The following is a 115,343-nucleotide window of genomic DNA, read 5'->3' on the forward strand; positions in this document are numbered from 1 at the left end:
CAGCAATTCGCAGTCGTGTAGATTGTCTTGCCTGCTTAGGCAACCTGCGTTTCCAGGAAAGGATAATCGGTGTAGCCTAGCTCTGCCTGATTAGCTCCGGTACCGTAAAATGTCCGAGGGTTGGGGGTGTTTAAGGGCGCATTCGTAGCCAATCGTTCTGGCAAATCAGGATTGGCAATAAATGATTTCCCGAACGAGACGAGATCGGCATTTCCAGAGGCTAGAGCAGCGTTACCTGTTTCTTTGGTATAGCCGCCATTCGTGATCAGCGTCCCCTTATAGATAGAACGAAAGAGGGGTGCTACTGGATTCAGCACCTTACGAGTTGCAAGATCCTGCTCATTGGGCTCCATCAAGTGGACATATGCTAAGTTGTAGCGATTTAACGCATTCAACACATAGCTGAATGTCGCTTGGGGATCAGAATCAGCTATGCCGTAAAATGTGTTACTAGGAGAGAGCTTGATCCCAACTCGATTAGCTCCCCAAACTTCTGCGACGGCTTCTACAACCTCAAGCAAGAATCGAGCACGGTTCTCAATTGACCCTCCATATTGATCGGTTCGCTGGTTTGAGCCATCCTGCAAAAACTGATCGATGAGATAACCAAAGGCACCATGTAACTCGACGCCATCGAAGCCCGCAGTGAGCGCATTCTTTGCACCTTGACGGAACTCGGCGATAATGCCGGCAATCTCATCTGTCTCCAGGGCGCGAGGGGCAATCATAGCTTGTTTCCCGTCAGGGGTATGCAGTTCCCCGGTCCCTGCGATGGCGCTTGGCGCAACCGGTAAAGCTCCATTAAGCAGTGAAGGATGAGAGATTCGGCCGGAGTGCCAGAGCTGTAAGAAGACGTGCCCATTCTGCTCATGAACGGCCTTAGTCACGAGCTGCCAACCTGCTACTTGCTCATCCGAATAGATGCCAGGGCAGTTCATGTAGCCTAAGCTCTGAGGCGACACCATTGAACATTCAGTGACGATCAACCCAGCAGAGGCTCGTTGAGCATAATAGGTCGCGTTAATTGGAATGGGAACTCCTTCGCTCCCCGCTCGCAAACGGGTCATGGGAGCCATCACGATGCGGTTTGGGAGATTGTAGGGTCCAAGTTGAACGGGCGAAAAGAGATTGGTTTCACTCATGATCTAAACAACTCCTTTAGGGCTAATGGTTTCTAACAAATGCCAGAGACTTACCGTGCTGTTAAGAGACTATTGCTCCTGGTAATTCCAGAGCAGGCCACCATCGACAAAAGAGGTTGTGCCTGTTATGTAGTCCGCGTCAGCAGATGCCAAAAATGCGACAATTGACGCCACATCTCTCGGTTTACCCAAGCGGCCTAGAGGAATGTTTTTCAGGAGTGCGCCCAACTTCTCTGGATCATTCAAGAGCTTTGTATTGATTGGAGTCTCGATTGCTCCGGGAGCTACATTGTTAATTGTGATTCCCGAAGGGGCTAACTCAACTGCTAGGTTGCGAGTCAGCATTTTTAAGCCCCCTTTGCTGGCGCAATAAGCTGCAAAGTGAGGAAAGGGCAATTCCTCATGCACTGAACTGATATTGATAATCTTACCGGGCTGCTGGGTGGCCAACAGGTGTTTCACAAAAGCCTGTGTAGCGAAGAAAACACCCTTCAGGTTCACGTTCATTACCGCATCGTAATCGGCTTCTGTGACATCCCAAAAGTCGGCATTCTTTTCAATGCCAGCGTTATTCACTAAAATATCTAGCTTGCCAAAGTGGGAGATACTGTCTGCAATCATGCGCTGCACATTGGCAACGGTTCCGGTGTCTGCCTGCACGGTAAAACCATCTACCATATGGCACTGACCCCCTGCTGCTTTCACCTTGGACAGGGTCTCTTCTGCGCCTTCTGGGTGGGAGCGGTAGTTAATGACAATGCTGGCCCCTTCCTCCGCCAAACGAATGGCAATCGCTTGGCCAATGCCCTGGCTACTGCCCGTAACTAGCGCCACCTTACCTTCCAGTCTCATATAGGCTCCATTTGTGTTGAGGTTTACTGAACTGGACAGAGTAGTGTTTTGACGACTTTGATTTGGCTACTTTTGGCGTATCGCAGCCCAGTCGTTAGCTTGAACTAAAGCTTGAACTAAACAGTTCAGGGTGAGCAGAGTAGCTCAACGCTGGTTGCAACAGAATTGGGTGACTGGGTGTCAAGGGCGCGTTCACAGTAGGAAATGGCAGGATGATATGGTCAAGCACAAGTATGGAGCTAGAACCCCACGACAGGCGATGACTGAAATCTATTAGAGTTGCCAATTTGATTAGACAACCAGCTCACCAACAGAGCTGCAAGTGACAGAGCTGCAAGTGATAGAGCTGCAAAATAACCAGCTAACAGACATGCAAACGCAAGTCATGCCCCTACATTGAGCAGGGGCATGACAGAGTAGATATTTGCTCAGGCTAATCTAGCTGACAATCGCAAACCGCAGTTGTCAACTGTCTAAGCAGTACGTAGCGGTTTTGGAGCCCGAGGTTTTGCTGAAGCTGCCTTTTGGCTTTGGGCTCTACTGCGAGTGGGTGCAGATTGGGCCTGGGATTTCGCCCGGTTACCCCGACCCTGACCTTGGCTAGAGCGCTTGCGGTTCGTTGGCTCTGTTCCAGTCTGAATTGGAGCAGTTGGCTCGTAGCCTGCAATCACATCTTTGGCAAGGGTCTGATTGAGCAAGCGTTCGATGTTCTTCAGGAGCGGATACTCATCGCCACAAACCAGGGAAACAGCGCGTCCTTCATTACCAGCCCGACCTGTACGACCAATGCGGTGCACGTAGTCTTCGGGTACATCGGGTAACTCAAAATTGACCACGTGAGGCAGCTGGTCGATATCTAGACCCCGAGAGGCCACATCGGTAGCCACTAAGACTCGAACCTTCCCCTGCTTAAAGTCATTGAGGGCACGGGTGCGGGCTGCCTGCGTTTTGTTGCCATGAATTGCTGAGGTTTTCAGCCCGTCTTTAGCCAACTGCTCAGCTAGACGGTTGGCCCCATGCTTAGTCCGTGTAAAGACCAGCACCTGCTGCCAATTGTGGAAACCAATCATGTAAGAAAGCAGTTCTCGCTTACGCTCGCGATCGACAGGATGCACCACCTGTTGCACTTGTTCAGCGGCGGTATTGCGGGGGGCAACTTCGATCAGGATTGGCGACTCTAGCAGGGTGTTGGCCAACTGCTGGATGGCCTTGGAGAAGGTGGCCGAAAACATCAGCGTTTGCCTTGACGCTGGTAGCTTCGCCAAAATCTTGCGGATATCGTTGATGAAACCCATGTCTAGCATGCGGTCGCATTCGTCCAGCACCAAGATCTCAACCTGCGACAGATCTAGAGTTTTTTGCCCTAGATGGTCGAGTAGGCGACCGGGAGTGGCAACTAGAATATCAACCCCCCGGCGCAGCATTTGGATTTGCGGCTCGATGCCAACACCGCCATAGACCACAGCGGAGCGCAGAGGCAGGTACTTGCCATAGGTTTTGACACTATCGCTAACCTGAGCTGCAAGTTCGCGGGTGGGCGTGAGCACGAGGGCCCGAGGTGTGCGCTGTACCTTGTTAGGTTTGGTAGAGCTGAATCTAGCGGTGCTGAGGCGTTGCAGTAGAGGCAGGGTAAAACCCGCCGTCTTGCCTGTGCCAGTTTGGGCGCTGGCTAGGACGTCTTGCCCTTGCAAAATCGCAGGAATTGCCTGCTGCTGAATAGGGGTGGCTTCGGTGTAGCCCTGCTCAGCAACAGCACGAAGCAGGTCGGTCGAGAGACCGAGGTTATCAAATGTCATGAATGCAATTGCTCCTAGTGGTGCCCCTACCCCAAATCAAATGCCTGGGCCCAGTCTAAGAGCAGGAAATGTGTAGTTCAGTTGGATGCCTCTAAATAAGCAACTTCCAATGTGCCAGTAGCAGACCGGAATGTACTGGCAGGCTTCTATCCTAACAGTACTTGTTACGAACCTTTGGGGGATGCAGGAATTGCCAGGCTGAGACCAGGTCTGCTGTCACAAGGAGCTTTCTAATTTTGCAGCTCTATTAGGAGCCGCTGTCCTCATAAACGCTTTACAATACTTATAAATGGACACTAATGGCTTTTGAGCCAAAAGTGCCATAAGCGCCATTACTGAGAGCTGCTGTTATGAATTTACCTGACTTAGATACTGAGAGCATCAATCGTGTTCTTGAAATGGCCTGGGAAGACCGCACCCCGTTTGAAGCCATTGCTCTCCAATTTGGGCTTCAGGAGAAACAAGTGATTGCCCTCATGCGGCGGGAGATGAAGACCTCTAGTTTCAGGATGTGGCGTCGGCGGGTGAGCGGACGTAAAACCAAGCATCTCAAAGAGCGCGACTTTTTAGCCGGACGTTTCCGCTCGCAGAATCAAAAGGGCTCTTAAAGCTGGCTTTCGCCGTTCAGAGGCACCCTCTAGAGAAAGCTACTACGCTCCCACTGAACGGCTTTGAGAACTGCGCTTGTTAGCCTAAGCCCTTGATGGGGATTGAACCCATGACCTCCCCCTTACCAAGGGGGTGCTCTACCACTGAGCCACAAGGGCAACGGAGAATCATCATAGCACCCCAATTGGTAAGAGGCTAGGTCTAGCCCAAAAAGTTTAGCGAACCAAAAAATCTAGCAGGCCCGAAAGCTTTAGTAGCTTTAGCAAGCTAGCGGGCTAGGACCGTCAGGGTATTGGGTTGGCTTGGGTCACCCTGGAGCACCACTGACCGCTCGTTGGCTGCCAAATGTCGCAGAATTTTGTAAATGGTTTCGACTTGCTCGGGCTTGCCTAGTTTCTGCGCCAGATCGCTCAGGGAGAGCGGTTGCCTGGATAGGGCGTTGACGACTTGGCGCTGTAGGTCCAGGACGGTGGCGGCGGCTTTCTTGCCTGCCTCGACGCCAGGCTGGTGATAGGCATTGATGTTGACGAGGGAGCCGTAGAAGCTGACAGCCCGCTCGTAAAGTGCGATTAAGGCACCAACGTTTTTAGGGGTGACTTCAGGAATGGTGACGGTGACCGAGTCCCGACCATTGTCGTAGAGGGCAGCGCGGGTACCTAGCAGAAAGCCACTCAGATAGTCACCGGCAGTTGCACCTGCTTCAACCTCCGAGGAAGTACCGTTACGGTCTTTGAGCACTTCGATGAAGGTCGCGAAGAAGTTGTGTACGCCTTCTCGCAGCTGTTGCACATAGGCGTGCTGGTCTGTGGAGCCTTTATTGCCGTAGACAGCAATGCCTTGATGAACAACGTTACCGTCCAAGTCTTTTTCTTTGCCCAGCGACTCCATCACCAGTTGTTGCAGGTAACGGGAGAACAGAAGCAAACGGTCTTTGTAGGGTAGAACGACCATGTCCTTCTCGCCCTTGCCGTTGCCTGCGAAGTACCAACACATGGCGAGCAGAGCTGAGGGATTGGTGCGCAGATTGGTAACGCGGGTTGCTTCGTCCATTTCTTTGGCCCCGGCTAGCATTGCCCGAATATCAATGCCTTGGAGAGCAGCAGGCAGCAGACCGACCGCCGAAAGTTCGGAGGTGCGTCCGCCCACCCAGTCTTCCATGGGGAAGCGTTCGATCCAGCCTTCAGAATCGGCTAGCTGGTCGAGACCGCTGCCCGGTCCGGTGACAGCAACCGCATGATCAGCAAATTTGAGTCCTGCGGCTTGATAGGCTTTCTGAACCTCAACCATGCCGTTGCGGGTGTCGGGTGTGCCGCCGGACTTGGAGGTTGTGCTTACCAGAGTGCTAGACAGACGGCCTTGGAGTTGAGCCAGCACGCGGTCGATCCCGTCAGGATCAGTATTGTCAATGAAGTGAATCTGTAGCGGCGGAACGTCAGGGGCTAAGGCCTCTGCTACAAATTGGGGTCCCAATGCGGAGCCGCCAATGCCAATCGAGAGCAAGTCTGTAAACTTGGACGCACCAGGCGGCTTGATCGCGCCGCTGTGGATTTTCTGGGCGAAGGCTTCGATTTTGTCTACGGTGCTAGAGATCTCCTGCTGAAGTTGCCGGTTTGGGGCTAGTTCTGGAGCCCGCAGCCAATAGTGACCCACCATGCGATGCTCGTCGGGGTTCGAGATGGCACCCCTTTCCAGCAATTTCATGTCAGCAAAAGCTCGTTCGAACCGAGGCTGTATCTGCTCCACAAACTCAGGTGAGAAACGCATCCGGCTGATATCTAGATAGAAGCCCAGGCCGGGGTGATAGTACAGCCATTCCTGATAGCGTTGCCACAGTGCTGTAGGGTCCATAGCCTTCCTCGTTCAGGTTTCCATTCACTCCACTCTGAAGCAATCTATCTTGAATGCCATCCGCTTTTAGCTTCAATGCAGATTGCAAAACTTGTCTCAGGCGTGAGCAGAGCCTCAACCACTGATGCTGCGGGCTTTGAGGCTCAGGGCTAGGAGTGATGGTTAGCACCGGGGACCCGACTAGGTATCACCCTTAACATTCTGGGTTTGTTCTGGGTTTGATACAGCTGGGGTTTGATGCGGCTGGGGTTTGATGCGATAAGCACAGCGACGGGAGTTGTTGAGCAAGTGCTCGGTGCGCTCAATTTGGGTCTCTGGACCGAGAATGGCCTGAAACACTTCTAGTTCAGAACCACAAAGCCCCTGACAGGTTTGGGCTGCGGCACAGATTGGGCAGTGGTTTTCGATCAGCAGCCAGGAGCCGTCACTTTGCGAAACAACCTCTGCCATATATCCCTCACGGCTGCGCAGGGTCACCAGCCCTTGGATGCGCTCGTTTAGGGCGGTTGCCGTGATTTGACTGCTATAGGAGAGAATTTGCTGCTGGGTTCGCTCTGCCAGAATTTGCGCCAGACCCGCCTCTCCAAACACAGAGCGCATTGCTTCTAGCAAGCCAAGCGTGAGGTCGGCATGGTTGTCAGGAAAGCGGTGTGTTGACGCTGGGGTGAGTTGCCAGAGCTTGACTGGGCGGCCCAATGGGCGGCGTTGCTCGGTGTAGCTCACCAATCCCTGACTTCGCAGCGTTTGCAAATGCTGCCGGATTGCCATTGGAGTTATCTCAAGCTGTTGAGCTAGGGCTACCGCTTCCTGGGCTCCTCCTGTTTTCAGAAAGTGCAGAATCCGGTCCTTGGCGCGTTGGCCGAGGCTAGGGTCTAAGTTGGATTTAGCAGTCATGATTCCGATTATCAAGCCTTAACTAAAGGCGCGCTCAGGCTTTCAGTGAGGATTTGAAAGCTGCGGGGGTGATTAATCATCCAAGCATGGGTGAGGATGGGAACTTGTAGGTTCCGACCGACCGGCAACTCGGAGCTGTTGGCTGGCACAATCATCAAATCGTAAGGGGTCCAGAGTGAGGTGAACTGGACTTTTTCTAGGGTCGCTACGTCCCGGTTCAGCTCACGCAGAAAAGGGCTGTTGGGGCGCATTTGTGCCGCGCCGAGGTTGTTGCGGGCGAAGCCCATCCAGGTCCCGTGGTGAGGCGAGGCGATGGTGATGAAGCGCTCTACCCGCTCCAGTCCACCCAGACGTTGAACATAGTAGCGGCTGACAATGCCACCCATACTGAACCCAACTAGGTCAAAGCGTTCGCTAGGTGCAAACAATTGATCGGCCCGATCGCGCACCTGCGCAGCCAATTTGTCCAGGCCAACATCGCCATTGTTGGGTCTAAGGTTGAGCGTGTGTACGGTCCAACCCTGTTCTTCTAAATGGGCGCGTAGGGGTGTAAAAATCAATTCGGTGTCGTCGATGCCGTGAACCAGCAAAACAGGATTGAGCATAGCAGGGTCGTAGGAGAGTCAATCTAACCCCAGCCTAGGCATTGGTCCTAAGCTCCAGATGTGGTTCTGTGCCAGCAGCAGGACCGGCTTAGAATGCTCACGAGCTTCATCAGAACCGTGCGGCTATCAAAGCCTTGAATACGCCTTGAATACTAAGCCTTATAAACCTATAGGAAGGATCAAACCGTTGAGCAGATTTCCTGGATGACTTGAAGAATTCAGGACAGATTTAAACAGATTTTAAGATACGCGAAAATCACCTGCGGTTCACCGTCTTGCTGTTCGTACTTACCCAGCCTTTACGAAGGATTTCAGGCGGCAGATGTTGAATGAGGTTGTTTTTTAGAACAAGCCTTGTGAGATTGGTGAGTTGTGCGATTGCCTCTCGAATCACTCTAATTGGGTTGAGAGAGGTCAATCGCTATCTGGGGGTGTTCGAAATTAAGCACAATAATCCCTGGCTCGTCAGGTAACCATATCCGTTACTACTCAATCCTCTTTCTCTTTAAAATGCCATCGCGCCTAATGCACTCAGCGTGGCTTGCTGTGCGGCTGTTAATCCTTGAGCACCTCTAATATTCATACCCTCGTATAGGCGATCGACTCTTAGCGTTTTGAGGCAATCTCCTGTTATAGGATTCCATAACTTAATAGTTTCATCCTGACTACCACTGACCAAAAGCGGATTTGCACTGTATGGGAGGCTAACGTCAACCGGACTAAACTGAACTGAACAGACCCGACTAGCGTGCCCTTGCAGGACTTTCTGGCAGGTGCCATCTTGGACATCCCAGAGCCGAATCGTTTGATCGTCACTACCACTGGCTAGGAGACGACCATTGGGGCTGAAGGCAACGGAGCGAACGCCATTAGTATGACCGTGTAACGTTGCCAAGCATGTTCCGTCTTGTACATTCCAAAAGCGAACTGAGCAGTCCAGGCTACTCGTCGCTAGAGTTTGACCATCGGGGCTGAAGGCAGTAGACAAAACCCAACCCGTGTGCCCTTGTAGGGTTCTGAGACAGGTACCATTGCGCACATCCCATAGCCGCACAGTTTGATCATTGCTGCCACTCGCAAGCAGTTGACCATCAGGGCTAAACGCAACTGCCCAAACCCAACCCGTATGCCCTTGTAGGGTTCTGAGACAGGTGCCATTGCGCACATCCCATAGCCGCACAGTTTGATCGTTGCTGCCACTTGCAAGGGTGTGTCCATCGGGACTAAATGCTACGGAGAAAACCCAACCCGTATGTCCTTGTAGGGTTCTGAGGCAGATACCATTTCGCACATCCCATAGACGCACAGTTTGATCGTTGCTGCCACTCGCAAGCAGTTGACCATTCGGACTAAATGCTACTGTCCAGATCCAATTGGTGTGTCCTGGCAGATTATTGGAGCAAGTTCCTTGCGCCACATCCCATAACCGCACCAGGGCATCATAACTGCCACTGGCTAGCATGGAGCCATTCGCACTAAAGCTGACTGAAGTAATCCCACTGGTTTGCCCCTGAAACGTCTTGAGGCAGGTGCCGTCCTGGACATCCCACAATCGAGCTGACAGGTCTGCACTGCCACTCGCGAGGTTTTGACCATTGGGATTAAAGGCAACCTCCCAAACACAACGGCTGTGACCTTGTAGCAATTTGAAGCAGGTTCCATCCTGCACACTCCACAACCGAATGGAGGCATCCTCACTACTACTAGCAAGGGTTTGACCATTAGGACTGAAGCTGAGTGAGGTGACCCAACCTGTATGCCCTTGCAGTGTTTTGCGGCAGGTGCCTGTCTTGACCTCCCACAGTCGAATGGTGCAATCGTCACTACTGCTGGCGAGGGTTTGACCATCCGGGCTGAAGGCAACTGCCCTCACCCAACGGGTATGTCCTTGCAAGGTTTGGAGGCAGGTTCCGCGATCAACACTCCACAATCGAATTGAAGAGTCTTCGCTGGCACTTGCCAGAAGCTGCCCATTGGGACTAAAGCGAATTGACGTAACTCCACCTGTGTGACCCTGCAAAACTGTTAGGCAGGTTCCGTCATGTGCATCCCAGAGCCGAATCGTTTGGTCATCACTACCACTCGCCAACAGTTGACCAAGGCCTGACGGTAAGCTAACGCTAACGGGGCTGAACGCGATCGCCCAAACCCGGTTGAGATGACCCCGCAGTGTTTTGAGACAGGTTCCTGGGAGGCGGTTGGAAGCACTCGCTTCAGCCAAGTTTGCAGGATTGGGTTGCTCAAAATCGATGTTTTGCATATCCCACAACCGAATCAACGAGTCATGACTGCAACTGGCTAGGGTTTTTCCGTCGGGACTGAAGGTGACTGCCCAGATCCAACCCGTGTGTCCTTGCAATGTCAAAACCTGTTGACCATCCACTACTCGCCAAAGGCAAATCTTACCGTCCAAATCACCAGTTGCCAGCAAACTGCCATCTGGGTTAAAGCTGACTGACATAACGCTACTTAAGGTCTCTGCAAACACAGATGTAGCTAAATCAGCGTTGCGAAAATTGACCCCTGTCAAGTTGACCTGCCGTAAATCGGCTTGCCATACGGTTAGTTCCGAAAAGTCACAGCCTCGCAAATTGCTTTGCAGATGCACAAGCAGGTTGAGAAGATTACCAGCAAGATAGTTGGGCTGAGGTGCTTGTTGTTGCTGCTCCAATATGGTTTTTAATTGCTGTTCAATGGCTTGTGAATTGCCAAACTGGAGCAGCAATTGCTCAGAGATTGGCTCAACAATCAACCGCTTCTGCATCTCTCGAACATAGTCTTTTGCCTGGGCTTTGATTAGGGCATGAGTTCTGAGGCGCTCTGGTGTTTGGCTGGCAATTTCCTCACAGATACACTGCACGAGCTGATCGGTCGCATACTCCAGCACTACAGGCTGAAGAAAGAACTGCTCACCCTCCTTTTCAATCAGCGCTCGCCGCAACAATGACTGAATCGCATCCGGCAATCTCCGCTTGGAAGCCTTAGTTGCAAGATCCCTACTCAACTCGAAAAGCGAGACGGGTTCCCGATTAATTGCTAACCAAAAGAGCATTTCCTGCTCAACTTCTGACAAGCGATCGAACTGGTGCTGGAGTAAGTCTCGAATATCATCAAAGACCGCTAACCCCTGCTGCACATAGTTCAATATTTCAGCAATGCTGCCACTAAAGAGGTCTTGGGTTGTGGCTGCAAGCATCTTCAGCGCCAAGGGGTTGCCACTGTAATGGGTCACTAATCTCTCCCATTCTGAATCTGTCCCCACAAATGCCCCTTTATAGAGAAATAGTTCTCGCCCTGCTTCTGAGTTCAGTCCTTTTAGCAGGAAGGTTCTGACTGATTGCTGCTGACCTTCTAGTGGCACAATCTCTCCAGGCTTTTCGCGGCTGGTGAGCAGCAAGCAACTCCGATGGGGTACTCTCCCAATTTCTTTGAATAGCTGACCATATGCCTCATAGCCTGGTCGATACTGTGCAGGCTGCCCGGCATTCAGGATCGTCTCGACATTGTCCAGAATCAGCAAACAGCGCTTTTGCCGCAACCCCTCCATAAGCTTCAGCAGTTTCCTGTCCAGCCCACTCGGTACAGCGATATCCTCTCCCTGTGCCCGCAATAGAATTGGCAACACTGTCTCTAACCACTCCTCAAAGGGTGGGGTATTTTGTAGCGATCGCCACACCACCACCTCAAACTCGGTTTGAATCTGCTGCACCAATCTGGCAGCCAGGGTACTTTTGCCAATCCCACCGATGCCCAATAGTAGGATGAGGCGGCATTGTTCTCCCAACACCCACTGCTTGAGGCACATCAGTTCTTCACTGCGTCCGCAGAAGGCAGCCGTATCAATGGCGCTCCCCCAATCTGGTGGCTGCGAGCGGGCAGTCGGTTGCTCAATTGCTAGAGTCTGGGTTTGGGTCGCACCAATCAGCGACTGACGCCACTGATGTTCTAACGCCCCCCGAAAGTTAGTTTTACTGACGGGTTCCCCGAAGGCTTGCTCCAGCAAGTTCCAGAGTTTGGGACCGACGTTGCGCTTGATATAGCTGAGCGAGTAGCCAGACACCTCAGCAATTTGCTCGTAGGTCTGCTCTTGCAAGGCTCCCAGTAGAATGGCGGCTTCTACTTCATTGAGCCGTCTACCCACTTTGGCAAAGACTACGGAATTAGCAACGTGCAGCGCTTGCTCTAAATCCATTGTCTTTTACTCCATTTACGGTAGTGACCTGATTTTACCTGAGGCAAGGTGAACTTTTTGTTTCCAGCATGACCAGGCTGAAACTGGCGCAAGCAAGCGGATTCAGCCAATTCAAGCCAAAATTGATGACCAAAAAGTTCACCTACTCTGAAGTATTTAGATTCATCATATTGACCTCAAAGTAGTGAACTTATAGGTAACGACAAACCTAAAAAACTTCCCTAATGTAATGACATCAGGTTCAAAGGCGCAAGGGAAAGGAATTAGCAAACTAATAGCCCCCAACCGCTTAACAACCTGTACAATTTCCGATTTCTAGCAGTAATCCAGTCTTAAGACCCCAACCCGGTTGACCGGCTAAGTTTCTGCTGCAACGGATTGACTCAAAACAACAAACAGAATAGGAGCTTCGGTATGAAGATTGTAGTTATTGGTGGCAGCGGGCTGATCGGAAAAAAGCTCGTGAATAACCTTCGTCAGCTTGGTCATGAGGTCGTGGCGGCATCACCCAGATCAGGCGTCAACGCCATCACGGGTGAGGGACTGGCGGCAGCGCTGGCGGGCGCTCAGGTTGTTGTCGATGTGGCGAACTCGCCTTCGTTTGAGGACAAGGCAGTTTTGGAGTTCTTCGAGACATCAGGTCGTAACCTGCTTGCCGCAGAAGCAACCGCTGGTGTGGGACATCACGTGGCGCTGTCGGTGGTCAATGCCGATCGCTTGCCCGACAGCGGCTACATGCGGGCAAAGGTTGCTCAGGAGAAGCTAATCAAGGATTCCAAGATTCCCTATACGATCCTCCGCGCAACACAATTCTTCGAGTTCCTCAGTGGCATCGCCCAATCGAACACCGACGGGCAAACGGTTCACTTGTCACCTGCCCTTGTGCAGGCGATCGCGTCAGATGATGTGGTTGCCGCACTGACTGATCTCACAGTCGGGGCACCCCTGAACGGCACGATCGAGGTGGCTGGTCCCGAAAAATTCCGTCTCGACGAACTCGTCCGACGCTTCTTGATCGCAAACAACGACACACGCAAGGTAATCACAGACATCCACGCCCGCTACTTTGGCATAGAGCTGAACGATCACTCCCTCACCGCCAGCGACAATCCGCGCGTCGGCTCGACGAACTTTGATCAGTGGCTCGATCGCCAAGATAAAGCAGCCTAGCCAGCACATGTTTCTTCAGGCATTTGCTTCCTGCCCGTCGCCACGAGGCAATGGGCGGGAGACGTCTTCAGAGCCTTGGTCGGCGTCTCTATTTTGGTGATGACAACCGGAACCCGGACATAACTGGAACCCGGACATGGATGCTCCCGGTTATGTCACTGAACCTGTAGGGCATGGCTTTAAGCGAAAGCCACATGCTATTGAGGACATCAAGGCCTAGGTGTGAGACCTGGCTTTTTGGCTGATCCCCTCTTGCCTAGAGGCCGGTATGTATGCCGCGCTGACCGCCGACCTGTCCGTGCTTACAACCTGGTCGGACGGAACCTTAACTCAACACTGCAAGGTAATAAATCATGAAAACAACTGCAAGTGCTCGAACCATTTTGGTCGTGGGATTCATCCTAATAGCGTTCAACGGACTATTCCTGTTTGGAAACGGACTGTTTATGCTTGTCGCTCCAATGGCGTGGTACAACACCGTTCCTGGCGTGACTGACACTGGTTCCTTTAATCAGCACTTCATCCGCGATATTGGGATTATTCAGATGTTCCTCGGTGCTGCTTTCGCGATCGGGATGATCCAACCAGCGCACCGCTTTAATCTGTGGGCTGCTGCAACGTCATGGCTGATCGCACATGCCGGTTTCCATTTGTGGGAAGTTGCAGTCGGCATTTCTTCTCTATCAACCATTCCGCGCGACTTTCCCGCTGTCACTCTCCCGGCTTTGATCGGTGTTGTGCTTACGGCGTGGGCTTGGCGCACCAGTCCACGCTTGGCATCTCCTGATCTGGTTACCGGAAATTCTTTGTGAAAGCTGAGCAATCTAGAAATGCACTGGCGGGGAGTTATGCCATTGTGTCCCCTTGCCGGATCTCGCTGGATAGCGATGTCAGAGTCCCAGATAGTGCAGACCAAGCATGACGTGAACGATGGGGAGTTTTTATCGCTGCCCCTAATGTTTTCAGAGTGGCTTTTTGAGCAACTGTCGACCCGGTTGCTCCTTGAATATTCATGCGTGTCCTGGAATCGGCAGGAGGGGGTTGAGGACCAATTGATGGTGCTTGCCGGTGATTTGTGGAACTATCACCTGAGGTTGGCAAGGTAAATCGATCTGAACTAATGCGATTTGGAACCCTCTCAGCAATTTTCTGCGATTTCGCGACTTCCCTATTGAAGAGCTTTACAGGGAGAAGTAACCCGCTGAGGTGGCGAGTCTGGTTACTTCTCTTCGCGCTGACGCTTCTTTTAATTTGTTGGCCGGTTAGTTATTGGCCAGTAGGAGCGCAACAAGTAGGAACGCAACAAGCAGGAGCGCAAACGGTGCCTCAAGGAGTACCTCAATCAATAGCTCAAGCAATCCCTAAAATGCCGATTCCTATTTTGGAACAAGCTCAAGTTTCTAAGCAAGCCGAGCAGCCAGCCGGGTCTGCCGAGACTCCGACGGCAACTCGCCAGGGCTCTCTGAGTAGCCCTCCCAATGCTAATCAGCCCACGCAAGTTGCTTTGGGCTTTCATCTACTCAACTTGGGCCGGATCAACCAGACCGAAGAAACATTCAATGTGACTGGCTTTCTGTATGCGTTCTGGCAAGACCCACGTTTGCGGTTCGATCCTCAGCAAGTGGGAGACCAAGTGGTGCGCTATACACCTGAGCAAATTTGGGAACCAACGCTGACTATTTTTAATTCTCAAGATCTACAGAAAAAAGGCCCGGTTCAGCTTTCGGCCAAGCCAGATGGCACAGTGAGCTATCTGGAATTGATCAATGTCACGGTGTCGTCAAGCTTGGATTTGCGCAAGTTTCCCTTCGATACCCAAACTGCTCGCATTATTTGGGAGCCTTTGTCCTCGGATGTTAAGGGTGTCAGTTTGGTAGAGAACCCAATCGCCACTGGCTACAGCAGGGAGCCGTACCTTTCGCTGTCTGAGTGGCAAACTTTGGGGATTGAAACCTCGGTTGGCTCGAAGAAAGGTGAGAAGGAGGACAAAAATTATGCTCGCTACACCTACGAAATCAAAATTCAACGCCGCTCTGGCTTTTATCTATTCAAGATTGTGCTGCCGTTGATGTTGATTACGCTGGTATCTTGGACAGCCTTTTGGATTAACCCAATTACCAGTTTCGTGCCGCAAATGAACGTTGGCATTACCAGCATCTTAACAGCGATCACCTTCAATTTCACAGTCGCTAACTCATTGCCCAGGGTGCCTTATGTAACCCTCATGGATAGTTACATTTTCATTTGCTATATTTTCTTCTTTAGCTCGATTATTTCTACAGTGTTAATCCATTTTTTGTTGAATAATCGAGCGAAACCTGAGCCCGGGCTACGGCTAATTCGGCAATCTCGTTGGCTCTTTCCTTTAGCCTTTGTTGGTGCTCAGGCCTTGCTGTTTGCCACCTTTCTCGCGAGCTGAATCATGAGCTGAGTCAAGTCTAGATTGAGGGTCGTTGCCAATACTCATCTAAAACTCTGGCCTTGGTTAAGCGTTCTTTTAAGTCGTTTGGCCTATGATCACAATGTTTTGGTAATGGGAGAGCGCTTATGCCACTGGGGATGCTGGTTGAAGGCCAATGGCTAAATCAAGAGAAGGATCGGGATGCTGCGGGGAAGTTTAACCGTACGCCGACCCAGTTCCACAATCGCATTACGGCGGATGGTTCCAGTGGCTTTCCTGCTGAGGCAGGGCGATATCATCTCTATGTCTCCTGGGCTTGTCCTTGGGCGCACCGCACGGCTATTCTGCGGCAGTTGAAGGGACTGGACGATGTCATTGGCCTATCCGCAGTTGCTGCTGTGATTGAGGAGGATGGCTGGGAGTTTTCTGAGGAGCCTGGTAGCATCCCGGATAGCGTCAATGGCGCTCGTTATCTGCGCGAGATCTACACAAAAGCAGTAGCAGACTATACGGGTAAGGTCACGGTGCCAGTGCTTTGGGACAAGCAGACCGGGACCATTGTCAATAATGAATCCCGTGAAATTATCCGCATGCTCGATACTGAGTTCGGGGATTTTGCCAAGGCAGATATTAATTTCTATCCAGAAGATTTGGCTGAGAGCATTGACCAAACAATCGATGCAATCTACCAACCGATTAATAATGGCGTGTACCGTTCAGGCTTTGCCACGACGCAAGAAGCCTACGAAGAAGCGGTGACCGAACTGTTTGAGGCGCTCGATCATTGGAATGACGTGTTGGGCCAACAACGCTATCTTTGCGGCAATCGCATCACTGAGGCTGATTGGTGTATGTTCACAACCCTGCTTCGCTTTGATGCGGTCTATTACGGCCATTTCAAGTGCAATCTGCGCCGCATTGTTGACTACAACAACCTCTGGGGCTATCTGCGCGACCTCTATCAGCAACCCGGGGTGCGCGATACTTGCAACCTAGACCACATCAAGCGGCACTACTACAGAAGTCACACCAACATCAACCCAACTCGCATCGTGCCCAAAGGTCCTATCCTCGATTTCGACACGGTACATCACCGGGACCGAGGCCGAGATAGGAAATTTGACTGATTTGCTCGCTGTAGAGGAAGGGGTCTAAGTTGACTAGCTAGACCTCACCTCTACTCGCAATAAAGGCTGGTGATATCGCGGCTTGTTTCAACCCCTCAAAGGGATTTAGGTTCTTCGCGACGTCCGGGCTGCAACGAAGCTAATTGCCACCGCCTAAGTTTCAATCCCTCAAAGGGATTTAGGTTCTTCGCGATCGGGCTTCATCGTGGTTGGCGACCGCGCAATGGAGTTTCAATCCCTCAAAGGGATTTAGGTTCTTCGCGACGCCCAATTGCCATAGAGAAAACCGGGTGTTTGCATGTTTCAATCCCTCAAAGGGATTTAGCTTCTTCGCGACTATCTGAGGACTCTGTGATCCATAGCCCACCCACCCGTTTCAATCCCTCAAAGGGATTTAGGTTCTTCGCGACTGGGAACTGTGCGGTCGGCGCTCAGGCCGAACACGTGGTTTCAATCCCTCAAAGGGATTTAGGTTCTTCGCGACATTTACCACCCTCAGTAAAGGCACCATTAGTTATGTTTCAATCCCTCAAAGGGATTTAGGTTCTTCGCGACCTGGCCGAAATAAGCTAGCCGCTCAAAGGGATTTAGGTTCTTCGCGACTGCCTACGCTGACCTGCTCTACAAAGAATTGCTAGGCGTTTCAATCCCTCAAAGGGATTTAGGTTCTTCGCGACTCTAAATCGCTAAGGCTGATATCCTCAGTTAAATGCTCTGTTTCAATCCCTCAAAGGGATTTAGGTTCTTCGCGACAACCTATGATTTGCTGGTCACCACTCGCCGCAAAGTGGTTTCAATCCCTCAAAGGGATTTAGGTTCTTCGCGACACTTCAACCTCGATATGGGTGGCCTCTGGGGCAGCATGTTTCAATCCCTCAAAGGGATTTAGGTTCTTCGCGACTCTGGAGGTTGTACGACTCCGGACTACGTTATCGGTTTCAATCCCTCAAAGGGATTTAGGTTCTTCGCGACGTCCATTCTCATTAACGGGATAATGTGTAGTACAAGTTTCAATCCCTCAAAGGGATTTAGGTTCTTCGCGACGCTTGGATCCATGCGGTAGCCCCCAGGGGCGACGCTTTGTTTCAATCCCTCAAAGGGATTTAGGTTCTTCGCGACCTAGGGTGTTCCATCCGGGTATCTGCAAAAACCCAGTTTCAATCCCTCAAAGGGATTTAGGTTCTTCGCGACCTGTTCAGCTACTCGGGCGATAATCTCACCACACTTGTTTCAATCCCTCAAAGGGATTTAGGTTCTTCGCGACCGCTGCCAGTGGATGTGCCGCTTGAGTAAGGGTGGGGTTTCAATCCCTCAAAGGGATTTAGGTTCTTCGCGACTGCGGCGGCGGCGTCGTCTGGAGAGCGTAGCCCGGTGTTTCAATCCCTCAAAGGGATTTAGGTTCTTCGCGACATAGCCCCCTTGCGGCTCATCCGGGTAGGGGAACGTTTCAATCCCTCAAAGGGATTTAGGTTCTTCGCGACCAGCAGCAGCAGCAAATAGCAGACCAGGTACTGGCGTTTCAATCCCTCAAAGGGATTTAGGTTCTTCGCGACGATACTAGTACAAACGTTCTTAATCCGGTTAGAGCGGTTTCAATCCCTCAAAGGGATTTAGGTTCTTCGCGACTAGCATCGATGCGATATACGAACGGGTAAGAGCGAGAGTTTCAATCCCTCAAAGGGATTTAGGTTCTTCGCGACTGTTGCTCTGCGCGGTGTAAGCGTCTTGAGCATCTGTTTCAATCCCTCAAAGGGATTTAGTTAGGTTCTTCGCGACTTCCGCTTGCTGAAAAGCTGCTGCAATTGGGCTTCGTTTCAATCCCTCAAAGGGATTTAGGTTCTTCGCGACATTCGATACGCAGACGCTATTGAGCTATTGTCTCGTTTCAATCCCTTTGAGGGATTTAGGTTCTTCGCGACGCTCACTAGGCGATCCTCCATGCGCTGGCATCGCAGTTTCAATTCCTCAAAGGGATTTAGGTTCTTCGCGATAATCCGATTGCCTGCCCAGAAGCTCACTACCCCCGAGTTTCAATTCCTCAAAGGGATTTAGGTTCTTCGCGATCTGTGGCGAGAGCAGCAATGCCAGACCAGAAGAGGTTTCAATCCCTCAAAGGGATTTAGGTTCTTCGCGACGACTTCAGTTTTGGCGCCGTCTACAGCGAAAACGTGTTTCAATCCCTCAAAGGGATTTAGGTTCTTCGCGACGTGTGTTTGTATTGTGTTTGTACTTTCATCAGTTCAGTTTCAATCCCTCAAAGGGATTTAGGTTCTTCGCGACCAGAATGCAGCCAATTCCCACTCTGCAAATGATGGGTTTCAATCCCTCAAAGGGATTTAGGTTCTTCGCGACGGCTCAGCTAGTTAGCTTATAGGCTTCAATATGTCTGGTGTTTCAATCCCTCAAAGGGATTTAGGTTCTTCGCGACTGCGGGCGGCTGGAGGGCTTGGTGTATTTGGTTTTCAAGGTCTAGGCGCGGGACAAGGAGAGTATAGCGTTTGCGGCTTTGGAAGTCATTAGGGAGAGAAGAGATAGCAAGGCTCAAACCCAGACCTGCCAAGCCCTTCACCGCTTGCGCGAATCGCGATTGGGCTACACCAGCCGCAAACCCTTGTGGCATGGGACTTGTAGGCACTTTCGGACAAAACTCTTGCCAAAACACCTACCCATTCGCGCTTAGTGACCTTTGACCGATACCTTCCGACTTGCCGGTCCCGCAATTGTAGCCAGACCCCCAAGGCCAGAAACACAAGGGGGTCTGGGCATTCAAGGCGCTAAGTTATGACCTGACCTCCTCAACCGAAGCTACAGTTTCTCGTGGGCAAGTGCAGGTTTGCACTCGCGTACCGTTATAGATTTGCCAGCCCTCATGATCCGATTCGCCATCCCACATAAAGCGACCGGGTGTGTTGATGCCGCCACTGCTTAGCTTCATCGCCACATGACCGGCAAAGTAAAACCGCTCCCCTTTTGCAAGGTCTTTATCGGTCATCGACCCTAGCGAGTCATCGCATGACCGGCAAAGTAAAACCGCTCCCCTTTTGCAAGGGTGCCAAACGTTGTCCACATAGGGGTAAATCCTTTGGATATTGGGTTTGACGGGATAGCGAGTTTGGACCCCGCTAGCCCTAGCCCACCGCGCACCTTGCACCTTTCGCCAAAGAGAATGAGGGAGTTATAGCAGTGTTAAACTGCCCACTAGCCTCCGGGCTGGCCTAATCAGTTTGGGGGTTAGCCTAGTAGGAGTGGTAGTTACACTTCTACTAGGTGCTGACCGGATAGGTTAGCAAAGAGATTACAGAACTTGGCTGAGTTTAGCAAGTAGGTTTCTGTACTTTTTGCTGAATCTATCGCGCAGGCATCCCTGCCCAAACCTGCAAGCAGCCGCCCAGGGGTAAAGCCCTAAGCATGAATTTTCTGGGACTCAGCATAAGATTTCTGAGGCTCAGCAAGGTTCCTGTTAAAGGTCAGCGACAATGCTGCTAACCTGAGCGCGATTCCTGGCAAGCTAAGCGCGGTTGCCGCCAAGCTAAGCGTACTTTCCGTTAACCTAAGCGTGGTTCCCGGCAAGCTGAGCGCGGTTGCCGCCAAGCCGAGCGAGGTTGCCGACAAGCCGAGCGCGGTTGCCGACAAACTGCATCCTCCCAGCTCACCCCTGACAACACCCGCCGCTCCCCTATTGTTCCCAAAGCCTTGAGAGAACGAAATAAAGATTTGGCCAACGCTGCGTAATTTCCCGGACAGGGCTTGAGATCTGATCAGAGGCTACAAGCTGCTTCTGGAAAATCTAGTCCAGCCCGTGAGGATGCACATGGCCACCAACCTATTAGAGCGGCCCGACGCGCAAACCAGACCTGTTGATAGCACCCTACTTCAGGGAGTTGTTGAAGGCTTTATTGACGGTATTTTGATCTTGAGCGAGCAAGGCGAATGGATTCGCGCTAACGAATGCGCCCGTCGGATCTGCCATCAGTTGGCTCCAAGCCAATTAACTCAAAGCCAATTAATTCAAAGTAGAGCATCAGCCCTAAACGTTCCTAAAGCAATCTGGCGCGTTTGCCAAACGCTGATCGACAGCCGGGATCTATATCCTAATCAGCCTGTAATTGTTGAAGACGATATCGTTGCAAGTCGGCTAAGCACAATTCGAGTTCGGGCACGTTGGTTTCGCTCCGAAGCAATTCGGCAACCTTGCCTTCTCGTCACCTTAGAAGATCGCTATCAGACCCTACAAAACATGGCGCTTGCCGAAGCCCATGAATACAGTTTGACGCCTCGTGAAGCTGAAATTTGGTTGCTCTACCGAGCTAATTACAAGCGTCAGGAAATTGCAGACAAACTTTACATCACCCTCAACACAGTCAAGAAGCATCTAAAGAACATCCAGGCCAAGCGTCAGGCCACTCTGGATGAAGAAGAGTGATCAAATTTCCGTCGTTGAAAAACCTAGCGTAAGATCAATGCAACCCCCTGTGTGTGTAAGCCCTAGAGCCGAGACTTCTAGGCTAATATCCCTGCTAACTAGCAGAGCTTAATCCACCTAAATACTGTTACGGCTTGTATTACCACTTGTGAACTGCGAGGGTACCCGGAAGGGTACTTGGCAAACGCTTTCCTGCTCCTGGAATATTAATGCCAACAGCCTTTTGTTTCCCAGAGACATTCCCAGATACAGAGGCGTAGGCCAACCATTTTTTAGCCGTTTTGTAACAGAAACCGAAGCTCAGGAGATCAGTTTAGTGGCACTCGTTAGGTTTACCAGCTTTACCTGCAACAACTGCTCAACCGAGAGTTTGATAGAACTCTATTTTCTGGGCAAAAGAGTTTGGGGTCCAGAGGCAATGCCTTGCTCTGGTGTTCTAACCTTTCCATCCGAGCCACAGTACACTTGCACCCTTGAGGCAGTAGCCAGTGTTTATCTTTATGAGAACGTTGATGGTGTCTTGACGTATGTAGCTTCCAGTAACAAAGACATCAGAGCCATCGACATTGGTGATAGTAGTGAGGTTAGGCTTAACTATGAGGGTGGAAGTTGTCAGCTTAGCTTTGCCGTTCAAAGCAATCTTGGAGAGCTGATTGTCACTTACCTCAGAGAGATCGTAATAACAACTCTTCTCTTCATCAGAAGTTTCGTGCTGTTGCTCTTTAGACCCGTGTTGCGCCTATTTGGCCCTAGGAGAGTAGAACAACCAAAACCTCCCCAGGTTGAGCGACCAGACCCTGAACCTTCTCAAACGAAACAACTAGATCGTGAAGTCAAAAAGTAGCTTTCATTCTCAGCTTGCCCTATGAAGGAGGATAGTCCTTTCTGGATCGTTGGCAGGGTTTCACTCGTCATCTTAGTGGTCTCTAACCCCGCTCAAGCCCAGGTCGTTCCCGACACAGCTCCGGAGACGAATCTGGGCACACAGGTTAGGGTCAATGGTTCAACCTTCGAGATTCGAGGCGGGACCAGAGCGGGCAATGCCAGCACTGCCAACTTGTTCCACAGTTTCAGCAGCTTCAGCATCCCAAGTGGCAAAATCGCCAGTTTTCTCGACACCCAAAAAATCAACAATATCTTGGTGCGGGTAACCAGCGGTAGCCCTTCCAATATCCAAGGCATCATTCGAGCGAACCAGGGAACTCCTAATCTGTTTTTGATCAATCCCAGTGGAATCATCTTTGGGCCACGGGCTCGCTTGGATGTGGCAGGCTCATTTGTGGCCACCACTGCAAGCGGCATTCAGTTTCCAGGCGGTAGTGAATTCTCTTTGACCTCAGGCATAGAACCTCAGAATCCACTGTTGACTGTCAATCCATCTGCCTTTCTCTTTAATCAAATTGCTACTGCACCAAACCTTATAGATCCTAAGATTACTGTTGAAAATGGAGCTGCTCTCTCGGTACGAACAGGGCGCAGTTTGTTGCTGATAGGTGGTGATGTAGCCCTAGACCGTGGCACCTTAAGAGCACCCGCAGGGCGTGTGGAACTAGCCGGAGTATCGGCAGGGGGCACGGTCGGCTTGGCCGTTGAGGGCAATGATTTGAGCTTGCGTGTGCCTTCTATCAAGGGACGGGCAGATGTCTCTTTGACGAATGACGCCAGAATTGATACCAGCTCCACTATTGGTGGCAGAGTTGCCATCTACGCAAACAACTTATTGGCGACTGACAGCACGATTGTCAGCACTAGTTTAGGGACACAAGCTGGGGTAAACGCTCCTCTCAATACCCGCGCACTCTCCCCGGATAACCCTGGAAGTATTATTCTCGACGCTAACTCGCTCTCTTTCAATAACGCTTCGGTCTCGACCACGACTCTTAGCTCAGGCCAGGGGGGAGACATTGCTCTCAAGGCTAGATCGGTTGCGCTCGACCAGTCTACTTTAGTGTCTAGTACATCAAGCTCAGGCAATGCCGGACGGATATCTATCCAAGCCCAAGGCTCTGTCTCTCTCAATCGCAGCAGTCTCTCCAGCGCTGCTGAATCAGCAGTGGGTCCGGTTGGTGATAGCGGTGACATCCAGATTGAAGCTAGAACCCTCTCTTTAGTAGATCGTGCTGAGATTCTGGCTTTAACAGCCGGCCGAACGATCAAGGATGGACGCGGGGGTAACGTTACGATCAAGGTTCAAGATAATGTCTCGTTAGCAGCGAACAGTCGCATTTCTACCGAGACCTTTGGCGAGGGACAGGGTGGAAACATCGAGATTAATGCTAATTCTTTGTTCCTCACTGACAGTGCTCTACGGACCGCGTCTTCTGGCACAGGCAATGCCGGTAACCTTTTAATTAATGTAGATAATATTGTCAGCGTTAACAGAGTTAAACCTAGCAATACCTTTCCCTTCCCCATTGGTTTTTCAACCAGTACCAATGGCTCAATGATTGATGCTGGGGATGCCGGACAATTGACGATTGAGACTGAGCACCTAACGATTCGAGGAGGAGCGCGGGCGGCTGCATCGACAGCCAAGCAGGGCCAAGGCGGGAGACTCACCGTTCATGCCGCTACGGTCGAGTTAATTGGCACCTCAGATAGCAGTTCTCCCAAGGGTCAGGAGCCCAGTGGCTTATTCACAGAAACGCTAGGAGCCGGTGACGCAGGCCAATTGACCATTGACGCGCAACGCCTGGACATCCGAGATGGAGCCCGCGCCTCTGCCTCAACTTCAGGGGTTGGGCAAGGTGGCACCTTGAAGGTGAATGCCAACTCGATTCGCTTGAATGGCACCTCTGCTGATGGCAGGCTTGCGAGCAGTTTGTTGACCGAATCTCTAGGTAGGGGTGCTGCTGGCGGTGTGGAGATTACCGCAGACCGTCTAGACATCCGCAATGGAGCCCGCGCCTCTGCTTCCACTGCTGGACAGGGGCAAGGTGGCACTCTAAACGCTGCCGCTGCCGCTATCAACCTAGAGGGTACAGCCAATGGTAGACCCAGTGGCTTATTTGCAGAAACACGGGGAGCCAGAGCGGGCGGCGATATTGAGGTTAAAACCGATCACCTGAACGTGCAGGACGGGGCTCAAGTTTCGGTCAGTGGCTCAGGCTCCGGTCGGGCCGGGGACATCAGGATTGAGGCGAACAGCCTGGAGCTAGATCGTCAGGCGGCGCTCAGTGCCAAAACTCGCTCCAGTGATGGCGGCAATATCGCGGTAAACCTGGAAGGTATACTAACCCTGCGTCATAACAGCCAAATCACCACGACCGCAGGCACAGCTCAAGCTGGCGGCAACGGCGGCAACATCGACCTCAATGCCCAGTTCGTGCTTGCAGTTCCCACAGAAAACAGCGACATCACAGCCAATGCCTTTCTGGGCAATGGTGGCAATGTTCGCATCAGGGCGCAAGACATCCTGGGGGTCCAGTTCCGGCGCACAACCACTGAGGCCAGCGACATCACCGCCAGTTCTGACTTCGGTACAGAAGGCGTCGTGGCCGTCGATCGGCTGGCTGCTGACCCTAGTCGAGGTTTGACTGATCTGCCAGAGACGCTGGTCGATGTTACCGCCTTAATTGCTCAACGCTGTCCTGTTGGCAACGCTCAAACGGCAAGCCAATTTGTAGTCACTGGGCGCGGTGGTCTGCCGCCCAATCCCCAGGAAGCGATCAGAAGTCCAGCTCTTCTGGCAGACTTGGGCAGACCACACCCTGCTGTTGCCAATCCGCCTGACACAGCTCAACCTGCCCAGGCCAAAGCTATTCCAGTCGAACCCACTCGCATTATCGAAGCACAAGGTTGGATCGTTGCAGCCAACGGCGACGTACTATTAACTGCTCAAGTCCCAACTGCTCCTCAGTCAGGTGGGCAGAGAGTAATGAGTTGCAGTGGGGCTTAATGAGGGGGCGAAAGCCTAACGAACATGGCAAGAAGGCGCTTTGTATTTTTTCCTAATCTGCAACCCGTTTTAGGCTGGCTCGGTTGGTGTTGCCTGGGGTTGCTTTTGGCTCTGTTACTTGCCGCTCCAGGCACGAAAAGTCTTGCCCAGACCCATGCAGATCCCTCGCAATTGATTCAGCAAGGACGAGAACGCTATGAAGCCGGGCGCTATGCAGAAGCAGCCGCTCTTTGGCATAGGGCCGCTCAGGTTTTCGGGGCGCAAGATGACCACCTGAATCAAGCGATGAGCTTGAGCAATTTCTCGCTGGCCGAACAGCAATTGGGACAGTGGCCTGAGGCCACGCAGGCCATTAGCGAGAGCTTGCAATTGCTGGAAGCACGAGCAGGAACTCAAGCTTCCAACGAACGCTTAAAAGTTTTGGCTCAAGCACTCAATACTCAGGCCAGTTTGCAACTGGCTTTGGGACAAGCTGAGACAGCCTTGGGCACCTGGCAGCAGGCCACCACTGCTTATCAACAAGCAGGCGATGGCCCAGGCAAAATTCGCAGCTTAATCAATCAAGCGCAAGCCCTGCAATCCTTAGGTCTCTATCGTCGCGCTTTAGCTACCCTGGAGCAGGCGAATCAAGACCTTAAGCAAACAGCTGATTCCTCGCTCAAGGCATCGAGTTTGCTGAGTTTAGGTCATGCTTTGCGCGTCGTGGGCGATTTGAACCAGGCCAGACAAAGTTTGCAGCAAAGTTTAGGTGTGGCGCAGCGTTTGTCGGACCGCCAAGCAATTGCTCAAGCCCTGTTTAGTTTAGGCAATGTTGTTCGGGCGCAACAGGAACCCGAAGCCGCTCTCCGTTTTTATGCCCAGGCGGCAAGCGAGTCGCAAGATTCCGCTACTCAACTTCAGGCTCAACTCAATCAATTGAGCTTATTGGTTGAAGGCCGTCGATGGAGCGAAGCCCAGGCCTTGTGGCCTCGCCTGCAAGCGCAAGTAGCTAGCTGGCCCTTGAGCCGTACTGCCGTTTATGCCCGTATTGACCTAGCCCAAAGCCTCAGCGCCCTTAAGCAAGCCCAGGTCGCGAATGGACCGGCCTGGCTGGACATTGCCCGCTTACTGGCAACTGCCGTTGAACAGGCCAAAACCTTGGGGGATACGCGTAGTGAAGCTTACGCCCTGGGTAATTTGGGCAATTTATATGAGCAGACACAGCAGTGGGCAGAGGCTCAAAAGCTCACGGAAAAGGCTTTGCTGCTAGCCCAAACCATCAATGCGTCAGATATTGCTTATCAGTGGCAATGGCAACTGGGCCGTTTGCTCAAGACCCAGGGCAAAACATCGGCAGCAGTTGCCGCTTATAGCGAAGCGGTTGATACCTTGCGCGCTTTGCGTAACGATTTGGTGGCGGTCAATCCAGAGGTTCAATTTTCATTTCGCGATCAAGTTGAGCCCATCTATCGACAGCTAGTTGATCTACTGTTGCAAACAGAAGGCAATGCCCAACCTGAACCTGCTCGGTTGGCCCAGGCTCGAACTGTGATTGAGTCGTTACAACTGGCAGAACTCGACAATTTCTTTCGAGTTGCTTGTTTAGAAGCCAAACCTGTATTGGTCGATCAGGTTGTTGAACGGGAAGATCCGACTGCTGCAGTCTTTTACCCGATTATTCTGCCGGATCGCTTAGAGGTCATTCTCAAACTGCCTCATCAAGCGTTGCGTCACTATAAAACTCAAATTTCTCAAACAGAGGTTGAGAAAACTGTTGACGATCTGCGGCGGCAATTGACCAAGCCCTACACGCTCCGGGAGGTGCAAACTTTATCCGCAAAAGTGTATGACTGGCTGCTGCGACCGGCTGCGACTGAATTAGCCCGGAGCCAGGTTAAAACGCTGGTCTTTGTGCTCGATGGCTCCCTACGCAATATTCCAATGGCAACGCTCTATGACGGGCAGCAATACCTCGTGCAAAACTATGGCGTTGCCCTAGCTCCTAGCTTGCAATTGCTAGATCCCAAACCGCTAGAACAGCGCAGCTTGAAAGCGCTGATTGCCGGATTGAGCGAGGCTCGGCATGGCTTTTCCCAGTTGGATTATGTGAGGCAAGAGCTGGCTGCAATTCAATCTGAAGTGCCTGCCCAGGTCTTTCTCAATCGGGACTTCACCGAAACCGCTCTGCAAACCCAGATTCAGGCGTCTCCGTTTCCGATTGTGCATCTAGCAACTCACGGGCAATTTAGTTCCAAGGCAGAGGAAACTTTTATTCTGGCTTGGGATAAAGCGATCGAAGTGAATGAACTGGATAGCTTTCTGCGCAACCGGGGCCAAAGCCGACCCAACGCGATTGAACTTTTGGTCCTCAGCGCTTGCCAAACTGCAACTGGCGATCGCCGTGCGGCTCTAGGACTAGCGGGCATGGCCGTACGAGCGGGAGCCCGCAGCACCCTGGCCTCGCTGTGGTATCTGGATGATGAGTCGAGCGCTCTGCTTATGGGCCAGTTCTACCAGCAACTATCCCAAAGTCGCCAAACCAAAGCCGCGGCTCTGCGCCAAGCTCAACTCACACTGCTACAAATTCCTCGCTACCAACACCCTCGCTACTGGGCGCCCTACGTTCTGGTCGGCAATTGGCTGTAGCCTAAGAGCTTTAGGAAACTGGCCTTGGGAGACCCACAGTAAAAAGGTGAATTGTAAAAGAGTGAATTTCGGAAGTGCCTGATGTCTCGTGCTGGCAGAAACCCACGAATGCTTGCCCTACAACGGCGGCTCAAAGCGTTCTATGCCTTTGGCGGAGCTATTGTCTTCGCAGGTGCCCCCTTCTATCTGGCCTCGCTCCATCTGGTTGCCATCTCCAGTGCTCTCTATTGGGGCGGCTTTGCCTTGGCGGGACTATGCGTTTTAACCGGTCTCAACCTTTGGCAAAAAGCCGACCGTGCTGACCAGGGAGCCAGGGGAGAAGAAGCAGTTGCACTGGTGCTTGACACTCTTCGGACCAAAGGCTGGACAGTAGAGTATGGCCTGCGGGTCAAAGGCGTGGGCGATGTCGATGCTTTTCTCCAGTCCCCCCGAGGCAATGCCTATGTAGTCGAAGTGAAATCCCACGGTGGCCAGGTGCTCTCCGATGGACAAAGCCTGTACCGCCGCTTGCGCTCAGGGCACCAGCCCTTTGAAAAAGACTTTCTCAATCAGGCGATGCAGCAGGCACTGACCCTCAAGCGCGAGAAGCAATTGCGCTTTGTTACCCCTCTGGTTGTTTTCTCAAGAGCTACAGTCTCCGCCCCTCACAAACTACGGGGTGTCCATGTGCTCGGCAAAGCTGAGGTGGTGAAATATTTGCAACGGCTTGATGCGCAGTGACCCAAGTTGACGCGCTCTGCACTCTGCTGCTAGAGCAGTTGCCCGATTGCCGTATCGCACATCACCGTATCTGCTACGTGCTCTGGCGGCTGTGTTGGCAAGAATACAAGTTTCCGATACTCACCTCTACCTATAGGTAGAAGTCTGTATACACTTCTGATTATCTAATGGAGATGGAATTATCCATTCCACCAGTTGATTAGTCCCTGCCTTACCCGGGCGGGGATTTTTCTGTCGGGTTGCTGTATCCCAGAGGTTTCAGCAAAAGACCCTCAGCCGGAGGGTCAGCAGTTAACGGGTTCAGCCTTCGTACGCCCTCTGAAATGGTGCCTTTTCTGGTACGCGAGTACCAGAGGATCAAATACCTGGAACTCCAGGTATCTGCTACTCAACAGCACCAGCTTGATGGCTTCGGATACGTGTAGGTGCAGCCTCTCCCGGCCACGCCCTACTGACAGCCAAAGTAAAAGCAGCCCCCGACCAGGTAGAGCTGCTTAACGTTGGACCTCGATCAGTTGGTATGCCTATAGAGTGCCGGTAGAACATAAATTGCACCAGCTCAAAAAGTGCTCAATTTTTGTTCACAATCTGAAGGGGTAAACTGCTCACACTTCTTAACAGTTATAAATACAAATTGACTGAATCACGTTCAGCTAACTTACATACACTGGAAGGTAGAGAAAGGCATACATCAACGGGGATAGCTATGAAGCTAGCTGGCACAGTGCTGGAAGTACTAGATTTTTCTGAGTATGAATACTCATTCATCGAAGATCACTGCAATGGTCTTGACCGGGTTGAATGCCTGGAACTAACGATGAAGGAGATTGACTTCGTAGAGAAAGTCAAGGTGATAGCTAGCGAATGCCTGGACTGGCAGCATTTAAGCAAAGGCGACTTTATCCCAGAGCTAACCATTGAGCGCATCGCTGGGCAGAACTTAAGCCAGCAGCAGCGTGACCTGGCTTGCCTCTGCATCAAGAACCTGATCATGGACAGGACGGGGCTAGCTGCTGTGATTCAGCAAGATGGGCTCTTGCTGCTCGACGATAGCCAAACCGCCGCTAACGATTCGTTCTGGCAGAGTGTCCGTCTGCTCAAGGTCAGAGAGCGGCACGAATTCCTCCAAAAGCTTGACCCTAACTGCCTCACTGGTGCCCAACAGCAGAATCACGCTGAACTAATGGCTTTGACAGAGGCTTTTATGCGAGTGACCACAGAACTCTCGATTTTGAGAGCGATAGAGTAGAGGTCGAATAACACTTCAATGCCCCGTTGAGTGATTGCCGTCCTAATTGCCATCGAATGATTTCATAGAAGATTTCATCGCAAAAGAGCAGGCCTTAGGCCTGCTCTTTTTTCATTTATGCTCTTCTCTCAGCTATGCAGAAATGAGTTCTGCATCAGTTAGGCCGGATAGATGCGCAAGTGCCGGTGGGGTTCAGAACCGAGACTATCGGAGTGCAACTGATAGTGCTCCACCAGTTCGTGTTGCATCTTTCGCACTTCTGCAGAACGGGGTAGCAAATCGACTGGCTGTCCTTTAGGAAGCACAATCCGCTCTACGGCAAGCCGCGCTTCTTCTAAGGCTTCGATTTCGTCTCGACGGGAGGGCCAACTCCGATTCTGCGCTTTTGCTTTAGGTAGAGCTTTAGGCAAAGAGAGAACCGGTCCATCACTGTGCCAACCGTTGGACTTCAACGTTGACCTTGATGAGGATGTTGACTTAGACGAGTAAAACGGCGAATAAGACAACTCAGAAGCAGGAAGCAGTCCTTTTGGAGGAGTTGCTACTTTGTGGCTGATGCTGACTTGACCATCGGCATTGGTGGTTCTGACTTGCGGATTGGGCTGGCGTCCTCTCAACAGATGATCCACTGTGTCAGCAACGCTTTCATGCACCACCCAGCGCTCACGCTCTAGCATTTCTACAGCAATGTCGAAGGTCGGCGGGGCCTTGCGCTCCAGAACGCTCTTTTGGCTGCCACGCCGTCTAGCTTCTTCATCTCCCAAGGTTACAGATTGAATGCCACCCACCAGATCAGACAGGGTTGGGTTTTTGATCAAGTTCTCAATCTCAGTGCCGTGCGCAGTTCCCACTAATTGCACACCTCGCTCGGCAATGGTGCGGGCCGCCATTGCTTCGAGTTCAGTGCCGATCTCGTCAATGATAATGACCTCAGGCATATGGTTTTCCACAGCCTCGATCATCACTTGGTGCTGGAGTGCTGGCTGGGTTACTTGCATCCGTCGCGCCCGACCAATCGCTGGGTGAGGAACGTCGCCATCCCCAGCAATTTCGTTTGAGGTATCGATAATGACGACGCGCTTGTTGAGGTCGTCTGCCAATACCCGAGCAATCTCGCGCAGGGCCGTGGTTTTGCCCACACCTGGACGGCCTAGCATCAAAATCGACTGCCCGGTTTCCACAAGGTCGCGAATCATGCCAATCGTGCCGTAGATCGCCCGCCCAACCCGACAGGTTAAACCAATGATCTCCCCGCTACGGTTGCGGATTGCGCTAATCCGATGCAGGGTCCGCTCGATGCCCGCTCGGTTATCTCCCCCAAAGCAACCCACTCGCTCAATGCAGTAGCTCAGCTGGGCAGGGGTGACCCCATCTTCACTGAGATACTCAGCTCGATTGAGGAAGCGAGCTTCTGGACGACGACCTAAATCCAGGACTACTTCAATCAAGTGGTCCCGTTGCGGGTGATGTTCTAGAGTCTGTTGGGTTTCTAGCGGTAGGATGTCCAGTAACTTCTGGAGATCATCAGTAATCAACATGATTTTGAGGTAGTGCTTTTAACAACAGTGGAACGAAAAACAACTATCATTTACAGGGCATTCCCAGGGCTGGAATATCGGTTGGAACGTCCGGCTCAAACCTCTGCAAAGCAAGGCTTAATCAAAGATTAATACCTACCATTATTAAGCGATGATTGCCTGTAGATTAAAACTGGGTGGCATTGCTAAATCTCTACCCCGTCAGATCGCTAGCGATCTGACTAGTGACCTTGGCTCTGACTGTTAATGTAATGAAACTTTAGTGTAACAAGCTACATTTGGTAACTCTGTGGGCAGAACCGAACCATTGCGGGAGGATAGCACTACTTCTGGCTCCACCGTTCTGGTTCTACGGTTTATCTTAGCGATAATCCTTGGCGGAAACATCCGGCCTGATCAACGTTTTGCAAAACTGGCAAGAGATTGGAGAAGCGACCTTGTCATTGCAACGCTGAGGCCTGCCCACTCACATCACGATTCAGAAGAATTGGGACCAGTTTTTGCTCTCCCAGATGCTAAGCGGTCAAGACCGACAGGCTGAAGTTCTAAACCTTGGTTGTGGAGATTGCTGCACGCTGAGGTTTTTAGCCTCGCTTGGCTTCAAAAATCTACATGGCATTGATTTCAATTGACCTCAAGCTCAAATATCAAGATGCTCATAATCTCCACAAGCTGTATGAGTGGGATATGACCAAGACATTCCTTCCTAGCCAGTTTTTGATGTTGCAGTCAGCCTCTCTGTGATCGAGCATGGTGTAGATTTAGCTACCTTTTTGCAAGAAGCTCACTAATTGCTGAAACTTGGACGCTTGCTTTTTTTGACCATAGATTATTGGCAAGAAAAGCTGCAAGTTGATGAGCGTATTGAGCCCTTCGATTTAACCTGAAGAATTTTCTCTCGGGTTCAGGAAGAACTAGCTGCCGTAGCAAACCAGCATGGGTTTGTCTTAGATTTGTCCTAGAGCAGAGCGTGATATTCCTGGCTGTGCCGACACGACTGTGTTCTGGTACGACCAAAATTACACGTTCATTGCTTTAGCTTTTAGAAGAGACCCTTCTTTGGAACCAGCAATTCTTCGCTGTGGAGGTTGCTTTTCGCTGTAAAACTAGTTTCTCTTTGGCTCCCTAACTAATTTCTTGAATTAATTCTCCGGTTGACTGAAGAACACAGCCGATGGTGATGGAAATTACACTTGCAGTGCAATTTGCGACACAAGTTTGGATATACGCGGGTTAGCTCCTAGGGGGGCTTAACCTAGAGCACTAGGATAGTTCACATTTTTTAGTAAAGGTTTTTAAACAATTGACTTATCTCTGCCTAAAGCAGTATATTCTCCAAATACCTATTAGCCTTGCCTAGTCAAATTGCTCTCTTCCTAGCCCTCTTTAAGGGCTGCTATTTGCATGGGAGCAGTTTGAGGCCGATGTCTCGCCGTCCCGGTTCTCAACACTTCGATATTGGGAGATAAGGTTTTGATGACAAGGTATTCTTCAGTGTTGGGTGCTACCTGTATTGGAGCACTTGGGCTACTGGCTGCGATGGAACCTGCCAGTGGTGCCACTTTGTTCAGGGCTACTTTGACCGTCGATCAGGAAGTCCTTAGCAACCCAGCAGCGCCTTTCCCGACTAGCTCTAACGCAACGGGTTTGGCTGAATTCAGCCTCAATGATGCGGGAACTGCCCTCAGCTACACGATCACATTGACGGGTTTAGACGTGGGCTCCCTGATCGGTAGCCCGCAGACTCTGGATACGGGCGATGATGTGGCGAAAATCCATCTTCATCTGGGCGGTGTTGGCATCGCTGGCCCCAGAGTCTTCGATATTCAGGATGCGGTGCTCACACCAATGGGTCCTGAATTTATGACCGATGACGCAGATGATCGTCAAATTGATGCACCTGCTGGCATTGTCGGTGGCACGATTACGGGGATTTGGGAGCAGTCGGATGGGCCGGGCGGCTCGATTTCAACTACGCTGTCTGCTCAAATTGGCAACCTGAAGTCTAATCAGCTCTATGCCAATATCCACCCCAATCGTTTTTTTGCGAATGGGGAACTACGAGGACAGATTCGGCCAGTGCCCGAAACTACTTCTGTGCTGAGTACGCTGGCGTTGGGTGCGATAGGGGCCTGCTCGTTGTTGAGACGTAGACAGCCCAGCATCTAGGTTGCAAGGTCGAGCCTTGGCGAGTGCCTTCATCTCAGTTGTGAAGGCACTCGCTACATTTCTCGTGGCTTGCCTGTTTATTAATCTTTTTTAAGAGATGAACGCATCAGAGAGAAAGGCAGAGAAATTTGCTCCTCGTTCATCGGTTTGGCAACAGAAGATACCATCCAGCCTCCAGTTTTCTAGTAGCGCTGGGAGGTTTATAGCTCTTTATTGAAAGCTATTACTGCAACTTTGGGAAGATGATAGGGTAACTGTTTTTTGAGATTATTCCCCTCATATATTCAACAGTCTCTTTCGTTTGGTTCGAGCAGATTTTTATGAAATCAGCCCATGACTTTCAATACTTTCAAGGAAGTTCTCTTTCTGATCTGTTTACTCAAGACACCACGGATGCACGCTATGCATTTGTGTTGAATTATCCTGCAACTGCGAGTTGGGCCGCTTACCCCAACACGCAACGATACTTTCTTCAAGATGGTAGTGGCGAAGCAACCAAAACATCCTTTGATAAGATTTGCCAGAAGGAACCCTGGAAAAATTTGGCTGTCCTAGGTGATGCCTTGCCGGGTGTTGTGATTAGTTCAGTGCAAAAATTGCTGGTTGATTACTGGCGGGAGCATTTTGGTTTCAGCTATGACAATCTGGAGAGAATAGACTGCGCAACCTATCTAGATGAGCTTAGCCGAGGGGATCGCTTTGACAAGGTGATCACGCTGTTTCCTTTCGACCATTTGAAACCTGGAAAACATGCGGTATCGCCGGATGTCCATTATCACCTGCTGAGCAAAGCGACCCTAGCTGATTTGGGCGTGCAATGCCCGCGATACGAGACCTACCATTTGCACGAAACTAGGCTTGAAGAAATTGCGCTGCCAGAGCGATTTCCCTATTTGATCAAAACATCGCACGGGCTTTCAGGCGAAGGCACTTACATCATCAGAAGTGCCAGCGATTTGAATTACTGCCTTGAAGAGTTGAGAAAATATCTTGAGATCAAGCTCCTGGACACCATTATTGTCTCGGAATTCATCAAGGATACTGTGCAAAACTACTGTGTGCAGTTCTATGTCAACAAGGCAGGAGAAATTACTCTGGTAGGCACGACTCGTCAAATGGTCACTGCCGAAGGTAACTATTTGGGGGGGCTGATTCACTACGGCGACACGGACATGAATCGGTTTGCTGGCATGATTGCTGCCATTGGCCACTATGCTCATCAGCAGGGCTATTTCGGCTTTATTGGTTTTGATGTTTTAGAAGACCAGGAGGGGCGACTTTACGCTATTGATGCCAATTTCCGAGTCAATGGTTCGACCCCCATGTGCTTGCAGCGCCACACCCTGCTGGGCCTGGGCAAAGAGGTTGCTAAGTATTCCAGCGACTACCGGATGGATGGCACTTTGGATGCCATTCTCACAACTCTCAAACCAGAGCTGGCCCGCAAAGATTTCATGATTTTGTCAGCGCTAGAGAAGGTTAAATACGGCAGAATCTACACCGAAATCTACGGCATCGTCGCTGGAGAAACGGTCGAGGACTTGCAGCATATCGAGAAGAACTTACAAAGTAAAGGCCTGCAATAGATTGCAGGCCCCGAGTGTATCAAGTTGGTAGAAGAAGAGTTAGTAAGTCTGGGCTAGACAGATTGGAGCTGCTCTTCTTTCTTCTGTTCTTCTTCCTTCTTGATGAATGTAACTGGTTGATCCATCTCGGCAGTCATATAACCGACTACCATGTCTGACGAGTTATATGCCCAGCCGACTCGTCCTTGGGGGTCCAGAACGATGCAGCCAGCTTCGCCTTCGACCCGTTCAACTAGTGAGTTAATCGCCATCCGGGCGGCATCGTCCGGGTGCGTATCTCCCTTGAGAAAGTCAATCGCTGTTTTGGCAAGCACGACGGGGATGATAGATTCTCCATCGCCGGTAGTTGAGCAAGCGCCCAGGTGATTGTCGGCGTATAAGCCACAGCCAACTAGGGCCGTGTCGCCAACGCGGCCTTGTGGTTGGCCCGTGGTGCCGCCGGTTGAGGTTCCAGCAACTAGGATTCCCTTAGCATCGAGAGCCACACAACCAACTGTGTTGGGCCGATCGACAACTTCCTTCTCCTCTTCCCACTCCTGTTGCTGCTCCTCACTGATCAGATCTTCCTTGGCACACATCTCAATCCCGTGGTCGGCAGCAAAGCGCTCGGCACTTTGAGCCACTAGCAGTCGGGGCTTATCATCCATGAGCTTGCGGGCGGCTGAAATTGGATGAAGCACGCCCTGAACTGCGGCCACTGCCCCCCAACTGAGTTTCTCGCCTTCCATCATGGCTGCATCGACTTCGACTCCTCCTTCACTGTTGAGAGTGGAGCCGAATCCGGCATTGAATGTCTGATCAGATTCAAGGACACGGATGGCCGCTTCTACGGCTTCGCCAGCGCTGCCCCCAGCCCGCAACACGGTCCAACCCGCCTCAACTGCGGCAAGGCAACCGGCATGATTGGCTTCAACTTTCTCGCCGGGAACGGTTTTCGCTCCCCCATGCACGATGATGGCTAAAGTCACAGGCTACTCCTACTGTTGATTCAAAAACTGCTTTTATGAGTGCATTCATCTTCTGTATTTCTGCCTACTGTGTAATCTCCCCCCAGTTGCAGTAAAGGACGCTACCGAACTACGCCTTCTCCAAAGATTTATGCCGCAAGTTGGAGCAAGCTGCCCTTCAAGACAGCACCATGCGGCGAGCAAGGAGCGCAGCAACGACCAGCCATAGGCCAGTGATTGGCATAAATAGGGCTGCACTCCCAGGTGCAAAAGATAATAGGACCGGGAATCCCACCAACCCCAGCAGCACCAGACCGCTGAGAAACCAGGCAGTCCGTCCCGCCTGAGATTGAGCGCAAAGTCGTAAGAGGAGCCAGCAGCCCAAGACTGCGCCTAGCCAGATGCCGATGGCTCCTCCCAAGGTAGGTGGCACAAGGCCTTCTAGTTCGGCATTGGGCATGAAACGCATGGCGTACTGGCGTCCCAGTTCTATACCGAGTAAGCAAAGGAGGAACGCGCCTCCTAGGCTGCCAATAGCTGCCAGGATGTAGCTAGTGCGGTGCATAGCAAGATGTAGTCTGTCGTTTTCAATCAGCTGAATACTCCCTGGTCGGTCGAGCCGTGCCAGGATTTTGGGCAATGGAATCTAACCATGAGCCAGAAAACAATGAGCTAGCAAAATCCCCCAGTGCTTCCGTAGAATGCCTCAACACTCCAACGAAATCAAGCAACGCTTCAGTGAAATGCTTCACCTTAGGAGTGAAATCAAAGAACGCTTCAGTGAAATCGAGCAACGCTCATGCGAAATGCTTCAACGTTCGAGCGAAATCAAGAAATGCTCAAGCAAAACCAAGTAACACTTATAAATAACGCTTATAGCGAATTGGGGGACGCTCCATCAAAGCCTATCTCTGCTAGGGTTTAACGGTTGCTTACCCTAACTCTGGCCCAATTTCGCTTGCGCAACGCCCATTGCTCTGCTAATCTTGGCTGCATTGCAAAAACTGGAGCTTTTGCCTATCGCCAATCATCAATAAACCGCTAAAAAATTTAGCGCTGCCGAGAAGCTATAAGTCAACTTCTGGGCAGCTAACCCCCCCACTGGAAAGACCCCAGTCAGGCGGCTAACGGGTGATTTTAACACCCTCCTAGCCACCCCGACTTTTCATGGTCAACTTTAAAACCAAAAGCAGGGTGGCTAATCATTGGGCGGTATTTCGGTAAGGGCGAGGCAACCTCGCCCCTACCCACAACCGCAAAATTCTAAACCCGTCGATTGCAACATGAATTCCGTAGGGGCAGGGTTTCCCTGCCCAGTGCAACATTGCCGCAACCAAATTTCAAACCCCCTCGATTTCAATCATGAATCTTGTAAGGGCCAAATAAGGGCCAAAAAGGGCGAGGCAACCTCGCCCCTACCCACGACTGCGAAATTCTAAACCTGTCAATTTCAATCATGAATCCTGTAGGGGCAGGGTCTCCCTGCCCGGTGCAACGAGGTGGGCAATTCGTCAGTTACCGCAACCTCGTTCACTGGCTCGAAGCCTGCGTGCAAACTATTCGCACCTGCGAAACCCACCAAGCTCTACAAGAAATCGGTCAACTACTCAAAACCGAAATTGAGCGGTTTACCTATGCGCCTGATGCCATTGCTTACTTGCGTCGCTTGTGGCAACAACGCAAAGCTCAATTGGATCTAGACCTCAACCTCCGCAGTTTCTATACCCCCTCACTTAATTCCTAATGATTTCCTCTCATCCATCCCCTTCCCAAAAGCGCTTGCAACTCTGGGACTATATCAGCCGCGAACTCAAACTGATGCCCTCACTCAAGCTGATTTTGTTGGTGCTGGCGAACTACACCAATCCTCACAGCTACAAAGCCAACATCCCCGCATCTCTGATCATTCGAGACTCTGGCCTGCGCGATGAGGAAATCAAGCGTTTGTTAGCGAGTTTAGAAGCAGCCCATTGGGTTGAGAGCGTTCGCGTTCTGGATGATGCTGGACGCTCAGTTCTGCTCTACAATCTCTCCGCTCAATTGGTTCAGCGGGTTCTCAATCCAATCACTCAATCGTTATAAAAATCCTTGAAAATTTTAGATTTTGGACTTTAGACTTGGACCTTAAACAGAGCGATTGATCAAACTCAGGAATTGATGCGCAATGGGCGATGTTTGCCCTTTGTGCCAAACTACGGCAATCTCAACTTGGGGCGTGGCAAGAGGGGTGGAAGTTGCTAGTGGACGATAAACCACACCAAGATTATGCCGAGTTCCAGCGCCTGCTGCTACCAGCGTAATTCCCATGCCGGATTCAACCAAACCAAGCAACACTTCCGGCGGACTCGCCTCTTGCACGATACGAGGCCGAAAGCCAGCTTGGTCACAAAGCTGCATAATCTGCGCATACAACTCGGGTTTGACCGGCTGAGGACAAAGGACAAACGACTCGTCTGCCAGCAAATGCAAATCAATTTGTGTCTGCTCAACCAAGGCATGATCGGCAGGTAAAGCCACTACTACTGGCTCACTTAGCAGAGTCAAGCTGTGAAGATCTGAATGAGCTACCGGACCATGCACAAAACCAAAATCAATTGTGTTGTTCAATAGAGCTTGAATCTGTGCCTCTGCCGACATTTCTGTGAGGGTGACAACCACTTCAGGAAATCGTTGACGAAACACCTGAATCAGTTCAGGCAACACCCGATTGAAAGCACAAATCGAAAAACCAATCGTCAACTTCTTGGCTTGGACGGCTTGTTGCGCTGCTTTCGCCGCTCGTTCAGCCTGAGCCAGCGTCAATCTAGCCTCATCTAGTAGGGCGTTCCCCGCTTCAGTGAGCGTAACGCCACGCTTACTGCGATAAAACAGCTCGACGCCAAGCTCGTCTTCAAGCTGGCGAATCTGACGGCTGAGGGGCGGCTGTTCCATGTAAAGACGTTCAGCAGCCCGTCGAAAATTGAGTTCTTCTGCCACCGTGACAAAGTACTTGAGTTGCCGCAGTTCCATAACAGATAGCTCAACGCTTTTGCCATGATACCTTTTGGGTATCAGTCTGAGTCAAAATAGATCTTGGACAAACTGATTGAAGCGGTTGCAGGATGTTCTTAAAGCACTCAGGCAACCCATGAAAACTATTGAGCTTCACGATACTTTCGGTATCAATGGCCTTCAGTTAACAGAACAACCGCAACCCAGGCCAAGCCAAGCAGAAGTACTGGTCAAATTAGAGGCAGTCTCCCTCAATTATGTGGATCTGCTTGTTGTCAAAGGCTTACTCAATTCAAACTTACCCCTGCCTTACATTCCAGTAAGTGATGGAGCAGGTGTCGTTGAACAAGTGGGTGAAGGTGTCACAGCTTTTAAGCCTGGGGATCGGGTCGTGACGACTTTTATTCCTGACTGGTTGAATGGCAAACCAACGCCGCAAGAAACTGATTACGCCACACGGCAGGGCCTAGGCCAAGTACCAGGCCAACTTTCAGAATACAAGAGCTTTCAGTCGAATCAATTGATTCATAGCCCAGCCAATCTTTCTACCCTTGAAGCCTCAACTTTACCGATTGCTGGGCTCACTGCCTGGAATGCTTTAGGGTATGGCAATTTGCAAGCTGGGGAAACTGTTTTGCTGCACGGGACTGGCGGCGTGTCTATCTTTGCATTGCAATTCGCCAAAGCGCGAGGGGCACGAGTGATCATCACCTCTAGTAGTGATGCCAAGCTCAAGCAAGCCCAAGCCTTGGGAGCCGACTACCTAATCAACTACAAAAACACGCCAGACTGGGAAGGGCTGGTGCACCAGTTCACTGAAGGCGAGGGAGCTGATGTCATTGTTGAAACCGTCGGCGGTCAAAATTTGCAGCGCTCGCTTAATGTAGTTCGCATGGGCGGTTGCATCCCCATTGTCGGCTTGCTAGATGGTTTTAATACCAACATCAACACCTTAACGCTGTTGCACCAACAAGCGACCATTCGAGGCATGGAAGTTGGTAGCACCCAAGACTTCGAGACGATGAATCAGGCGATTGAAGTCCATGACATTCATCCAGTGATCGACAAAGTTTTCCCAATTGAGCAAACGCAACAAGCCTTTGAATATCTCGACCAGGGTTTGCACTTCGGCAAAGTTGTGATCACGTTCTGAGTGTCGCTAGATTTTGATCCTTAAATGGCCACTCCATCCTCAGACCCAAGCCTAGTTAAACTCAGTTCTTGCGAACCATGTTCTCTAGCTAACCTTGTGAAAATTGGAGTAACTCTTCTGCTAGTCATGCTTTCGGCTGATAGAGTTCGATCAAAATGCCGTTGTTGTCTTTGAAGAAAGCAAATCGCTCCCCATCAGAATCAGGCACTTCACCGATTTCAGTGACAAATTCAACTCCCCGATCTTTCAGAGCAGCGACTGCCTGCTCTACATCGTCAACTGCAAATGCAATATGCTTCAGACCTCGCACGGCTAAATCAGTTGCAAGTTCGGAGTGATAATCTGGCATTACTGATGAGTTTGCCAACTCGAAAACCTCAATGCGAAAGTCGTTCAAAGTCATGAAAGCAACTCTTGCATTCATAGCTGGCATCTCGTATCTAAAGCCAGGCGTGAAACCTAGCTTTTCAGCGTACCAATTCATTGTTTCCTCTAAGCCAGTGACTGAGATAGCAAAGTGATGAAGATGTAGGTTTAGAGATAAAGGCTGATGAATTTTGAGATCGGTAGTCTGTGTCATTGCAGTAACCTCTTTCTGTCTACTCGTTCTCGTGATGCATCACTTCTTGAATAGCTTCAAAAAATTGAGCTGGCGAATCTTCTGAACGTCTTAGAGCGTGACAATGCTACCGCCATCAATTCGAATGTTGGTTCCATTGATGTAACCAGCTAAAGGGCTGCTCAAAAACGTCACTAAATTGGCAATATCTTCAGGTTGAGCCAAGCGACCTGTTGGATTATCTAACTCTGTCGTCAATACATGCCGCTCAATCTCTTCCCATTCGGTACTGCGGCCTTCTCTGGCGGCAGCTTCGGTCATGCGCTGGCGGATTTGTTCAGTAACAATGATGCCAGGGCTAACCACATTCACAGTGACCCCGGTACGGTCAAATCGCTTCGATAAACTTTTGGTCAGATTGAGCACGGCGCACTTAGCGGCTGCGTAATCTGGCATCATGGCAAACGGTTGCAGCGATTGAGCACTGGCAATATTGATGATGCGCCCCCAGCCCAAGGTTTCCATGTGGGGTTTCAAGGCATTGACTAGACGTACGATGACGAGGACAACGCCGTCATACATCGCTGCCCAGTCTTCAGCGCTCACATCATCCCAAGTTTCGTAATAGCCAATCAGCGCAGCGTTATTGACCAGAATATCAACACCACCCAATGCCTCAAGCGCATCATGGGCAACTTGTTGAGCGCCTGCCGTTGTACTGAGATCGCCAATGACCACAGCCGCCTTGCCACCTTCTGCTCGACTCTCGGCAGCAACTGTCTCTGCTCGCTCTGAGTTCCGGCCATGTACAACCACATGAGCTCCCTCACGTGCGAGTGTTTTAGCAATAGCAGCGCCTGTGCCTGCGCTAGAGCCTGTGATCAAGGCTCGTTTATGTTTAAGAGCAAGGTCCATTCAATATCCTTGTTATTGGCAAGATAGTTGCCCGATCAGTTGCCCCTAGTAATTTAGATGAATTGGTGACAGCTTAAGGTTTAACTCTACCTAAGCCTGACTATCCGCATAGACTGGCGAGATGTCCATGTTCATACGGAAGTCATAGATTTGGTCATTACGTGAGCGTAGAATACTGGCACAGGGTAGGGTTACCTGAGTGCCATTCTTACGCGTGTAGGTCACATCCACCTCGTACACTGCCGAGTTACCGTCCTCGCCCAACCATAGCCCCATATTTTCGTGATGCATGGTCTGAATGGTTGCGAAGAACTGGGCGAGTGAATCGCGGATAGCTTGCTTACCCACTACAGGAGGTTGGTTGCTAAACCGAAACTTACCGTCATCGCTGAAGTAGGCGACGATTGCATCTGGGTTCAGGGTGTCTACCGTTTTGAAATAGTGCTGTACCCACTTAGCGTCCATTGACTGCTGCCTCTTCTGGCGTTTGTTTGGGCTAAAGAATGTTTAGCAATAGCTTGTTTTCAGTCATTTAAGGGCTACCTGAGCAGTGATCACACTCCTCCAAAGGTAGAGGTTTGTAACGGTTTCATATTGATTAAGGTCAAGGCGAGCGCTTTAAGATGTTGATAAACACAGCTTAACCAGCATACCTCCAATAAATTTTATACAGAATTTTCAGCACAAAGTTTGCATCAGATAACAATGATGCAAGGAGGTTTCTTTGATGAAGATTACTATTCTGTGACTCCTGCTCCTTGACAAATAAGAAGTTGAAACAGGTACATTTAGAAATCTACAAAGCAATCCTTAAATACGCAGCTTTCAAGCTTATCTTGTAAGATTCTTCACGTATCCTGTTCCAATCTCGTAATAACTACCACAATAGTTGAACTGGCATACCAAACCTTCGCATTTCAGCAAAAAACTTGCCCTGAGGGCCTCCATCCGGTAGGGTTGCTAAATATAAGGCTGTCTCGGCCCCCTCTTCAGCGGTAAATGGAGCGTCAGCACCACCCATATCTGTTTTTAACCAACCTGGTGAATACGCATTGATGAGAACATTTGTTTCTTGAAGCTCTTTGGCAAGAATAGCTGTCACCGCATTAAGACCCACCTTAGAAATTCGATACGAGGGAACTATTGGATAACTGTCCTCACTCATTAAACTAAGTGATGCCATTTCCGTCGAAACATTTACAATCCGACCATAATTCTGCTGTTTCATGAATGGGATTAAGGCTTGGCAGAGTTGAATGACAGCTAAAACATTGGTAGTAAAAGTAGAGAGCACGGTTTCCATCTGAGCCGTGAGCAAACTTGCTTCTTCCACGTGTCCCGATGAGTTCACTCCAGCATTGTTCACAAGGATATCAACTTTGCCGTAGGTCTGTCTTAACCAGTTGGCAAGCTGTTGAATACTTTGGGCATCTGTAACATCTAGCGTATGATAGTCTGCTTGTATCCCTTCAGCCACCAACTGCTCTTTTGCAGCTAATCCTTCTGCTTCTCGACGGCTAGTTATGATCACCCTAATGTCTTGTTGATGCCCTAACTTACGGGCGATCGCATACCCCAACCCTCGATTACTGCCTGTGACAACTGCAATTTTCGGTTGTTCCATCATGGTGATTCTCCTTGAATGCTAGGTGCTAGAGGGGTTAATAAATTAACCGTTTGTTGCACATCTTACTCAGTAATTTGGGTGCGTCAATGTGATCATGTCAATCTTTCAATTGGTACAGCATCAGTGGCGCAATAGGAATCATTTATGGCATTCGTGTGACTGGAGAGCAAAGGCAATCGGGGTAGAAGGTTGGCTGTGGCATTCTCCTCTGTGAAACTAACTTGCAATAATTGCTCTTGAGACATTGCTTTCACTCTTCCATCTGGGTTTCTTCTCACCCTGCTTTCTCTCTTTAGGTTTGAAGCCTTTGCTAATGCCTTATGAAGGAGACTTGGATAAATTCTTGCTATTTTGCTTTAACTGTTCTTTGAGCAATTGATTCTCTGCTTGTACTTCTTCGTATCACCGTTCTAATTGCTCGATCCGCTCAATCAAACTCTGCGCCAATCCCTTGACGCTCTCTGAGTTTCCCCAGTCTGCTTGGCTGATCTCATGGGTCAAGTTAGAGGAACCCCCTGCCATCTTGGTAGCCCAACAGCACCTCGCTTTTTCTCAATCCCTTAATTCAACGCCGTCAATGTATGAGGTTTGTCGGCGACTTCTATAGGTTTAGGCTCAGGTTTAAGGTTGTTTGGGACTTAGCCTAAAGCACCTATTTGTCGCATGCCCAGCAGCCAGTCTTCGACATGCCATGACTCAGCAATGCGGTCGTCTTCTAAGCGATGAAAGTCATGGGCAAAAATTTGGATGGGCTTGCCAGAAGCAGGAGCACCAAACCAGAAACCCTGTTGTGTTCCGGTGATGACAGCGCGAACGGCGACTATATCACCCTCAGAAATTGTGCTTTCTACGTTGAAACGCACATCGGGGAAGGCTTCTAGAAGCGCTATTGAAATCGGTTTATACTTCTCAAAATCAGATCCTGCTCTAGGCAAATCAGGATGAATTTTCCAATTGGGTTGTAGCACCTGCCCTAGTGCCTCTAAGTCCCTCTTGTTGAAAGCATCGTAGAAGCGCACAGCTGTCTGCTTAAGAGTGAGTAAAGTCATCAGCGTTAGGACAAAAGTTGAGTGACTTGGCTTAGACGCTACAAGATTGCACTTAGAGTTTGACCGGCTAAGGTTAGCCTGCAATCTGCAAAATAATCTTGCTCTGATTGCGCTTTTGTTGCAAATGATGTTGCAAATAGTCGCCGGCAACTGTAGCTGTAGCATTAGGTCACTCTCATGCCTTGACCCTGAGTTCACTGATCCTGAGCTACATAACTGCCATTGCTGAGATTGCACTTCCTGCCACAATCACGGCACCTGCTGAAAAGAGCGAAAGACGCTCCAGCCAAAGGCCGCTGGCTGGGAAGTGATCGAGCCACTGGCGCAAATAAACCACGACCAATCCAAGCGCGATCAACACCGACGCTAAGCCTAGGCTGAAGGCGCTGACTAAGGCGAGACCGTAATAAACTTGATGCAAAGCAATCGCGCTCAGCATCAGGACTAAGCCAGAGGGGCAAGGGATAATCCCACCAGCAATGCCCAAACCTAGAACTGAAGAATGCCCAAGCTGCTGACTATGGTGATGATGATCAAGATGGTGATGATCATGATCATGATGCCCGTGGTCATGATACTCGTGGTCATGACTATGCGAATGAGAGTGAGGCTGTTCAGATAGCCGTTGGTCCAATAGCCAAAAGCCAACTCCACAAACCGTCAAGCCACTTAGCAGGCTCAAGATTGGATACAGTGCTTCGGAGACAATATATTGAGACGCGAGACTGGCCACAATGCCCAATAAAAAGACTGCGATTGTATGCGTGAAAGTTGTCACGAGCCCCAACAGGATTGCTTGCTGCGGAGTGCCCTGCTTGCCTACTAGATAAGCTGCCACCATCGTCTTGCCATGTCCGGGTGAGAGCGCATGACCAACCCCAAATAAAAACGCTAATCCTAAACCTGTAAGCGCTAGTGAAGGCGTGAGCGTCTGTTGCAGTAAGTGCTTGGCAAAGAAGTCACCATGTCCCGGATGGGCAAATGCAGGTGGAGTGACTAGGCAAACCCCTACCACAATCCATAAAACTGCAAAAACTCGATGCCAAAGCGATTGCGTCATGGCGCTTCCTGAAGTTCTGAACGGTTTCGTTGATAGAGCCAGAAGCCCACCCCAGCCAATATTTCGTTAATCGCAGCAACAACCACATTTGGGTAAATCGTAATGCCTAAAAGTTGTGGCAATGCTTCATTGGGGTCGGCGTTAAGGCTGGTTCCAGGAACTAGCGCAGTGGTGAAGAAGAAGGGCAACCAGAAAAGTACAGGTACTAAGGTCGCGACGAGCGTGCTGATATAGGGCTCGCGCGAGCGTCGCCACAGTAGCCATAGTGCTACAACCGACATGCTAGCTAAGAGCCATAGCATGGCGACATCATGAAACCGTGCATGGGGATGCCATTCCGGATTGAAGAGATGAGAGGCATTCCAATCGACGAGCGTCGAGACAACGGCTGTATTGAGCACCACGACCGAGAGCAGAATCCGGCCAAGCTTCCGATTTGACATACCCAAAAGAATTGTTGGATGTTCTAACTACCCGCAGAGCATACCTTAACCTCAGCAATACGAACTTGTCACAGGATAATAATTCAATATTTCTATATTTTCTACAGATCCCTTTCAAGAGTGTGCTGAAAAGTTTCTTGAATGCTACGAAACTTGATTCTGATCAATAAAATCAGCCTAGCCTTTAAGATTTAGATTGCCACAAAACACGCACATCAATTGAGCGAATACCAGCGCGACGAGCCGCTTCTAAGCCTCCCTCGCTGTCTTCGTAAATAAGGCAGTCTTCAGGCGCGATGCCGAGCCGCTGAGAGGCCAGGAGAAAAATATCTGGCTCGGGTTTGCCCCGCTCCACGTCATTAACACTGACAACAACGTCGAAGAAATTGCGCAGTTTGATAGCCTCAAGGGTTGCTTCAAGTACGGCTCTCTCGCCACCTGAGGCAACGGCCATAGGAGTTTTGCCATAGTGCAGGCGCACAATGTCTGCTACTGCCTGAATTTCTTGGATGCTGTGAATGAGGGTATGGTAGTGCTCTTGCCTGGCTGCAATCACTGCCTCTGAGTTGAATTGGTAGCCAAATGCTTCTTTGAGCAATTGCAGCATTTCCATGGCTGAAGTGCCGCAGTACTGGTAATACCAGTCTCTAGAAATATCTGCGCCAGCAGCTTGCAATGAAATAGACCAGGTTTGAAAGTGAACGGGCAAGGTATCGGCCAGAGTGCCATCGCAATCGAAGATCAGTGCTTTGTAGGGTGGGGTCGGCGCAATTGCGGTGATGTTCGCGACGTTCATAGTTCAGCAGTAGGTGACGTTACTCAGTGGCAGGAGATCTACAACCACTGCTCACAACTTACCGTGATCAATGAGCCCACACCCCCAACCAATTAGGCTGAGTTGTTCTGCAATCGGTGATGCGCAAAAAACTCGACCCGATACTCGGTAATCTCTAGGCCAAGCAGATCCTCCACAGCCGCAATGACCTCAGGTGGCAAGGTCACCATGACATTGACAATGTGTCCGTCATCCAGGCAGTGGACATGGGAGTGGCACAGGGTTTGATGGCTGTAGAGACATCCCTCTGCGGTCTCTAGCCGCTCAACAACGCCGATCTTGGACAGCACATCGAGATTTTGGTAGACCGAGGTGTGGCCAATGTCTTCGCCTCGCTGGTGTAAACGGTCGTAAATTGTCCTTGCCAGCAAATGTTCGTCGCTCTCCCACAGCAGTTTGAGGATCAGCTGACGTTGCTTGCTCAGGCGCAGTCCTTGCTTGGAGCAATACTTCAAAGCAGCTTCGTAAGATTTCAGATGGGGAGCCATTTGATCCAGCTCCTAAACCAAGCTCTCTTTCTTCTATAGTGCTACAAAAAACTATACTCATATCGAGTATGAACAAACATCAAGTCTGCTGTTCTTTTTTGCCAAATTCTCACACAATTGAGTTGTGCAATAGGCAAAGGATCTGCTGAAAAGCTAGTCCTGAACTCTGTTGTTTAATCGTCCTGACGCTTTGCTGTTTCTACATTCGCCACAATAGAAACAGCGGGTGAGGAGTGGCTTAAATTCAATCAATTGCTTTAAAAACCTTCTTGAGAACAGGGGGATTTCATCATGGCTCAAGGCGCATTACAGAGGGTAGAGCAAGCTGGAATCAATGTCGCTGAACTGCGAGACAAACTAGTTCGGGCGGTCTCGGCAGAGTTTACAACTCCCATGTTTGCAAATCTCACGTTCACAAATTTAAAGTGAGATTGAGAGGTAAAGACGATGGATACTGAAGACCTCCTGAGACGTTATGCCTTGGGGGAACGAGACTTCCATACGGCTGATTTGAGTGGGGCGCAGCTGCAACGAGTTGACTTGAGTGGCGTAGCCCTCAGAAAAGCAATTTTGTTTGACGCGGACCTGAGTGAGGCGAATTTAGTGGGGGCGGACCTCAATGGTGTGGTTTTGAGACAAGCGAACCTACGGGGAGCCAATCTGAGTGGGGCGCACTTGGTAGGGACAGAATTGTCTGAGGCTGTGCTCAACCAAGCAGACCTGAGTGGAGCTATGTTGTGGAAGTCAGTTTTGAGAAAGGCGAACTTATGTGAGGCAAATCTAAGTCGAGCCAATCTGCATGAGGCGAATTTAATTGGTGCAAACCTGCGGGGAGCCAATTTGAGTGGCGCGAACTTGAACGAGGCTAATTTGATTCAGGCGGAGCTGACGGAGGCAAATCTCAGTCGAGCCAATCTGAGCAGTGCCAAGTTGAGCCGGGCAGTTTTGCGAGGAGCAAACTTAGAGCGAGCGGAGTTGACCAAGTCTGTCTTGGTCGGGGCAGATTTGAGCTGGGCACATCTAGAAGGAGCTAATCTCACTGGTAGTAATCTCAGTGATGCCAACTTGACTGAGGCAAATCTAATTGGAACCAACTTGAGTTGGGCAAATTTGTGCGATGCCAAATTGATCTTGGCGGTTTTGCGAGGGGCTTATCTGGAGCGAGCTGAGCTGATTAAGGCGAATCTGACTGAGGCAGACCTGAGTTGGGCAAATCTGGATGGAGCCAATTTGAGCGGTGCCAACTTGAGTCGGGCGATTTTGACTCAAGTGACTTTGGGTTCTGTTGTTTTGCGGGGAGCAGTTTTGGTTGATACTAAGCTTTCTCAAGTGAAACTAGACCAGGTAGACCTCAATTGGGCAACGATGTCTAATGGGCATGGCTAAGATTCACAGCTTAGCCTGCTTGCGCTAGCCCGTTTTGCTTAATGGCATTAGCAAGTTCTATCAATCCAGCCTCGCGAGTCACGATTGGACTGTAGCCTAGTTCTGTTTGCGCTTTGCGGTCGCTAAAGGTTAGCTCTTGACCGATAAGTCTGACCATTGTGCGGGTAATGGGCGGGGTATCTTTGCGGCGCGTCACTCGCCAAATCGTTTCCATTAAGCCAGCGACATGCCAAGCGAGCCAGTGGGGCAGGCTAACTCTGCCAGGTTCAACTCCTGCGACGCTCAGCAACGTGGTTATCCATTGGCGAAATTGGACAACATCGCCGTCGCTGAGAAAGTAAGCTTGTCCACCGGGGCTGCGTGCCGCTAAGATTGCACCGTGACAAGCGTTGGCAACGTGAGTGGTCATGTAGGGATAGTCGCCCTGATCAATCCAAACAAATCGTCCGGTCTTTACGCTGGCCAAGAGCTGCGGTAAGACATGGTCACCGTTACCCCAAATCCAAGAAGGGCGAACTACAGAGGTTTTAAATCCAGGTCGATTGGCGGCAATGACTCGTTGTTCTGCGATGCTTTTGGTGGTGATGTAAGGAGAGAATTTGGGTTGCTTGAGCGGAGCTGATTCGTCAATCTCAGATAAGGGTTGATGGCCAAAGACAGAGGCCGCAGCGCCCATTTGCACAAAGCGTGGAACATTGGCTGTTTGGGCAGCAGCTAACGCACCTTCAGTTCCAATCACGTTGGTCTCATAGAACGATTGGTAATCGCCCCAGATGCTTAAGAAGCCTGCGATGTGAAACACAACATCACAGCCTTGCATGCCTTGTGCCATTGCCTGTTGGTTCAGGTCGCCTGGAAACGCCTTAGCACCCAACTGAGTCACCTGCATGGCGGCACGTTTGGAGCGAGCCAAAGCAATCACTTGATAGCCGCGCTCGCGCAGCATGGGAATCAGATAATGACCGACAAATCCAGAACCGCCTGTTACAAAAGCTTTCATAGGACGCCTGTGACCAGCGCTGTTTCACGCCGTGGTTGGTTTTTAGAAGGTTTAAGGGTTGACAGCAACCAGCTTAGGCTGTGGACTATACTCCACAGTCAAGAGCAAACCTCAGATTTTAGGTGGCGGCGATGCTGATCGGTGAACTGTCTAAAAAAACAGGCTTGTCGAAGGATACGATTCGCTTCTACGAAAAAATGGGACTGCTTGAGGCAGAGGAGCGACAGGCAGGCACAAGAGTCTATAAAGAATTTAGCCCGGAGATTGTGGAGCGAGTAACGATGATTGCTCAGGGCAAAGCTCTAGGGTTCACGCTCAATGAGATTAAGCTCTTGATTCAGGCTTGGGGTAATCGTGAGATGCCGACGGCTGAGAAATTAAAAGTCATTGATCGCAAACTCGATGAGATCGCTGAGAAGATGCGACAGCTCAATGAGATTAAAACTTATTTAACTGCCAAGCGCGATAGAGTCACGCAGGAAACTCTATAAGTATTACCCGCACGACTGGCAGTGGCGGTTGCTGAGATAGGTCTCATCAGGCCGAATAGTGACAGCTTTTTGTTGCCAGTTACGCAGCTTTTTCGCAGTAAAACACCAATCTGTTTTCTTGGAAACCCAGATATTGGCAGTCGGTTGGCTTTACTACATCAGTTGCACGTAATCGGTTGGTCTTGAATCCTGCTGCCTGGATGCGGTCTATATAATCTGGTCCACAACACCGGACATGATCCTCTTGGCCAAAGACTCTTTTACGTTCTTCGGGGCTAGTGATCGATGGGTCCTCAAATGTTTTGTCAGTGGTGATTGGAACTTGCAGGACAGCCCATCCTTGAGGTTTACAGACTCGATGAAACTCGCTTATTGCTCTTTTATCGTCTGGAACATGCTCTAATACATGACTGCAATAAACAATATCAAAGGTATTGTCAGGGAATGGAATGTCGGTGATGTCTACCTTCAGCATTGCCCTAGGGCTCATCAAATCTGCACTAATATAATCGAGGTTCTCAATCTGTTTCAGCCTAAGCTCAAAGCTTTGCTCAGGCGCAATATGCAGCATTTTCTTAGGAGATTTATCAAAGAGATTTGTATATTTCTCAAAGAAAATCTGGTCTAATCGGTGCCTTTCTAAAGAGTGACAGACTGGACAGAGAGCGTTTTGCCTTGGAGGATCACCAAAAGGCAAGAAGGAACGAAGATGATTATGACAAACAGAGCAATAATGTGCCCAACCCAAATACTGAAGCTTTGTGAGTTGTTGTTTTAGCAGGGTCTTGTAATTCATGTTGATCTTCCATTGCTAAATGGTGTCACACAGCTTGATCAACTGCGTTCCCGTATTGGCAAGCAGTTAACTCGGGGGCTTACTAGCTACTGTTAAACTGGTATTTTGTCGCTTAGCACTCCTGCTCAGTGGTTAGGCCAACATTTTGCAATAATAATCTGGATCACTAGTCGACCGCAGCGAACACAGTATAACTACTACCATCCCAGAATGCTTAAACTGAAACTTTCCGTAAACATTCTGGTTAGTGGGAGGTCATTTTGTCGCTTAGCGCTCTTTTTTCGGTGATTAAACTAACGAGACAGGTATCCGTCCTTACAAAGTAGTGTCCTAAAAGTGTGTGACTGAGTGCGCGATGAATTTTAAGGTTCTGTTGCGCTAACTGAAGGAACCTGTGTCTTCCGGAAATGGCTCTCGCTCACTACGCTAATATGTTGCCCTGCTTCAATCGCTACTTTGCTGAGGAAACGTTTTGGGACCACGACTCCTGAGCTTCTGACCAAATATTCATGACTCGTTTTGAGAAGAGTTTGAGCCGCTGATCCTCGTTGCTTAGACTTTCATACTCACCACTTTCTTGTAAATAGAGAAACTTCTCAACCTGAAGTCTTTGCGCAACACTACGGGAATGAACCCACATTTTCTGTGAGTTGGTTTGACTCAGAAAGGTAGTTGCTAAGGTTGCTAATCCACTCAAAGCTGGAACGGTCCAGTCTAGTTGATCTAGCTTTTTACTCGCAGATAAAGCTGAGAGAATGGTTGTAGAGATTGAAAGAGCAATACTAATAAACTGAAGTCTCTTATAGCTAAGCTTGTTTCGGTCGGCGCGAGCAGCAAAGTTTTTGATGAGATGATCACACTGATCAAGAGCTTCTTTCTGCTTACTTGAAGGTGAAGGTTCTTGGTCAACCATGTTCTATAGTTTGAGAGAAGTATCTAAGTGTTAAATCGCTGCCAAATTCGTGATTGCTTTTCGATGCTGATTTTTCAGCGATTTTCTCTCCTTATGATGGCAAACCTAATCTTAGATTCAGGAACTATGTATATCTCTGGAAAGATACCGCTTTTTTGAACATCTAGACTTTGTTGCTTTACAACGTAATAATTACCCTTGTGTTGCATGAGTAAAATCAAATCACTATTAAGTTCTTGAGGAGGGGGTGTAGCATCCCAGACAAAACGGACTCGTGTTATCTCTTCATACTTTCCACCGATCAAGTTTGTAGCACTATTATTTCCTAATATTTGAGCACTCAGAACAAAAAGAGCAAATATTGACACCAAAGCTGACAAACGAAATAAAAAACTTGTTTTTATTGATTGAAAGAAAGAAACTCCCAAATATGTTAATAGGGTCGTTGCAGATAACACTATGACTGCTATTGAAAAATAACGAACCCTATCTGCACCAATTTCTTGTGATGCAACGTATAGGATTAGAAAACCTGCAAGAAAAGGCAGTATATTGCCAGATAAAGCTTCTCTTCGGCGGTTTTTGTATTTTCCTTTTAGGAAGAATGAGAGATAAATAGCTATAACCCCAACAAGTACAGGAAGTGCAGATTGTTGGACATAAAAGGATGTTGGAAAGTCTAAAGAGTTTACGTCAAGCCCTAGCCTGCTGTAGTAAGCGCTTATATACGTCTTGCCAATATAATAAGTGGCAGCAACAACTATTGTGGTAATCGCTGCAGGTTCGATAAATTTACTGAAAGTGGCACGAGATAGGGGTGCGCCTGTTTCATTGCTCTCATCTCTTAAGCCGCTCATCAAACCTCCTTAAAATTTCTTTTGAGAATTGCAGACAATATTTGGCAATTTGTCCTTAGTGCCCAACATTAGATCCAATTCAATTATATGTACTAACATCGCAACCATTCTACTGCCTTTGTGTTGTTTCTCCGGATTATCTTTCGAGTGTGTTCTATTTGAAAGCTTATACTTGCTTAGCGGTTGACCTCCTTATCATTCAAGTTTGTTTCTCGCTTAGCCATCTAGACTGCGAAACGACGATCTAAACGATTTAGATACATCTTCATCTTACAGATCGCTAGGCTGGAAACTTAAGCACATAATACCTGAATCTAGAAGGATTAGGTTATCAGCTTCTATAAGATTCTAGGCCTGGTCATCTTGTTTTAGGCCAAAGTTCTGGACAGGAGAACGATGCCTAGATAGGCTTGATTGCCAATAGCTGAGCTGATTTCTCAAAAATCAAATGTGAACTTGTCAAGGATAGAAGTGTTCACAAAAATTCAATCTTCAACCCCGTGAAAACACTGAAATTTGAATCCCACGCTTGAAAAAATCAGTGAAATTAGCGACAAAAGCATCCGCAAAAGGCTCGATTGGCTATCTGAGATTGAAATCTTGTTGTTTGGGAGCGAAATTTCAGTCCTGGCAGCGGTTTTTTGCTATTTCGGACCGACGCGAGCTAAAAATTTGGCTCGGTTGGCTAATCAGTAAGCTGCGGTGGCTACTGCGGAGCGACGAGTTGCTAATTTTTGGCTCAGTTGGCTAATTGGTAGGCTCAGTTGGCTAATTTTAGGCTTCATTGGTTAATCGGTAGGCTCTGTTGCCTGCTGCGGAACGACGGGTTGCTAATTTTTGGCTCGGTTGGCTGGTAAGTGGCAAAAAGAAGACTCGCTTGCGCAACGCCCGGTCGTCTGCTAATCTTGGCTGCATCGCACTGAGCGGAGCTTTTGCCTATCGTCGATCATTGCTGATAAGCTGCAAAAATTTAGCGCTGCCGAGAAGCTATGGAGCAACTTCTGGGCAGCTAACCCCTCAACTGGTACCAGCCCAGTCAGGAGGCTAACGGGTGATTTTAACACCCCCTAGCCACCCCGACTTTGCACTGCCAAAAACAGGGTGGCTAATCATTTGGCGGTATTCCGGTAAGGGCGAGACAACCTCGCCCCTACCCACGACCGCACTTTGGCCCCCCTAACCCCCCAATTCTGGGGGGACTGGAACTAATTTTTGCCATCACATTAAACCCTCAATCAACTTTCTTTCTCCCCCCAAACTTGGGGGGCCGGGGGGGCCTGCATACCCAATTTCTCATCCAAAACTGCATCCCCATGCGCAAACTTTTGCAAGCCATCAATCCGCGTCAATTCGAGATTTCGCTCTCGTACCTTGCCACTTATCTCGGCATCCCGCCGGACTGCATTCTGCGCTTTGAACAATGGGCACAAGTTCTATTCGTCCACCGCAAAGACCGAGGCGGGCAATTCGTCAGCTATCGCAGCCTCATTCACTGGCTCGAAGCCTGCGTGCAAGCCATTCGGGCCTGTGAAACCCATCAAGCTTTACAAGAATTTGGCCAACTGCTCAAAACCGAAATCGAGCGGTTTACCTATGCGCCTGATGCCGTTGCTTACCTGCGTCGCTTGTGGCAACAACGCAAAGCCCAGTTAGATCTCAACCTCAATCTCCGCAGTTTCTATACTCCTAATCCCCAATGATTCCTTCCCATTTATCCCCTTCCCAAGTTCGCCTGCGCCTTTGGGATCACATTAGCCGTGAACTGAAACTCATGCCCTCACTCAAGCTAATTTTGCTCGTGTTAGCTAACTACACCGACTCGCGCAGCCACAAAGCCAACATTCCCGCTTCCCTCATCATTCGCGACTCTGGCTTGCGTGATGAAGAAATCAAGCGCTTGCTATTGAGCTTAGAAGCAGCCAATTGGATTGAGAGCGCCCGCGTGCTTTCAGACGCTGGACGCTCAGTGATGCTCTACAACCTATCTGCCCGTCTGATTCAACTAGCCTTCAGTTCGACTTAGGGCCGTTTGAACCTTAGATCCGCTGAAGTGTCTCAACCGTTCTCTCACTCCTGATATTGCCTGTATTCAAAGTTGAGGCCGGTTCAAACAGCAGAACATGCACTTCCTCCGGTGCAACTGGTTTGTGTTCCATACCTCTAGGAATAACGAGAAATTCACCAGGATTGAGAATTACTTCCCGGTCGCGGAACAACAGCGTCAACTGTCCTTCCAACACTAGAAACAGTTCATCTTCTTGCTCGTGATGATGCCAAACAAACTCGCCAGAAAGCTTAACTAGCCTCAGCGTTTGCCCGTTCAGCTCGCCGACCAACTTAGGACTCCAATAATCTGAGAACTGTGTAAGCTTCTCGGCCAAATTTACCTTTTCCATATCGATCTCTTTCTCCTTTTAGGCAATATCAAATCAGTCAGCTTGTTGCAGCGCAGCTTCAACCTGAGCAGGCACGCTTTGGACTTGTGCTTGATTCACCATCAAATTAGTGACCGCTCTAACTGAATGTGGACCTACCGCTAAAACAGCAATGCCTCGCTCCTTCAGCCGTTGCACTAGGATTGGCGCTGGTATGGTCTTGACCTGGAAAAATACCAGATTGGTTTGCACATCCTCAGGCTTGATTTCAATCCCCGCTATGTTCTGCAAACCTGTTGCCAAAATCTTGGCATTGTCGTGATCCTCTTTCAGTCGCGCTCGATGATGCTTCAAAGCATACAAAGCCCCAGCCGCGATGATGCCCGCCTGCCGCATACCACCACCAAATAGCTTGCGAAACCGTCGTGCCCGTTTAATTGACTCGCTTGAACCAACCAGCGCTGAACCAACCGGCGCTCCCAAGCCTTTGGAAAAACAAACGCTGACTGTATCGAAAGGTCGGGCGTATTCGCGTTCAGAAATTCCAGTGGCAACGCAGGCATTCCATAGACGCGCGCCATCCAAATGCAGTTTGAGATCGTGCTTTTGACACACCTGAGCAATTGATTCAATTTCAGCCAGCGGAAAAATGCGCCCGCCGCCTCGATTGTGCGTATTTTCTAGACAAACTAGCTTGGTCCTAGCAAAGTGATCATCCACAGGACGCAGCACCTGCTCTAAATCAGTAGCGCTGAAGATGCCCTGCTTGCCCGGAATCAAACGGCACATTACGCCAGATAAAGCAGCCGGAGCGCCGCCTTCGTAATAGTAAATGTGGGCCTGCGCTTCTAAAACGACTTCATCACCAGGCTCGGTATGCGTGCGCAAAGCCACTTGATTGGTCATCGTGCCAGAAGGCATGTAAACCGCAGCCTCTTTACCCAAAAGTTCGGCCACATAAGCTTCCAACGCATTCACGGTTGGGTCGTCGCTAGAAACATCATCGCCTACCGTGGCTTGTGCCATTGCTTCGCGCATGGCTGGTGTGGGCTGCGTGATCGTGTCGCTTCTGAGGTCAATCATTACAGTGAACTTGGGGCTTTGTTGAGGAGGGAAGCAAGCGCTAAGCATTGACTATGGCAGGGATACCCCGAATGATCAAATCACAGTTCGAATGACCGCCATGACGAGCATTGATGTATCCAAAATCAAGCTGTTCCAACTGCGAGCCTTAGTAGCAGTTGCCAATTGTGGTAGTTTTGGCGGTGCCGCACTGAAACTTGATCTCACGCAATCGGCCATCAGTCACGCCATCGCTAGTTTGGAGCAAGAACTGGGAGTCATCTTGTTAATTCGAGGCCGAAATGGCGCCTCACTCACCTATGTTGGCGAACAAATCATTGGCGAAGTCCGACAAATGCTGCAATTGTTGGACATTGCTATTGAAAAGGTGAACTGCTCCAGAGGCTTACAAGCAGGGCAAGTCAAAATTGCCTCCATCCGCAGTCTGGCAACTCATTGGCTACCGTCGGTAATGGCCGCTTTCAACCAGCGGTTTCCTCAAATTACCGTGACTCTGACTAAGTGTTTTGATTATGTTGAGGTCCAAGCCGCTCTGCAAAATCGCTCAGCCGATCTGGGTTTGATGGATATTGATGAGCGTACCGGCTTCACCGTTACCGAGATTGGCAGCGATGATTACCTGGTGCTTCTACCCGCCAACATTGCCTTGCAAAGTAACTCGATCTCTTGGCAACAACTGAGCCAGTACCCGCTAATTATGCCTGCACCGAATGACCAAGGTTATGCCCCGTTGCGGCGCTACATTGCCAATGCAGAAGTGCCCTTGACCATTGCTTACGAAATCAATGAGGATTCAACGATTGTGAGCATGGTAGCCCAAGGTTTAGGTATCGCTATCTTGCCCCAGCTTGCCGCGCTACCAATTCCCCAAACCGTGCAGGTTTGTCGTCCACCTCAACCCCTGTCTCGATTGTTAGTGGCTGCAATTTTAGAAAATGCCCTGCACAGCCCAGCCGTTTTTGTATTTCTAGAGTTGATTGAGCAGATGAACTGGCGTTCTATCCCTGTGCTCCAGCGTTTCAGTTAGGCTAGTCGAACTAGGGTTCTAAGTCAGTCCCTGTTTGGCTAACCGCCAGCATTCCTGGGCAATGGCCCAATCTTCTTGCGTGTGAACAATCAACACGCGCACACTTGAATCCGGTGTGGCAATATCCTGATCGGCGGGTGATTGCGCATTTTTCTCGGCATCCAATTTCAGACCCAAAAAGGCAAAGGCTTCGCAAACAGCCGCTCGCACCGGAGCAGAATTTTCGCCCACGCCTGCAGTAAATACCAACGTATCTAAGCCGCCCAAACTGGCTAGCATGGCGCCCAAATAAGCGCGCAGACGATGCACATAAACATCAAAAGCCAGCTGCGCTCGCCCATTGCCCTCAGCAATGGCTTGCTGAATCTGGCGCATATCACTGGAAACGCCGGAAACACCCTGCAAACCCGAGGCGCGATTGAGCAAATGATCGAGCTTGTCTGGGGTGTAGTCGCCTTGCCGCAGCAGATGAATCAAAATGCCAGGGTCCACTGAACCGGAGCGGCTGCCCATCATCAAGCCGTCTAGGGGTGTAAAGCCCATCGTCGTATCAATACTTTTGCCATCGCGAATCGCGGCCAGCGAGCAGCCATTACCCAGATGACAGGTGACTAAGCGCAAATCTTCAAGCTCTCTGCCAACAATTTGAGCCGCCCGTTGAGCGCAGTATTGATGACTGATGCCATGAAAACCGTAGCGCCGAATTCCCTGCTCCAACCATTCATAGGGGCCAGGGTAAACAAAAGCCGCCGGAGGCAAGTTGCTATGAAAGGCAGTATCAAACACCGCAACTTGTGGAATCTCCGGTCCTAAAACCTGCTCAATCGCTTCGATGCCTTCAAGATTAGCTGGATTATGAACCGGCGCAAACACAGACAAGCGGTCAATCGTCGCTTTCACCTCCGGCGTAATCAAGGTGCTTTGCTGATAGTCTTGCCCACCATGCACCACGCGATGACCAACCAGGTCAATCTCAGCCTGGTCAGCAATCACTTGGGTTTCGCCATGCCAAAGCGTCTGGAGCATTTGGGAAACTCCAGCCGCCCGAGACTCTAATGAAAGTTCTTGCTCTAGCTGTTTGCCCTGGCTGGTTTTGACCTTTAGTTCTGCGGCACCTTGGTGATGGGTCCAATCAATTTGGGCTTCCCAAACTGGTTCTACTGGCTCTAATGGTTGAGTCGGTTCATCACCCTTCAACTCGTAAAGGCAGCTTTTTTGACTGCTCGACCCTGCATTGAGCACCAAGATTTTCATACTGACTTACACGCTACCGCTGAATGGTCGGCTTCAGAGTCTTCACTTAAGAACCAGCACCAGCTCAGAGCTGACTAAAAGCAAGCTCTCTTAAAGTAAACGCTTCAAATGGCGCAGCCGATTGGAGAAACTGCGCATCACTTCAAGTGCAAACATCGGTGTTTCTTGAACCGCAAACAGAAAGCGCTTTTGATCGAGAAAGGCTAGATTACAATCGGTTTTGGCAATTGCCGTGGAAGCTCTAAGGCCATCCTGATGAACCAGGGCACCCTCACCAAAGACATCACCAGTTTTAATCGTCTCAACGGTCTTGCCATTGACAACCAAGTCAACTTCTCCTTCGAGAATGCCGTACATCACGTCACCAGGTTGTCCCTCTTCAAAGATGACTTCTCCGGCTGAAAAGAGCTTGGGTTCAAGCTGCCTTTGAAAGATGCGAACGACTTCAGCGGGTTCTAGCATGATATTTGAAACCTGATAAACGGGTAATCATCGTACCGCTAACAGCAGCAAGTGTTGAGGCGGGAATCCAAACCTGAATCCCAACGCTCAACACTTGCCGGTAGATTAGCTAAGAGCCGGAACGCGCGACGCCTTCAAAGCCTTCCTGGGAAGGTGAGTTGGTATCGCGGGGTGTTTTGGATCCAGAATCAGCTCCCAGTGGGTCGCTGTAATAGCCCCATTGCCAATCGCGAATTTCAGGCATGTCGTCCCCATGTTTAGAGACATATTCCCTGTGTTCAATCAGCTTGTCATGCAGCATCTGCTTGACATGCGCAGCCGTATTTCTGAGCCCTGGCACGCGGTCAATTGCGTCATCAGCTAAATTAAACCGATCTAAATCATTCAAGACCACCATATCGAAAGGCGTGGTCGTTGTACCCTCTTCTTTGTAGCCGCGAACGTGGATATTCGAGTGATTCGTGCGGCGATAGGTCAGGCGATGAATAACCCAGGGATAGCCGTGGAAGGCAAAGATCACCGGCTTATTAGTCGTGAAAATGCTGTCGAAATCCTTATCGCTCAAACCGTGAGGATGCTCGGTTTCAGGTTGCAACGTCATCAAGTCAACCACATTAACCACGCGAATGCGCAAGTCTGGAAAATTCTGACGCAGGAGATCTACAGCCGCTAGCGTTTCCAGGGTTGGAATATCACCAGCGCAGGCCATAACCAGATCCGGCTCGACGCCTTGGTCGTTGCTAGCCCAACCCCAAATGCCAAGGCCTTTGGTGCAATGCTTAACTGCATCGTCCATGCTGAGATATTGCAACGCCGGTTGCTTGCCGGCAATCACCACATTGACGTAATGGCGGCTGCGCAAACAGTGGTCGGTTACCGATAGCAAGGTGTTAGCATCAGGTGGCAAATAAACTCGAACCACCTCTGCTTTCTTGTTGAGCACATGGTCGATAAAACCTGGATCTTGGTGGCTGAAACCGTTATGGTCTTGCCGCCAAACGTGCGAAGTTAGCAAATAATTGAGCGAAGCAATGGGGCGACGCCAGGAAATGTGACGGGTGGTTTTCAGCCACTTGGCGTGCTGATTAAACATCGAATCAACGATGTGAATGAACGCCTCGTAGCAAGAGAAAAAGCCGTGCCGACCAGTCAGCAAATAACCCTCTAGCCAACCCTGACACAGGTGTTCGCTGAGCACCTCCATGATCCGGCCATCCGGAGCGAGGTGGTCATCCTCTGGCAGCCTTTCAGCCATCCAGGTTCGGTCGGTCGCCTCCATAATTGCGCCCAAACGGTTGGATGCCGTTTCATCAGGGCCGAACACGCGGAAATTGCGTCGGTCCGCATTTAGTTTCATCACATCGCGCAGAAATACGCCCATGACCCGCGTGGCTTCGCCAACCGTGCCGCCGGGGTGAGGTACTTCAACCGCGTAGTCGCGGAAGTCAGGCAGCTTTAGGTCTTTGAGCAGTAGGCCACCATTGGTGTGGGGATTGTCGCCCATGCGACGGGTGCCCTTGGGAGCCAGTTCCGCCAGTTCAGGAGTCAGGGTACCGTTTTCATCGAAGAGTTCCTCCGGCTTGTAGCTCTTCATCCAGTCTTCGAGCAGCCTTAGATGGTCTGGCTTGGTCGCCAGTTCCGCGAAAGGTACCTGGTGTGAGCGCCAATAATTCTCGGTTTTCTTGCCATCAACTTCTTTCGGTCCGGTCCAGCCCTTGGGCGAACGCAGGACAATCATCGGCCATTGCGGACGTTTGAGATTGCCGTTGATGCGGGCCTCATGCTGAATGGCTTTAATCTCGGCGATCACTGTATCCAGGGTGCCAGCCATCAATTGATGCATGGCTTCGGGCTCTGAACCCTCCACGAAGTAGGGTTTGTAGCCGTAGCCCACCAATAGGCTTTCCAACTCCTCGTGGCTCATGCGGGCTAAGAAGGTGGGATTGGCAATCTTATAGCCGTTGAGGTGCAGGATCGGCAGCACTGCCCCGTCGTGGATTGGATTGAGAAACTTGTTGGAGTGCCAGCTAGTAGCGAGTGGCCCAGTCTCAGCTTCGCCATCTCCCACCACAGCGGCAACGATCAAGTCAGGGTTGTCGAAGGCCGCGCCGTAAGCGTGAACCAGAGCATAGCCCAGTTCCCCGCCCTCATGGATTGAGCCGGGTGTTTCTGGAGCTACGTGGCTAGGAATGCCACCGGGGAATGAGAACTGCTTAAATAACTGCCGCATCCCCTCCGCATCCTGGGAGATGTTGGTGTAATACTCACTGTAAGTTCCCTCCAGATAGGTATTGGCGACCAATCCTGGACCGCCATGTCCTGGACCCGCGATGTAAATAACGCTCAAGTCCTGAGCCTTAATCACCCGGTTGAGATGGACATAAATGAAGTTGAGACCCGGTGTTGTCCCCCAATGTCCGAGCAGTCTGGGCTTGACATGCTCTAGCTTCAAGGGTTCACGTAGCAATGGGTTGGCGAGTAGATAGATTTGTCCAACCGAGAGGTAGTTCGCCGCACGCCAGTAGGCGTTCATCTTGCGCAATTCATCTGCGCTTAAGGGCGTCGTCCGTACCAAGTCAGCTACTGTCATGGCAACGACAAATTATTTACAGGGCTATTGCGGCTAATCATGACCGCATTTGTTGTCTGACTTTTATTCTTTCGGCTTTTCTTAATTCTCCTACCTATAGAAGTAGATTGCTTAATACATTGATTCAGTACATTCCATAGATAAATTTACATAAACTCAGGATTATGAGATTTCAGCGCAGCTAAGTGAGTAATCAACTACATCTTTAATCTTTAACCAAAGGATAACTCGGTAATAAGAAATGCCAGCTTTGATTTGGATCATCCTAAAGGGTGATTTGAATCTGCTACTACAAATAGGTCAAAAGTAAGTAGCCATGCCTTTAAAAAGTCTTTAAAAGCACATTGCTATTCGGTAAGCCTAGCGGAGACTAGATATGGCTTAGTGGATTAGCAATAAGATTGAGTCCGATTTTGAATCAAATTCAGCGCTCATTTTCATGCTTGCCATTCACAAAGAGTTCTAAGAATTGATTCAAGCCAACTCAACCAATGCTGAGAGGGCTGGGATGGTTAATCCACCCCAGCCTGTGATCTCGCAGTGCGCTTGATTTTTAGCTCTAGCCGTTAGTTGGGGCTCCCCCAATTTGAATATCGCGAACCCGTGCCGGTACTGCGGCATGGGTCATCTGCGCAATTTGCATTGGCTCACCCTTGCCACACATATTGGTGCCACACAATAGACGTTCCGAAGCGGGACCTACGGCATCTACTCGGTTCCAAAAGTCGGTGGTCATGGCATGGTAGGTGACATCCTTGAGCATGCCAACGATTTTGCCTTTTTCAATTTGCCAAAACGCATCGCCGCCAAACTGGAAATTGCGCCGTTGTTGGTCAATCGAGAAGCTGCCAATACCGTCAATTAAAATGCCAGATTCAGTATCTGCAATCATCTCCGCCAAGGTTGCGGTGTGACTGCCGCCCTCAGGCCCTGGTTCTAAGCCTAAATTGGGAATGCGCACCATTGGCACACTCGACCAGCTATCGGCATAGGCACAACCGTTGCTGCTTCCCCGCCCTAGTTTGAAAGCAGTTTCGCGGTCGGTGAGGTAATCCACCAAGCGGCCATCTTTGACTACGTACCAGTCTTGCGCAGGCACACCTTCATCATCGAAGCCTACGGTGCTGCGGCCTCCAGGCTGAGTGCGGTCAGCTTTGAAGTTCACACAGTCGGCGGCGTACTGAAGTTTGCCTAACTGGTCGGTGGTCGCGAAGCTGGTCCCGGCAAAATTAGCCTCATAGCCATACACCCGGTCAAGCTCGGTGGGATGGCCAACCGATTCGTGAATGGTTAACCAGAGATGACTGGGTTTGAGAATAAGCGTGGAGCGGATCCCCTGCGGTCCTTTGGGCGCATGCACTTTCTCAATTGCTTCCTCGGCCACCCGTTCGACCTGAGCTAGCAAGTCGGCACTGTCCACATGTTCGTAGCCGACATTTAATGGGGGTCGCTCGTAGTTCCGATTTTGAGAATCGCCATTGGCAACGGCAGTGCAACCAAAACCCGGATAACTGCGGTAGACAGTCTGCTCAATCACTGAGCCCACCGTAGAGGCGAATAATTTATCTTCGCGTGTGAACGACAGGTAAGAATTGGCTTTTTTAATCCCCCGGTTACCATAGGCCAGTAGCTGCTCATTCAAGCCCAACAGTAACTCTGCTTTCTGTGCAATCGGCACTTCAAACGGGTCGATTGCAATTGGGGTCTTGAAGGTTGCCTGGTACGCGTCTACAGGCACCAACTGCACGCGCTCACGCTGGGATAAGCGACTGGCTCGGGCAATATCCACAGCCAAGCTGACCAGTCGTTCAATTTCTGTGGCACTAATACGATGGCTAGCCGCAAAACCCCAAGCCCCATCCAGCAATACCCGTACGCCAAAACCAGAACTGACATTATCTGAGAGGTTGCTCAGCGAACGGTCGCGCGCGTAGAGCCGTTGAGAGCGATAGGTGCAAAGGCGGATATCGCCATACTCACAGCCTGCTTTGCGAATCAGGTCCACCGCTAGCGCTGCCAAATCGGGAGAGGTGCTCAGAACTGGGCGAGGCGTCAGGGTTGGCAGTGAGGGCGTCACAGGTGGCTTGCTCCTTTCGGGGTTGGCTTATTCTAGCCCGGATGATTTTGCTTCAAGCTTGTGGGCAAAGCTTAGGGGGAACAGAGCTGAAGTCACCCAAATCAAAGCCTAAATCAACAGGGGCCAGCTCTTGCTATCAATCCGGGATGTCATAACTCGGTGATGTATATTCGGTGAGCCAGGGTGTTCCGCGAGTCAAAAATCGCTGCGATCACAGACCTCATGCAACCCGAAAAATCACAATCTTCATCGTTAGAGCCTAGCCAACGATCAAAATCAGCGAAGCAGCCGGAATTTCTAACCGCCTGTCTCAGTCGTCTAACCCATCACTGGGGCATTCGTAAAAAGATTGGCTTTGGCTATGGTCTCTCGATTGGGATAGCCGTTTTGGGGACCGGCATCGGTTTGCTAGTGGGGGACCACTATCAAAATAAAGCAGTGGATAAGTTAGCTGCTGCCCAGGAAAAACACAAGCTAATCGAGCATTTAGAAAAATCTTTTCTCAAGGCTCAGATTCAGCAGGGGAAGATTGCTTTGGCTCCTCAGAATAGTGAGACCCAGCAGAAAGAAACTGACAGCTTACTTGCCATTACCTATGACATTAAACGGCTCTTACCTCAGCTTGAGGCTAGCCTATCAGTTCACAGTATTTCATCCCGAGAGGCAGCTCAAGACCTCAGTGAGGTTTTGTCTCGGTATGACGTAGAACTAGAACAGTATATCCAGCTCATCGAATTACAGCGTCAGAAAGGCAAGCGTGAGGTAGCTCAAGAGGCTACACAGGAGGCCATTCAAGGGGCCACACAGGAGGCTAGTCAGATCGCGCCAGGCTTCTCTTCCGAGTTTAGGGAGAAGCAAGTAACGGTGTTTGAGCAGCTCATGAGAGATACCGAGAAATTAACCGAATCAACCCTGCATCAGGAGCATCAAGCAACTGAGTCTTTGAATTCTGCCAGAACCTTACGCTTCAGAATTATGCTCGGTAGTATGCTGCTTTCAATTGCGATTGCGATTGCTCTGGCATACTATACCAGCCAAATAATCTCTCACCCCATTCGGGCTGTAACCCGGGTGGCGCAGCAGGCAACTCAGGAGTCCAATTTTGAGCTACAAGCACCAGTTTTGACAGGTGACGAAGTGGGTCTGCTAGCTACTTCTCTCAACCAATTGATTCAACGGGTGTCCAAACAACTGCAAGAACTCAAACAAGCCCAAGCTCATTCGATTCAAAGCGAAAAGATGTCTAGCTTGGGCCAAATGGTAGCTGGTGTCGCTCACGAAATTAATAATCCAGTCAGTTTCATCTATGGCAATCTGGGGCACATCCAGCAATATGCTGAAAGTCTGTTGAGCCTAGTGAGCCTTTATCAAAAGCATTATCCCCAACCGGTAGCCGCGATTAAGGATGAGATTGAGGCGATTGAGCTAGATTTCTTGTGTGAGGATTTTCCTAGAACCATTTCATCGATTCAACTGGGTGCAGAGCGAATTCAGCAAATTGTGCGCTCTTTGCGTAATTTCTCGCGCCTTGATGAGGCTGAGATGAAACGGGTTGATATCCACGAAGGTCTTGAGAACACGCTGCTCATTCTCAATCATCGAACCAAAGGCAAAATCAAAATCGTTCGGCAATATGGTGACTTACCTGAGGTCGATTGCTACCCTGCTCAGCTCAATCAAGTATTTATGAACATCCTCAACAATGCTATTGATGAGCTGCTGGAAAACGGGCCCCATATTCAACCGCAGATTCTGATTCAGACTCTAGCGGTTGACCACGAGCAGGTTGAGGTGCGTATTCAAGATAATGGCTCTGGCATTAAACCAGAGCTTAGCCAGAAAATTTTTGATCCTTTTTTCACGACCAAACCGATGGGCAAAGGTACTGGTATGGGCCTGGCGATTTGCTATCAGATCATTGAGAAGCATCAGGGACAGCTTGGTGTAACCTCCAACCCCAAATCGGGGGCCGAATTTGTCGTTACCTTGCCAACCAAATTTCCTCAACCAGCCAGCGATGAAGTTTCAGCTGAAGCTTAAAGCAATGCTCTCGGTTAATCAGTTGCCGTGCAGTTGGTGAGCAACATCTTAAGAGATAGCAGGAGGAATTTTGTAGAATTTCTCCTGCTAAATGTGGCCTTAGATTTATGGCCTTAAGTTTAAGGCTTTAAGTCCTAGAAGCGAGCTGAAATCAAACCACCGGTTGAGCCAGACTGCTCAAGAAATCAGCGGTGTTGGTTAGGGTTGCTCCTGCGTTAGACATCTCAGCTAAAGCTGCCTGTGCCCCCGCCTGAGTAACGCCTTCGACCGCATCGGTTAGCAAATAGACTGGCCAATTGCGGGCTCTCAAACCCAGCACTGCTGCTTTGACACAGTAATCGGTTGCAACACCCGCGACTGCCCAAGCCGTAATGCCTTGGTTGCGGTAAGAGTCTAGTAAGCGTTCGGTTAAGGGACTATCCCAAACATCGAAACTTTGCTTGGCAATCACTAATTCCCTTGGTAAATCGCTCAATGGCTCGGGAAGCGCTGCGTCAAAATTCAACAATGGACCGTTGAGTTCTGCCTCAGGAACGTAAGCAGCTCCAGCTGTACCTGCCAGACAATGGGCAGGGAAACCATGGTTAGCAAACTCAACATCATCGGGAGCATGAGCGTCAGCCGATCCGACAATGGGCAAGCCTAAGCTACGCGCTGCCCTCAGTAACTCAGCCCAGACTGGCAGCAACGCCTCTGCCCCTGGCACCGACAATGCGCCAGTAGCTCGCACGAAATCATTTTGCGGATCGATCAGTAGCAGTCCCACACTGACAGTCATAGCGACCCTCTGTTATGGTTATTGCAACTATAAATCATCAGCTTTGTGTTGGTCAAGATTTTGAGCCATGCTTCAAAAAATGATTAATCATAGCTATCCACAACCCAGCTTTAAGTAGAAAAAACAAGTAATCACCCGTTGATTTTTAGTAAGTTCGACTATAATGAGGTGAGCCAGAGACGTGGATTCGCTTTACCTTAGTCAACTGCTAAGACCCTATGAACACTGTCACAAGTGCTACACCAATATCCCAGTCTCAGGTGCCGTCTCTGCTTGTCAGCCCAGACCACTACGGTCTGTTGACAGACTTGTATCAGTTGACGATGGGAGCGTGCTACGCCGGTGAAGGCCTTGACCAGAAGTGGGCCAGCTTTGAGCTAACTGTGCGCAAACTGCCAACAGACCTGGGGTATTTGATTGCGATGGGGCTGACCCAAGCCATTGAATATCTGCAACAGCTGCGATTTACCCCAGAGCAGATCAGCGCCCTGCAAGCAACCGGTCTGTTTGAGCGTGCCCCTGAGCGTTTTTGGGAACTGCTGAGACAGTGCCGTTTTACAGGGGATGTCTGGGCTGTACCAGAAGGCACCGCTGTCTTTGCCCATGAACCTCTGTTGCGGGTTGAGGCCCCACTCTGGCAGGCGCAACTGGTTGAGACTTATCTTCTCAACGCGATCAACTATCAGACGCTGGTTGCAACTCGGGCTGCCAGGCTTCGGGATGTTGCTGGTCCCGAGGCTACCTTGTTGGAGTTCGGCTCCCGACGAGCCTTTGGTCCTCAAGCTGCGGTTTGGGCAGCGCGGGCCGCTTTGGCGGGGGGGCTTGATGCCACCTCAAACGTCCTGGCCGCTTTGGAACTGGGACGCAAACCGGCGGGCACAATGGCCCATGCCTTAGTTATGGCAATAACTGCTTTGGAAGGGAATGAACAGGAGGCGTTTGAGGCATTTAGCCACTATTTCCCTGGTGCGACCCTGCTGATCGACACTTATGATCCCCTAGTGGCAGCCCGAACCCTGGCCGCGCGAGCCAGAGAGGGTTTTGTGCTAGGGGGAGTGCGCTTAGACTCAGGTGATTTAGTGGAGTTGTCACGGTCGCTGCGCGAAATTTTGCCCCCTGAAACTAGCATCTTTGCCAGTGGCGATTTAGATGAGTTCGAAATTCTGCGGCTGCGACAGGCAGGCGCTTGCATTCAAGGCTACGGCGTTGGCACTCGTCTTGTGACAGGATCACCTGTTAATGGGGTCTACAAGTTAGTGGAAATCGAGGGGATTCCGGTGATGAAGGAGTCAATGGGCAAGCTCACCTATCCCGGTCGCAAGCAAGTCTTCCGTCGCCTGACTTCTGAAGGGATTGAGGACAGACTGGCGCTGGCAGAGGAAGCAGCTCAGCCCCAAGAGCAACCTCTCCTAGAACAGGTGCTCCAGGGCGGTAAGCTTGTGCGTCCTTTAGAAGCGTTAGTTGCCATTGCTCAACGCACTAGAGCTTCAGTTGAGGTCTTGCCCGAGAAGGTGCGCCAGATCCGAGAACCTGTGACTGTGGAGGCTCGGCCCTCGGCAGCGTTACAGACGCTCGTAAACCAAACTCGCCGCGTTCCCGCCTAAACTCTGGCTCTTACTCTGCGGTTCATTCTTGTTCTGCTCTACTCTGCTTTACTAAATCAGACCTATGAGTGTCATGCCCCAAACCATCGCTCTGTTTGGAACCAGCGCCGATCCACCCACGATTGCTCATGGCGAAATCGTGGCTTGGCTCGCTGATCACTTCGATCGGGTCGCGGTTTGGGCTTCTGATAACCCTTTCAAGCAACACCAAACCTATCTACGCCATCGCTTGCATATGCTGGAGTTGTTGCTCAGCGACCTGCAACGGTCAAACGTGCAACTAGAACCAGATTTAGGCCATCCCCGCGCCCTGATTACAGTGCAACGGGCGAGAGAACGCTGGCCAGACGCTCACTTAACTCTGGTGATTGGCTCTGACCTAGTGGCTCAACTGCCGCGCTGGTACTGCGTGGAGGAGCTACTGATGCGTGTTCAGCTTTTGATTGTGCCCCGCCCCGGCTATCAGTTGCGAGCAGCGGACCTGGCGGCGGTGCAAGCCTTGGGCGGACAATACTGGATTGCAGAACTGACCGGGTTACCCGTTTCCTCGACAGCGTATCGTGAGGGAGACAGGGAGGCAGGGGTCAGTGCCCCGGTCCAGGCGTATATCGAACAGGAGCAGTTGTACTCATGCCAGGACGTGGCAGTTGTGACCTGAGCGCGAATGCTTTGCAGGGAAGCCTCGCAGATTTCAAAGTAGGGGTAGACAACGTCATTTTTTCAGTTGATATCGTTCTCAATCGCCTGCTTGTGTTGCTAGTCATGCGCGATGAGCCACCCTTTCTCAACCAGTGGTCGCTACCTGGAACTCTGGTGCGTCATGGAGAGTCGCTGGAGGACGCTGCCTACCGAATTTTGTCTGAGAAGATTCGCGTTCGCAACTTGTATTTGGAGCAGCTTTACACCTTTGGTGGGCCTGGCCGAGATCCAAGGGAAGAGCCAAATAGCTACGGGATACGTTATCTCTCGGTCAGCTATTTTGCCCTGGTCCGTTTTGCTGAGGCTGAATTAATCGCCAATGGTGTCAGTGGCATTGCCTGGTATCCCGTGAGCCAGGTTCCTCAACTTGCCTTCGACCACAATCGGCTGTTGCAATACGGGTATAAGCGGCTGCGCAACAAACTTGAATACAGCCCGATCGCCTTTGATGTCCTGCCGGAAAAATTTACCTTGAGCGATCTCTATCAGCTTTACTCAACGGTATTGGGAGAAAATTTCTCGGACTATTCCAACTTTCGAGCACGTTTGCTCAAGCTCGGTTTTCTAGAAGAAACGGGTGAAAAAGTGTCAAGAGGGGCGGGTCGCCCTGCCAGCTTATATCGCTTTGACTCCGAAGCTTTTGCCCCCTTCAAAGATAAACCGTTGGTATTTGTTTAGAGGCTGACTGAGATATTAGCTTGATCGGCCTAGATATCAGTTCAGGTATTGGCTCAGAATTCGCTTAGGTTCTTCAGAAATCGGTATGAAACTGGCAATTGCGCAACTCAATCCAACCATTGGCGATCTAGCAGGTAATGCGCGGCAGATTCTTCGGGCGGCTCAGGCAGCTGCAGCTCAGGGAGCAACTCTGCTGCTCACACCCGAGCTGTCGTTGTGCGGTTATCCGCCGCGTGATTTACTACTCGATCCCAGTTTCGTGGCCGATTGTCAGGCCACTCTAGAGCAGCTTGTTGCTGAGTTCCCTGCTGCATTGACGGGCCTCATTGGCACCATTGAATTCAATCCCGCAGCGGAGCAGGCAGGGGGTAAGCCATTGTTCAACAGTACTGCGCTAGTTGAGCGCGGCAAAATTCGTCAACTCTTTCACAAACGCCTGCTGCCGACCTACGATGTCTTTGATGAAGATCGTTATTTCGAACCGGGCCACCAGCCTAATATTTTCACGCTAGATGGCATCAAGATTGGTGTCACTATTTGTGAGGATTTGTGGAACGATGACCAGTTTTGGGGCAAACGCCTCTATCCTCACAATCCGATTGAAGATCTGGCTAAACATGGAGTTGATGTGGTCGTCAATTTATCGGCTTCGCCCTATAGTGTTGCCAAGCAAAAGCTGCGAGAGTCGATGCTGCACTACACCGCAGTTCGCTTTCAATTGCCAGTGATTTATGTGAACCAGATTGGTGCGAATGATGATCTGATTTTTGATGGTCACAGTGTTGCTTTTAATCGGCAGGGTGAGGTTGTGGCTCGGGCCCAGGGATTTACCGTCGATTTACTGAACCTCGAACTGGATCCGGTCAAGCGCGATTTACCATTGGGTGCCTTGCATCCCCTACCGGAATGCGAGGACGCGGAGATCTGGCAAGCGCTCGTTTTGGGCCTTCGCGACTACACACACAAGTGTGGTTTCAAGAACGTAGTGGTTGGCCTCAGCGGGGGGATCGACTCGGCGTTGACCGCCGCAATTGCCGCAGAGGCGTTGGGACCGGAGCAGGTGATAGGTGTGCTGATGCCATCGCCCTACAGCTCCGACCACTCGGTGAAGGATGCACTGGATCTGGCTAAGAATCTGGGTATCGTCACACACACGCTGCCTATTGCTCCCCTGATGCAAGGTTTTGAGACGGCACTCAGCGGCGTCTTTGCTGGAACCAAGCCAGGTATCGCTGAAGAGAATATCCAGTCCCGAATTCGGGGCAATTTGCTGATGGCTTTGTCTAACAAGTTTGGCTATCTGCTGCTGACAACTGGTAATAAATCGGAACTCGCAGTGGGTTATTGCACCCTCTACGGCGACATGTGCGGCGGGCTGGCAGTAATTTCAGATGTGCCCAAAACTCGGGTCTACTCCCTCTGCCGCTGGCGCAATCAACAGTCTTTGGTGATTCCAGAGCATGTGCTGACCAAAGCCCCTAGCGCCGAACTCAAACCCGATCAGGTGGATCAAGACTCACTGCCAGCCTACGAAATACTCGACGACATTTTGCAACGGCTGATTGATGCCCATGAGGCTCCGGCCCAAATCGTTGCCGCTGGTCACAATCCAGATACGGTTGCCCAAGTGGCTCAATTGGTCGCCCGCGCTGAATTCAAACGTCGTCAGTCTCCACCCGGTCTTAAGATTACCGATCGGGCCTTCGGCTCTGGTTGGCGCATGCCCATTGCTGCCCGTCGCACCACCAGCCCGGCCCCTTCTCACCAAGCTTGAATCGCATGCAAGCCAAATGGGTCACGGCGGGCTTGTGCGCCGTCCTCAGCGCAGCCTGCGGCTTGCGTGGTGAAAGCAGTTACCTCACGTTTGACCGGGCTAGGGCTTTAACCGAAATTGCTGGGCAGTATCAAGCCGTTGGTCAGGCTAAGCAAGCGACATCAGTCCTTGCTGAGGCTCAACAGGCTGCCACGTCAATTCGCAATCCCTGCATTCAACCCAGAGCCCTGTCAGAAGTGGCAGGGCAATACGCGGCCCTAGGGCAGTTAGGGCAAGCCCTCAAGATCTCAGCACAAGCCATTCAAGTCAGCCAAAAGGCTAGTCAAGAATGCGATAGCGATGTTGTTCTGCTCTCCCACTTGGCGGCTCATTACCTTGAGATTCAGCAGCCGGCTCTGACTCTTCAGGTTGCACAGCAGATGGAAAGCACTGAAAAAGTCTCGACTTGGCTTCAGGTTGCTGGTCAGTATGCCGAGGCCAAACAAACACAGGCAGTTGTGGGTCTGCTCACGCAAATACTGGCCCAGGTGAAAGCGCAGCAATTGGATCTGAGTTCTGCCCAATTGGCAGAGTTGGCAGGTTTGCAGGCTGCCATTGGCAAGCGGCAATCCGCTCTGGAGCAACTCATGCAAGCAAGCCAAACTGCCAAAGCTGAATCCGGAATTGAGCAGGTCTTCGGTCTAATTGCAATTGGACATCAGTATGCTGAGTTGGGTCAGACCAAGCAAGCCCTGGCCCTACTCAATCAGGCCCAACAGACCAGCCAGACGCTGAATAACGCGGCTTTGCAGACCTCACTCCTATCAGATCTCGCAGTGGAGTATCGCCGGTTGAATCAACCAATCTTGGCTGCAGCAGCGCTCACTCAAGCCGCTGCTACAGCTCAAACCCTGAGCCCTTTGCTGCAAGCTCAAACCTGGATTGACCTGGCAGCTGAGGACAGCGCAGTCCGATCACAACCAGCAGTTCAGCCGCAGCAGATCACCCAACTTCTTGACCAGGCGCTGCAGGACGCTCAATTCTCCAAGGATCACTCGCTCATCACAGAGGTTGCGATCCGCTATGCACAGATTGGACAGCCTGCCCGAGCCTTGCAAGTGACTAAAGCGATGGAGGGTGAATTCCATTCGGAAAGGTCGCGTGCTCTGGTCAGTATTGCCAACGCCTACGCCCAGCAAGGCCAATTTGGGCAGGCACTGCAGATCGGGCAATCGGCCGCAGATCCCTACTACCGGGTTCGTGCGTTGATTCAAATTGCCAGCCAGTACAAAACTGTAGGGCAACAAGATCAGGCCACTACCATTCTGAATCAAGCACTTCAGATGGCCCGCTCATTGGGAAAGTAAAGTTGTGGGCCGAGTTGCTGTGCCTGATGGGTTAGAGCTGAAAAATGTCAGTTCTGAATAGAGCTAATGATTGACCAAAATCGCTCCTTCAAGTTTTAAGTCCAACGATCCCATGACAATTTTGCTAAATGTAAACTACAATTGCGAGAATTAGTTAGTTATGTATTGGGTGAATTGGAGCGCCCTAGAAGAAATTCAAAGATTTGCCCAAGTACAACTTGAACCACCCTACAAATAGTTTATTTCTATCGACAGACTTTGCGCTCGACAAGATACCCTAATTGGCAGACTTCGAGAATAGCTATTTGATCGATGCTGGGCATATTCTTCTTGTTTACTAAACGCCTTTAAAATGTTACCAGTGGACTTTTTTGATCTTACTGTGCCACTTTTGCGCACGAAGCAAGCAGTTCTAAGCCGTCAGCCTAATCAGGATCGCTGGGGCCTTTGGCAAGTACATTGGCAGCTTGGTGAGATAACTGTCTTCTCATCGTTTTATACACCTACTGACCTTGCCTGTTTACTCTGGGGAATCATTACAGTCGCAATTTTCGTCACAGCTCAATTCCTACCTTTGAGCTGGAACATCCAAGCCATTCTATGGACTGCACTGACCTTAGCAGGAACCATTGCTATGGTGAATTTGACTCAGGCGTGGGTCAAGGTCAAACGTCTGAGCTGGGTACTGCATGCCTGGGTTGCACTAATGTTATTCGGCCTGATTCTGACCGATCTCAGCATTTTTCTATGTTGGGGTCAGGTTCTCACTCGCCTTTGCCCGCTTTGGCTAGGATTAAGTGCTTTAGGTTACTTTTTGACAAGTTTAGAACTGCGTTCACGGGTTTTCTTACTAGCAGGCTTTATTCATCTTGTAGGAATTCTGGCTTTGCCTTACTTGAGCAGTTTGCAATATTTAAGTACAGGTATATTCATGGCAATCAGTCTACTTTTGCTTGCAGAATTCGTCTGGGATATTCGCTTGCCTATTGAGTTGCAACAGTTGGCAGTCCCAACGGCAGAGCCCCTCCTAAAATAGTCGATAGCAAACAGTAAATAGCGGCCAGTATTAACTCTACTGACCGCTATTTTTGATTTTCTAAACAGTCTAATCGAGCTGCTTTAGCAGGAGAGATTGTCAATCCGGATCGGTGCTTTGACGCTGGCTCCCAGTAAACAGAACCTGCACCAGGCTCCAGAAGACCGTGAGTACTGTAGCCGCTAACAGAAAGAGCATGAGTAGCGACAAAGCAGACAGAGGGGAGAGAACTGCCACCAAGAGCAGCCCCAAAACCAGAAATGTAATTAATGTATTGCCCATGTTTTCACCCTGTCTGCAATTGCACCCTAATGTCTGTCCGGCTGGCTGTTAGCTCGATCTTCGGAGGCTTAAAGCAGAATGACATCAGTCCCTCGGGTGAGGATTGCCAACTGTTTGTCCGACTGCGCTGTCCGTTCGAGCGTCCTAGTTGCCTTAGGGCACAGCTTTAACAAAGAAAGCGGCGCTAGAACCTCCAAGTTCCACCCGAGGTAGCCTGCCTTGACTGACTTTCAGGGTCCGGCGCGACAGGAGATCAACGTAGTCTCCGTCTTCAAGCGAGGTTTGCAAGTTTTCGCGCACTAACTGCTCGCCTGCCTTGTTGATGATCACCCAGCTATCCCTACCTCGCTGCCAAGCTAAAACATTGGCTTCGGCAATGGTCCAAAGCACTGGTTTGCCCAAAGCGAGGTTGTGAAATTTGGCTCCTGCCAGAACCAGGGGATGCTTGTATTTGTCCAAGAAAACATAGGGAAACCCTTCTTCTCGGCCCAAGATGTAGGTGTAGGCTAGCAGTTCATCAACACCGCTCATGTCAAAACCGCCAAACTGGGCATTAGCCGTGTCATGGTTCTTGACGAAAGTGACAGCGCTTGGACCAGGCAGTGCCTGTCGAGAAGCGGCAGGCGTGACTAAACTCCTGAGATCGCCGCCGAAAGCGAAAGCCCCCTTCATTGTGGACAGCAATGGAAAGTCGAAGGCGTCCATATTTCTCAGATAGGGTGCTAGGTCTGTAGGGCTACTGCTAATGTATTCCCCAACTGAAAACACCTCTTTGGGCACTGCTGCGACCACATCATCAAAGTATTCTGGCTCCATGTGTTTGATCGCATCAAAACGAAAACCATCGACGCTATAGCTCAATAGCATTTTTAGATAATTTTTTGCTTCCTGGCGCACATAGGGCGAGGAGGTGTCGAGATCCGGTAAGCCGCAGTCGCTACCAATCCAACCTCGCGTCTCTGATTCTCGATTGCCGTAGCTAATGCAAGCTTGGGGATGAAAATCTGCTCTTGAAAAACGTGGAAATTGTAAGTTGACAATCTTGTCATAGCTTGCCATGTGGTTTAGAACCACATCAACAACGATGTCGATTCCTGCTCGATCAGCAGCAGCATTCATGCTTCTAAATTCTGCTTCTGTTCCGAGAGGACCCTCAATCTTGGTGTGGTCAATCGGCTGATAACGTCCCCACCATTCATCAGCTGGATTGCTTTTTTGAGGAGGCGAAACGTGAATGTGGCTGTATCCCATTCTTACTAGGTTGGGAATCTCTGCTTCAATCTCCTTGAACCGGCAGTCAAAAAGCTGAACCATAACATTGCGTTCCCTTGCCTCTGCAACGCGAGGAGAACTAATCGCTGGTGGCGTAGGCGTCGCTGAGAAGTTGCACCGGACACGCTCGGTTGCGCTAGAAGGAACTGGCTGCTGAGCTATTGAGGCATTACAGGCCAAACCCATCAACACGAATCCAGATAGAAGCAAGCTAATTCTCAATGAATGCATGGTTTTATTGATCAAGGTCATCAACTCTGATTCGAGAGATAGCTTAGGGGTTAGTCAATTGCAGGTCAACCTAGCAGGTCAACAGCTCTTGATGGATACCTTACTTGAGGTTTTAGGCTTGAGGCTTGAGCGAGCCAATCCTAATCAAACTAAAAGCCTCCGGATTTTCTCGGAGGCTTTTAGTTGTCTCTCTCAATAGCTGTTTGTAGCTAAAACATTTTTAAGATTAGGAATTAAGTTGCTTGGGATCAATATCAGTCTCAATCTAATTTCGATGATTTGGAGTTGACAGTGAATTCGAATTCGGGCTTTGAGGCGCTTCAAAGCTGATTTCATTTGTGCCCGCAGGACCTGCATCAATATTGATGCCTCCCCGCTCTCTAGATTCCACTTGCGTGGTAGGAGCTGGCATCCAAAAGGCCAAAATTCCTAGCAAGCCGGTCCAATAGTTCTGAGATTCGTTGGGATTGTCACTAGTCATAATTTTGAAGAGACAGATTGTGACCGCAGCAAAGGTGATACCAGATTGAACATAGAAGCGGCCAATGTTGAGGTTCTGCATCGTCTTGCCTGAGTGGAGTTGCGTTGTGATGTCTTTAAAGTAAAGGCAGGACCGCAGCATGCGCATTCACGCTTTCGGCCAAGTTGACGGTTCAATTCCGCCAAGCCTTTTGCTGAAAAGTGCAAACTCCCAGCCTGAATTCTCTTCATCCCGCCCCTATGTCATTCTGTAGTTGGGCCAACCATTAATGGTGAGACACAAGACATGAGCCTACTGGGTAACATCATCTGGTTGATTTTTGGTGGCCTGCTCACTGGGCTGGGCTATATCCTGGGTGGTTTGGGCATTTGCTTGACGATCATCGGCATTCCCTTTGGGTTGCAGTCGATTAAGCTCGGCCTTGCCACAATGGCTCCTTTCGGCAAACAAATCGTGGAAGAACCCAACGCCAACGGCATTCTCCAGCTCATCTTCAATGTCATCTGGCTGGTAACTTTTGGCTGGCCGATTGCTCTAGCCCACCTCAGTCACGCTGCTCTATTGGCAATTACGATCATCGGCATTCCCTTTGCTGTGCAGCACGTCAAGCTAATTCCGCTGTCTTTGTTTCCCTTCGGTCGGAGCCTCCGCTAAGGGCAGTCACTGCTAGAAAATGAGAGAGCCAATGGGCAGAGCATTTCGTACCCTTCGCCTGCACGAGCATCCGCGGGTAGACTGAGACAGTAAGCAATGTCAGCAATACCACCCGGAGAATGCCTTGTTTGGTGGATTCAGTGGCCTTCCGTTTCAAGGGCAGTCCGGAGATAAGGTTGTCGGCTCAGTTGCGACCACAGCCATTAGTGCTCTTTTCAAGCACACCGAAGCGCTGGAAGCGCGAGTCAAAGCTAACCCCGTGTCCAAAATTCTGCAAGGCAGTTTGGACGGCTTTGATTTCTGGGGCCAGGGCCTACAGATGTACAACGGCCTACGCCTTGCTGCCCTCAGCTTGCAAGTGGAAGCCGTTGCCATCGACTTGTCTGCTCTGCTAACTGGCCAGGTCAAGCTTAAAACCTCCACTCGCTCGACCATGCGGGTCGTCCTCAGCGAAGAAGACCTGACACGCTCATTCAATACCCCTTTCATCTTAGAGAAGCTGCAACAGGTCAGCTTTGAGGGCCAGGCTCTCTACTTCAGCGATATTGAGGTGCAACTGCTCGACGACAATCAGCTTTCCCTCTCAGCGAAGGTTGGGGTTGGCAGCACTAGTAACCCCGTTGCCCTGAGTCTCAAGGCACGTCTAGAGCTCCAAGACGACCAGCGTGTGGTGTTTACCGACGTGGTTTACGACGGTGAGGGCCAAACAGTCGCGCTGGCCCAAACTCTGATTACACATACCAATAGTCTGCTAGATGTGGAGAAGTTCAATCTCGATGGCGTGCAACTGCGTTTTCAGCGCTGTGATACCCGAGATCGCAAGCTGATCTTCAAAGGCACTGCCCGCTTTGACCAATTCCCTAAGCGGCGGAGCTGAATTGGGCAGAGCTGAGTTAGAGACTTACTTGGTTCGAAACTAAATTCTGAGAGTAGATCCTGATATTGTTAATTTAGTTTAATGTTTATCATAAACCGGCCTTCTCCCAGGCTCATGCTTTAAGACATGCTCCCCAATCCCACCCTTGCTCAGCTCAGGCACACCTTAGGAGATGCTCACTTTCCTACCAGCTTCGGGGTGTACTTTAAGAACACACTGGTCGCTCTCTGTCATGCGATGGAGGATCACATCCTCCAGACTGAGGAGCAACCTCTAGTTATCACAACCTTCCAGCAAGGCAAGTGGTATCTCCAAGAGGCGGAGCGGTATCGCCAGATTGCTAATCGCTCGCAGCAAGTGGTGATTATGGCTCAGGCCGACAGCGGCTTTGGCGAGCATCCCACAGGGCAACTGCCTAATGTTGCGCTTGTTAATTTAGCCGCTGACGATTGTCTGGTCAACGAGTGGAACCTGGTGATTCTGGCGCCGACCTACGCAGCGATGGTCCTCTGTGAGGAGCTATCTGCCGGCGACTACGGACCCGATGGCTACCCAGAGCGAGACAGCGAACGCAAGTTTTATGGCTTGTGGACCTTTGAGCGCGAGCAGGTCCGGCAGGCAGCTCTGCTCCTGGTCCAGCAGATTGAGCGTTACAATTTTCCCCTAGCGGCGCAGCTTCATCGCTGCCTCTACGACCTCGAAACCCAAAAAAGTGGTCCTAGCGTCGATCTCAGCTCTGTTGTCTCGCGGATCGTCACCTATCTTCAGACGAGCCAGCAGCAGTTGGTGGCGGTTAGTCGTCAGAGCCGCACCTTGCGCGAGTTAGAAGACGAAGAGAACCGCCTCAGTCGCAACCTCACAGCCAACAAACTCCAAGCTTTTCTGCGCATGGCGCAACGGCTCGACGGTGCAGATAGCCATAACCCCAATAGCTCCCTCCAAGTCTCAGCCTTCTGCGAAACCTTGGGCCAACTGCTCGACTTACCGACCCTAAACTTGCGGCGGGTGCGTCTGGCAGGGTTGCTGTATCGCATTGGTCTAGGTCAGGCCCCCGTTGCCCTGCTGACAACAGCCGAATCGGAGTGGAGCGATTCTGACCGAGACTTTTTTCTCAGCCACCCAGAATTTGGTGCCACTCTGCTGGAAGCCATGCCCGAACTAGAGGCTGTCGCCAAAATCATTTCCCACCAGCATGAGCACTGGGACGGCAGTGGGCGCCCACAAGGTCTGCGCGGCGAGGCCATTCCCTTGGAATCACGCATCCTGTCTCTAGTCGCTCATTTTCAAAGCTTGATTTATCCCCGCGGTAACCGAGCCCCTCTAGCCTCTGCTGACGCCTTGGCTGCATGCCAAGCGCTCAGCGGCACTTACTTTGAGCCCAGACTGCTAGAGTCCCTAGGCCATGTGCTCAAACTTTGTGAAATTGGCCTGATTACCCTGCCTACCCGACCCCGCCACATGCCCGCAGGCTGGCTGGGCAGCGAGTGGGCGAATACAGCCGAATCAGTGACAGCCCCCTCATGATTGACCTCCATGCGCTTCACTCTGGTAAACTGCGCCATCTGCGCGGTGCGGATTTAGAAAGTGCCGACTTGCGGTGCGTTGACCTCAGTGGCATTGATTTGGCGGGAGCCAATTTAGCTGGGGCTGATCTCAGTGGTGCAATCTTGCGGGCACCGCTGCGCGGGGTGGATTTCAGCGGTGCCAATCTGACTGGGGTCGATTTTCGCAACGCCGATTTGCGCGGAGCGCTTTTTTTGGGAACGCAGTTGCGCGGAGCCAGCTTCTCAGGGGCCTTTCTGTCTGGAGCAACGCTGAGCAATTTGATGCTGAACGACCTGGATTTGCAGGGAGCGGATCTGCGCGGCACCAATCTGTCAGGCTCAAACCTCTCGGGAGCGGATCTCGGCAACAGCAATCTTTCAGGAGCTGATTTGAGCCGCGCCATTCTAGAGGAAGCCAATCTCAGTGGGGCAGTTTTGTGTGGAGCGAACCTCACCGAGGCCTCGTTGCTATGTGCTGTGCTCGATCACACGAGTGTCGAGGGCGCAATTCTTAAGGGTGCCTGTGTCAGGGGGACGGTCTTAGATCGGTAGAGTTTTAGTTATGGCTATTACCTACCCGATCCATCCGGAAACGCCGCAGCTGGCGATGCTGGGAAAGATTACCGCTGCGTTGCGGGATGGAGCTGTGATGCTTTATCCCACTGATACGGTTTATGCCATCGGTTGTGACCTCAACAGCAAAAAAGGGGTGACACGGGTGCGCCAGATAAAGCAATTGTCCAATGACAAGCCTCTAACCTTTTTGTGCCCGTCTTTATCTGATATTGCTAACTATGCAGTGGTGAGCGATCCAGCCTATCGCCTGATGCGCCATCTGGTACCCGGACCCTTCACTTTTCTGTTACCAGCAACCAAGTTGGTCCCTAAGCTGGTGATGAACCCGAAGCGGCGGACAGTTGGCATTCGTGTCCCTGCCCATCCGATCGCTCGTGCGCTACTCACCACCTTGGGCAATCCGCTGATCTCCACCTCTGCTCACTTACCAGAAGAGGTGGATGTGCCAGACCAGTCGGTCGAGCGCGCGCTCCTGTTTGACGAGCTCAGTAACCAGGTAGACCTGATTGTCAATGATGGGCGCGATTTGCCCAATCAGGTTTCCACAATTTTAGATTTAACCGACGACGAACCGCAGGTTCTGCGTCAGGGTTTGGGCTGGGATAAGGTCGCTCACCTGATTGGGTGACCCCCGTATAAATCCGTAGACAGTTCTGAGACTGGCTCAAATTCTGCTGCTCGGTCACCCACGTGGGTGATTCCACTGAGAAGGCGTCAACTTAGCTTGTTACAAGGGTTTGCCCCAATTAAGTGCTGAGGTAAGCCCCCTTGAAATCTAGTTACCTCAGGGAGTGACACAGCTGCGTCCCAATCCCAAACGGTCCGAACCTACAGTGGACGCATCAGACACAGCAAACACAGCTACCCTCGCTGAAACCGCTGCCCGTCTGGCTCTCTTTCCCTCAGTGAATCTGTGCGTTTACCGGAGATTGTTATGACAGCCCACTCTGTTGCCCCCCAGGTGAGCCCTTCCGCCTCTACTGCTCCCTCCACCCATTTAATCCAACGTTCCGGAGCTTTTTACAACCCAAATCTCAGCGATGCTGACGCAGTACAAAGTTTACTGCGCACCGAGTTTCAGCAACAGACGCGGGCTGCGGCTGGCGATGTGGAAGCCATTGTCGGACGGCTGACAGTAGAAGTTCTCCGCGTCTGCGAACGCAGCGAGCGCATTCAAAACTCGGGCGAGGTCCGGGTCTGGTCTTTGGATCTGGCTCGCCAGCGGTTGCACCGGATTCTCAACTACTACCGGTCTGGCGCTACCCGTGGTCGGGTCGATCTGCACAGCACGCTAAGTGCAATGGTCTACCGCTATGTGGCCCTATCTCGCAAGCATGTTGGTTTCCAGGCTCGTCGGACTCTGATTGAGGACTTCCTGCAAAGCTTCTATGTCGAAGCCCTAAACGTATTCCGCCGCGAAAATCACCTTGAGGCTAGCTATTGCCCTCGTAGCTTGTTGGAGTTGTCAGAATTCCTGGCCTTTGTTGAGCAGTATGCAAAACGTCGCATCGGTTTGCGCGGTGGACGTTCGCAACAGCTGATCGTACTGCGGGCACAGTCCTTCGCCAAACGCCAACCGCCTGAACTCACCCTAGATATCGAACAGGCTGCGGGTGCTAGCCGCTATGACGAGGACGACCGTTACAACACTGGCTCGCAAATCCAGCAGGTGCGTGAGCAAATGGTGGCGGAAGCCGACGACCCTGCAGAAGCTGTCCTCCGGGAGCGAGTGATTGCTGAGTTGATCAGCTATCTGAGCGAGCGTGGCCAGGAGCAATGTGTTAACTACCTGACCCTGCGCCTTCAAGATCTCAGCGTGCCCGAAATTGATGGGATGTTGGGCCTAACGCCTCGGGAACGGGACTATCTGCAACAGCGTTTTCGCTACCACATCACTCGCTTTGCTCTGGTTCACCACTGGCAGTTAGTGCACCAATGGCTGGAAGCCGATCTAGACCAGCGCTTAGGCATGCCCACACCAGTCTGGGAAGAGTTCCTAAAACAGTTGAGTGAAGGTGAGCGCGAATTGCTGGTGTTCAAGCAAGCTCGCCTAGACGACAAAGCCATTGCCCGGAAGCTGCGTTGGACCGCTAAGCAACTTCAAATGCGCTGGTTTGGCCTGCTGGCCCGCGCTTGGGAGGTCCGCAATGATGGTCATGGGATTGCCTAAGCACACCGAGCTACCTCAGGGCTACTAGCCCCCTTCTAACTAGCTCTGAGGTGAGCTCCCGCCTGCTAGCGGGCAATCCTGATTTCCATTTCACGCAGCTGATTCAATTTAGGCAATTCAGGTAATTTAGATAATTCAGAGATTGAGACAAAATGCGCATTAGATACCCCCTTTATTCCGTAGCTCACGCTCGTTTTGAAATACAAACGATATAGGCCAAGTTTCGGCAAACCTGCAAAAGCACAGCGGTAGTTAATTAATCTGATACCGGAAGTAATAAGGTAAGGGCGAACTCGGCCGACTGATCTCAGAGCCTCTGTGTAGCAATCCTCCCTAGAAATTTCTAGCTTCTGTTAAGCAGAGGAGAAGCCTAAATAGCCCATCCGGATGCTTCTATAAACCCAGGAAGAGGTAACCAGAGCCCATCCTTGGGGCGGTAGTCCCGTTACAGCTGTGTCAATTGACTATCGAGGAATTAAGAAGCTCGCGAACCAGTTTGCGATCCTTCAACGCGCTCAATTTAGTGGCAGATTAGATGTCGCTTCTGAAACGGAAAAGCAGCCATGGAGTTTCTACTGCTATTTGGGACGGATTGTCTATGCGACAGGAGGTCCCCACGCGGTTAGACGTTGGCGCAGAAACCTAGCCTGCTATTGGTCTGAAGTAGAAATTACGGCCCTAGTGACTAAGGTCACTGAAGCAGAGGTTTGGGATTATCAAGCCCTTTGTTTGCTGGCTGATAGTGACGCCAGCAAGCTGCCGCAGATCAAAGCCATGATCAAAAGTATCGTGGTTGAGGCAGTTCTGGATATCGCCCAAATGCCTAACATTACCTGCCGAATTGGTAGCCAAAAACCTTTAGACACTCAACTGGCACTCATTGGCATTGGCGAAGTCTTTAAGGAGATGCAGCAAAATTGGCAGCGCTGGCAGGGCGCTGGCCTAGGTCAATACTCGCCCAACTTAGCGCCAATTCTTAGGCAGCCCGAGCGCCTGAGATCGCGAATTCCTACTGCTCATTACCAGCTGCTCAAGACCCTGCTGAATGGCAAGCAAACTCTGCGCGATGTAGCCAAGCAGATGAAGCGGGAGGTCGCCATCATTGCCAAATTTCTAGCTCCCTACCTGCAAGACGGCATTATCGAACTGGTTGAGATTTCGGACCTGCCCGCGCCGGTTCGTCCGACTATACCGTCGGTACCTGCAACGCTTGCTGTAGCACCCCTGATTGCCTGCCTTGATGATAGCCCGAGCATCTGTCAGGAAATGGAGCAGATTTTAATGGGAGCTGGTTATCGATTTATCGCCATTCAAGACCCCCTGCGAGCTCTGACCACCCTACTCACGCGTAAGCCAGATCTGATTTTTCTAGACTTGGTGATGCCGGAAACTAACGGCTATGAAATTTGCTCTAAACTGCGCAAGACTTCGCTCTTTCGCAACACGCCTATCGTCATCTTGACCGGCAACGACGGCATTATTGATCGAGTCCGAGCCAAAATTGTCGGCGCATCAGATTTTTTAGGAAAACCAGTCGAGTCTAAAACGGTGCTGGAAGCAACCCGAAAACATCTGGCTCAGGCTCAAACAATCTCAGCCTAAAGCTGAGATCAGGGTTCGATGCAATCTAGAAGTATAAGCTGAGGCGGCAGTAGCTACACGCCTGCTTTAGCGCGCAGCGCTAAAGCACTTGGCTTTAACACGCTTTATAACCCCTCCTGCGCATACGTAGCCGATCACGTATTGGGTGCGTAAAAAGTCAGGCTTTGTATACTCACCTTTCTTGCCCTGACAGCATTGTGCCAAGTTAGTAACATCCGGATTTATCATGTAAACTTTGTGTAAACTAGTTGCCAAACATCGGTTTCTACTTATAAAGATAATGTAAAGATAACTTCTTATGGTCGACGGTACTAGTTTCCATCAGTCATAAGGGATAGGTGGATGTACTGAAAGGGATGCACAAGGTACTATGAGCGTTTGCTCGAAGGCATCAAGGCGGAGGTTGTCCCCCGCCCTCTTGTTGCTACACCTCAAAGCTCTTCAGTCATGGTCGTAACTTCTCGGCTCTTATCAGGTGCAGCAAGCGGTCGGAGCTAAAGCAAGCAGGGCGCATCTGTTACGCATTATTGAGATTTGGTTAGGGTGAAATTTGGTCAGAGGATTGCATGGCAATACGTTTCTGTACGTACTGCAAGAGAGCTATCTCAAAAATTTCTTCAGGGTCTGTGCAATTCAGCAGAGCAGCAGATCCCTTCTGGCTCGCTTGATTTTCTTTGAGTCAGTTTGTTCGACTTTCTAGCTAGATGCTAGATAGCTGAGTCTCGGCAAGTTGTTCTACTGATGTTAAATCGGTAATCCAATTTATCGTGCGTCAAGCGATCTCTAGTTTTCTTGACTTGGTTAATGACTTGAGTTCATTAGCCCGCACAGACATGCCTTAGAACGGTACTGGCAAGGAGAACCCAAATGCAAACTTTCACCAGAATGGACCAGGCTACTGTTGAGCACTGGCAACACATTGTCGTTGAAGGCAAACGGGTTCAAGAAACGACACCCGTTCGCATCAAACGAATGCTACGACAGCTCGAAGATATTAATTACGGCTTTGCGGTTAATCAGTTGGAGCATTCCTTGCAAACTGCAACTCGAGCCGAACGAGCAGGCGCGAGCGAGGAGATGGTGCTGGCAGCGCTGTGTCACGACATTGGTAAGGCGATTTCTGTGCCCAACCACGCGGCAATTTCCGCCGAAATTCTAAGGCCTTATGTCTCCCAGGAGGTCTACTGGGTGATCAAGAATCACCGCGATTTCCAAGGCCGCTTTTATTACCAATACTTAGGTCAAGACCCAGAAGCCTATCGCAAGCACGAAGGTCATCCAGCCTTTGACTTGGCCATGCAATTCGCGGGTGAATGGGACCAAAGGGCCTTTGATCCTGAATACGACACCTTCTCTCTAGAACACTTTGAACCGCTGATCGACCATTTCTTTGGCTGTTCTTAGCCTTGTTACTTAAAGTTTCATGATGTCGACGGGCGGCAGCCTGAAGCCCCATCCGGCTGCCGTTCCACTGTACTGATATTGCTGGCATTTACCTTGATGGGTCAGGAGCCTACCAACGTTGGATCTATCCGAACTTTTAAACCCTGGGCTTTTTGCGCTGTTGCTGCTAGGAACTATCGTCGGTATACTCTCGGCGCTACTTGGTATCGGGGGGGGGCTTCTGATGGTGCCAGCCCTCACCGTATGGGGAGCTTCGCCCTTACAAGCTGTCGCAACCAGTTTGGTTGGTGTAGTGCTTGGATCCGCCTCAGGTAGCCTTCAGAACTGGCGGCGAGCGCAATTGAACTTAGAGCGGGTTGTACTACTGGCACCGCCTGCCATGCTGACAACAGAGCTAGGAGTTTGGCTGGCTAACACCCTACCCGCAGGAGTGTTGCTACTGAGTTTTGCTGCCTTGCAAGTTCTGACAATCTTCCTCATGGACTTTAAGCAGCGGCTCCAAAAGCTGCCGAAAATTAGTGATCCGCTGACCTTAACGACAACGCCTGTAGTCTCAAATCAGAGTTTTCAAAGCTCGGTTGCCTCTGGCGGCGTGGGCTTAATGCAAGCGGTCAGTTCTGACCCTGAAATGGCTGAGACCCAGATTTATCAGAGTCAAGGAATTGGTTTGTTGGCAGGAGTCCTATCAGGTCTGTTTGGGGTCGGTGGCGGTGTTGTCATGGTGCCTTTGCAGATGTTGTTTCTGGGGGAAGGGATTAAAGACGCGGTGCGAACCAGCTTGGGGGCAGTCACGCTGATTTCGCTTTGGGCGGTAGGACGGCACGCGGCGGCAGGCAGCGTCTTATGGTTGCCGGGTCTCTACCTAGGCCTGGGCAGCTTGTGCGGGGCACAACTGGGCGCACGGCTTCTACCCAAATTACCGGATGCAGTGGTTGGTTGGCTGTTCCGCGGCTTGCTGCTACTCTTGGCAACTTATATGACCCTTAAAGCATTATCAGGCTGAGGGCTTTCGCCGTGAGTAGAATTCGCCAAGGTTTACAAACTCTAAATTAAAAATGCTTATCCTGTCCGAATTTGAATGAATTGCCCTTCCCTCTAAAGGTCTACTGGGCCGATTCAAAAGTCATTTCAAGTTCTGCTCGCAACCGATCGATGTAGGCTTCGCTATCTTGAAGTTAGACAAAAATTTGAGTAATCGTCCGGATATTGCTACCCAGTTTGAAAAAAGACATTAGGGTGATGAACTCACTGTGCAGATAAGCAAAGGGAACTTCTCTGAAGGATAAGAGTATGAGATGCGTGAAAATTGAGTATGGAAAACTAACCATGCTTGCTTTCAAGATTTCGCTCCCTTAAACTGAATGGCACATGGCGTGACTTCACTCGGGTGCAGTTGAGGTGCAGAGTATCGGTCATATTCAGGGCATATTCAGGGTAGCCAGAGGCATTGTTCTGCAAGGGGTGATAGGAGAACCTGTCACTACAAGGACAGCTGAAAAGCCTGCTTAGGCACTGCGCTAGTTCGCCCTGATTTCTTTGATTTGAGCCTTCTCTAGTTCAAGTTGAGCTAGGAGAGTTTTAGTCAGCCCAGTATCTACCGTTGCAGTCGTTGGCCTTAACCGGTCAGGTTTTCTACCCCCTCAACCGTGTAGCTTCACGGTCTGAGAAAGATCAGCACAGTTACATCGGTAGCTGTCGCAACTCGCTCGCTTGGAGAAGTGTATGGGAACGGTTTTAGTTGTTGAAGATACCTTGACAGAGATGGAGATTTTGTCTCGATGCCTTCAACGAGGTGGATTGAGCACGATTGCCGCTGCCAGTGGTGAAGAAGCTTTGGAGAAAATCAGTCGGCAAAAACCAGATGTCATTGTTCTTGACGTTGTGCTGCCTGGACAAAGCGGGTTTGAACTCTGCCGTGAACTTAAGGCTAATGCCAACACTAGCAAGATTCCCATTGTGATGTGCTCTAGCAAGGGCGGCGAGATGGATAAATTTTGGGGCATGAAGCAGGGCGCTTCCGCCTATCTACCCAAGCCAGTTGACCAAGACGAGTTACTGCGTACTGTCAAGCTATTGCTCAAAAGTTTGTAAGCCTAGATGACTTTTCCTGAGCCTTTTGAGCCAGCTCCATCGAGTCTGGTACTGGCTAAGACGGCCAATCTTGCGATCACCAAACAATCTCAAGGCCGAACTTCGCCTCAGACGGCGGAGACCACTCAGCAGTTTTTGCGTCTGCATCTTCTACCAGAAACTCTACTGGCTCTGCCGGTTAAGCAGATTACAGAAGTTTTGAAGGTGGCCCTCACTGAGATCGTGCCGATTCCTCGCATGCCTGAGTATGTGATGGGTGTCCACAATTGGCGTGGGGAGGTGCTCTGGATCATTGATTTGGGTTGTCTTCTGGGGCTTCAGCCCTTATTTCAGCAACCTGTCAGTCAGCTGATTCGGACTACCGTTGTTATCCATAGCCAAGGGAAAACTTTGGGAGTGTCTGTACAACAAGTAGAGGGGATGGAATGGTGGGATTCCAACCTGATCCAGCCCTCTTCTAGGGTGACAAGTACTCCGAAATTACAGCAATTTTTACAAGGATACTTACTCAAGCCTAGTGGGGAAATGCTGGCGGTTCTCGATGGGAACCTGATTATGGCCGGCCTACCCAAGCCAGAAGTTTGATCGATTTTGGCTGATTGATTTTGGCTTGATATTGCTCGATGTTGATTCGCCTCGAACAAGGTCTATCTCCAATTTTATTCAGGACCTCAACTAGAAGCTGTCAATAGAAACCCATCATCAATCGGTTACTGCCCTGCCCCCCAACTACATTCTCCCTTCTCCCCATGCCTCAGCCCCCCTCTTCTCAAGACGGTAAGCCCTTACCCCAAAGTGAACTGAATGGTTCTTACGGGCGCACAAGTGCTAAGCAGCATTTCGGGGCCAACCGAGTCAGCACGGCATCGCCAGCAAACTTGAGGCCTGGAGCCGTGGGTAGTCATAGACAAAATAGTGACCTAAGCTCGGTCCCATCGCCCGACCTTCTTCAGACAGAAGGCCCAGGTCGCTGGCCAACGCAGCAAACAGCGGAGAAACCACTGCGGCCCTGGCAACGCCTGAGTTTGAAAACCAAGGCAACAGCTTTAGCCATTGCCTTGGGAACTTTACCCGTGCTGGCCATTGGCGCGACGGCTTACTACTTCACAAGTAACAGCGTGACGCAGAATGCTATCGATAAACAGCAGGCGCACACAATTTACTTGGCAAATCAGCTCGACCGCTTTGCCTTGGAGCGATACAGCGATATTCAAACTCTGTCTCAACTAAGCATTCTGACCGATCCTCGTCTGCGAGCAACTGCTACCCCGCGCGAAAAGGAGGCAGTGCTCAACCAATACCTCAAAGCCAAGCAGGGCTATGACAGTATTGCTGTGACTGATTTGTCAGGTCGACTGATTTTGCAGTCGGAAGGGGAAACAATTGCTGATTACAGCAAGATCGATTACTTCCAAGAAGTTATTCGAAGCAACCGCCCGGTGATCACACCACCCCGACTTTCGCAAGCGTCTTTTACCTACTCTATTTTTGCTGCTGCCCCGATTATCGATACAGCAACCGGCAAAACGATTGGCATGATTCGTTCACGGACGCCTGCTAAATATCTCAATGATATTATTCAAGCTGATGCCCAGCAGTTAACTGACAGCATTAAAGACTACGGCACTGAAAGTAACTTCGCAGTAGGTGATTTAGGCAAACTCTTTGTGGCTCCAAAGCCCGATTATATTGATAAGCCAGTTCAAGAAGTTTTTGCCACTGCTGCTGCCAACTTCAAACCAGGCACTAGCATCGTTAGCCAAGTCGACACCAACCGTCTGGATCGGCAGCAATATCTTGTTTCCTATATTCCTGCTGGTCGGCTTGAGACTTTACCCAAGCTCAATTGGGGTGCTTTGGTTGCTCAGCCCAGTGCAGAGGTCTTCGCGGCCCGCCAAGGCTTACTGCTAACCTTTGCCATTGGCACCGGTGCAACTGCCTTCTTAGTCGGTGTGCTAGCCATTTATCTGGCAAACCGAGCCACTCGCCCAATTTTGGCTGCCACTGATGCGGTAGAAAAATTAGGCCAAGGCGAGCTAGATACTCGAATCATCGTATCTGGACGGGACGAGCTAGCGGTGTTGGGTTCTAACATCAACCAGATGGCTCAGCAACTTCAGGTTCTGCTAGACGAGCAAGAGGAAGCCACTCAGCAACAATTGGCTGCTCAGGCTGAGATTGCCCAACAGCAATCGGAGAACGCTGAGCAACAGAAGCAAGCCAAAGAAGCTCTGCAAAGGCGAGCTTTAGAACTTTTGCTAGAGGTGGATCCGGTTAGTAAGGGAGATTTGACCATCCGCGCCACGGTGGACGAAACCGAAGTTGGCACAATTGCTGACTCCTATAACGCTACCATCGGCAGCTTGCGCAAAATTGTGGCGCAGGTGCAGCAAGCCGCTCGACAGGTTGTGCAAACCACCAGTACCAGTGAAGTGGCGGTGCGAGAGCTATCAGAAGAAGCATTAAAGCAGACGGAGAACATCGAAGCCGCGCTCGACAAAATTGAAGATCTATCAACGTCAGTCCAAGCGGTTGCAGCCAATGCCCAACAGGCGGAAGTAGCTGTGCAGCAAGCTAGACAAACCGTTGAAGATGGCGATATTGCCATGAACCGCACAGTGGACGGGATTGTGGCGATTCGTGAAACGGTGGCAGAAACTTCTAGTAAGGTGAAACGCCTGGGTGAGTCTTCCCAGAAAATTTCCAAAGTTGTGAATCTGATTAGCACCTTTGCCGCTCAAACTAACTTGCTGGCACTCAATGCCTCGATTGAGGCTGCCCGCGCCGGGGAGGAGGGCCGAGGCTTTGCAGTTGTTGCTGATGAAGTGCGAACCCTGGCTCAACAATCGGCTGAAGCAACGGCTGAAATCCAACAGCTAGTTGAAGATATTCAGACAGAGACCAGCGAGGTGGTTTCGGCAATGGAGGCTGGCACCGAACAGGTGGTGAATGGCACTCGCCTAGTTGAAGAAACCCGTCAAAACTTGAACAAAATCTCAGCGGCCAGCTTGCAAATTAGTTCACTGGTAGAAGCGATTGCCCAGGCTGCTATTGCCCAAACGGAGACCTCTCAATCGGTCACCCAAACTATGCAGGATGTGGCCATGATTGCTAGTAGAACTGCAACTGGATCTAGACAAGCTTCGGATGCCTTCAAGCAATTGCTGGCTGTGGCCCGAGCCCTTCAAGCCAGTGCTGCTCAGTTCAAGATTTAGGTTGCGTCAAGGGTCTTAGCAGAGAGCCTTCAGACTGGGTGGTCTTACCCCTTTCGTCCTCCCAATCTGAAGGCGTGGTATAGGAGCACCGGCATGGCGATTGATAGCGATATTCGCAAGCAAGCCTATCAGTTTTTTGTTCAAGAAGCACCAGAGCTTTTGCAAGTTATTGAGCAGGGTTTATTGAGCCTGACTCAAGACCGCAGCATCCAAAAAGTCCACACCTTAATGCGAGCCGCTCACTCGATTAAAGGAGGGGCTGCCAGTGTTGGCTCAGAGACCATTAAAGAGATCGCCCATCGCCTCGAAGACAGCTTCAAAGCTTTATACGACGAAGACTTGCAGGTCGATCCTGAACTGGAAGATTTACTCTTTAAGGCTTACGATTGCCTGCGTCTTCCCTTGATAGAAGGGATCAGCACTGGCAGAATCAATAAATCTAAAGCCGTTACAGATGCCGACCAGGTCTTTAGCCAATTAGAAGCAAAATTAGGAGATTTCCTCAACAACGCTGCTAACTTGCCCAGTTCAGTGGAGCTGGGTGTTGATATTGCTCAGTCGATTTTCGAGGTAGATGTCGCTCAGGGATTGGAGCGGCTAGAAGCGGTTCTCGCTGATCCACATGCTTACGAAGTTGCCGGAGAGCTGTGTACACAAGCCGAAGTGTTCTCGGGGTTAGCAGAGCTTCTAAACCTGCCCGGTTTCCAAAATCTATCCCAGACAGCGATTGCCGCCGTCAAAGCTAATCCTGATCAAGCGGAAGCGATTTTAGGTTTGGCCCTAGCAGACTTTCAGCAAGCACAGCAAGCTGTTCTAGCGGGTGATCGAACTCAGGGTGGCTCGCCCTCAGAGGCATTGCTGCAATGGTTAGAGCCTGTACTCCCAACTACACCTACGGAAGTTTTAACAGCCTCCAGTCTAGTCCCGCAGTTCGACCCGGCCTATGCCCAAGAAGCCCAAGATGTCCAAGATGTCCAAGACACACGAGCTGTCTTAGATGTCTTCACTGATTTAAACCTCGATTTGGACTCTAATTTAGGCACCGATTTAGACGCTGTTAATGCTGAGGAGCCTGCCTTTGATCAAGTCTTCGACCCGGCGTTTGAATTGGGTCAACAACCCAGTGAGCAGCCCACGCCCCAATCAGTACGGGTTGATTTGGACCGGCTGGATCGCCTGAATAATTTGGTGGGTGAACTAGCGATTAACCAAAGCCGGTTATCGCTACAGAACAAGCAGCTTAGAGGCTCTGTGCAAGCCCTGTTGAAACGGTTTGCTAATTTTCAGCAAATGGGGACACACCTACGGCATCTCTCGGACCAAACGATCGTCTCGCTTAAAACCAAAAATTTTGCACTGCCACTCTCGACCGGGCCGGACAGCGAATTTGATCAACTAGAAATGGATAGTTACAGCCAGATCCATTCCTATTTGCAATCTGTCTTGGAGGAAGTTGCCCAGCTTGCCGAAAATACAGGAGACGTCGCACTGTTCGCGGACCAAACAAATCACGCTGTCGAGAAGCAACGTCAGACGTTGACCCATCTTCGCGACGATTTGATGTGGGCGCGCATGCTGCCTCTGAGCGAAATTCTGGAGACCTTTCCCCGCACGCTCCGGGACATGGCCAGAACTTATGGTAAACCGGTCGATTTAAAGTTGAGCGGCACGCGGGTCCTGGTAGATAAAGCTGCTTTAGAAAAGCTACGAGCGCCTCTGCTGCACTTGTTGCGCAACGCCTTTGATCACGGCATCGAGCCTCCACAAGTGCGCCAAAAGCTAGGCAAGCCAGTCACTGGTCAGATCACGATTCACGCCTACCACCAAGGTAGCCAAACCGTGATCGAAGTCCGCGATGATGGCCAAGGAATTAACCTGGATGAGATCTGTCGTCAGGCGCGAAAGCTTAATCTGTTACCTGAAGATACCAACACAGCGATCCCAACGGCCCAGCTATATAACCTTATTTTTGAACCTGGTTTTTCAACTGCTAGCCAAGTGAGCGATATCTCGGGCCGTGGCATTGGTTTGGATGTTGTCCGTTCACAGATTCAGGAGCTTAAGGGCTCTATTAGTATCAATTCGGAGCCTCAGCATGGCACTGCGTTTACCATTCGTCTCCCTCTGACCCTGACCATTGCTAAACTGCTGATTTTTGTCGTGAATTCCTCTACTTTGGCACTGCCATTAGACAGTGTTGAGGAAATTATTATTCCAAAACCTGATCAAATCAAAACCTCAGGGGGCAAAAAACTCTTGCATTGGCGTGGCAGCATCGTGCCTGTGCGCCCTATATCGAGCTTGCTCACTTACACCTACCCCTTTCCAGAGTCAGCGCCTAGCCAGGTTTTAGTAGCGGTTCCAGCGCCTTCGGATTGGGCTTCTCCTCTATTGTTATTGCAACGGGATTCACAATTTTTTGCGCTCGAAATTGACCGTCTGATCACTGAGCAGGAATTGGTGATTAAACCCTTTGGTTCTGCTATGGCGCCACCCCCCTACATCTATGGCTGCACGATTCTGGGTGATGGTAGTTTAATCCCAGTGGTCGATACTTCAGCTCTACTCAGTGATGTGGAGGATAATTTAGTTCCGATTCAACCTAAGTTACCACCTGCTTCGATTCGCAAAGCTCCAACGGTCTTGGTCGTCGATGATTCTGTGGGGATGCGACAGACGTTAACTCTCGCTCTGCAAAAGGTTGGTTACCGTGTTTTGCAAGCCCGAGATGGCCGCGAAGCTCTAGAACATCTGCGTCAAACCTCTGAGATTTGTGCGGTGATCTGTGATGTCGAGATGCCTAACATGAATGGCTTTGAGTTTTTAACTCGTCGTCGTCAGAATCCAGAATTGAGCAAAATTCCAGTTGCCATGCTGACCTCTCGTAGCAGCCAAAAACACCAACGTATGGCAATGCTTTTAGGGGCCTCTGCTTACCTGACCAAACCTTGCCTGGAACAAGAATTGGCAGCCACATTAGAGACGATGCGCCGTGCATCAACAGCCGATAACGTGCCTCTTGTAACTGCCCTATCCGCTAAAGTTTAGAGCCATGACCTTTGAATCCACTCATTCTGCGCTCACCCATTCAGCTCGCGGTTCCCTTCGGCAGAAAAAGGCTGAGCCTCAGGTTCGAGTCATTGTTTTCTCGATTGGAGAACTGACCCTAGCTCTACATATTGAAGTAGTCTATAAGATCATCAGTAATACACTCGTTTTCGGTAGTGGCTTGAGCAATGTTGGTATTGCCCATCTGGGTGAGCATGAGCTGACGATTCTAGATCTGCAGCAGAATTTGTACCAAAATCGCACTCCAGGTCAGGCGGTGACGGCAGATTACGTGATTGTTATTCAAAGTTCTAATGGCGAATTCTACGGCATTCCAGTCTCAGTTGCGCCGACCATTATGGAGCTGCCTATCTCTACGATTCGCGTTCTCCCAGAGTCGTATCGTAATGCAGATACTCTAGGGATTGCCACTCATACTGCTGTGATCGAAGCAGAAAAGCCTCTGACTCTATTTCTTTTAGATGTCTATCAACTGCTGCATAAATTGATGCCTCAGTAGCCTGAGCGATCGCGTTTCTGCCCTAATAGATCCACCTGATATCGCTCTGGGGCTAGAACGACTTGGATGCCTTTTTGCTGACAGGCTTCGGACAACACTTGCAATTGTTGTTCTGGTGTCTGGTCAGATCCAGTCAAGGCGTTTAAAAATTCCTGAAAACCTAGAAACGCAAGTTGATAGATCGCCTGTTGACTAAACTGACCTCGAAAATAGCCACCATGCACATCCAGGTTTAGAGCAAAAAAGGCCACGCTCAAAGCAATATAATCCCAAAGCTGCAACACGGGCTTGCCGAGAGCATAGCTCACTACCCCTGTTGAGTGGCCTTGTTTAGCCGAGTTTTGGGTCAGCTCGCGATAGTCAGTACAATCAAAGTACGTAAACAAGTTGGCAACAGGCTTACTGCCGCTCGCTGAGCGAATCTCTCTTAATGCTTTGTGCTCCCGTTTAGAAGCTCGCACCTCTAAATACTGATAGGGATCCTCAAAATTGCCATCTGCCAAACGCGGATTGACAATACCGTAGAACGGTTTAGAACCTGAGCGCTGTTGCTGATTGACAAAATGCTTAACAGTGATATTGCCCAAGCGATAACCGCTGGTCCGGTTCATGGCCGGAAAACTGAAATAATTAGCGGTGGTCGAAGCTAAACGCAGTGCCAGATCACCCTCATTGCTGAAAATATAGGCTTCTTCAAAACGGCGCAGGGACGAACGTAGAAAATTGGCACGCCTGGGCATGATGGTCTCCACGGGGATGTCAGGCGCAACCAAAACTAGACGGCCCAGACTAAATACGCGACCGATTGCTGATGAAGGTGACTTATCAGGATTAACGATACTGAGGTTTCCAATCGAACGGGTATCAAATACATCTGATAAAATCCGAATCGCATTGGTTACGACAAAGCAACCCATGCTGTGACCGATAAAGGTCAGTTTGAGGCGTTTGCGGTCTTGAGAGCCTGGGTCTGGCTGAATTTTCCATTGCTCTTCTGTCAGTTTGGACTGTTCGAATACCGCCTGGTCTAGTTGCCGAATTAACTCAACTAAGTCTGGAACTCCAAAGTTGGCAGCTCGATAGGAATCACGGAAATAAGTGACCAAACGCAGGACAACCAGCATCAGAATTAATGAGAAGCCGGTCACGAACAGGAGCAAGGGAATGACTAGTAACAGAAAGGGCTTCAGGACTAGAAATGCTATCAGTGTGAGAGCACTACCAACTAATCTACCCCACAACATGCCACTAGGCAGAGAGGGTAGAGCTTTGACTGCATTGCTCAGATTCCTAGAGAAGGGGCTAGATGCATCACCCGCTGGGTTTTCTGAGGGCCAACGATAGCCGATAAACACTCGTCCCTTAGACTTGTCAATGTTCACATCATTATTGATGTAATCGTAAATGCTTTTATACCAGGCTTGCACGTCAGAAAATCTGGAGCTGTAGCCATGAATCGCAATGACTAGTTCTGGTGTTTCGTCCTTCCATAAATGTCTGGCGATCTGCTGAATCTGAGTTTCTGCTTCCGCCTTGGGCTGATCCTCTGCTATCTCAAAGATCGCAGCATCTGGCAGTGCGGGATAGACCTGCGTTGCATCGACATTAACGGGAGCGGTGCTGAGCGCAAGATAGCCTGGAATCGTCTGGTCACTTCGAGCTCTAAATTTATAGAGATCGAAGAGAGGAATGTCAGTATGAGATATCAGTTGCATGACGCCACTTTTCCTAGCCCACTTGGTTCTGTTCAATGATTTCCATATAACAAGCTCGCTTAACAAATTTACGCGCTGGGTCGGAGGGCAACTTTGAGCGCTTTTCGGGCTTTCATTTGTTGGAACACTTGCTCAATATTGCTCAACGGCTGTTGGTCACTCACCAATAGTTCCAATGGAAAACGGCGAGACGACAGTAAACCTAGAGCTTCCCGGACGTAGTAAGGTGTGTTGTGAAAAACGCCTTTGAGCGTTAATTCGCTGTAATGGAGGCGCTCAGTGCTCACCGAAATTTGGGTGTTGCGAGGACAGCCGCCGAATAAGTTGACTGTAGCCCCTGGACGCGCACAAGCAATGGCCGTCTCCCAGGCTGTCGTTACACCAGCTGCTTCAATGACGACATCAGCTCCTTGTCCTTGAGTGTGCTCACGCACCACTGCTGGAATATCGGCTAATTCGTGATAGTTAAACACAGCGGTTGCCCCTAGCTGCTGACCTAAAATCAGACGCTCTGGCTGACCACCAAACAACAATACTTTGACATCCCATTGCTGTAAGGCGGCCACAAACATCAGTCCAATCGCCCCATCTCCTAATACCGCTACCGTATCCCCGCTCCGTACATTGGAGCGAGCAGCACCATGGAGCACGCAAGCTAGAGGCTCAGTGAGGGCAGCTAGATAGTCGGGCAATGGGTCAGGAATGCGTAGCAAGTTAGAGCGCACAATGGCTGCGGGAATGCGTAGGTACTCGGCAAAGGTGCCATTGTTAAACGTCAGGTCTGAGCACAGAGAAACTTGTTGACGTTGGCAGTAAAAGCAAACCCCACATGGTGCTGAGTTGTTAGCGATTACTCGTTCACCAATCTGCCAGTCACTGATACCCTCTCCCAGGCTGGTAATCACCCCAGCAAATTCGTGACCAAAGGGCACAGGTCCGCCATTCGCCCCAAGCATTTTGGCGTGGTTACCGCGACGCCAAACTTTTAAATCAGTGCCACAGGTCGTTGCAACGCTGACCTGGACCACAATTTCACCCGGTCCAGGTTCCGGCCGTGGCAGATCTTCCAACCGCAGATCTTCTTGTCCATAAAGTAGAGCAGCCAGCACAGAGATTCTTGATGCGAGAATTCGCCCCTCAGCCTAGCAGAGCCAGTGGCTACTAGCCAGAAATAGCAGTGCTAAGCCCCCATTCCAAATCAACAAGCCAGCCATAATAAAGGGGCCATAAGTAACCATGGCGCTAGGCAGCAAAACCGACAGCAAAACGTTTTGGCCAATAGTGAGACTAAATGTGGTAATCAAGGCAACTAAGGGCATGGGATCTGAAGAACGGCGACGGCGTTTAGCAGTAAAAAAGTAGCGAGGAAGGCGCATGATCTCTAAGAATAATGGTAGAAGAGCTTACATCTCTAGCTAGCGTTCCCGGTTGTTTGGGCGAGGGAACGAGCTTGCCACCTGCTGGCCTGGTACTTGTACTTCGTGCCTCTGTGCCTATTCAAATCAGGGATTGCTCCTCCTCTCCAAATCGACCTATACTGCTTGAGCAATCAGGCTTTGACGCCCTTGGGGGACAGAACGATGCGGCTGGGCAAAGTCGTTAAATCAAATTCCCACTGCGACTACGTTGTCCAGGTTGACGATGCTAGGGCCGTCATTAGTCCGCCACAGGCTGAGGACTACGGTTTCGGTAGTTTTGTGAAGATCGAAGGCCCAGACAAGCGACACTGGGCAGTTGGGGTTATCTACAATTCACAACTGGTCAATCCGCTTTACAACAGCAATGGTCCGCGTCTGACCAGCGAACCTGATCCGTTGTTTACGCCAGATTTGGTCAACGAGATCCGCACGTTGCTCAGCGTTGTCTTGATCGGCAGCCTCGAAGAAACCTCTGGGGTTCAGGGCATTCCTCGCGTGGTGGTTCCTGTCGATATGCCGGTTTGCACCATGACCCAGTCGGAAGTCAAACGGTTTCACAGTGGCCAATCGGGCAAGCCGCAGTTCTGTTATTACGGCCATTTGTTGCGCTCAGGCGGTCCTTTTGCACCCCAACTAGTGCATCAGATTCTAGAAGAGATCAGCGGTTTGTTTGAGGGGCCAGAAGGGCGGGCTCTAGAAATTTTGCGTCGGGAGATGTCCTGGAAAATTACGATGGGAGCTATGCGTTAACCAATGACGCTCAAACCCTCGCAACTAGTCAGCCTTTTGCACAGCAAACGGGATGACTTTGCCCATTTCAATCACCAGGCGATTACAGATCTACAGCGCTATCGAACCAGCTTGAAACAGGTTGCTAAGCTCTCAGCCGCTGAAGTCGATGAGAAGTTGCGCCAGTGCGAAGCGCCAGGGGCGATCCCGTTAGAACCCACTCATGCCAGGACGGGTTGGATACTGAACGCGCAGCTCAATTTCACTAGCCGTGAGCAGAGCTTTGATTGGGCCCGCCAACGCATTGTTGGTGTCTCTACGTTCGCGGTTGACGGCTCTCAAGTTTTTCCTAGCAAAGACTTGTCACTGCCGATTGCATTGGTGCAAGTGGGTTGGTTTGAGAACCCTCACACTTTAGATGGCAAGTACACCAAAGATGTCGAACTCGATGTCATGACACCCGCGGAATTGCGCACTAGTAATAGTGGTGAACCCGCCGACCGACGCGTGAATATGCGCCGCTTCCAGATGGAAACTGAGCGGCTCATCACCTATATGCGTTCGCGTCAGTCCTGCGAGAATTGCCTAGTTTTTCTAGATGGTTCTTTGATCGCGACCTTCGCTGAAGCACTGGATGCTGAGGGGCAAAAATTTTATGTAGATTGTCTCCTCAGCTTATTGCGCACGAGTGAACAAACTCGTGTGCCGCTAGTGGCTTACATCGATACCAGTTACAGCCGTGATCTGACGACGCTGCTACAAGTTTTATTCGATCTACCGCCAACCCGCTCGGTTCATGATGCGCAGTTACTCAACCCGATTTTGCAGCGTTGGGGCGATCGATCCGGCTGTTTTCGCAGTGTGCGCGGCGGTGATACTGGTATTTTGAGTGACTATCAAGAACACGAAAATCGCATTGCCTTCGCCTATCTCAAAGCCCACGAAGGCTATCCTGTGCGTTTGGAGTTTCCTGTCTGGCTGGTGGAGTCGGGCTTGCTGGATCGTGTCTTAGATTGGGTTCGCTGCGAAGTGATTATTGGCGGTGGTTATCCTTATGTAATTGAGACTGCCGATCAAACTGCTGTGCTTCAGGCAGAAGATCGCTACACCTTCTACCGCATCTTGCAGGATTGGGCTGAGCAGGAAGAGCTATCCTTGCGCTTCTCACGCAAGATGGTCAGCAAAGTGCGACGGCGGCGTTAGCTGCCGTTTGTAGAGCCAATCTAGAACCAGGTTATTAGGTCATAACGAGTCATCTAGGGGGTCGTCTGATCGGATGATGCAAACCGGATGATGCAAAAGGAAGCCACTAAGCTTTGTTTGGCATACTCAGGGAGGCGGCAATTTTTTAAAATTCAGCCCTTGTCCAACCTACCTTCCAACTCTGCGAAAGCTTCCAATTATGCTGGAACCTATAAGGTGGTAGAACCCCACCAGGGCACAAAACCCTTGGGACTGTTGGTTTCTAGGTTAGTAAAGCGAGGGCGCCTCGTAGGGATAGTCTTTCATGGCACTGAACGCTGGTAAGCAAGCACGGCTGGGTAAAAGGCTACTAAATCCACTCGTGAGAAATACAAAAGCGCTACTGGCGCGCTTGCAAGTACCACCGGGTTCTGCTGACTATGAAGCTTGGCGGCATCGCTTTCTCATGGAACGCCTTCAGTTAGGTCTATGGGTGGCCTTTGCTTGTCTGATCACGTTTGTGCTGCGCGACCTCTACAACGTAGCCTTCCCGTTGAAAGAGATGCAGGGCATGCCCCAAGAGCTGGCAGGTCTGTGGATTGTCATGGACACGCTCACGGTGCTGCTGCTACTGGCGGGTTTAGTTTTGCGCCGTACGCAGTGGGGTTATCGCCATCCCACTGTCTTGTTTTTGGGGCTTTCCTGGTCTCTGACCTTGGTGCCTCAGGTTCTAACCACTCTTAGAGGCTTACCTCTACCCGATCTGCTGTCCTGGAGTTTGGTGTTTCTTACCCAGGCCACGCTTATTCCAATCCGCTGGCAGTTGCATCTGATCTCGCAATTAGGAGTTTTGGTTTATTACGTCGGCGTTTATTCGGCTTTGGGCTTGACCGTCATTCAAGGCCAATCCATCTATAACGTCACTATCTTTTTGTATCTCTTTTGGTTTTGCTTCATTTGCGATCTAGCTGTGTATCTGTATGAGCGTTTACAGCAAGCTGAGTTTGAATCCCGCCGCGAATTGAGAGTATTTTTGCACGCAGTTTCTCACGACCTGCGCACACCGGTCATGGGAACCTCGATGGTTTTGCAGAAATTGTTGCAGCAGCCTACCGAGGACGTCTCTGTTACCAAAACAACTCTCCAACGTATGCTTCAGGGTAACGAACGTCAACTGACGCTGATTAACTCACTGCTAGAAGCTCATTTGAGCGAATTGCAGGGGGTCGTTCTACACTGCGAGCCGGTGCAACTTTGTGCTCTGGTCCAGTCGGTGCTCGCCGATTTGGACCCTTTGCTAATCAAAAGTCAAGTCGTGCTGGTTAATCAGATCGCGGATGATCTACCGCTGATTCAAGCTGACCCGATTCAGCTTTGGCGCGTGTTTGGCAACCTAATCGCCAATGCCCTGAAACATAATCCCCCCGGGCTTAAGCTACTGCTCACAGCAACACCGGAGCAAAATTTTATCCGTTGCACCATTGAGGACAATGGAATCGGCATAAACCCATCCCAGCTTCGGCGCCTATTCGAGCTGTATGTCCGCGGTACTCGCAGCCGCTACACTCCTGGTCTCGGTTTGGGCTTGTACCTTTGCCGTCAAATCATCACGGCCCATGGTGGTGATATTGGTGTAAGCAGTGAGCTCGAAGCTGGCTCAACTTTCTGGTTTACCCTGCCTTGTGCTGGACAAACCGCCTTGCCCCGAGCCTTGCCCTAAACCCGGTCTCGACGCTTGTTCCTACTCCACAGCCGCTGGTTGTGCTTCTGGCGCTAGAAACTCCTGCTGCTTCAGAATCTCGTAAAGGTTTACAGTCTCCTCTAGCAAGCAAGCATGGCCGCATTGGGGCAGCACCAGCGCTTTAGAATTTGGCAACTGCTCATGCAACCACTGCACCTCAGTCACCGAAGGTAGCAAGCGATCGGCACCGCCTGCGATCAGTAAAACTGGCTGAGTGAGTTGGGCTAGCTCTTCAGGGCTGATCCGAAAGTTATATAGCAGAGACATTCGCCAGCTAGCCGTTTGGACTGGCACCATTCGCATAGCATCCAGAAGCGCGCGACGATTCGCCGTTAAGATCCGGCTGGGATTCGATAGAAACGGTAGCAGCCCCAAAGCCGCAGTTCGGTAAAGACTGTCAGGCGTGTAATTAGATAGTTGACCAAGCCAGTACAGCCAGGGTCGCCGATGGTAAGAAGAAGCCGGGTTTATCAACACGATATGGGTGAACAGCTCTGGCGCTTTGACCGCAGTGCGCAGGGCGAGACAGCCGCCGAAGGATTCCCCACATAAGTAGACCGACCGCCGCAACGGGGAACCCGGCCTAGCCTTACCCAGTTCTGCCCAGACTAACTCGACCAAAGCTGTCGCTAGACTATCCCAATCATCGTGGTTCCAAGGCGGAAGAGCCAGGCAGCGCACCTCAAAGCCCTGCTCCAGACCTGCGGTTTGCGTGTGCAGGAGCTGCCCCGTGCCGTCCATTCCGGAGGCGTAGACAAACAGGGGCCGGTCAGACTTGCTGCGCCCCTCCTGTCCCCGCGCCACGTTTACCTGCTTCGGTGTAATGAAGAAGGGGCGGTTCTGGTTCTGATTATCCTGGGCCCGGTTGGGTTCGAGCGGACTGTTGTTGTTGGAATCTGGCATGATAATCAGCTTGTGACAGCAAGGGGCAGCTCGTACAGCAAAGCGACTAAATATCTAGGTTCTGAGCCAGCTTGGAAACCAGTAGCTCAAGAGAATAGCTCAGGAAAAAGCAGGACTAAAGCCAACTGGAGTCTCTAACCGCGATTGCTGCAGCAGTTCAATCTGGTTTTGGCAGCTACGAGACAGCTCAGCCGCTACCCGACCCGCTTGACGGCCCCGATAGGCTTCTCGCTGCGCTTGGGTAATCCACACAGGCTTGCCAATCACCACCTCGACCTGACGATAAACCACCATTGGGTGCCAGCCCTCGCGTTGAAACAGTGGTTCACTGGGATCGAACCAGCTCAACAACCGCAAAGGAATGGCAGGCGGGCTCACTTCTTCCTGCGACACAATGGCCACTGGCACTACAGCTAAATCGGACACCGGAGCCCGTAGCGCTAAATGCGCAAAGCCTCGATGAAACTTGCTCATCTGATCTGGAGCCGTGAATTGCGTCATTGGCTCACCACCCTCAGGGAAAACCCCCACCATTTGGCGAGCCCGCAGTAGGGCACTGGCCTGTTGGAAAAAGCTTTGTTGCCGGTGGTCAGCTTCAGACAAAGGAAAGCAGCCTAACTGATTGACCAACTCCCGCATGACGGGCACCTGGCTCATGTAGTGATGGCAGGCAAAGCGGATCGAGCGCCCCAAACCCACCATTAACAGAGGTGCATCGATAAAGCTGCGGTGATTGCTGACGACCAGCGTCGGGCCTCGCTCCGGTAGGCGGCTTTGATGATGGACCCGCACTCGCATTCCCAATAGGGAGAGCAGCAGGCGGGAGGTGTTCAGCGGGGTGCTTAGCAGCAGACTGTCCGGTAGCATAGCGACCTGCAGGAATTAAGACTATCTTAGAGTCTCGCAATACTCCGTTACAGCATTCATCAACCGGGCTACAGAGCTGTTTAGCAGCAAAGCTGCCTCTCCAGGCATAGCGCTTGCTACAACCGGCCTGATCAGTTCGGTATTTGCACCTAAGTACTGGCTCTGATTCACTTCCAGGCTGCGTCACAATGGAGTGAAAACAGGCAATCGTGCTACTTGCTCTTGTTGCACCAGGCCAGGAGACCCCCAAATCCATGAACGTTAACGAACCCCGTAGCTTCTCGCTAAATTTCTCTGGCCTTGGCTGCCCCTTGTTTGCCCTTTGCCTGATCTTGCTACTCAGTTCGGTGGGCTTGGGCTGGCTGGTGAAAGCCTCTTTTGTACTCTTGCTGCTCTTGCCCCTGGTGCCGGTGGTTTTGATCTACGGTTTTCAGTGGTGGTTCCGACGCAATTTAGTCACGGCTGCCTGTCCAATCTGTAGCGTTGAGTCGCAGAATCTTAAGGGAGTGGAGTTCCGCTGTCCCAGTTGTGGTGAACCGCTAAAGGCGGAATCTCAGCAGTTTGTCCGTCTGACCCCTCCCGGCACGATTGAGGTGCAGGCCCAAACGGTTGATATCCAATCTAACGTCATCGAAATCCAAGCGCACGAAGAATAGATAGCATGACCGCCCTCGCCGCTGGCTGGCAGCACCAATTTGTTGAAACCAATGGAATTCGTCTGCACTGCGTACTGCAGGGCGAAGGCGACCTCGTGGTTTTGTTGCATGGCTTTCCTGAGTTTTGGTATTCCTGGCGCCACCAAATTCCGGTTCTCGCCAAACACTTTAAGGTCGTTGCACCTGATCTACGAGGCTACAACGACTCCGATAAGCCGGAAAGTGGCTACGACATGCAGACCCTGATGGATGACATACGGGGTCTCATTACCGCTCTAGGCTACAAGCGCGCTCACATCGTCGCCCATGACTGGGGTGGCTCGATTGCCTGGCATTTGGCCCAGCAATACCCCAAAGTTGTGGATCGACTGGTGGTGCTGAACTGCCCTCACCCCCAGCGGATGGTTCAAGAACTGGTCACTAACCTAGATCAGTTGCGTCGCAGCTGGTACTTCCTGGGCTTTCAGGTGCCCTGGTTACCGGAGTGGTTAATCCAGCGCAATCTCAATGAGTTTGTGCGTCGTCTGTTTCAGGAACAAGCGATTCGCAAAGGCGCTTTTTCTTCGCGAGACATCGAGATTTATCAGGCGGCTCTGGCTAAGCCGGGTGTTCTACCCGCCGCAATCAATTACTACCGTGCAATGTTTGCGCCCGCCCAACTGCCCAAGCTCTTCACCCAGGTAGCCACGCCAATTACTGCGCCCACGTTGCTGCTTTGGGGCGAGGAAGACTTCGCCTTGAGCAAAAAACTCACTGAGGACACCGAGCGCTTTATTAGCGCTCCCTTCTTGCTGAAATACATTAGCCAGTGCGGCCATTGGATTCAGCAAGAAGCCCCACAAACCGTGAATCGGGAACTGCTCACGTTTCTGCGCGCTGATCAGGAAAAGAGCAATGGCAAGTTAGGTCAGGGACGGTGATTCTTGAAGTACGCCTTGTAAACTTCGTGGGCGATAGGAACGGCTGAGACAGCACCAAAGCCGCCATTCTCCACGACTACAGCAATGGCGATTTGAGGATTACTCACCGGTCCAAAGCCGACATACAGCGCGTTGTCCTTCTGTCCTGGAACTTCGGCGGTGCCAGTTTTGCCTGCAGTCAGCGGAATTGAACCGTCATTTAGCCGTCGAGCAGTACCACGCTGGACCACAGCGATGAGACCACTGCGAATGGTCGAAATCGTGCTAGGGGAGAGGCCCGTTTGCTCAGGTCGGATAGCAGGCAGGTTGTTCTGTGAGGCTAGCAGGTGAGGCTTCACGCGCCAACCGCCATTAGCGATGGCTGAATAGATCACGGCTAGTTCCAGAGGAGTCACCTGGACCAGACCTTGACCAATGGACATGCTCACCGTGTCTCCCCCGTACCAGGGTTCACCGTAGAGCTTTTCCTTCTCTGCTGGGGTGGGAACCTGACCGCGGCTACCCCCAGTGAAGCCTAAAATTTCGGTCTCGCCAATGCCCAGTTTGCGGGACCACTTAGAAATCTCCTCAGGTCCGGTCCTCAACCCCACCTGATAGAAAAAGGTGTTGCTGCTGACTGCGAGGGCTTGGGTGAAGCCGATTACGCCAGCACTGCTGCCATGCTCGTGGAATAAATGCCCGCCCAAGTTGATATAGGCATAGGTGCCCACGCGCGAGTTGGGAGAATATTTGCCGGACTCGATGCCAGCCACTGCGGTCACAGGCTTGAAGGTGCTGCCCGGTGGGTAGCCCTGTAAGGCCCGGTTCAGGAAGGGCTGAGATTCTCCTTGCAGGCGTTCCCATTGCGCCTGAGAGATGCGGCGCGTGAAGATATTGGGATCAAAAGTCGGGCCGCTAGCCAGGACCAAGATTGCGCCCGTCTTAATATCGAGCGCAACCACGCCGCCTCGACGCTTACCGAGCGCTGCTTCAGCCGCTTTCTGCAAATCGACGTCTAGAGTTGTTTGCACAGAGGTCCCAGAAACTGGCGCCTGAATTGCTAACAAGCGCAACTCTTGGCCCCGAGCATCGACCTCTACCTGGCGCCCCCCAGAGACGCCCTGCAACTGCTTCTCAGCGATTCGCTCGATGCCCATCTGCCCAACGATAGCGCCCATCCGATATTCCGGGTGAGCCTTGAGATCGTCAGCGGTGGCCTCACCGATGTAACCCAACACATGCGCTGCCAGATCACCGTTGGGGTAGTATCGGCTGGACTCTGGCCAGATCTCCACACCAGGAAACTGAGCCAACTGCTCGCTCAGTAAAACAAAAGTGCGGGGGCTTAGATCCCGGCTGATGCGAACTGGCATGGCGGAGTGGTAGCCCGTCTGCTTCAGCTTCTCGAGAATCTCAGCGGCTGGAATCTTGAGCAAGGTTTCCAATCGGGCTGCCGTCTGTTTCCACTGGGCTGGGGACTCCTCACGGGGCCATAGGTAAACGGAGCGGGACAAACGGTTTCCAGCCAGAATGCGGCCTTTGCGGTCGAGGATCCGACCCCGATCAGCAGGGATCGGCACTGGACGAACGCGATTCTGCTCGGCTAGTTCACGGTTGTAAGTGCCTTCTAACAGTTGAAGTTGGGCTAGACGGCAACCGAGGCCAACGGTCATTAGTGTGGTCAGCACACCCAAGACAATCGCCTGCCGGGTACGGGTTGCGTGGTTGGTAGCAGAACCAGGGGCCTTTAAGAACCCACTGTGCAGGGGAGATATTGCCATAGGACGCAGTCGTAAAAATTGCTGCTGCGATAGTTAAAGAATTTGCGCGTGGCGATGCCGAATATCCAGGTCGATGCAACTCAAGTAGGCTTAACGCCTTCGATTTCCATCGCCTCTCATGGCCCACAGCGCCGATACGCAGCAAACGCTGCCTCTGTTATATTTCGCCTGGCACACTTCGGCAACCGGATCTTTAAAACTAATGCTCCCAAATGGGTGCGTCAACCTCAACTTGTTTTTCCAGCTCATCTCCAACTCACTGTTAGTCGGTTTGTCAACTTAGATCCGGCAAGAAATTTATAAGAGTAAGAGCTGGGTTTTGCTGCTCTGCTCACTACAAAAAACACTTTGCCAGATTTCTTTAGTCTTTCCGCGAGTTTTGACGCGTTTAGCTTCGCAATGGGCTTCGGCAGTTGGTTCTCGAAGGCAAGGTTATCAGGCAGCGAATTTGCGAATCGGTATCATCAGGGAAGCAGCCTCAGCGTCCGGATGAATTCATGACAACTGGTCTCCCCTCTACCACCCGCACCGACACCCGCACCGATAATTTTGTGATTAGCTTTGCGCCCCTGTCGCTCGATGAGGTTTACGCCTTGGCTGAGGATGAGAGTAACGGCGCTATCGTGGTGATGAGCGGTACTGTGCGAGCACAAACAGAAGGGCGGGCCGTTGAGTTCCTGGAGTATCAGGCCTATGAACCGATGGCGATCAAGATCTTTGAGCAGATTGCCCGTGACATTCACCAACGCTGGCCAGAAGCAGGCCAGGTTGTCATTCATCACCGCATTGGCAAGCTAGGCATTGGTGAGATCAGCGTTTTAGTGGCTGTCGGTTGCCCTCATCGAGCTGAAGCCTTTGACGCTTGCCGTTATGCGATCGATACACTCAAACACAACGCACCCATTTGGAAGAAAGAGCACTGGATTGATGGCAGCAGCACTTGGGTCAGCATCGGTGCTTGTGAGCAGCCAGAAGGTTGTTGAAATTCCAGCAACAATTCCAGAAACAATTTTGGCAAAGATTACAGACAATTCCAGAGTCTTCTAGAGATAAGCACACACTGTGGAAAAAGCAACAGACTTAAACGTATTAGTTAAACGTGCTGGACGATACATAACTGCTGTTTAAACTTTGTTAGCTTCTCTCAACTGGAGGCATTGCCTCTGGCTAGACGCACAGTTTTGAGGAGCGAACACGGGCAGGCGTGTAATTTCCAGAAAGACCCTTTTGAGCAGCCTGACAGGTCTGGCAGCAGCGATTGCCTTTGCTGGTTGTACCAACACTCCTCCCAGCGCTAACTCTGCTGCTATTAGCTCTGAGCCCAGCGCCGCCGCTAATTCTGCCACCGATACCAGCCAGCCCCTGAAAGTAGGCGCTAATGTGGGCAATGTGCCCTGGGAGTTTGAGGGCAAAAGCGGTAAATTAGTTGGCTTTGAGATCGACTTAATTAACGAGATTGCCAAACGTTTGGGCCGCCAGGTTGAGTTTGTCAATACGCCCTTCACAGGTCTCTTTCCTGCGGTGTTGTCGAATCGGATCGATGCTGCGGTGTCTTCGATTACGATTACCCCCAAACGTATGGAAACCCTCGATTTTGCCCAGCCCTACTATGACAGTGACCAGTTGCTTACAGTCAAAGCCAACAGCGGCATTACTTCAGTCAAAGACCTCAAAGGCAAAGTAGTTGCAGTGGATACCGGCTCAACCGGCGATATTTGGGTTAAAGACCACCTGCAAGAATACAGCTTTAAAGAAGTACGGCGTTTTGAGGGCTTAAATCCTGCCATGCTGGACCTAACTGCAGGCCGGTTTGATGGCTATATTTCTGATATTCCAGCCACCCTTTACTACACCAAAGATAAGCCCGAACTCAAAGTGGTTGAGCGAATCAAAGCAGGCGAGCAATACAGTGTGATGTTTGCCAAAGGTAATCCGCTGCGCGATGAGTTTAACACCCAAATTGAAGCGCTCAAAAAGGATGGAACCTTGGCAAAGCTCTATGAGAAATGGTTTGGCAGTGCACCTGAAGCAGGAACTTCCACCGTAGAAGTGGTGCCACTGCCTAGCCCCAGTCCTTAAGCTTTTGATGGTAGAGGCTCTGGGGAACATGCAGAGGCTCTAGCGACTATGAAAATCTTGGACACCTTTTTCAATTGGCGCGTTCGCTGGGACTCGTTGCCGTTACTGCTTGAGGGTCTGCGGTTAACGGTCTTGTTGGGAGGTGCAATTATTTTCCTGAGCACCCTGCTAGGGCTCGTCGTGGCGCTAGTGCGGTTATATGCGCCTCGGCCTCTGCGTTTTCTGGCGGTTATTTTTATCGATGTCATGCGGGCGATGCCGCTGCTGGTGATGCTGGTCTTGGTGTACTACGCCTTGCCCTTTGTCGGACTCACGCTCGCCCCGTTTACGGCTGCCTTGTGGGCAATCTCTCTGGTGGGCAGTGCTTATGCTGCGGAGATCTTCCGGGCTGGTATCCAGGCGATACCGAGAGGCCAACTGGAAGCTGCTCACGCCTTGAGCCTCAACTACTGGAGCCTGATGGGGGATGTAGTGCTGCCACAGGCAATGCGCATTGTCATTCCACCATTAACTAACAATGCCATTTCACTGATCAAAGATACGGCCCTGGCCTCAGTTGTTGCGATGCCAGAATTGCTGAAACAAGCAACCCAACAACAGGCATTAGCGGCCAATCCAACACCCCTGATCGGTGCCGCTCTGCTGTATTTGTTATTGCTGCTGCCGTTAGTGCGGTTAGTTGTGTTCTTTGAGCAGCGATTTCGGGCGGAGAGCCGCTCATGAGTCAACCTTTTATCGAGTTTCGAGATGTCTCTAAGCAGTTTGGGAAATTTTCTGTCCTGAAAAATATTGATCTCCAAGTAGCCGATGGCGAAGTGGTGGTGGTGAGTCCCAGTGGTGCGGGTAAATCGACCCTGATCCGCTGTATTAATCTGCTCGAGAGTTACAACCAGGGCGATATTTTTGTTGACGGCATGCGCGTCCAAGTGGGCCCCAATTTAGCAGCCGTGCGACAGCGTGTCGGCATGGTCTTTCAACAGTTCAACCTGTTTCCCCATCTGACAGTGCTGCGCAATGTGGCGTTGGCTCCGATGCGGGTCAAGGGCCTCTCGGTGCAGCAAGCAGAGGCACGAGCAATGGCCCTGCTGACCCAGGTGGGCATTGCGGAACAGGCCCTCAAACGTCCGCCGCAACTCTCGGGCGGGCAGCAACAGCGGGTAGCGATTGCCCGTGCCCTAGCTCTGGAACCGCGAGGTCTGCTATTTGATGAACCCGCCTCAGCGCTGGATCCAGAAATTGTCCATGAGGTGCTGGATGTGATGCAGCGACTGGCAAAAAGTGGGGTGACCATGATTGTCGTGACCCACGAGATGGGCTTTGCCTGCCGCGTCGCTGACCGCGTGATCTTAATGGAGGCGGGAGAAATTTTAGAACAAGGCCCACCCCAAACCTTTTTCGATAATCCTCAGCATCAGCGCACCCAGGCATTTCTCAATGCAGTGCTGCATCACTAAAGAAAGACAAAATTTGATATTCTCCCCCTTCTTATGACTCAACCGACTGCGCTCCAGGTCGACTTTGTGCGCCAACAATTTCCCGCCTTAGCGGGCGATTGGACATTTTTTGATAACGCAGGTGGTTCCCAAACGCTCAAGCCAGTGGTGGATCGGATCAGCGAATTTTTGCTGACCTCTAATGTGCAACTGGGGGCTTCCTATGCGGTTTCTCAATGGGCCGGGGAGCGGCTAGCGAAGGCAACTCAAGCGATGGCAACCCTGATTAACGCCACCGATGTCTCGGAGGTGGTGATGGGTCCTTCAACCACGATGCTGTTGCGCATTCTCTCGCTCTGTTTGGCCCAAACCTTTGAGCCCGGCGATGAAATTATTGTCACCAATTGTGACCATGAGGCCAACATCGGTGCTTGGCTGGATTTGGCAAAACAGGGTATCCAAATCAAGGTTTGGCAACTCAATGCCGATAGCTTGGAATTGCATCTGGAAGAGCTAGAGAGCTTACTCAGCCCTCGTACCCGCTTGGTCGCGCTCACCCATGCCTCGAATATTTTGGGCACGATTAACCCAATCAAAGCTATTACCAAACTTGCCCATGCTCAGGGGGCTCTAGTCTGCGTGGATGGTGTTGCCTATGCGCCCCATCGTCTGATTGATGTCCAAGATCTGGATATCGATTTCTATGCCTTCAGCTTTTACAAAGTCTATGGTCCGCATCATGCGTTGCTCTATGGCAAGCGTGAGCATTTGCTAGCGTTACCAGGCATCAATCATTACTTTATTGGCCAGACGAATATTCCTTACAAGTTCCAGCCGGGTAATGTGAATTACGAACTGAGCTACGGCATGCTGGGGCTTTGCGACTATCTCAGCGAACTGGCGCAGCACCACTATGCGAGCGAGTTGCCCTAGATTTACGCCAGCAAATGGTGCAGGCGTTCGAGTTGATTAGTGCTCACGAAGAAGCGCTAGGAGAGCGCTTGCTCAGCTATCTGCGCACTAGGCCTAAAGTCCGGGTGATTGGTCAAGATAGGGCTGAACGCAGGCGTCGAGTGCCTACGATTGCTTTCGTGGTTGATGGTCTCCCCAGCGAGGCTGTTCCCAGCTACATAGACGCGCACAAGATCGGCATCCGTTACGGTGACTTTTATGCTCGGCGGTTGATCGAAGACCTGGATCTGCAAGCAAAAGGCGGTGTGGTTCGGGTCAGCATGGTGCATTACAACAGCCTAGAAGAGGTGGATCGTTTGATTCACTATCTCGATCAGGTGCTCTAAGAGAAGCACGGGAACAGCATTGCTCATCGTTGCTAGATTCGAAGGCTTGCGCTTACCTCAGGGAATCCCTGGAGAGCGGTAGACTGGCGTAGACCTTGTTAACTGCTCCTGCTCGTCAGTACACCCCCATGCAATTCGCTAAGCGTCTCCAACAAATTCCGCCTTACCTATTTGCCGAAATTAATCGTAAGCGCAGAGAACTGGTAGAGCAGGGGGTGGACATCATTAATCTGGGCGTTGGTGATCCTGACCGACCGACGCCGGACCATGTGATTGCTGCAATGATTGCAGGCTTGCAAGATAGCTCGACTCACAATTACCCGCCCTACCAAGGCACCCAGGAGTTTCGGGAGAGTGCAGCTTGTTGGCTGGAGCGGCGTTTTGGCGTGGGCGGTTGGGATGCAGAGACTGAAATTGTGTCGTCGATTGGCTCTAAAGAGGCGATTCACAATACCTTTTTGGCCTTCGTTGAACCGGGGGATTACACACTGATCCCCGATCCGGGCTATCCGGTTTATCGCACCTCTACGATCTTTGCGGGGGGCGAATCTTACACAATGCCCCTCAAGCCTGAAAACGATTTTTTGCCGGTCTTAAGTGCGGTTCCTGAAGAGATTGCCCGCAAGGCTAAATTGCTGTGGATTAACTATCCCAATAACCCTACAGGGGCACTGGCGACTCTAGATTTCTTTCAAGAGCTGGTCGATTTTTGCAAGCACTACGACATTCTGTTGTGCCACGACCATGCTTATGCCGAAATGGCTTATGAGGGCTACAAACCGCCGAGCATCTTTCAAGTTAAAGGTGCCAAAGATATCGCCATTGAGTTTCATAGCTGCTCGAAGTCCTACAACATGACTGGTTGGCGGGTCGGTTTTGTAGCAGGCAATGCGGTTGGTATTCAGGGTCTCAGCCAAGTCAAGACCAATGTCGACTCCGGTGTGTTTAAGGCGGTGCAACGAGCGGCAATTGCCGGTTTTGAAACCAGTGAATCAGACCTGCAAGCTTTGATGGCGGTTTATCAGAAGCGCCGCGATTTGATCGTGGAAGGCTTTAACTCGCTGGGCTGGCAGTTAGAAGCGCCCAAGGCCACTCTCTACGTTTGGGTGCCTGTTCCTAAGGGCTATACCTCTACAGAATTTGTCACCTTGTTGCTCGACAAGTGCGGCATTGTTGTGCCTCCTGGCAATGGCTATGGGGCCTGTGGAGAAGGTTATTTCCGCGTTGCGTTAACGGTGGAAGACAACCGCATCCGTGAAGCAATTGAGCGCATGGAGTCTGTAGGCATTCATTACGAGCCTTGATTTGGCAAGGTGATGGAGGTTAGAGAGATGTACTCTTTTCTGTTCTCCGCCCTCTCAAGAGCGCTCCTAAAAACACTCATCTAGAAGGTCATGAGAAACTTCAAAGTCATTGTTGAAAAGCATCCCGACAACTACGTCGCCTATCCTCTGGGTCTGAAAGGAGTGGTGGTTGGTGAGGGAGACACTTACGAAGAAGCCTTAGCCGATGTGAAGTCAGCTATTCAGTTTCACATTGAAACTTTTGGTAAGGCTGTTCTTTTGAGTACACAGTGAATTCCCAAATACGGACTAGTTTTAGCCAAAGGATTTTAGTAGTGCGCTGATTCAGTCACTAACGCTATTCGCTTGAAGTTTTAGTAAAAATCACCTTTATATGTAGCTCCTTTAGTTGCTGAAGTTTTTCAAGAGTATCTGACTCAGGTAGAGGAGTGTAGACAACAAACCTTAAATCTGTTGCTTCTGCTACCAGAAAAGCTGTGTATTCAAATACCAAACGTCCCACTAAGGAATGCTCGTATTCTTTACGTCCGAAGGGTCTGCCAAACACGTCATGGCGAGACCACCAATCCCGAAACTCGGGACTGACCCTTTGCAAGTCTTCTATCAGTTCTATTAATCTCTCATCGCCTAAGTAACGACTACAAGTGCTACGAAATTTGGACAAAACAAACTGAGCATGGTCTTCCCAATCGACAAGCATATGACGATGAGCTTCGTTGGTGAAGAAGAACCAGACAAAGTTACGTTCTCTCTGCAGCAGCACACTAAAATCGCCAAAGAGGAGACTGGCAACCTGATTCCAAGCCAGGATATCCCACCTTCGTCCTGTTATGTAAGCGGGACCAGCTTCAAAATGATCTAGAACCCGCTGATGAACTGGGCTAATGCTCTCGCGCTGTTCCGTCAGATCAGGTGGAGACTGTCCGAGCGCCAGCATAAATAGATGGTTCCTTTCCTCTGCTGTTAATTTAAGCGCGCGAACTAGACTCTCTAGCACTTGGGCAGAGACGCGAATATCCTGTCCTTGCTCTAGCCAAGAGTACCAGGTTGTACTTACAGAGGCCAATTGAGCGACCTCTTCCCGGCGCAGGCCAGGCGTGCGCCGACGACCAACCGGAAACCCCATTTCTTCAGGAGAGAGACGAGCTCGGCGCGTCCGCAGGAAATCTCTAAGTTCTCTGCGTCTTTGCTCGTCATTCATCAAACTTGGCTTCCACCTGAACCGATTAGAATTTATACCATCATAAATGGTTTCTGGTAATGTCATCAGCCAATCGTTATGTTGAAAACAGCAATTGCTCTGGATAGAGCTTATTCAAATCCCCAGAGAGATCACTACGGACATGAAAATATTTTTAACAGGAGCTACCGGCTATGTTGGCAGCGTCATTGCTGAGAAGTTGCTGGCAGCTGGGCACGAAGTGATTGGGTTTGCACGTTCTGATGAAGCTGAAACTAAGTTACACCAATTGAGTATCAAGCCGCATCGTGGAGATTTATCCGATGCACAAAGTATTAAACGAGGTATTCAACGAGCAGATGCAGTTATTCATGCAGCAGGTCATCAGCCGATGGTAGAGCCAGGACGAGGCGTAGTTGTCATAACTAATCAGAACGATCCCTCCTGGCAGAATGACTTTATTAGGATGCTTGGAGCGGAACGCAATACTGTCAATATTATTCTCTCTGCTCTTGAAGGATCTGAGAAGCCATTTATCTTCACTAGTGGCTCATTTGTGGTTGCCGATCTTGCAAGTGGTGATGCCAGTGATATTGTTTACGACGAGGACGCATTGTTTGCTCCACCATCTTTTATGGCTCCTCGGGTTGAAACGGAAAACCTTATTCGATCGGCTGCCTTACGTGGTGTCCACAGCATAGTTATCCGCCCACCAATGATATTTGGACGGGGTGGGACGTGGCAAATTCTTCACCTGATCGAACGAGCCAAGGGGGTAAAGAGCGTTCCTTACATTGGCAAGGGTGAGAACATTTGGTCCACGGTACATGTGGATGATTTGTCTAACCTCTATGTCCTTGCCTTGGAACATGCCTCTCCCGGCTCGTTATTTAACGCGGGCACTGGAGAGGTAACTGCCAAAGGGCTATCCGAAGCAGTGAGCCGCTTAGTTGGGATGGGTAGCAGAACGGAGAGCTGGACTATGGAGCAAGCAATGGGAGTTTGGGGACCAACAGTTGCCACGATTGTCGCAACAAATAGTCGAGTGACAGGAACAAAAGCTCGTCGAGAACTCGGTTGGGAACCGAAAGGACCTGTAATCCTGAACGACATCGAACAAGGTTCTTACTGCCTGTAAGCAAAACAGCCTTCTACATTGAGCAAGAACACAAGGTAACTTTATGTCACTTAGAGATCAAAAAGTGGTCATTGTTGGAGGAACCTCTGGCATTGGCTTAGCGGTTGCTAAAGCAGCTTCAGCAGAAGGTGCCAGCATAGTAGTTGCGTCTCGAAATCAAGAGCGTCTCACTCAGGCTAGTTCCATGATTGAGAACCGCGTTGAGACTTATCAGGTTGATGTAACGGATGAAAAATCAATTCAGCTACTCTTTGACCAAGTAGGGGAATTTAACCATTTAGTCACGACTCCTGGCAATCCCGTTGCTTTTGATCTTTTCCTGAATGCAGATCTATCGGTAGTCAATCACCAGTTTGCCGTTAAGTTCTGGGGGCAGTACCTCTGTGCTAAATATGGGGCAAGAAATATTAAGGCTGATGGTTCAATTACATTCATGTCCGGCGGCGGTCGTTGGAACAAAGGGAATTCAACGTTGGCCAGCATCAATGGAGCGATCGATGCCTTAAGTCAAATCCTGGCAGTCGAGCTAGCTCCTATTAGAGTGAATGTGGTTCGACCGGGTTTAGTCAAAACCGATTTGTGGAGTAATTTCTCTGAAGAAGAACGGCTCCAGATGTATGAAACTGCTAGTGATAACTTGCTGGTAGGGCGAGTTGGGACTCCTGAAGACATTGCAGAAAGTTATTTGTATTTACTGAAAAACACATTCACAACAGGAACAGCAGTCATTGTTGACGGTGGTGCTTCGTGAGGTACCACCGTCAGGAATTTTTGCAACATACATCAGGTTTAGCCAGCATTACCAACTTAGGTTTCAACCGTGAACGAAACCCTATGAGAGGTTGATCTATGAAAGCACTGATTGCAGCACCTAGCGAGGCAACAAAGATACGATTAGCCGATGTTCCAGATCCTACACCTACACCATCTCAGGCAGTTGTAACTGTACGTACTGTCTCACTCAACCGGGGAGAGATTCGTGCCTTGGCTTATGCCGATGAGGGATCTCGATTGGGTTGGGATCTGAGCGGGGTCATTGAGCAAGCGGCGACAGACGGAAGTGGACCAGCTGTTGGCACGCGTGTGGTGGGTTTGGTGACAGGTGGTGCATGGTCCACGCACGTCGCTGTACCAACAACTCACCTAGCACCGTTACCCGACAATATAACTTTTGCTACAGCTTCAACCCTACCAATTTCTGGTTTAACTGCACTGCGAGCACTGTCTAAAGGAGGATTGCTCTACAGTAAGCGGGTTCTCATTACTGGTGCAGCAGGTGGGTTGGGACGATGGGCTATCCAGCTTGCGTCCCAAGCAGGAGCTGATGTCACTTGCGTGGTTGGTCGTCCTGAAAGAACTCAAGGGTTACGGGAACTTGGCGCTTCCCAAATCCTAATCAACCCAACTTTAGCGACGGGACTTGAACGCAAGTACGACTTGATTCTTGAATCAGTCGGTGGGAGATCCCTAGCTACCTCGTTGGCAAGTGTTGCTCCCCTTGGCACAGTCGTTTCGTTGGGAAATTCCAGCGACGAGACGGTTTCTTTCAACGCTCCAAACTTTTATCGTCAGGCTGGAGCAACGCTTTACGGTTTTATCATCTTCTCAGAACTGGAACGTTTCCCAAGTGCCGCTCGCGATCTTACTTGGCTGATGACACAGCTTGTAGCGGGTCGGCTTCAGTCAAACATTGCGTTTGAAGCGAGTTGGCATGAACCAGCAGAAGCTTTCGAGCGATTGATGAGCCGCAGCTTGGCGGGAAAAGCCGTACTGCACATCGAACCATAACAAATGGCTCTCACGCTAGCTTCTTCATCTCTCGGTCGAGTCTGAGAACGCAATAACTTCTCAACCTCCTCACCTTTGCCTGTGCAGA

The 115,343-nt window shown here is 50.7% G+C and carries 102 protein-coding genes, 1 tRNA gene and 2 CRISPR repeat arrays; of the genes, 59 read left to right on the forward strand and 44 right to left on the reverse strand.

The window, feature by feature from the left end:
• Window positions 1–35: 35 nt before the first annotated feature.
• The 3 genes from H6F94_RS18355 to H6F94_RS18365 form a co-directional block, all read right to left on the reverse strand.
• Window positions 36–1,142, reverse strand: coding sequence for an alkene reductase (locus tag H6F94_RS18355; protein WP_190803673.1), 1,107 nt, complete (start codon window positions 1,140–1,142; stop codon window positions 36–38).
• A 69-nt stretch (window positions 1,143–1,211) separates the two neighbouring features.
• Window positions 1,212–1,994, reverse strand: a complete 783-nt coding sequence (locus H6F94_RS18360; protein ID WP_190803674.1) for a glucose 1-dehydrogenase — start codon at window positions 1,992–1,994, stop codon at window positions 1,212–1,214.
• 473 nt (window positions 1,995–2,467) lie between these two features.
• On the reverse strand, window positions 2,468–3,790 hold the full coding sequence (locus H6F94_RS18365; protein WP_190803675.1) for a DEAD/DEAH box helicase: 1,323 nt from the start codon (window positions 3,788–3,790) through the stop codon (window positions 2,468–2,470).
• A gap of 350 nt (window positions 3,791–4,140) precedes the next feature.
• Between H6F94_RS18365 and H6F94_RS18370 the strand changes: the two genes are divergently transcribed.
• Window positions 4,141–4,398, forward strand: coding sequence for a TIGR03643 family protein (locus tag H6F94_RS18370; RefSeq protein WP_190803676.1), 258 nt, complete (start codon window positions 4,141–4,143; stop codon window positions 4,396–4,398).
• An 87-nt stretch (window positions 4,399–4,485) separates the two neighbouring features.
• Here the strand turns inward: H6F94_RS18370 and H6F94_RS18375 are convergent.
• The 5 genes from H6F94_RS18375 to H6F94_RS18395 form a co-directional block, all read right to left on the reverse strand.
• Window positions 4,486–4,557, reverse strand: a tRNA-Thr gene (locus H6F94_RS18375).
• A 109-nt stretch (window positions 4,558–4,666) separates the two neighbouring features.
• Window positions 4,667–6,247: a glucose-6-phosphate isomerase gene (locus H6F94_RS18380; protein ID WP_190803677.1), complete on the reverse strand. Its 1,581-nt coding sequence runs from the start codon at window positions 6,245–6,247 to the stop codon at window positions 4,667–4,669.
• 180 nt (window positions 6,248–6,427) lie between these two features.
• Window positions 6,428–7,141 (reverse strand): helix-turn-helix transcriptional regulator, encoded by a 714-nt coding sequence (locus H6F94_RS18385; protein ID WP_190803678.1) that lies wholly within the window; start codon window positions 7,139–7,141, stop codon window positions 6,428–6,430.
• Window positions 7,142–7,152: 11 nt separating this feature from the next.
• Window positions 7,153–7,746, reverse strand: a complete 594-nt coding sequence (locus tag H6F94_RS18390; protein WP_190803679.1) for a lipase family alpha/beta hydrolase — start codon at window positions 7,744–7,746, stop codon at window positions 7,153–7,155.
• Between the two features lie 505 nt (window positions 7,747–8,251).
• Entirely contained in the window at window positions 8,252–11,938 is a 3,687-nt protein-coding gene (locus H6F94_RS18395; RefSeq protein ID WP_190803680.1) for a WD40 domain-containing protein, read from the reverse strand.
• Window positions 11,939–12,352: 414 nt separating this feature from the next.
• Between H6F94_RS18395 and H6F94_RS18400 the strand changes: the two genes are divergently transcribed.
• The 5 genes from H6F94_RS18400 (at window position 12,353) to H6F94_RS18420 (ending at window position 16,636) form a co-directional block, all read left to right on the forward strand.
• On the forward strand, window positions 12,353–13,108 hold the full coding sequence (locus tag H6F94_RS18400) for an SDR family oxidoreductase (RefSeq protein WP_190803681.1): 756 nt from the start codon (window positions 12,353–12,355) through the stop codon (window positions 13,106–13,108).
• A 353-nt stretch (window positions 13,109–13,461) separates the two neighbouring features.
• On the forward strand, window positions 13,462–13,920 hold the full coding sequence (locus tag H6F94_RS18405; RefSeq protein WP_199320499.1) for a hypothetical protein: 459 nt from the start codon (window positions 13,462–13,464) through the stop codon (window positions 13,918–13,920).
• Between the two features lie 75 nt (window positions 13,921–13,995).
• Window positions 13,996–14,214 carry a hypothetical protein gene (locus tag H6F94_RS18410; RefSeq protein WP_190803682.1) on the forward strand — a complete coding sequence of 73 codons (219 nt, stop codon included), beginning with the start codon at window positions 13,996–13,998 and terminating at the stop codon, window positions 14,212–14,214.
• A gap of 260 nt (window positions 14,215–14,474) precedes the next feature.
• Window positions 14,475–15,527 (forward strand): ligand-gated ion channel, encoded by a 1,053-nt coding sequence (locus tag H6F94_RS18415; RefSeq protein WP_190803683.1) that lies wholly within the window; start codon window positions 14,475–14,477, stop codon window positions 15,525–15,527.
• A 128-nt stretch (window positions 15,528–15,655) separates the two neighbouring features.
• Complete coding sequence (locus H6F94_RS18420) at window positions 15,656–16,636, forward strand: glutathione S-transferase family protein (protein ID WP_277878118.1); 981 nt, start codon at window positions 15,656–15,658, stop codon at window positions 16,634–16,636.
• Window positions 16,637–16,720: 84 nt separating this feature from the next.
• A CRISPR array of direct repeats spans window positions 16,721–18,337; the repeat unit is 37 nt; unit sequence GTTTCAATCCCTCAAAGGGATTTAGGTTCTTCGCGAC.
• 110 nt (window positions 18,338–18,447) lie between these two features.
• Window positions 18,448–19,064: direct repeats of the CRISPR family, unit length 37 nt; unit sequence GTTTCAATCCCTCAAAGGGATTTAGGTTCTTCGCGAC.
• 351 nt (window positions 19,065–19,415) lie between these two features.
• Here H6F94_RS18420 and H6F94_RS18425 read toward each other — a convergent pair.
• A complete protein-coding gene (locus H6F94_RS18425; protein ID WP_190803684.1) occupies window positions 19,416–19,628 on the reverse strand; it encodes a hypothetical protein in 213 nt (70 codons plus the stop codon).
• An 819-nt stretch (window positions 19,629–20,447) separates the two neighbouring features.
• Here H6F94_RS18425 and H6F94_RS18430 point away from each other — a divergent pair.
• The 5 genes from H6F94_RS18430 (at window position 20,448) to H6F94_RS18450 (ending at window position 29,551) form a co-directional block, all read left to right on the forward strand.
• Window positions 20,448–21,059, forward strand: a complete 612-nt coding sequence (locus tag H6F94_RS18430) for a helix-turn-helix transcriptional regulator (protein ID WP_199320500.1) — start codon at window positions 20,448–20,450, stop codon at window positions 21,057–21,059.
• An 865-nt stretch (window positions 21,060–21,924) separates the two neighbouring features.
• Window positions 21,925–24,957: a beta strand repeat-containing protein gene (locus tag H6F94_RS18435; protein WP_190803686.1), complete on the forward strand. Its 3,033-nt coding sequence runs from the start codon at window positions 21,925–21,927 to the stop codon at window positions 24,955–24,957.
• A gap of 24 nt (window positions 24,958–24,981) precedes the next feature.
• Window positions 24,982–27,582, forward strand: a complete 2,601-nt coding sequence (locus tag H6F94_RS18440) for a CHAT domain-containing protein (protein WP_190803687.1) — start codon at window positions 24,982–24,984, stop codon at window positions 27,580–27,582.
• Between the two features lie 108 nt (window positions 27,583–27,690).
• Entirely contained in the window at window positions 27,691–28,302 is a 612-nt protein-coding gene (locus H6F94_RS18445; protein WP_190803688.1) for a nuclease-related domain-containing protein, read from the forward strand.
• Window positions 28,303–29,008: 706 nt separating this feature from the next.
• Window positions 29,009–29,551, forward strand: a complete 543-nt coding sequence (locus tag H6F94_RS18450; RefSeq protein ID WP_190803689.1) for a hypothetical protein — start codon at window positions 29,009–29,011, stop codon at window positions 29,549–29,551.
• 158 nt (window positions 29,552–29,709) lie between these two features.
• On the opposite strand, the gene H6F94_RS18455 is transcribed toward H6F94_RS18450, so the two are convergent.
• On the reverse strand, window positions 29,710–31,089 hold the full coding sequence (locus tag H6F94_RS18455) for a R3H domain-containing nucleic acid-binding protein (protein WP_190803690.1): 1,380 nt from the start codon (window positions 31,087–31,089) through the stop codon (window positions 29,710–29,712).
• A 1,476-nt stretch (window positions 31,090–32,565) separates the two neighbouring features.
• Here H6F94_RS18455 and H6F94_RS18460 point away from each other — a divergent pair.
• Together H6F94_RS18460 and H6F94_RS18465 are read left to right on the forward strand one after the other, a co-directional pair.
• The gene (locus H6F94_RS18460; RefSeq protein WP_190803691.1) at window positions 32,566–33,258 is read left to right on the forward strand and encodes a CHRD domain-containing protein; all 693 of its coding nucleotides are present in this window, start codon (window positions 32,566–32,568) and stop codon (window positions 33,256–33,258) included.
• A gap of 320 nt (window positions 33,259–33,578) precedes the next feature.
• The gene (locus H6F94_RS18465) at window positions 33,579–34,844 is read left to right on the forward strand and encodes an ATP-grasp domain-containing protein (protein ID WP_190803692.1); all 1,266 of its coding nucleotides are present in this window, start codon (window positions 33,579–33,581) and stop codon (window positions 34,842–34,844) included.
• A gap of 53 nt (window positions 34,845–34,897) precedes the next feature.
• Here H6F94_RS18465 and H6F94_RS18470 read toward each other — a convergent pair whose 3' ends face one another.
• Complete coding sequence (locus tag H6F94_RS18470; protein WP_190803693.1) at window positions 34,898–35,812, reverse strand: isoaspartyl peptidase/L-asparaginase family protein; 915 nt, start codon at window positions 35,810–35,812, stop codon at window positions 34,898–34,900.
• A 157-nt stretch (window positions 35,813–35,969) separates the two neighbouring features.
• Window positions 35,970–36,431, reverse strand: coding sequence for a hypothetical protein (locus tag H6F94_RS18475; RefSeq protein WP_190803694.1), 462 nt, complete (start codon window positions 36,429–36,431; stop codon window positions 35,970–35,972).
• 816 nt (window positions 36,432–37,247) lie between these two features.
• Here H6F94_RS18475 and H6F94_RS18480 point away from each other — a divergent pair.
• Complete coding sequence (locus tag H6F94_RS18480) at window positions 37,248–37,535, forward strand: hypothetical protein (RefSeq protein ID WP_190803695.1); 288 nt, start codon at window positions 37,248–37,250, stop codon at window positions 37,533–37,535.
• The gene (locus H6F94_RS18485) at window positions 37,535–37,873 is read left to right on the forward strand and encodes a hypothetical protein (RefSeq protein WP_190803696.1); all 339 of its coding nucleotides are present in this window, start codon (window positions 37,535–37,537) and stop codon (window positions 37,871–37,873) included. Before H6F94_RS18480 ends, H6F94_RS18485 begins: the two co-directional genes overlap by 1 nt.
• Before the next feature lie 42 nt (window positions 37,874–37,915).
• Here H6F94_RS18485 and H6F94_RS18490 read toward each other — a convergent pair whose 3' ends face one another.
• Window positions 37,916–38,800: a LysR family transcriptional regulator gene (locus tag H6F94_RS18490; RefSeq protein WP_190803697.1), complete on the reverse strand. Its 885-nt coding sequence runs from the start codon at window positions 38,798–38,800 to the stop codon at window positions 37,916–37,918.
• A 118-nt stretch (window positions 38,801–38,918) separates the two neighbouring features.
• On the opposite strand from H6F94_RS18490, the gene H6F94_RS18495 reads away from it, so the two are divergent.
• Entirely contained in the window at window positions 38,919–39,935 is a 1,017-nt protein-coding gene (locus H6F94_RS18495) for a zinc-dependent alcohol dehydrogenase family protein (protein ID WP_190803698.1), read from the forward strand.
• 124 nt (window positions 39,936–40,059) lie between these two features.
• On the opposite strand, the gene H6F94_RS18500 is transcribed toward H6F94_RS18495, so the two are convergent.
• The 9 genes from H6F94_RS18500 to H6F94_RS18540 form a co-directional block, all read right to left on the reverse strand.
• A complete protein-coding gene (locus H6F94_RS18500) occupies window positions 40,060–40,515 on the reverse strand; it encodes a VOC family protein (RefSeq protein ID WP_190803699.1) in 456 nt (151 codons plus the stop codon).
• A gap of 90 nt (window positions 40,516–40,605) precedes the next feature.
• Window positions 40,606–41,409 carry an SDR family NAD(P)-dependent oxidoreductase gene (locus H6F94_RS18505; RefSeq protein WP_190803700.1) on the reverse strand — a complete coding sequence of 268 codons (804 nt, stop codon included), beginning with the start codon at window positions 41,407–41,409 and terminating at the stop codon, window positions 40,606–40,608.
• Window positions 41,410–41,499: 90 nt separating this feature from the next.
• Window positions 41,500–41,874 (reverse strand): nuclear transport factor 2 family protein, encoded by a 375-nt coding sequence (locus tag H6F94_RS18510; protein ID WP_190803701.1) that lies wholly within the window; start codon window positions 41,872–41,874, stop codon window positions 41,500–41,502.
• Between the two features lie 412 nt (window positions 41,875–42,286).
• On the reverse strand, window positions 42,287–43,036 hold the full coding sequence (locus H6F94_RS18515; RefSeq protein ID WP_190803702.1) for an SDR family oxidoreductase: 750 nt from the start codon (window positions 43,034–43,036) through the stop codon (window positions 42,287–42,289).
• 638 nt (window positions 43,037–43,674) lie between these two features.
• On the reverse strand, window positions 43,675–44,085 hold the full coding sequence (locus tag H6F94_RS18520) for an ester cyclase (protein WP_190803703.1): 411 nt from the start codon (window positions 44,083–44,085) through the stop codon (window positions 43,675–43,677).
• Between the two features lie 208 nt (window positions 44,086–44,293).
• Entirely contained in the window at window positions 44,294–45,145 is an 852-nt protein-coding gene (locus H6F94_RS18525) for a nickel/cobalt transporter (RefSeq protein WP_190803704.1), read from the reverse strand.
• On the reverse strand, window positions 45,142–45,588 hold the full coding sequence (locus H6F94_RS18530; protein WP_190803705.1) for a DUF6640 family protein: 447 nt from the start codon (window positions 45,586–45,588) through the stop codon (window positions 45,142–45,144). The genes H6F94_RS18525 and H6F94_RS18530 overlap by 4 nt, the downstream gene beginning before the upstream one ends.
• A 184-nt stretch (window positions 45,589–45,772) precedes the next feature.
• The gene (locus H6F94_RS18535) at window positions 45,773–46,384 is read right to left on the reverse strand and encodes an HAD family hydrolase (protein ID WP_190803706.1); all 612 of its coding nucleotides are present in this window, start codon (window positions 46,382–46,384) and stop codon (window positions 45,773–45,775) included.
• A 92-nt stretch (window positions 46,385–46,476) separates the two neighbouring features.
• Window positions 46,477–46,911, reverse strand: a complete 435-nt coding sequence (locus tag H6F94_RS18540) for a Fur family transcriptional regulator (protein ID WP_190803707.1) — start codon at window positions 46,909–46,911, stop codon at window positions 46,477–46,479.
• Window positions 46,912–47,358: 447 nt separating this feature from the next.
• Here H6F94_RS18540 and H6F94_RS18545 point away from each other — a divergent pair, with 447 nt between their 5' ends.
• A complete protein-coding gene (locus H6F94_RS18545; RefSeq protein WP_190803708.1) occupies window positions 47,359–48,297 on the forward strand; it encodes a pentapeptide repeat-containing protein in 939 nt (312 codons plus the stop codon).
• A gap of 10 nt (window positions 48,298–48,307) precedes the next feature.
• Here the strand turns inward: H6F94_RS18545 and H6F94_RS18550 are convergent, their stop codons facing one another.
• Window positions 48,308–49,297: an NAD-dependent epimerase/dehydratase family protein gene (locus tag H6F94_RS18550; protein ID WP_190803709.1), complete on the reverse strand. Its 990-nt coding sequence runs from the start codon at window positions 49,295–49,297 to the stop codon at window positions 48,308–48,310.
• Between the two features lie 131 nt (window positions 49,298–49,428).
• Between H6F94_RS18550 and H6F94_RS18555 the strand changes: the two genes are divergently transcribed.
• Window positions 49,429–49,788 (forward strand): MerR family DNA-binding protein, encoded by a 360-nt coding sequence (locus H6F94_RS18555; RefSeq protein ID WP_190803710.1) that lies wholly within the window; start codon window positions 49,429–49,431, stop codon window positions 49,786–49,788.
• A gap of 79 nt (window positions 49,789–49,867) precedes the next feature.
• Here the strand turns inward: H6F94_RS18555 and H6F94_RS18560 are convergent, their stop codons facing one another.
• From H6F94_RS18560 to H6F94_RS18575, 4 genes are all read right to left on the reverse strand, one after another.
• On the reverse strand, window positions 49,868–50,584 hold the full coding sequence (locus H6F94_RS18560; RefSeq protein ID WP_190803711.1) for a class I SAM-dependent methyltransferase: 717 nt from the start codon (window positions 50,582–50,584) through the stop codon (window positions 49,868–49,870).
• A gap of 451 nt (window positions 50,585–51,035) precedes the next feature.
• Window positions 51,036–51,497: a DUF4231 domain-containing protein gene (locus H6F94_RS18565; protein ID WP_190803712.1), complete on the reverse strand. Its 462-nt coding sequence runs from the start codon at window positions 51,495–51,497 to the stop codon at window positions 51,036–51,038.
• A gap of 74 nt (window positions 51,498–51,571) precedes the next feature.
• Entirely contained in the window at window positions 51,572–52,354 is a 783-nt protein-coding gene (locus tag H6F94_RS18570) for a hypothetical protein (protein ID WP_190803713.1), read from the reverse strand.
• 774 nt (window positions 52,355–53,128) lie between these two features.
• Window positions 53,129–53,269, reverse strand: a complete 141-nt coding sequence (locus tag H6F94_RS18575) for a hypothetical protein (protein WP_190803714.1) — start codon at window positions 53,267–53,269, stop codon at window positions 53,129–53,131.
• Between the two features lie 398 nt (window positions 53,270–53,667).
• Here H6F94_RS18575 and H6F94_RS18580 point away from each other — a divergent pair, with 398 nt between their 5' ends.
• Window positions 53,668–54,054: a hypothetical protein gene (locus tag H6F94_RS18580; RefSeq protein ID WP_190803715.1), complete on the forward strand. Its 387-nt coding sequence runs from the start codon at window positions 53,668–53,670 to the stop codon at window positions 54,052–54,054.
• Window positions 54,051–54,377: a hypothetical protein gene (locus H6F94_RS18585; RefSeq protein WP_190803716.1), complete on the forward strand. Its 327-nt coding sequence runs from the start codon at window positions 54,051–54,053 to the stop codon at window positions 54,375–54,377. Before H6F94_RS18580 ends, H6F94_RS18585 begins: the two co-directional genes overlap by 4 nt.
• Window positions 54,378–54,390: 13 nt before the next feature.
• Here H6F94_RS18585 and H6F94_RS18590 read toward each other — a convergent pair whose 3' ends face one another.
• Together H6F94_RS18590 and ltaE are read right to left on the reverse strand one after the other, a co-directional pair.
• Complete coding sequence (locus tag H6F94_RS18590) at window positions 54,391–54,750, reverse strand: cupin domain-containing protein (RefSeq protein ID WP_190803717.1); 360 nt, start codon at window positions 54,748–54,750, stop codon at window positions 54,391–54,393.
• A gap of 33 nt (window positions 54,751–54,783) precedes the next feature.
• A complete protein-coding gene (ltaE, locus tag H6F94_RS18595) occupies window positions 54,784–55,812 on the reverse strand; it encodes a low-specificity L-threonine aldolase (RefSeq protein ID WP_190803718.1) in 1,029 nt (342 codons plus the stop codon).
• A 100-nt stretch (window positions 55,813–55,912) separates the two neighbouring features.
• Here ltaE and H6F94_RS18600 point away from each other — a divergent pair, with 100 nt between their 5' ends.
• Window positions 55,913–56,839 carry a LysR family transcriptional regulator gene (locus H6F94_RS18600; RefSeq protein WP_190803719.1) on the forward strand — a complete coding sequence of 309 codons (927 nt, stop codon included), beginning with the start codon at window positions 55,913–55,915 and terminating at the stop codon, window positions 56,837–56,839.
• Window positions 56,840–56,857: 18 nt separating this feature from the next.
• On the opposite strand, the gene H6F94_RS18605 is transcribed toward H6F94_RS18600, so the two are convergent.
• The 4 genes from H6F94_RS18605 to H6F94_RS18620 form a co-directional block, all read right to left on the reverse strand.
• On the reverse strand, window positions 56,858–58,093 hold the full coding sequence (locus tag H6F94_RS18605; protein ID WP_190803720.1) for an acetate kinase: 1,236 nt from the start codon (window positions 58,091–58,093) through the stop codon (window positions 56,858–56,860).
• 90 nt (window positions 58,094–58,183) lie between these two features.
• On the reverse strand, window positions 58,184–58,555 hold the full coding sequence (locus H6F94_RS18610; protein ID WP_190803721.1) for a cyclic nucleotide-binding domain-containing protein: 372 nt from the start codon (window positions 58,553–58,555) through the stop codon (window positions 58,184–58,186).
• A gap of 109 nt (window positions 58,556–58,664) precedes the next feature.
• Window positions 58,665–61,145, reverse strand: coding sequence for a phosphoketolase family protein (locus H6F94_RS18615; protein WP_190803722.1), 2,481 nt, complete (start codon window positions 61,143–61,145; stop codon window positions 58,665–58,667).
• 559 nt (window positions 61,146–61,704) lie between these two features.
• Window positions 61,705–63,222: a TldD/PmbA family protein gene (locus H6F94_RS18620; protein WP_313949326.1), complete on the reverse strand. Its 1,518-nt coding sequence runs from the start codon at window positions 63,220–63,222 to the stop codon at window positions 61,705–61,707.
• 222 nt (window positions 63,223–63,444) lie between these two features.
• Here H6F94_RS18620 and H6F94_RS32485 point away from each other — a divergent pair, with 222 nt between their 5' ends.
• A complete protein-coding gene (locus tag H6F94_RS32485) occupies window positions 63,445–65,262 on the forward strand; it encodes a sensor histidine kinase (protein ID WP_190803723.1) in 1,818 nt (605 codons plus the stop codon).
• A gap of 151 nt (window positions 65,263–65,413) precedes the next feature.
• On the opposite strand, the gene H6F94_RS18630 is transcribed toward H6F94_RS32485, so the two are convergent.
• On the reverse strand, window positions 65,414–66,040 hold the full coding sequence (locus tag H6F94_RS18630; RefSeq protein ID WP_190803724.1) for a cysteine hydrolase family protein: 627 nt from the start codon (window positions 66,038–66,040) through the stop codon (window positions 65,414–65,416).
• 218 nt (window positions 66,041–66,258) lie between these two features.
• On the opposite strand from H6F94_RS18630, the gene H6F94_RS18635 reads away from it, so the two are divergent.
• The 6 genes from H6F94_RS18635 (at window position 66,259) to H6F94_RS18660 (ending at window position 73,177) form a co-directional block, all read left to right on the forward strand.
• Entirely contained in the window at window positions 66,259–67,644 is a 1,386-nt protein-coding gene (locus tag H6F94_RS18635; RefSeq protein ID WP_190803725.1) for a nicotinate phosphoribosyltransferase, read from the forward strand.
• 64 nt (window positions 67,645–67,708) lie between these two features.
• Window positions 67,709–68,302: a nicotinate-nucleotide adenylyltransferase gene (locus tag H6F94_RS18640; protein ID WP_199320502.1), complete on the forward strand. Its 594-nt coding sequence runs from the start codon at window positions 67,709–67,711 to the stop codon at window positions 68,300–68,302.
• Window positions 68,275–69,021, forward strand: a complete 747-nt coding sequence (locus tag H6F94_RS18645; protein WP_190803726.1) for an NUDIX hydrolase — start codon at window positions 68,275–68,277, stop codon at window positions 69,019–69,021. The genes H6F94_RS18640 and H6F94_RS18645 overlap by 28 nt, the downstream gene beginning before the upstream one ends.
• A gap of 85 nt (window positions 69,022–69,106) precedes the next feature.
• Window positions 69,107–70,795 (forward strand): NAD+ synthase, encoded by a 1,689-nt coding sequence (locus H6F94_RS18650; RefSeq protein ID WP_190803727.1) that lies wholly within the window; start codon window positions 69,107–69,109, stop codon window positions 70,793–70,795.
• A 5-nt stretch (window positions 70,796–70,800) separates the two neighbouring features.
• Entirely contained in the window at window positions 70,801–72,141 is a 1,341-nt protein-coding gene (locus H6F94_RS18655) for a tetratricopeptide repeat protein (RefSeq protein ID WP_190803728.1), read from the forward strand.
• Window positions 72,142–72,532: 391 nt separating this feature from the next.
• The gene (locus H6F94_RS18660) at window positions 72,533–73,177 is read left to right on the forward strand and encodes a hypothetical protein (RefSeq protein WP_199320503.1); all 645 of its coding nucleotides are present in this window, start codon (window positions 72,533–72,535) and stop codon (window positions 73,175–73,177) included.
• A 99-nt stretch (window positions 73,178–73,276) separates the two neighbouring features.
• On the opposite strand, the gene H6F94_RS18665 is transcribed toward H6F94_RS18660, so the two are convergent.
• From H6F94_RS18665 to H6F94_RS18675, 3 genes are all read right to left on the reverse strand, one after another.
• On the reverse strand, window positions 73,277–73,459 hold the full coding sequence (locus H6F94_RS18665; RefSeq protein WP_190803730.1) for a hypothetical protein: 183 nt from the start codon (window positions 73,457–73,459) through the stop codon (window positions 73,277–73,279).
• Window positions 73,460–73,612: 153 nt separating this feature from the next.
• Window positions 73,613–74,962 (reverse strand): alpha-amylase family glycosyl hydrolase, encoded by a 1,350-nt coding sequence (locus H6F94_RS18670; protein WP_190803731.1) that lies wholly within the window; start codon window positions 74,960–74,962, stop codon window positions 73,613–73,615.
• Between the two features lie 265 nt (window positions 74,963–75,227).
• Window positions 75,228–75,524 carry a hypothetical protein gene (locus H6F94_RS18675; RefSeq protein ID WP_190803732.1) on the reverse strand — a complete coding sequence of 99 codons (297 nt, stop codon included), beginning with the start codon at window positions 75,522–75,524 and terminating at the stop codon, window positions 75,228–75,230.
• A 204-nt stretch (window positions 75,525–75,728) separates the two neighbouring features.
• Here H6F94_RS18675 and H6F94_RS18680 point away from each other — a divergent pair, with 204 nt between their 5' ends.
• From H6F94_RS18680 to H6F94_RS18745, 14 genes are all read left to right on the forward strand, one after another.
• Entirely contained in the window at window positions 75,729–76,097 is a 369-nt protein-coding gene (locus H6F94_RS18680) for a YccF domain-containing protein (protein ID WP_190803733.1), read from the forward strand.
• Between the two features lie 124 nt (window positions 76,098–76,221).
• Window positions 76,222–76,974 carry an LmeA family phospholipid-binding protein gene (locus H6F94_RS18685; protein WP_190803734.1) on the forward strand — a complete coding sequence of 251 codons (753 nt, stop codon included), beginning with the start codon at window positions 76,222–76,224 and terminating at the stop codon, window positions 76,972–76,974.
• A 126-nt stretch (window positions 76,975–77,100) separates the two neighbouring features.
• The gene (locus H6F94_RS18690; RefSeq protein ID WP_190803735.1) at window positions 77,101–78,498 is read left to right on the forward strand and encodes a DICT sensory domain-containing protein; all 1,398 of its coding nucleotides are present in this window, start codon (window positions 77,101–77,103) and stop codon (window positions 78,496–78,498) included.
• Complete coding sequence (locus tag H6F94_RS18695; protein ID WP_190803736.1) at window positions 78,495–79,070, forward strand: pentapeptide repeat-containing protein; 576 nt, start codon at window positions 78,495–78,497, stop codon at window positions 79,068–79,070. Before H6F94_RS18690 ends, H6F94_RS18695 begins: the two co-directional genes overlap by 4 nt.
• A gap of 10 nt (window positions 79,071–79,080) precedes the next feature.
• Complete coding sequence (locus H6F94_RS18700; protein WP_190803737.1) at window positions 79,081–79,722, forward strand: L-threonylcarbamoyladenylate synthase; 642 nt, start codon at window positions 79,081–79,083, stop codon at window positions 79,720–79,722.
• Between the two features lie 306 nt (window positions 79,723–80,028).
• Window positions 80,029–81,264, forward strand: coding sequence for a hypothetical protein (locus tag H6F94_RS18705; RefSeq protein ID WP_242041259.1), 1,236 nt, complete (start codon window positions 80,029–80,031; stop codon window positions 81,262–81,264).
• A 453-nt stretch (window positions 81,265–81,717) separates the two neighbouring features.
• Window positions 81,718–82,866 (forward strand): response regulator, encoded by a 1,149-nt coding sequence (locus tag H6F94_RS33305; protein ID WP_190803738.1) that lies wholly within the window; start codon window positions 81,718–81,720, stop codon window positions 82,864–82,866.
• Window positions 82,867–83,733: 867 nt separating this feature from the next.
• Entirely contained in the window at window positions 83,734–84,270 is a 537-nt protein-coding gene (locus H6F94_RS18715; protein WP_190803739.1) for an HD domain-containing protein, read from the forward strand.
• 118 nt (window positions 84,271–84,388) lie between these two features.
• The gene (locus tag H6F94_RS18720; protein WP_190803740.1) at window positions 84,389–85,273 is read left to right on the forward strand and encodes a sulfite exporter TauE/SafE family protein; all 885 of its coding nucleotides are present in this window, start codon (window positions 84,389–84,391) and stop codon (window positions 85,271–85,273) included.
• A 719-nt stretch (window positions 85,274–85,992) separates the two neighbouring features.
• On the forward strand, window positions 85,993–86,361 hold the full coding sequence (locus tag H6F94_RS18725) for a response regulator transcription factor (RefSeq protein ID WP_190803741.1): 369 nt from the start codon (window positions 85,993–85,995) through the stop codon (window positions 86,359–86,361).
• A 6-nt stretch (window positions 86,362–86,367) separates the two neighbouring features.
• Window positions 86,368–86,946, forward strand: a complete 579-nt coding sequence (locus H6F94_RS18730) for a chemotaxis protein CheW (RefSeq protein ID WP_190803742.1) — start codon at window positions 86,368–86,370, stop codon at window positions 86,944–86,946.
• Window positions 86,947–87,110: 164 nt separating this feature from the next.
• Window positions 87,111–89,576 (forward strand): methyl-accepting chemotaxis protein, encoded by a 2,466-nt coding sequence (locus H6F94_RS18735; protein WP_190803743.1) that lies wholly within the window; start codon window positions 87,111–87,113, stop codon window positions 89,574–89,576.
• Window positions 89,577–89,669: 93 nt separating this feature from the next.
• Window positions 89,670–92,624 (forward strand): hybrid sensor histidine kinase/response regulator, encoded by a 2,955-nt coding sequence (locus H6F94_RS18740; RefSeq protein ID WP_190803744.1) that lies wholly within the window; start codon window positions 89,670–89,672, stop codon window positions 92,622–92,624.
• A gap of 4 nt (window positions 92,625–92,628) precedes the next feature.
• Entirely contained in the window at window positions 92,629–93,144 is a 516-nt protein-coding gene (locus tag H6F94_RS18745; RefSeq protein WP_190803745.1) for a chemotaxis protein CheW, read from the forward strand.
• On the opposite strand, the gene H6F94_RS18750 is transcribed toward H6F94_RS18745, so the two are convergent.
• From H6F94_RS18750 to H6F94_RS18760, 3 genes are all read right to left on the reverse strand, one after another.
• Entirely contained in the window at window positions 93,138–94,859 is a 1,722-nt protein-coding gene (locus H6F94_RS18750; protein ID WP_190803746.1) for an alpha/beta hydrolase, read from the reverse strand. The genes H6F94_RS18745 and H6F94_RS18750 overlap by 7 nt on opposite strands.
• 68 nt (window positions 94,860–94,927) lie before the next feature.
• The gene (locus tag H6F94_RS18755) at window positions 94,928–95,968 is read right to left on the reverse strand and encodes a zinc-dependent alcohol dehydrogenase (protein WP_190803747.1); all 1,041 of its coding nucleotides are present in this window, start codon (window positions 95,966–95,968) and stop codon (window positions 94,928–94,930) included.
• 33 nt (window positions 95,969–96,001) lie between these two features.
• The gene (locus tag H6F94_RS18760; RefSeq protein WP_190803748.1) at window positions 96,002–96,235 is read right to left on the reverse strand and encodes a hypothetical protein; all 234 of its coding nucleotides are present in this window, start codon (window positions 96,233–96,235) and stop codon (window positions 96,002–96,004) included.
• 204 nt (window positions 96,236–96,439) lie between these two features.
• Here H6F94_RS18760 and H6F94_RS18765 point away from each other — a divergent pair, with 204 nt between their 5' ends.
• The 3 genes from H6F94_RS18765 (at window position 96,440) to H6F94_RS18775 (ending at window position 99,908) form a co-directional block, all read left to right on the forward strand.
• Entirely contained in the window at window positions 96,440–97,027 is a 588-nt protein-coding gene (locus tag H6F94_RS18765) for a DUF8166 family protein (protein WP_190803749.1), read from the forward strand.
• Between the two features lie 3 nt (window positions 97,028–97,030).
• Window positions 97,031–98,209: a DNA double-strand break repair nuclease NurA gene (locus H6F94_RS18770; RefSeq protein WP_190803750.1), complete on the forward strand. Its 1,179-nt coding sequence runs from the start codon at window positions 97,031–97,033 to the stop codon at window positions 98,207–98,209.
• 304 nt (window positions 98,210–98,513) lie between these two features.
• Entirely contained in the window at window positions 98,514–99,908 is a 1,395-nt protein-coding gene (locus H6F94_RS18775) for a sensor histidine kinase (RefSeq protein WP_190803751.1), read from the forward strand.
• Window positions 99,909–99,929: 21 nt separating this feature from the next.
• On the opposite strand, the gene H6F94_RS18780 is transcribed toward H6F94_RS18775, so the two are convergent.
• The gene (locus H6F94_RS18780) at window positions 99,930–100,832 is read right to left on the reverse strand and encodes an alpha/beta fold hydrolase (protein WP_190803752.1); all 903 of its coding nucleotides are present in this window, start codon (window positions 100,830–100,832) and stop codon (window positions 99,930–99,932) included.
• 99 nt (window positions 100,833–100,931) lie between these two features.
• Window positions 100,932–101,699, reverse strand: coding sequence for a lysophospholipid acyltransferase family protein (locus tag H6F94_RS18785; RefSeq protein ID WP_199320504.1), 768 nt, complete (start codon window positions 101,697–101,699; stop codon window positions 100,932–100,934).
• Between the two features lie 254 nt (window positions 101,700–101,953).
• On the opposite strand from H6F94_RS18785, the gene H6F94_RS18790 reads away from it, so the two are divergent.
• Both H6F94_RS18790 and H6F94_RS18795 read left to right on the forward strand, forming a co-directional pair.
• Window positions 101,954–102,355 carry a hypothetical protein gene (locus H6F94_RS18790; protein WP_190803753.1) on the forward strand — a complete coding sequence of 134 codons (402 nt, stop codon included), beginning with the start codon at window positions 101,954–101,956 and terminating at the stop codon, window positions 102,353–102,355.
• A gap of 5 nt (window positions 102,356–102,360) precedes the next feature.
• The gene (locus tag H6F94_RS18795; RefSeq protein ID WP_190803754.1) at window positions 102,361–103,275 is read left to right on the forward strand and encodes an alpha/beta fold hydrolase; all 915 of its coding nucleotides are present in this window, start codon (window positions 102,361–102,363) and stop codon (window positions 103,273–103,275) included.
• Here H6F94_RS18795 and mrdA read toward each other — a convergent pair.
• Window positions 103,263–105,035: a penicillin-binding protein 2 gene (mrdA, locus tag H6F94_RS18800; RefSeq protein ID WP_190803755.1), complete on the reverse strand. Its 1,773-nt coding sequence runs from the start codon at window positions 105,033–105,035 to the stop codon at window positions 103,263–103,265. The genes H6F94_RS18795 and mrdA overlap by 13 nt on opposite strands.
• Window positions 105,036–105,089: 54 nt before the next feature.
• On the opposite strand from mrdA, the gene H6F94_RS18805 reads away from it, so the two are divergent.
• From H6F94_RS18805 to H6F94_RS18840, 9 genes are all read left to right on the forward strand, one after another.
• On the forward strand, window positions 105,090–105,338 hold the full coding sequence (locus tag H6F94_RS18805; protein WP_190803756.1) for a hypothetical protein: 249 nt from the start codon (window positions 105,090–105,092) through the stop codon (window positions 105,336–105,338).
• Between the two features lie 194 nt (window positions 105,339–105,532).
• Window positions 105,533–106,018 (forward strand): molybdenum cofactor biosynthesis protein MoaE, encoded by a 486-nt coding sequence (locus H6F94_RS18810; protein WP_190803757.1) that lies wholly within the window; start codon window positions 105,533–105,535, stop codon window positions 106,016–106,018.
• Window positions 106,019–106,262: 244 nt separating this feature from the next.
• On the forward strand, window positions 106,263–107,114 hold the full coding sequence (locus tag H6F94_RS18815; protein ID WP_199320505.1) for a basic amino acid ABC transporter substrate-binding protein: 852 nt from the start codon (window positions 106,263–106,265) through the stop codon (window positions 107,112–107,114).
• 48 nt (window positions 107,115–107,162) lie between these two features.
• Window positions 107,163–107,837: an amino acid ABC transporter permease gene (locus tag H6F94_RS18820; protein ID WP_190803758.1), complete on the forward strand. Its 675-nt coding sequence runs from the start codon at window positions 107,163–107,165 to the stop codon at window positions 107,835–107,837.
• Window positions 107,834–108,568, forward strand: a complete 735-nt coding sequence (locus tag H6F94_RS18825; protein WP_190803759.1) for an amino acid ABC transporter ATP-binding protein — start codon at window positions 107,834–107,836, stop codon at window positions 108,566–108,568. The genes H6F94_RS18820 and H6F94_RS18825 overlap by 4 nt, the downstream gene beginning before the upstream one ends.
• 33 nt (window positions 108,569–108,601) lie before the next feature.
• Complete coding sequence (locus tag H6F94_RS18830) at window positions 108,602–109,480, forward strand: aminotransferase class V-fold PLP-dependent enzyme (protein WP_277878120.1); 879 nt, start codon at window positions 108,602–108,604, stop codon at window positions 109,478–109,480.
• Window positions 109,426–109,845 (forward strand): aminotransferase class V-fold PLP-dependent enzyme, encoded by a 420-nt coding sequence (locus H6F94_RS33030; protein ID WP_277878121.1) that lies wholly within the window; start codon window positions 109,426–109,428, stop codon window positions 109,843–109,845. Before H6F94_RS18830 ends, H6F94_RS33030 begins: the two co-directional genes overlap by 55 nt.
• Before the next feature lie 128 nt (window positions 109,846–109,973).
• A complete protein-coding gene (locus tag H6F94_RS18835; protein WP_190803760.1) occupies window positions 109,974–111,149 on the forward strand; it encodes a pyridoxal phosphate-dependent aminotransferase in 1,176 nt (391 codons plus the stop codon).
• A 90-nt stretch (window positions 111,150–111,239) separates the two neighbouring features.
• A complete protein-coding gene (locus H6F94_RS18840) occupies window positions 111,240–111,422 on the forward strand; it encodes a type II toxin-antitoxin system HicB family antitoxin (RefSeq protein ID WP_190803761.1) in 183 nt (60 codons plus the stop codon).
• Window positions 111,423–111,486: 64 nt separating this feature from the next.
• Here the strand turns inward: H6F94_RS18840 and H6F94_RS18845 are convergent, their stop codons facing one another.
• Window positions 111,487–112,350 carry a helix-turn-helix transcriptional regulator gene (locus H6F94_RS18845; RefSeq protein WP_199320506.1) on the reverse strand — a complete coding sequence of 288 codons (864 nt, stop codon included), beginning with the start codon at window positions 112,348–112,350 and terminating at the stop codon, window positions 111,487–111,489.
• Between the two features lie 142 nt (window positions 112,351–112,492).
• Between H6F94_RS18845 and H6F94_RS18850 the strand changes: the two genes are divergently transcribed.
• The 3 genes from H6F94_RS18850 to H6F94_RS18860 all read left to right on the forward strand — a co-directional run bounded on the left by H6F94_RS18850 (window position 112,493) and on the right by H6F94_RS18860 (window position 115,255).
• A complete protein-coding gene (locus H6F94_RS18850; protein ID WP_190803763.1) occupies window positions 112,493–113,467 on the forward strand; it encodes an NAD-dependent epimerase/dehydratase family protein in 975 nt (324 codons plus the stop codon).
• Between the two features lie 43 nt (window positions 113,468–113,510).
• Window positions 113,511–114,218, forward strand: a complete 708-nt coding sequence (locus tag H6F94_RS18855; protein WP_190803764.1) for an SDR family oxidoreductase — start codon at window positions 113,511–113,513, stop codon at window positions 114,216–114,218.
• A gap of 98 nt (window positions 114,219–114,316) precedes the next feature.
• On the forward strand, window positions 114,317–115,255 hold the full coding sequence (locus tag H6F94_RS18860) for a zinc-binding dehydrogenase (protein ID WP_190803765.1): 939 nt from the start codon (window positions 114,317–114,319) through the stop codon (window positions 115,253–115,255).
• The last annotated feature ends 88 nt before the right edge of the window (window positions 115,256–115,343 follow it).

Origin of the sequence: Leptolyngbya sp. FACHB-261 (genome assembly GCF_014696065.1) — a bacterium.
Taxonomy (GTDB): Bacteria; Cyanobacteriota; Cyanobacteriia; order FACHB-261; family FACHB-261; genus FACHB-261.

What these genes read in the sequence shown, in the direction of transcription:
- H6F94_RS18825 (WP_190803759.1), top strand. Translation starts at nt 107,834, where the DNA reads ATGAGTCAACCTTTTATCGAGTTTCGAGATGTCTCTAAGCAGTTTGGG.
- H6F94_RS18385 (WP_190803678.1), bottom strand. Translation starts at nt 7,141, where the DNA reads ATGACTGCTAAATCCAACTTAGACCCTAGCCTCGGCCAACGCGCCAAG.
- H6F94_RS18730 (WP_190803742.1), top strand. Translation starts at nt 86,368, where the DNA reads ATGACTTTTCCTGAGCCTTTTGAGCCAGCTCCATCGAGTCTGGTACTG.
- mrdA (WP_190803755.1), bottom strand. Translation starts at nt 105,035, where the DNA reads ATGGCAATATCTCCCCTGCACAGTGGGTTCTTAAAGGCCCCTGGTTCT.
- H6F94_RS18725 (WP_190803741.1), top strand. Translation starts at nt 85,993, where the DNA reads ATGGGAACGGTTTTAGTTGTTGAAGATACCTTGACAGAGATGGAGATT.
- H6F94_RS18435 (WP_190803686.1), top strand. Translation starts at nt 21,925, where the DNA reads ATGAAGGAGGATAGTCCTTTCTGGATCGTTGGCAGGGTTTCACTCGTC.
- H6F94_RS18505 (WP_190803700.1), bottom strand. Translation starts at nt 41,409, where the DNA reads ATGGACCTTGCTCTTAAACATAAACGAGCCTTGATCACAGGCTCTAGC.
- H6F94_RS18820 (WP_190803758.1), top strand. Translation starts at nt 107,163, where the DNA reads ATGAAAATCTTGGACACCTTTTTCAATTGGCGCGTTCGCTGGGACTCG.
- H6F94_RS18715 (WP_190803739.1), top strand. Translation starts at nt 83,734, where the DNA reads ATGCAAACTTTCACCAGAATGGACCAGGCTACTGTTGAGCACTGGCAA.
- H6F94_RS18670 (WP_190803731.1), bottom strand. Translation starts at nt 74,962, where the DNA reads ATGCATTCATTGAGAATTAGCTTGCTTCTATCTGGATTCGTGTTGATG.
- H6F94_RS18700 (WP_190803737.1), top strand. Translation starts at nt 79,081, where the DNA reads ATGGCTATTACCTACCCGATCCATCCGGAAACGCCGCAGCTGGCGATG.
- H6F94_RS18805 (WP_190803756.1), top strand. Translation starts at nt 105,090, where the DNA reads ATGCCGAATATCCAGGTCGATGCAACTCAAGTAGGCTTAACGCCTTCG.
- H6F94_RS18785 (WP_199320504.1), bottom strand. Translation starts at nt 101,699, where the DNA reads ATGCTACCGGACAGTCTGCTGCTAAGCACCCCGCTGAACACCTCCCGC.
- H6F94_RS18415 (WP_190803683.1), top strand. Translation starts at nt 14,475, where the DNA reads ATGCCGATTCCTATTTTGGAACAAGCTCAAGTTTCTAAGCAAGCCGAG.
- H6F94_RS18770 (WP_190803750.1), top strand. Translation starts at nt 97,031, where the DNA reads ATGACGCTCAAACCCTCGCAACTAGTCAGCCTTTTGCACAGCAAACGG.
- H6F94_RS18395 (WP_190803680.1), bottom strand. Translation starts at nt 11,938, where the DNA reads ATGGATTTAGAGCAAGCGCTGCACGTTGCTAATTCCGTAGTCTTTGCC.
- H6F94_RS18585 (WP_190803716.1), top strand. Translation starts at nt 54,051, where the DNA reads ATGATTCCTTCCCATTTATCCCCTTCCCAAGTTCGCCTGCGCCTTTGG.
- H6F94_RS18635 (WP_190803725.1), top strand. Translation starts at nt 66,259, where the DNA reads ATGAACACTGTCACAAGTGCTACACCAATATCCCAGTCTCAGGTGCCG.
- H6F94_RS18365 (WP_190803675.1), bottom strand. Translation starts at nt 3,790, where the DNA reads ATGACATTTGATAACCTCGGTCTCTCGACCGACCTGCTTCGTGCTGTT.
- H6F94_RS18545 (WP_190803708.1), top strand. Translation starts at nt 47,359, where the DNA reads ATGGATACTGAAGACCTCCTGAGACGTTATGCCTTGGGGGAACGAGAC.
- H6F94_RS18370 (WP_190803676.1), top strand. Translation starts at nt 4,141, where the DNA reads ATGAATTTACCTGACTTAGATACTGAGAGCATCAATCGTGTTCTTGAA.
- H6F94_RS18760 (WP_190803748.1), bottom strand. Translation starts at nt 96,235, where the DNA reads ATGCGCCTTCCTCGCTACTTTTTTACTGCTAAACGCCGTCGCCGTTCT.
- H6F94_RS18835 (WP_190803760.1), top strand. Translation starts at nt 109,974, where the DNA reads ATGCAATTCGCTAAGCGTCTCCAACAAATTCCGCCTTACCTATTTGCC.
- H6F94_RS18520 (WP_190803703.1), bottom strand. Translation starts at nt 44,085, where the DNA reads ATGACTTTACTCACTCTTAAGCAGACAGCTGTGCGCTTCTACGATGCT.
- H6F94_RS18750 (WP_190803746.1), bottom strand. Translation starts at nt 94,859, where the DNA reads ATGCAACTGATATCTCATACTGACATTCCTCTCTTCGATCTCTATAAA.
- H6F94_RS18640 (WP_199320502.1), top strand. Translation starts at nt 67,709, where the DNA reads ATGAGTGTCATGCCCCAAACCATCGCTCTGTTTGGAACCAGCGCCGAT.
- H6F94_RS18600 (WP_190803719.1), top strand. Translation starts at nt 55,913, where the DNA reads ATGACGAGCATTGATGTATCCAAAATCAAGCTGTTCCAACTGCGAGCC.
- H6F94_RS18840 (WP_190803761.1), top strand. Translation starts at nt 111,240, where the DNA reads ATGAGAAACTTCAAAGTCATTGTTGAAAAGCATCCCGACAACTACGTC.
- H6F94_RS18440 (WP_190803687.1), top strand. Translation starts at nt 24,982, where the DNA reads ATGGCAAGAAGGCGCTTTGTATTTTTTCCTAATCTGCAACCCGTTTTA.
- H6F94_RS18695 (WP_190803736.1), top strand. Translation starts at nt 78,495, where the DNA reads ATGATTGACCTCCATGCGCTTCACTCTGGTAAACTGCGCCATCTGCGC.
- H6F94_RS18400 (WP_190803681.1), top strand. Translation starts at nt 12,353, where the DNA reads ATGAAGATTGTAGTTATTGGTGGCAGCGGGCTGATCGGAAAAAAGCTC.
- H6F94_RS18810 (WP_190803757.1), top strand. Translation starts at nt 105,533, where the DNA reads ATGACAACTGGTCTCCCCTCTACCACCCGCACCGACACCCGCACCGAT.
- H6F94_RS18495 (WP_190803698.1), top strand. Translation starts at nt 38,919, where the DNA reads ATGAAAACTATTGAGCTTCACGATACTTTCGGTATCAATGGCCTTCAG.
- H6F94_RS18765 (WP_190803749.1), top strand. Translation starts at nt 96,440, where the DNA reads ATGCGGCTGGGCAAAGTCGTTAAATCAAATTCCCACTGCGACTACGTT.
- H6F94_RS18405 (WP_199320499.1), top strand. Translation starts at nt 13,462, where the DNA reads ATGAAAACAACTGCAAGTGCTCGAACCATTTTGGTCGTGGGATTCATC.
- H6F94_RS18740 (WP_190803744.1), top strand. Translation starts at nt 89,670, where the DNA reads ATGGCGATTGATAGCGATATTCGCAAGCAAGCCTATCAGTTTTTTGTT.
- H6F94_RS18775 (WP_190803751.1), top strand. Translation starts at nt 98,514, where the DNA reads ATGGCACTGAACGCTGGTAAGCAAGCACGGCTGGGTAAAAGGCTACTA.
- H6F94_RS18845 (WP_199320506.1), bottom strand. Translation starts at nt 112,350, where the DNA reads ATGAATGACGAGCAAAGACGCAGAGAACTTAGAGATTTCCTGCGGACG.
- H6F94_RS18455 (WP_190803690.1), bottom strand. Translation starts at nt 31,089, where the DNA reads ATGTTGATTACTGATGATCTCCAGAAGTTACTGGACATCCTACCGCTA.
- H6F94_RS18460 (WP_190803691.1), top strand. Translation starts at nt 32,566, where the DNA reads ATGACAAGGTATTCTTCAGTGTTGGGTGCTACCTGTATTGGAGCACTT.
- H6F94_RS18690 (WP_190803735.1), top strand. Translation starts at nt 77,101, where the DNA reads ATGCTCCCCAATCCCACCCTTGCTCAGCTCAGGCACACCTTAGGAGAT.
- H6F94_RS18645 (WP_190803726.1), top strand. Translation starts at nt 68,275, where the DNA reads ATGCCAGGACGTGGCAGTTGTGACCTGAGCGCGAATGCTTTGCAGGGA.
- H6F94_RS18590 (WP_190803717.1), bottom strand. Translation starts at nt 54,750, where the DNA reads ATGGAAAAGGTAAATTTGGCCGAGAAGCTTACACAGTTCTCAGATTAT.
- H6F94_RS18390 (WP_190803679.1), bottom strand. Translation starts at nt 7,746, where the DNA reads ATGCTCAATCCTGTTTTGCTGGTTCACGGCATCGACGACACCGAATTG.
- H6F94_RS18630 (WP_190803724.1), bottom strand. Translation starts at nt 66,040, where the DNA reads ATGACTGTCAGTGTGGGACTGCTACTGATCGATCCGCAAAATGATTTC.
- H6F94_RS18680 (WP_190803733.1), top strand. Translation starts at nt 75,729, where the DNA reads ATGAGCCTACTGGGTAACATCATCTGGTTGATTTTTGGTGGCCTGCTC.
- H6F94_RS18790 (WP_190803753.1), top strand. Translation starts at nt 101,954, where the DNA reads ATGAACGTTAACGAACCCCGTAGCTTCTCGCTAAATTTCTCTGGCCTT.
- H6F94_RS18855 (WP_190803764.1), top strand. Translation starts at nt 113,511, where the DNA reads ATGTCACTTAGAGATCAAAAAGTGGTCATTGTTGGAGGAACCTCTGGC.
- H6F94_RS18650 (WP_190803727.1), top strand. Translation starts at nt 69,107, where the DNA reads ATGAAACTGGCAATTGCGCAACTCAATCCAACCATTGGCGATCTAGCA.
- H6F94_RS18430 (WP_199320500.1), top strand. Translation starts at nt 20,448, where the DNA reads ATGGCCACCAACCTATTAGAGCGGCCCGACGCGCAAACCAGACCTGTT.
- H6F94_RS18565 (WP_190803712.1), bottom strand. Translation starts at nt 51,497, where the DNA reads ATGGTTGACCAAGAACCTTCACCTTCAAGTAAGCAGAAAGAAGCTCTT.
- H6F94_RS18535 (WP_190803706.1), bottom strand. Translation starts at nt 46,384, where the DNA reads ATGAACGTCGCGAACATCACCGCAATTGCGCCGACCCCACCCTACAAA.
- H6F94_RS18355 (WP_190803673.1), bottom strand. Translation starts at nt 1,142, where the DNA reads ATGAGTGAAACCAATCTCTTTTCGCCCGTTCAACTTGGACCCTACAAT.
- H6F94_RS18540 (WP_190803707.1), bottom strand. Translation starts at nt 46,911, where the DNA reads ATGGCTCCCCATCTGAAATCTTACGAAGCTGCTTTGAAGTATTGCTCC.
- ltaE (WP_190803718.1), bottom strand. Translation starts at nt 55,812, where the DNA reads ATGATTGACCTCAGAAGCGACACGATCACGCAGCCCACACCAGCCATG.
- H6F94_RS32485 (WP_190803723.1), top strand. Translation starts at nt 63,445, where the DNA reads ATGCAACCCGAAAAATCACAATCTTCATCGTTAGAGCCTAGCCAACGA.
- H6F94_RS18485 (WP_190803696.1), top strand. Translation starts at nt 37,535, where the DNA reads ATGATTTCCTCTCATCCATCCCCTTCCCAAAAGCGCTTGCAACTCTGG.
- H6F94_RS18570 (WP_190803713.1), bottom strand. Translation starts at nt 52,354, where the DNA reads ATGAGCGGCTTAAGAGATGAGAGCAATGAAACAGGCGCACCCCTATCT.
- H6F94_RS18605 (WP_190803720.1), bottom strand. Translation starts at nt 58,093, where the DNA reads ATGAAAATCTTGGTGCTCAATGCAGGGTCGAGCAGTCAAAAAAGCTGC.
- H6F94_RS18420 (WP_277878118.1), top strand. Translation starts at nt 15,656, where the DNA reads ATGCCACTGGGGATGCTGGTTGAAGGCCAATGGCTAAATCAAGAGAAG.
- H6F94_RS18795 (WP_190803754.1), top strand. Translation starts at nt 102,361, where the DNA reads ATGACCGCCCTCGCCGCTGGCTGGCAGCACCAATTTGTTGAAACCAAT.
- H6F94_RS18530 (WP_190803705.1), bottom strand. Translation starts at nt 45,588, where the DNA reads ATGTCAAATCGGAAGCTTGGCCGGATTCTGCTCTCGGTCGTGGTGCTC.
- H6F94_RS18410 (WP_190803682.1), top strand. Translation starts at nt 13,996, where the DNA reads ATGTCAGAGTCCCAGATAGTGCAGACCAAGCATGACGTGAACGATGGG.
- H6F94_RS18675 (WP_190803732.1), bottom strand. Translation starts at nt 75,524, where the DNA reads ATGCAGAACCTCAACATTGGCCGCTTCTATGTTCAATCTGGTATCACC.
- H6F94_RS18465 (WP_190803692.1), top strand. Translation starts at nt 33,579, where the DNA reads ATGAAATCAGCCCATGACTTTCAATACTTTCAAGGAAGTTCTCTTTCT.
- H6F94_RS18860 (WP_190803765.1), top strand. Translation starts at nt 114,317, where the DNA reads ATGAAAGCACTGATTGCAGCACCTAGCGAGGCAACAAAGATACGATTA.
- H6F94_RS18525 (WP_190803704.1), bottom strand. Translation starts at nt 45,145, where the DNA reads ATGACGCAATCGCTTTGGCATCGAGTTTTTGCAGTTTTATGGATTGTG.
- H6F94_RS18490 (WP_190803697.1), bottom strand. Translation starts at nt 38,800, where the DNA reads ATGGAACTGCGGCAACTCAAGTACTTTGTCACGGTGGCAGAAGAACTC.
- H6F94_RS18360 (WP_190803674.1), bottom strand. Translation starts at nt 1,994, where the DNA reads ATGAGACTGGAAGGTAAGGTGGCGCTAGTTACGGGCAGTAGCCAGGGC.
- H6F94_RS18610 (WP_190803721.1), bottom strand. Translation starts at nt 58,555, where the DNA reads ATGCTAGAACCCGCTGAAGTCGTTCGCATCTTTCAAAGGCAGCTTGAA.
- H6F94_RS18515 (WP_190803702.1), bottom strand. Translation starts at nt 43,036, where the DNA reads ATGATGGAACAACCGAAAATTGCAGTTGTCACAGGCAGTAATCGAGGG.
- H6F94_RS18830 (WP_277878120.1), top strand. Translation starts at nt 108,602, where the DNA reads ATGACTCAACCGACTGCGCTCCAGGTCGACTTTGTGCGCCAACAATTT.
- H6F94_RS18445 (WP_190803688.1), top strand. Translation starts at nt 27,691, where the DNA reads ATGCTTGCCCTACAACGGCGGCTCAAAGCGTTCTATGCCTTTGGCGGA.
- H6F94_RS18550 (WP_190803709.1), bottom strand. Translation starts at nt 49,297, where the DNA reads ATGAAAGCTTTTGTAACAGGCGGTTCTGGATTTGTCGGTCATTATCTG.
- H6F94_RS18555 (WP_190803710.1), top strand. Translation starts at nt 49,429, where the DNA reads ATGCTGATCGGTGAACTGTCTAAAAAAACAGGCTTGTCGAAGGATACG.
- H6F94_RS18780 (WP_190803752.1), bottom strand. Translation starts at nt 100,832, where the DNA reads ATGCCAGATTCCAACAACAACAGTCCGCTCGAACCCAACCGGGCCCAG.
- H6F94_RS18615 (WP_190803722.1), bottom strand. Translation starts at nt 61,145, where the DNA reads ATGACAGTAGCTGACTTGGTACGGACGACGCCCTTAAGCGCAGATGAA.
- H6F94_RS18575 (WP_190803714.1), bottom strand. Translation starts at nt 53,269, where the DNA reads ATGCAGCCAAGATTAGCAGACGACCGGGCGTTGCGCAAGCGAGTCTTC.
- H6F94_RS18850 (WP_190803763.1), top strand. Translation starts at nt 112,493, where the DNA reads ATGAAAATATTTTTAACAGGAGCTACCGGCTATGTTGGCAGCGTCATT.
- H6F94_RS18500 (WP_190803699.1), bottom strand. Translation starts at nt 40,515, where the DNA reads ATGACACAGACTACCGATCTCAAAATTCATCAGCCTTTATCTCTAAAC.
- H6F94_RS18705 (WP_242041259.1), top strand. Translation starts at nt 80,029, where the DNA reads ATGACAGCCCACTCTGTTGCCCCCCAGGTGAGCCCTTCCGCCTCTACT.
- H6F94_RS18735 (WP_190803743.1), top strand. Translation starts at nt 87,111, where the DNA reads ATGCCTCAGCCCCCCTCTTCTCAAGACGGTAAGCCCTTACCCCAAAGT.
- H6F94_RS18745 (WP_190803745.1), top strand. Translation starts at nt 92,629, where the DNA reads ATGACCTTTGAATCCACTCATTCTGCGCTCACCCATTCAGCTCGCGGT.
- H6F94_RS18425 (WP_190803684.1), bottom strand. Translation starts at nt 19,628, where the DNA reads ATGACCGATAAAGACCTTGCAAAAGGGGAGCGGTTTTACTTTGCCGGT.
- H6F94_RS18655 (WP_190803728.1), top strand. Translation starts at nt 70,801, where the DNA reads ATGCAAGCCAAATGGGTCACGGCGGGCTTGTGCGCCGTCCTCAGCGCA.
- H6F94_RS18580 (WP_190803715.1), top strand. Translation starts at nt 53,668, where the DNA reads ATGCGCAAACTTTTGCAAGCCATCAATCCGCGTCAATTCGAGATTTCG.
- H6F94_RS18450 (WP_190803689.1), top strand. Translation starts at nt 29,009, where the DNA reads ATGAAGCTAGCTGGCACAGTGCTGGAAGTACTAGATTTTTCTGAGTAT.
- H6F94_RS18560 (WP_190803711.1), bottom strand. Translation starts at nt 50,584, where the DNA reads ATGAATTACAAGACCCTGCTAAAACAACAACTCACAAAGCTTCAGTAT.
- H6F94_RS18665 (WP_190803730.1), bottom strand. Translation starts at nt 73,459, where the DNA reads ATGGGCAATACATTAATTACATTTCTGGTTTTGGGGCTGCTCTTGGTG.
- H6F94_RS18480 (WP_190803695.1), top strand. Translation starts at nt 37,248, where the DNA reads ATGAATCCTGTAGGGGCAGGGTCTCCCTGCCCGGTGCAACGAGGTGGG.
- H6F94_RS18380 (WP_190803677.1), bottom strand. Translation starts at nt 6,247, where the DNA reads ATGGACCCTACAGCACTGTGGCAACGCTATCAGGAATGGCTGTACTAT.
- H6F94_RS18510 (WP_190803701.1), bottom strand. Translation starts at nt 41,874, where the DNA reads ATGGACGCTAAGTGGGTACAGCACTATTTCAAAACGGTAGACACCCTG.